The organism is Lutibacter sp. B1 (assembly GCF_012524075.1).
Lineage (GTDB): Bacteria > Bacteroidota > Bacteroidia > Flavobacteriales > Flavobacteriaceae > Lutibacter.
In genome coordinates, this window is record NZ_JAAZUI010000011.1 from 1 (window position 1) to 103,827 (window position 103,827).

The window sequence follows — 103,827 nt, forward strand, 5'->3', positions numbered from 1 at the left end:
AAGGGACTTCCCTAAAGGAACAGATTTTAACCTCATTGACGAAAAACAGCTCTTAAAACTCGAACATAAACTAAACAACAAACCCAGAAAAATCATTGGGTATAAAACTCCTAAAGAAGTATTGGAACCTGAATTAAAAAACGTAGCTTAGTAACTATTAAAAATTAAAACGCTTTGTTGCGTTACAACATTGAATGCAAGCAAGACCGTTTAAAAGAAAATGGTTGATCCAATGTTTTGGGATTAGTAAACAAGCCTTCTATAAACGCTTGAAATCACATAGAACCAAAGTAAACAATGACCAAATCGTAATTCAAATGATTAAGGATTATAGAGATGAAGTCGGACAAAGAACCGGTGGCATTAAGCTCCATGACAATCTTAAATCTAAAATGGAATCACTTGGAATAAAAATGGGAAGAGACAAGTTTTATAAACTATTAAGAGCTTATAACCTCTTAGTTCCAAAGACCAAAAGGTATTTTATAACAACTAATTCTAAACATCATTTTTATAAATATGATAATCTGGTAAAGGACAAGGCTCCTACTCGATCTGAACAGCTTTGGGTAAGCGATATTACTTATATCAAAACAGAAAACAAACACTGTTACCTCGCACTGGTTACTGATGCCTATTCTAAGAAGATTATGGGCTATAAATTTGCCTCACATATGAAATAGATGCACTCGCTATGGCTATTAAAAATCGTAAATATCCTAATGAAAAACTGATACATCATTCAGATAGAGGAATTCAATACTGTAATCCAGCATATACCGAATTTGCTGAACAAAACAATATAACACTATCAATGACACAACAGTACGATCCTTATGAAAATGCAGTAGCAGAACGAATCAATAGAACATTAAAATACGAGTACGGACTTAAACAAACCATAAAAAATAGTACTTTAGCTAACAAGATGATCAAAAGAGCAGTGAGCATTTATAACAACAAAAGAACACATTTCAGCCTAAAATTAAAGACTCCAGATTTTGTTCATATCAACCAAAATGTAAAATATCATTCTTACAAAAAGGATAAACAAAATTTAGAATATTTGACCTTTTAATTAACCAAAAATGAACCAAAAAAAGGTCAACCTATTTCAGTATAATACAATTAGAAATTGGTAGAGAAATTTTCTTTCAAAAATAATGATTTACTAAAACTGAAAATCAGATTGATTTTGAGCATTATTCCTGAATGAGTTTTGATCTATTTTTCTTCTAAAACTAAATTTCTGTTTCAACTGAAAATTCTCTGAGAACTCTTCTCTCCTGTTCTTAAATTCTGCTTAAAAATGAAAAATTAGATATGATTTTAAATGGTTACTTTAGACAAACTTAAGATGTGCACAATTCATTGATTTTCCTCATATTTGGAAAATCCTGTGGATTTTTCACCAGTTTGAAGCAATTTTAGTAATTTAGTTACGTAACAATACACAACGCAATCATGTACAAGACCGTTACAATGATAAGGGTATGATAAAGAAACAGAAATTTCTTATCGATTGTAACAAATTATAATCATTTCAGTCTTAATTGAAAGAATAAATTAATATGAACTCTATTATATCAACTACTCAAATCAAGGAAAAAAATATATCCATAGCTAATGCTGCTTTAATATCTGGTTTAGGGTTATTAATTATGGTGTTAACAGTACCGTTTGCTGAATTTTACATTTTCCCAAAACTAATAACTGAAAATCCTGTCTTGACAGCTAATAATATTATAGATAATAGATTGTTATTCACTACAAGCATTTTTTTACACTTTATTACACTGATTTGTGACGTAGTAGTTGCTTGGGCTTTGTATGTTTTTCTAAAACCTGTTTTCAAGTACCTTTCATTATTAACAGCTTGGTTTAGATTAATTTATGCTGCTATGTATTTAGTAGCATTGGTTAATCTAATCAAGGTTCTAAATCTTTTAGATATTAATAAACAATCAAAATTATTAGACCAAACTCAATTTTATGATTCCATTACATTTTATATTAATTCATTCCACCATGAATGGTCTTTCGGATTAATCATTTTTGGAATTTATTTAATTCTTCTCGGTTATTTAGTTTTTAAAGCGGAATATGTCCCTAAAATATTTGGAATATTATTAATAATTGCTGGTTTTGGTTATTTAATAAATACTTTGGGATTATTTCTATTTCCAAATATAAATACAGAATTCCTTTTGATTACATTCTTTGGAGAATTGATATTTATGATTTGGCTTTTAATAAAAGGCTCTAAAATTAAGACCATACAAAAAATACAAACTGATTAAAAAAAACGAACGCACAACAACGCACATAAAAAATTGCTTCATTATGATAATCAACAAGATTAGTACTAATTTTGTGTAAACTATGTAACTTTAACTAACATTATTTAAATAATGGAACTGACAAAAATTTTAGTAATTCGTTTAAACGAAATTTTACTCGATGGTAAATGGGTTACAGGTACAAACATAAAGAATGAAATTATTGATTTGGATTGGAGAAAAGCTACAATGAAAATAGATTCATTAAATTCAATTGCAGATATTACATTTCATATTGATTACTATATAGCGGGAGTTTTAAACTTTTTTGAAAATGGAAAACTTGAAATTAAAGACAAGTACAGTTTTGATTCAAAACCAATTAATTCACAAAAGGATTGGAAAGATTTAATTGATAAATTTTGTGATGATTCAGAAAAGTTTGTGAAAGTTGTAAGAAATATGACAGATAAAGAATTGGAAAAAACTTTTGCAGATGAAAAATACGGTACGATTCTTAGAAACATAAATGTGATTATTGAACACAGTTATTACCACTTGGGCCAAATTATTTTAATTAAAAAATTGATGAAATAACTTTATTAGTCAAATCAATTTATACTATTTTTAATTTTCATTATAATTTAATAATTGTAAATTTCATTCTATTTAGCACCATAAATATCAAACACAATGCTTACATTAAATAAAAGATTTCTTTTCATAGTAATAGCAGTACTGTCCTTATTACTCATTCCTTTTATTGGCATACATTTCACTTCAGAAATAAATTGGTCAGTTTTTGATTTTATTGTTATAGGAATTTTACTTTTAATAACCGGCTTACTTATTAATTTTGCACTATATAAACTAAAAAACCCAATATTTAGAATAATTGCTGTTGTTACAATAATTTTACTATTTATATTATTATGGATTGAACTTGCTGTTGGAATTTTTAATTCTCCATTGTCAGGAAGTTAATTCACTTTTATAAAGGTGATACAACAAATTCTTCGCCCCTTGAATTTAACATAGGTTGTATTTTATCTTTTATTTCACGTTCCAATAAATTTAACAATTGTTTTTTAACAAAATGTTTATGAACTACAATTCCAATAGTTCTTACAGGAACCGGAGATTGAAAATGCGTAATTTTTTTATATTCAGCAGGTGATAAATCTAACGATGCTAAATAAGGTAACATTGTTAAACCTTTATTTATTTTTACAAAACGAATTAGACTGGCAACTGAACCTGCTTTGAAATTAAAATTTATATTATTATTATTTCTATTACCTCCATAATCACAAATTTTTTGTACCTGAGTGTGTAAACAATGGCCTTCTTCCAATAACCAAAACTTGTTAAAATCAATATTCTCAATATTAACAAAACTATTAACATTATTTTTAGAACAATCGTACAAAACAAAAGGCTCATTATACAAAGGTATTTCTTCTAAATCATTCATACCAACAGGTATTGCCAATATACCAATATCTAGCTCTCTCTTAATTAACAATTCTGTTATAACATCAGTAGTTTTTTCACTAACTGAAAATGTTATTTTAGGAAACTTCTTTGCAAAATCATTTAAAAATTCAGGGAGTATAAATGGAGCTACCGTTGGTATAATACCAATTTTTAATTCACCTGATAATTCACCCTTTAAAGATTGAACAACTTCTTTTAATGTGGTTATTTCTTTTGAAATTATTTTTAATTGCTGAATAATAGCAATCCCCTCTTTTGTTAAAGAAATTGGTTTTGTTTTGCGGTCAAAAATTTTAATATTTATTTCATCTTCAAATTTACCAATCATAGTACTTAGAGTAGATTGTGTAATACAGCTTTTATCAGCAGCGTTTCCAAAATTTCTTAACTCATTTACTGCCAGTATATAATCAATTTGTTGTATATTCATTGTGTTAAAATTTTAATCTATTTTATCAATACTAATATAGAAAATATCGTTTTTGTCAATCAAAAATAATAAATACATTTGAATAAAACTTAAATTTAATTATTATGGATAGCAGTAACACATCTAATGAAAGTAAATGTCCTCATCATAACGGACAGGATAACGGTCATGAAGAAAAGCATACTTCTTCATCAGGTAAATGCCCTGTAATGCATGGAGGAAATACTTCCGCAGGGTCATCGGTAATGGATTGGTGGCCAAATGCACTTAATTTAGACATTTTACATCAACACGATACTAAAACCAATCCGTTAGGAAAAAAATTTAACTATCGTGAAGAACTTAAAAAATTAGACATTGAGGCTTTAAAAAAAGATATGCATGCGTTAATGATTGATAGTCAAGAATGGTGGCCTGCAGATTGGGGACATTATGGTGGACTTATGATTCGTATGTCGTGGCACGCAGCAGGTTCTTATCGTATTGCAGACGGAAGAGGCGGTGGAGGAACCGGAAATCAACGTTTTGCACCTCTAAATTCATGGCCCGATAATGTTAGCTTAGATAAAGCAAGAAGATTATTATGGCCTATTAAGAAAAAATATGGAAATAAAGTTAGTTGGGCTGATTTAATCATTTTAGCAGGTACTATTGCTTATGAAAATATGGGATTGAAAACCTTTGGTTTTGGTTTTGGACGAGAAGATATTTGGCATCCTGAAAAAGATGTGTATTGGGGCGCTGAAAAAGAATGGTTAGCTCCTAGTGATGAACGTTATGATGATGTTGATAATCCTGAAACTATGGAAAATCCATTAGCAGCCGTTCAAATGGGATTAATTTATGTGAATCCTGAAGGTGTTAATGGTAAGCCTGATCCTTTAAAAACAGCAGCTCAAGTTCGTGAAACTTTTAAGCGTATGGCAATGAATGATGAAGAAACAGTTGCATTAACTGCAGGTGGCCATACAGTTGGTAAAACTCACGGTAATGGTGATGCTAGTAAGTTAGGTCCGGATCCTGAAGCAGCAGGTGTTGAAGAACAAGGCTTTGGTTGGAAAAACCCACATAAAACAGGTAAAGGAAGATATACTGTAACCAGTGGGCTTGAAGGTGCATGGACAACACATCCAACCCAATGGGATAATGGTTTCTTTGATATGTTATTTGGCCATGAATGGGAATTACGTAAAAGTCCGGCCGGAGCATGGCAATGGGAACCGGTAAATATTAAAGAAGAAGATAGACCGGTTGATGTTGAAGATTTTTCAATCCGACATAACCCTATGATGACCGATGCTGATATGGCCATGAAGATAGATCCAATTTACAATGAAATTTGTCAACGTTTTATAAAAGATCCTGACTATTTTTCTGAAACATTTGCTCGTGCATGGTTTAAATTAACACACAGAGATATGGGACCAAAAGTTCGTTATTATGGACCGGATGTTCCTGAAGAAGATCTAATTTGGCAAGATCCTGTTCCTGAAGGAAAAAAAGATTACGATGTTGAAACTGTTAAAGCTAAAATTTCAGTATCAGGTTTATCTGTTTCAGAAATGGTTTCAACTGCATGGGATAGTGCGCGTACTTTTCGAGGTTCTGATATGCGTGGTGGCGCTAATGGAGCTCGTATTCGTTTAGCTCCTCAAAAAGATTGGGAAGGTAACGAACCTAAACGTTTAGCTCATGTTTTATCGGTATTAGAACCTATTGCTGCAGAATTTGGTATTAGTGTAGCGGATACTATTGTTTTAGCAGGTAATGTTGGCGTTGAAAAAGCTGCAAAATCTGCCGGAATTGATATAACTGTTCCTTTTGCACCAGGACGAGGTGACTCAACTGATGAAATGACTGATGCCGAATCATTTGACTATTTGGAGCCTATAGCTGACGGTTATAGAAACTGGATGAAAAAAGAGTATGTAGTTAGCCCGGAAGAATTAATGTTGGACAGAACTCAATTATTAGGATTAACTGCACCGGAAATGACTGTTTTGGTTGGTGGAATGAGAGTTATGGGAACTAACTACGGAAACACAAAATATGGTGTATTTACCAATAACGTTGGGGCATTAACTAACGATTTCTTTGTAAACTTAACCGATATGGCTTACGAATGGAAACCTGTTGGAAAGAACCTTTATGAAATTAAAGATCGTAAAACGGGTGAAGTTAAATGGACTGCAACACGTATGGATTTAGTTTTTGGTTCTAATTCAATTCTTCGTTCATATGCTGAAGTATATGCACAAGATGACTGCAAAGAAAAATTTGTAAATGATTTTGTTGATGCTTGGGTAAAAGTGATGAATGCAGATAGATTTGATTTGAAATAAAACCGAATTAAAACAAAGTTTTTCATATTAATTTCGATAAAAAATTTACATAAAAAGTAAACTTAATATTGTAATAACAAAAACTTGTATTAGTAGTTAGTAATAAACTATTAATGCAAGTTTTACTTTTCATCTTGTTTTTGATTTATTGAAATACATTTTCTTAGCCCAAATTTCAATCACAATTATTACCTTAGTACCATGCAGAATATCATAGTTGACTTTTACACAAAATAGGCATACAAAATGAAATTATTAAAACGAATTTTAAAAGTTGTTTTTACACTAGTAGGATTACTGATTATATTCATTCTTATCACGTTTACTGTTGATGAACAAAGAACAAGCTACCTCAAAATCAAAAAGAATGAAGCTGCAAATAACAAATCATACCTTATAGCCAATGTTAATGTTATTTCGATGACACAAGATACTGTTTTAACAAATAAAATGGTATATATCAAAGAGGGTATAATTCAATCTATCAACGACAGTATTAAAATTCAGGATATTGAAGTGATAGATGCTAAAGGTAAATTTTTAATGCCCGGACTTATTGATATGCATGTACATGTTTGGGATAACTACGAACTTGGTCTTTATTTATCTAATGGTGTTACGGCTATTAGAAATGTGTGGGGTATGCCAATGCATTTGAGACTAAAAAATGAAGTTAACAATGAAGAAATTCTTTCACCTTTATTTTATACTACCGGACCTAAACTTACAGGTCCTGAGTTTATTGGTGATGATAATTTACAACTGAACAATCCGGAAGAAGCTAAAAAAAAGGTACTTTCGTATAAAAATCGAGGATATGATTTTCTAAAAACGTACTACGGTTTACCTAAAAATATATATGACACAATAATAGAACAGGCTAAGATTTCTGATATGGATATTGTTGCACACCCTTCACAAAAAGTACCTTATTCATATCATTTTAAATCACAAATAAAATCTATAGAACATGCAGAAGATATTGTACAACAGCCTCTAAATTATCAATTAGATACATTAAAACTCAATCAAGTAATAAACAATTTTCACAATTCACCACATACCTCTTTCTGCCCTACCTTAATAGCTTACTATAATATTTACAACATGCTTCAAGATGATGAAATATTATCTTCGGAACCTGTTAAATTTATGAACCCATCTATAAAAAAAGTTGACAGTAAAGGCCAATTTGAACGTTGGAATACAACTAAGAAAAAAGATTCATCTATAATTGACAGAATAAAAAATCAGCACGATTTTCACCTTTTAATTATAAAAAAACTTAACGATGCAAAAGCCAATATAATTTGTGGTACAGATGCCGGAATTGGAGTTACTGTTCCCGGTTTTTCAATCCATCAAGAATTATCTTTTTACAAAGAAGCCGGACTTTCTAATTATGAAGTTATTAAAACTGCCACAGTAAATGCTTCAAAAACTCATAAAATAATGAGTAATATGGGTACAATTGAAAAAGGTAAGATTGCAAATCTTCTTCTTTTAGATGAAAATCCATTAATAGAATTATCAGCTTTACAAAAACCTAATACTGTATTTATAAATGGTAGAAAATTAAATAGAGATATTTTAGATAACTTTGAAAAAAAGGCAAAAAACAGAACCAATTTTATTGCTTCCTTACTTAGATATGTTGAGAATTTTATAGTTGAGAAGTAAACCTACAGCTCAACCAATAAAATATTTCATTTAAAATTGAAAAAGATTGTACAATAATTGTTATAAACTTTTTTTCATCCATAAATTAATAACAGTTAATAAATTCAATATTTTTGATACAATTAATAGTTTGCTTTTTAAACAATTAGTTTAAGCATTGCTATATTAAAAAAATGAAAAAAAATGAAAAAAATTATTAACTATTTCCTTCAAGGCTTATTATACATTGCACCACTAGGTGTTACAGCCTACATTATTTATTGGATATTTAACTTTGCTGATAATTTACTTAATAATATTTTACAAAAATTTCTTAAAGTAGATATTCCCGGCTTAGGAGTAGTAGTATTAATACTGTTTCTTATAACAGTTGGTATTATTGGTCAAAGCATAATTTCAAAGCCTTTCAAAATACTTTTTAAACACGTATTAGAAAAGGCTCCTCTATTACAATTTATTTATCAGGCTGTTAACGATTTATTTTCAGCTTTTGTAGGAAAAGAAAAAAAGTTTAACAAACCAGTATTAGTGCTTGTTAACCCAATTTCAAATCTTGAAAAACTAGGATTTATTACTGAAGATGATTTGGCTCATATAGGCGAAAAAGATAAAGTAGCTGTATACTTTCCTCATTCTTATAATTTTTCAGGTGAGTTATTTATAGTTCCTAAAAATCAAATTAAATCTTTAGATATAAATCCGGCTGTTTTAATGAAGTTTATTGTATCTGCAGGTGTTTCAGATTTAAAATAAAGTTGAAAAGTCTTTTTTTATTAAATACATATCATCAAAATGGAACATATAACTCCTTGGATTATTTTAATTATTTATGTACTTACACTTTTAGTGTTTGATTTTTTTGTACTTCACAAAAAAAATAAACCATCATCTGTAAAAAAGGCAATTTTTGAAACTTTATTCTTTATTATTAATGCCCTAATTTTTTGCTTAATCATATTTTGGAGCTACAATAGTAACATTATCGATAATATTAACAATCTATCTCCAAACCAGGCAGTAATTAAATATTTGACCGGTTATTTAATTGAATTATCACTAAGTATTGATAATCTTTTTGTAATTGCAATTATATTTACTTCTTTCAAAATTCCAAATCAACATCAACATAAATTACTTTTTTTAGGAATTCTTGGTGCAATTGTATTTAGAGCAATTCTAATAAGTGTAGGACTGGTACTTATTCATAAAATTAAAGGAATGAATATAATTTTTGGTTTATTCCTTTTATTTACTGCATTTAAAATGCTAAAAAAAGAAACTGAAAACAAAGAAATTAAACAGCAAAAGTGGTTGATGAATTTTTTTAGATATAGTAATAACCTAGACAAAGGAAAATTTATAACAACTATTGATGGGAAAAAAGTTTTTACAGCTTTATTTGGCGCATTAGTTACAATTGAGTTTACCGATTTATTATTTGCTTTAGACAGTATTCCGGCAATTTTTGCAGTAACTACAGATCCTTTTATTGTTTACAGCTCTAATATATTTGCAATAATGGGCTTACGATCTTTATACTTTTTCTTATCAAGTATGTTACAGAAATTTAATTATCTGAAATATAGCATATTCTCAATTTTAGTTTTTGTTTCCGTTAAATTGATTACCGAGCCTTATGTTGATATTCCTGAATGGTTTTCACTTTTATTAATTGCAATTTCATTAATAATTGGCGTGTATGTATCATTAATAAAAGCTGACAAAAATCAAATAAAAGAAAAATAGATAAATTATTGAATTATTAGCAATATTATATATTTTTACAACCTTTATCTTTTTTCTATTTTAATAAAAAGAATCAGTAATAATTAGTATAATTGTACATGCAAAAGAAAATATTTTATATAGTCCTATTTTTAATTTCAATTAAAGGATTTTCACAAGAACCTAAGACCGCCGATTCAATAATTAACCCTAGTAATATTGTATTTTTAAAAGGTCAGGTTGTAAGTAACTTAGATAAGCAACCATTAAAAGGTGCCCATTTATTTAATTTAAACTCCGTTATTGGAACAATCTCAGACGATGAAGGTAAATTTAGTTTAGCAACCAAAGTACAAGATACTATTTACATCTCTTATTTAGGATATCAATCAATTAAATTAAAAATTACAAATGATTTATTAAAGGGAAATGAGTTAGTAATTGAACTACACGAAAAAGCTGAAGAAATAAAAGAAGTAGTGGTTAAATCGCATAAACTTATTGGGGTTTTAGAAATTGATGCTAAAAATGTGCCTAAAGATAAATATGCTCGTATTCATATTGTTGGGTTACCTCAAACTTATGAAGTTGGTGTAAAACAGCAAAAAGAATTTAATTCTCCTGTTGATGCGCTGTTTCGTCCTATAGATTTTGTGTATAATATGTTTGGAAAAAAACCAAATCAATTAAAAAAATTGAAAAAACTTAAAGACGAAGATGACTTACGTAAAATGCTTGAAGACAAATTCAATAGAGAATTGATGATGGAATATTTGGACATGGATGCTGAAGAATTGAACGAGCTACTTAACGAATGTAATTATTCTGATTATTTTATAAAATCGGCAAGTGACCTGCAACTTATTGAGGCTGTTTTACTTTGTTATGAAAATTATAAAGCCATTAAAAAAGGCAGTACCATTAAAGAAGAAGACAAAAAGCAATAATTTATTTTAAGTTGTAACTAAAGACTTAAAGGAAGATTCTCTAACAATTATATTTGTTTTTATAACAATTGTTTTATTGTTTACAGTATTATCATTATTGTTAATTTCATTAATTAAAGCTCTAAAAGCAACTTCTCCTATTCTATGTCCGGGTTGATCTATAGTTGTTAATTTAGGTTCAATAATTATTGAATTTTCTGAATTACTAAAACCTACTACTCCAATTTCTTCAGGTATCTTTATTTTATGCTTTTTTAAAGTTTTAATTACTCCTATAGCAGCACCATCGGTTACTGCAAAAACACCGTCCGGTCTATTTTGTAAACTTAACAATATACTTGTAAGCCTTTTCCCTTGATGCATAGAAATATCTTCAGTGCTTAAAATTAAATTCTCATCAATTTCTAAATTGTAATTTTTTAAAGCCCTTAAATAGCCTGCAAATCTTTTTTCTGAATTGAATGATTTTTCTGTTTCTTTTATAATAGCAATTCTCTTTTTTCCTGTATTTATTAAATGTTCTACTGCTCTAAAGGCAGCATCTTCATCATCAATAACAACCTGTGTACAAGGCACTTTAGTTGATACTTTATCAAATAATACCAAAGGTATATGTTCTAAAACTTTCAAAATACTATCTACGTTATGCGTTTTTCTCACTAACGACAGTAAAATACCATCAACACCAAACTGCTTCATTGTTTCTAACATTTCCGCTTCCTTTTGCACATTATTTCTAGATTCAGAAATAATAATTTTATACCCGTGAATTTCAGCTTCACTAATTACACCTTTAAGTAAAGTTGAGGTAAAGTAATGAGCTATATTAGGTACTATAACTCCAATTATATTTGTTTTATGAGATCTAAATCCTTTTGCAAATAAGTTAGGAGCATAATTAAATTTTTTTGAAACTGAGATAACTTTTTCTTTTGTTTTTAAACTTATATCAGGATGATCATTTAAAGCTCTTGAAACAGTTGATATCGACAAATTTAGTTCTTCTGCAATTTGCTTTAATGTAGTTATATTTTTTTTAGACATATTTAATTTTACTGAATTTAATGTAAATATAGAATTAAAAAAATCAAGTTTCAAACGTTTGCGGTAACGTTTGCGGAATTATTTTACGATTTTTTAAAAAATAGAAGGACTATTAACTTTAATTTAATCAAAAATTAATAAATTATTAATCAATAATCACTCTTATGAAAAAAATCATTTTACCTTTTTTAATGCTGATTGGTTTCATTTCTTATTCTCAAAATATAATTAAAGGAACTATTTTAGATAATACGGGAAACCCAATACCAGGAGTAAATATTATTATTACTGGAACTGATGTTGGAACAACAACCAACTTTGATGGTGTGTATGAATTATCAACTCAATTATCTGGTGAACAAGAATTAAAAGTCTCGTTTATGGGATATTTTACACAAACAAAAAAAATTACTTTATCGGGCGCACAAACAATAGATTTTATTTTAATTGAAAGCGTAGAAAGTTTAGATGACGTAGTTTTAACAGCTACATCTACTAGAAGATCGCAAAAAGAAACACCACTTTCAATTACATCATTTAGTGCAAAACAATTATCAAGAGTTAATACAAGTAGCCAGGCAGATGTACTTAGAAGTGTTCCGGGAATTACTGCAGAAGGTGGTGGTGGTGAAGTTGCTTCAAATATTTTTGTTAGAGGTTTACCTTCAGGAGGTCAATTCCAATTCAATCCATTACAAATTGATGGAATGCCGGTATTAAGCACTTTTGGTTTAAACTCATCTGCACACGATGTTTATTTTAGAAATGATATTGGAATGAAGAGCTTGGAATTTGTTAGAGGTGGTTCTTCTATATTATATGGTGTAGGATCAGTAGCAGGTATTATAAATTATACAAGTGTTACAGGTTCAGCAACACCTAAAAATATTATCCGATTAGAAACTGCTACAGATTCAAGATATAAAGGGGAGTTTTTAACCAGCGGACAAGTTGGTGGTGAAGACTCAAATACTTTTTATGCTTTAACCGGTTTTTACAGATATGATGATGGCCCAATTAAAACAGGTTTACCTACAGAAGGTTTTCAATTAAGAGGTAATATTAAAAAAGTTACAGAAAAAGGCTCGTTTACTGTTTATGGTCAATATATTGATGATCAAGTACAATATTATTTACCATATCCTTTAAAAGGTGGCTCAAGAGATAAACCTAAAGGAACTGATGGTGATGAAATTATGACATTACAAACATCTGAAGCTGCAGGATTTTCTTACGCAACTCCTGATGGAATTTACAATTCTCCTCTTGAAGATGGAGTTTCTACAAAAGGTGGTTATATTATGACTAATTTTGTGCATAATTTTGAAGAAAACTTAAAATTAGATGCCAAATTAAGATATTCAAAATACGACCATCAATTTAATTTCTTTTTAGATGGTAGTGGTGTAAGCGGTGCAAAAGCTGTTGAAACCCAACAAGAATTCTTAGATGCAAGAAGTTTATCTAGTGGAACTTTCACTTATTTAAACGGACAACCTTTAGCTTCTAATGCTTTATTATACGAAAACAGAATTTTAGATAGAACAAGACCTTTAAGAGAATTGGTAGCCGACATTAAATTGACAAATGTAATTGGAGATCACAATATTACTGTTGGTACATTTTTATCTAGATCTAAAGCAGGTGATTTTAATTATATCACAAGCTATTTAAGTGAATATAATAATAGCCCAAGATTAATAAATGTTTCTGATTATACAATTAACGGTATTACAAATAGAGGAACTTCTTATACAAACAGAGATATAAGTAGTAATAAAATTGCATTTTTTGCTACAGATGAAATTAAACTGGAAAGATGGAATTTTGATATAGGTGTACGTTATGAAAGAGCTTCCGGAGATATTTCAAATGAAGGGACTGATACTTATACTGTTGACGATACAGGAATTGCTAATTTAGATAATGTAAAATGGGGTAATGGATCATTCACAAAAGGACATGTTTCTGCTGACGATTTTGCCGTTGCTTTAGCTGCTTTGTATAAACTAAGTGATGATTTAAGTGTGTATGGTAACTTCTCAAAAGGTTATTTCTTCCCTGAGTTAAGAGGTGTTCAATTTGATGCTTTTGGTAATCCTGCTTCTTATGAAACAGAAACAATTATACAAGGTGAACTTGGTTTAAAATATGGAACTGAAAAGTTTTCAGGAACTTTTGCAGCTTACGCTACAACTTTAAAAGATAGAAGATCTATTAGTTTTGTAAATGCGCCAGGCGGTGGAACAACTGAAGAAGTGGATAAACAAGACACTGAAACTTTTGGTGTAGAAGGCACTTGGAACTGGAAATTCTATGACAATTTTAGTTTTAACGGAACTATGACTTATCAAGCTCATGAAATAACAAAATCTGAAAATGACCCAGAGTTAGAAGGTAATAAATTAAGAAGACAACCAGACTTTATAACCAAAATTGGTTTGGATTATGATAATAATAAATTTGATGGTGGTTTAAGTTATAATTACACAGGAGATAAATATTCTAATGATGCAAATACTATAAAACTTGACGGTTTTGGAATTCTTAATCTAAATTGTGGATACACTTTTGATATTGGAGAAAAAGAAGAAACGCTTCGTTTAGGTATGCAAGTATTTAATTTATTAGATGATGAAGGTGTTACTGAAGGATCTCCTAGACTAGGAAATAATCAAACTGATGAAGAATATTTTGTAGGTAGACCAATTTTACCAACAAGATTATTTTTTAATGTTACTTTCAATTTTTAAATTTTTAAGTTAATTGTTTTCTCAAAAGAATACATTAATAGTTGGGTATTCTATTAATGTATTCTTTAAATTAAATTAATTATGGATTATAAACTTAGTAATACTGCTAAAGAAATCTTATTGAATAATTTTCAGGAAAAAGGGTTTACTATTCCCAGCAAAGGTTTATATCCTTTTCAGTGGTTATGGGACTCAGGCTTTATTGCTATTGGTTTTGCTCACTTTGATATTGAAAAAGCTAAAACTGAAATAAAAACACTTTTAAATGCACAGTGGGAAAACGGTTTTATTCCTCACATCATTTTTCATGATGAAAGTAATACTTATTTTCCGGGACCAGATTTTCATCAAGCCAACTTACATGCACAAGCAAATAAAAAATATAAATCTACAGGAATGACACAACCTCCTGTTACAGGATTTGTGCTTGAAAAAATCTATAAAATTGCGACTGAGAAAGAAGATATTCTAAATTTCATTAAAAATAATATTGATCAAGTTTATAAAAATCATAGCTATTTTTATGAAAATAGAGATCCTCACAATGAAGGATTAGTTTATATATACCATAATTGGGAATCAGGTACTGATAACTCCCCTATTTGGGATGATATTTGGGAAAGCTTCGATGTCCCGGATTATGATTTTGAAAGAAGAGATACTTCACACGTTGATCCTTCTCAAAGACCAACAAAAAAAGAATACAATTATTATTTACACATTGTAGATATAGCTAAAGAGTGCAAATACAACGATTATAAAATAGCGGAATTATCACCTTTTTTAGTTCAAGATCCGTTATTTAATGCCATGCTTATTAAATCCAATAACTCTTTAATTAATTTGTATAAAATTATTGGCAATAATGATACTAAAATTGAGCAACTTCAAAAATGGCAAAAAAAGAGCATAACTTCTTTTAATTCTAAATTATATGATGAAGAATTGGGTGCTTATATTCATTTTGATTTAAGAAATAAAAAACCTATTCGCTTTATAAGTTCACCATCTTTTTCTCCATTATTTGCTGGAATACCAAATAAAGAACAAGCAGAAAAACTTATCAATACAATGATTACCAAGTTTGGCGGTGAAAATATGTATTTATGTGCTTCTTTTGATCCAACAAGTAATCGCTTCGATCCAAAAAAATATTGGAGAGGTCCTGTTTGGGTAAATTTAAACTGGATTATTTATTATGGATTACTTAATTATGGTTATAATGATATTGCCAAACAAATAAAGTCTGATACCCTTGAAATACTGGAAAAAGTTGGTTTTTATGAGTATTTTGATGCCAGAAAAAAAGCTTACACTAAAGAAATCAATGGGTATGGAGGCAGTAACTTCTCTTGGAGTGCTGCTTTATACCTAGATTTAATTAATAACTAAAATGTAAAACAAACAGTATGAATTGGTTAGATTATTTAATTGTTATAGTATATTCTGCAGGTTTTTTAGGATTAGGGTATTTTTTCAAAGAAAATAAAAATGCTAAAGACTACTTTTTAGGTGGTCAGGATATGGGTTGGTTTCCATTGAGTTTATCTACAATGGCAACCCAACTTTCAGCAATTAGTTTTATCTCTGCTCCGGCTTTTGTTGGACTGGCGCAAAATGGAGGTATGAAATGGTTAACCTTTGAATTTGCTGTTCCTTTGGCTATGGTTGGAATTATGTTGGTCATCATTCCTCCCCTTTACCGATCAAATATTGTTAGTATTTATGAATATGTTGAAAGACGATTTGCAACATCAACAAGAATTGTTTTAAGTGTTGTTTTTCAAGTTAGCCGATCGTTGGCAACCGGTGTTATGGTATATACTATCGCAATGATATTACAAGCGGTTTTAAATATCAGTTTTCACTGGACAATTATAATAATTAGTGTTATAACCTTAATCTATTCTTACCAAGGAGGTATGAAAGCTGTTGTTTGGGGAGATACTATCCAAATGATTATTTTATTTGCAGGATTGATTATATGTCTTATTTACGGATGGAATTTACTTCAAGAAACAGGTAATTTTACAGGATTTGATATTGAAAGATTACAAGTAGTTGATTTTTCTAACTATGGTTTTAGCGGAGATGAATTTGGCTTTTGGCCAATGGTTTTAGGTGGTTTATTCTTATATATTTCCTATTATGGAACCGACCAAACACAAGCACAACGACTACTTTCAGCCAAAAATGAAAAAACCATAAAAAAATTACTGCTTGCCAACGGATTACTTCGTTTTCCGGTTGTTTTAGTATACTGCGTAATGGGTTTAATTATAGGATCATTAGTGTATTTAGCTCCAGATTTTTTAGGTGAAATTACAGCCATGACCAAAACTCATTATCCTGAACAATTTATGGCTAACGGTATAAAAGCCGATTTAATGATTCCTGTTTTTATAACTAAGTATTTACCTCACGGTTTAATAGGTGTTTTAATTGTAGGTATCTTATCTGCAGCAATGTCATCATTAAGTTCAACAATAAACTCATTGGGAGCTGTAACTGTTGAAGATTTATTTAACAGAGGAAAAACCAAGTTAAGCACTGAAAAACACATGAAATATTCTAAATTTTTTGTATTGTTTTGGGGAATTGTTTGTATTGCCTTTGCCTATTTATTTGGAGGGAGCAAAGGAACTGTAATTGAGTTAATTAATATAATATCTTCACAATTCTACGGACCAATTTTAGCCACTTTTGTACTGGCAATTTTAGTAAAAAGGGTAAATCATATTGGCATGAATGTTGGCCTTATTGGAGGTGTACTCATAAATTTAATAGTAAAATACAATTTCGATAATATTTTTTGGATTTGGTATAACCTTACTGGCTTTTTAATTACAACTATTTTAGCATTACTAGTTAGTGAAATTTACAAAACCAAAACCAATGAAAATTTAAACATTAATTTTTCAATTAAAAGAGAAGATGTATTGTCAAAAGAAGTATTTATTCTACTCTTCTTTTTTATTGCAATCATTCTATTTAGTATTTATCTGCCAACCATTTTAGGAGGAATTTAAAAATAAAAGTAACTTATGATTAAGTTTTTAGAAAAAGAAACCATTTTAAACACTTTAAAACCATTGTATGGAGAGCGTTCCATTTGGGTTTTTGAAAATATAGAAAAATTATTAAAAAAATACACGTCAAAAATTCAAGATGAAGAAATTCCTTTATCTGAAAAAGATGTAATTTTAATAACGTATGGTGATAATGTTCAAAAAAAAGGACAATCTCATTTAAAAACATTAAAAGAATTTGTTGACACCTTTTGCACACCCGAAATTAACAGTACACATATACTTCCATTTTATCCATACACTTCAGATGATGGATTCTCGGTGGAAGATTATTTTAAAGTAGACAAAAATTTAGGAACTTGGAAAGATATTTCCAGTTTAGCAGAATCAAGTTATTTAATGTTTGATGCTGTTGTTAATCATATGTCAAAATCTTCTCAATGGTTTCAATCATTTTTAGCTGAAGAAAAAGGTTTTGAAAATTTCTTTATTGCTGTAAATCCAAAAGAAGACTTGTCAAAAGTAGTTAGACCAAGAGCTTTACCTCTATTAACTCCTTTCAACACAAAAAAAGGAGATCTAAAACACATATGGACAACTTTTAGTGAAGATCAGGTAGATCTAAATTATGCTGATCCGGAAGTATTTATAGCTGTATTGGAAGTATTGTTATTTTACGTTTCAAAAGGTGCAAAATTCATTCGTTTAGATGCCATTGCATTTTTATGGAAAACGATAGGAACCAACTGTATTCACCTTACAGAAACGCATTCTATTATTAAGTTATACAAAAAAATTATTGGAGAGCTTACTCCAAATTTGGTTTTTATTACAGAAACCAATGTACCACACGAAGAAAATATTTCCTATTTTGGTAATGGTTTTGATGAGGCGGATATGGTGTATAATTTCACCCTTTCCCCGCTTTTAGTGTATTCTATAATGAAAGAAGATGTAACTACACTTATAAAATGGGCACAATCTTTAACATTTCCAAGTAATAAAGTCTGTTTTTTTAATTTTACGGCAAGTCATGACGGTGTTGGAGTACGCCCTTTGCAAAATATAATTCCAGATGAAGAAATTAACTTATTAGCCAAACGCGCAGAAAAACACGGCGGACAAGTTTCATATAAAAATAATGAAGATGGCTCACAATCTCCTTACGAGTTAAATTGTAACTATATGGATTTGCTGAGTGCTCAAACAGATACAGATGATGTACGTGTAAAAAAAATGATGCTTACCCAAACTGTAATGTTAGCTTTCCCTGGTATTCCGGGTATTTATTTTCATTCTTTAGTTGGGTCTCGTAATTATTATAAAGGTGTTGAAGATTCGGGTATTAAACGAAGAATTAACAGAGAAAAACTCAATTTTGATTCACTTCAAAAAGAGCTGACAACTTCAACAACCTTACGAAACAAAATATACTCTACATATAAAAAACTTCTTAAAATCCGAACTCAAGAAAAAGCATTTCATCCTTTTGGTAAAACATCGTATACTTCAACCAATAACAATAAAATTTTTATTATAAAAAGAACACACGAAAATGAGGTTATTTTTACGATATTTAATTTTAGCAATTCAACTGTAAAAATGAATGCCTTAGTACCAAATGCAATTAACTTATTGAATGAAAATAAGGTAATGAGTGCTACTTGGGAATTAAGTCCTTTTCAATTCTATTGGTTAAAAGAACAATAAAAAATTTATGAGAATTTTAGTTGCACCCGATAAATTTAAAGGTTCATTAACAGCAAACGAAGTATGTTTAGCTGTTGAAAATGGTGTACACCTAATTGATTCGTCTATTGAAGTAATTAAACATCCTTTAGCCGATGGTGGTGAAGGTACATTAGAAATTTTACAAAATTATTTTAAACTTGAAACCATTTCAGTTTTAGTAAAAAATCCTTTATTTAAAGATATTACAGCTAGTTACAAAATTTCTAAAAACACTGCTTATATTGAAATGTCTAATGCATCAGGACTACAACTTTTAGAAAAAAATGAACAAAATTGCTTTTATACAACTACGTTTGGAACCGGAGAACTCATTTTAGATGCTATTAAAAGAGGTTTTAAAAACATTATTTTATTTATTGGAGGAAGTGCCACAAATGATGCCGGAATTGGAATGGCTGCTGCTTTAGGATACGAATTCTGTAATTCTAAAGGAGAAAAAATAAGTCCAATAGGTAAAGAGCTTTTAAATATTGCTGAAATTAAACGTAACCATTTAAAAATAGATGTAAACACCATCAATTTTACAGTTGTTTGCGATGTGAAAAATCCGTTATTTGGTATTAATGGAGCTGCTTACACCTACGGATCTCAAAAAGGTGCATCTACCCAAGAAATTGAATTACTCGACCAAGGACTGCAAAATTTTAGCAATAAAGTTGAAAAATACTTACATACTTCTGTTTCAACTATAAAAGGTGCAGGGGCTGCAGGAGGTTTAGGTGCAGGAGCCGTTTGTTTTTTAAATGCGACTATAAAATCAGGTATTGATTTTGTAATTGAACAAACCAGATTAAAAGAACATCTAAAAAAAGGAATTGACCTTATAATTACCGGTGAAGGCAGCGTTGATAAGCAAACAATTCACGGAAAAGTTATTAAAGGAATTAGTGATATTGCCCAAGAAAATAACATCCCTTTTTACATAATTTCAGGTATAGCAAAAGATAGAGAATTGGTAGAAGAAAATTTAAAACCTAGCGCTATCAGTACTATAGTAGATTTAAATGTACCTGTTGAAGAAGCTGTCAAAAATGCTGATTTTTATGTAAGTTTAATTACTTCAAACATTATAAAAAGCATAAAAAAAGCCAACAAATAGTTGGCTTTTATGTTCTATTAGAAGTGTTCTAATTTATTGATTTCCTAAAATAATAGGCATTCCATCTTTTCCGGATCCAATAATAACTACTTTACTATTAGATGATTCAGATAATTTAATTGTTGCCTCAATACCTTTATCCTGTAAAATTTTATCGGTTAATGATGCACTTAATATTTTATTCGCATCTGCTTTACCTTGCGCCTCAATAATTTGCTTTTGTGCTTCTTTTTCAGCAGTTACCAATCTAAATTCATACTCTAAAGATTCTTGTTCTTGCTTTAATTTTCGTTCAATTGCATCTTTAATTGTAGGAGGTAAAGTTACATCTCTAACCAAAATTGCATTTAACTGAATAAATTGTGGCTCCACAATTTTTTTAGTTTCTTCATAAATTTCGGCCTGTATAGCATCTCTTTTTGTGGAGTATAATTGCTCTGGCGTATATCTACCAACTACACTTCTTGTTGCTGATCTAACAGCAGGCACTATTACACTATTAAGATAGTCAGTCCCTTTAGTTTGGTGTAATAATCCAATTGTTGACGCTGTAGGCTGATATAAAACAGAAGCATCTAATTTAATTTCAAGACCGTTAGAAGATAAAACTGACATTGATTTTTCTAATAACTCTTGTTGTCTAACATTGTATACAAACACCTTATTCCAAGGAGCTACTATATGAAAACCTTCTCCTAAAGGTTGTTCATCAGTTACAACACCTCCTCCAAAAGTTCTATATAAAACTCCCGCTTCTCCTGATCCTATGGTTACTGCTGATTTTGATAAAAATACAAGTGCTATAATTCCAACTATTATTAGCGGTATTAAAGTTTTTGGTAATTGTAATTGTCCGTTGCTCATTTTTGTTAATTTTTATAATTTATCAAAAATACAAAACTGAGTTCATAAAACTCAGTTTTGACTCACAATTTAATATGTTATACCTATATTATTTTACTCTAAAGGCAAAAAAGCTCCTTTAATTAGTATTTGTTTATCTTTTAAAACAGTATCACCGTTAATAATTTCAACCCAATTTTCATTTTTTAAACCAATCTCAACTTGTGTTTTATCAAACTTGAATAAATCATCATTTTTATCATTTAAAGCCAAAATAAAGTAATTTTCATTTTCTTCTAAAACTGCACTTGATGGTAATGCATATTTTTGTTCAGAACCCGTAATAATCTCCGCTTCAACAAACATTCCAACTAAAAAAGGTTCGTTATCTTCTTCCATATGCCCATGAACTTTAACAGTTCTGTTTTTATCAATTGATTTTCCAATTAAATGAACTTTTGCCTGATATAAAGTTGAAGAAGACTCCGGTATTTTAAAATTTATAGCTTGTTCTTCTTTAATTTTTAAGGCATCTTTTTCAAATACAACTAATTCCAAATGTTTATGATCATCATTAATAATTTCCATTAAAACATCCGATGTATTCATAAATTTTCCAACAGTTGTATAAACCGTAGCAACAACCCCGCTTATAGGCGCATAAATTGGAATTACTGATGTTATTTTACCTGCCTTTACACTTAACGGATTTATATTTAGCAATCTTAACTTTTGTTCTAATCCATTATATAAAGCTTTAGCACTTTTATAATCACTTTCAGCCTTTAAATAGTTTTTTTGAGAAGTGATTTTTTCTTCAAACAATGTTTTTTGACGTTCATACTCTGATTTTAAATATGTTAACTGTTCCGATACTTCTAAATAATTTTGTTGAATTTCAATAAAATCAGGATTTTCAATAGTTAAAAGTAATTGCCCTTTATAAACTTTATCACCAATAAGTAAGGGCGATTTTTTTACATAACCTTCCATAAAAGCACTAACTTCAGCTTTATTTGCAGGAGGAACATCAATATAACCGTTTGTTTTAATACTTTCTGCAAAATTTTGAAGCGAAATTTCTCCTAATTCCATTTTTGAATTATCAAATTGGTTTTTAGTAATTTCAACCAAATCATTGTTCGTTTTTACTAAATCAACTTTATTTTCTTCCGCTTTTGAACCACAAGAGATTGTTAAAGTTATAATTGAAATCAAGGATATGATTTTATATATGTAATTTTTCATTTTTTTATAAGTTTAAATAATTTATTTCTAAAGCTATTTGGTTATAATCGTTCAAATAATTTAAATAGCTGATATTTATTTGATTTGAAGTTTCTATACTTTGAATGTATTGGAAAAAATCAATTTCACCACTGCTATAACCTCTTGTAGCGGTTTTTAAAATTTCTGAAGCCAAATGCTCTCCACTTTCATAATAATAGTTTAATTGCGATTCACATTTTTTTAATTCTTCATGCAAGCTATTATATTTTGATTGCAATTTTAAATTAACATCATAAGCCATTTCATTGGCAATATCCATATCTATTTTAGCAGCTGCTATTTTTGATGATTTTCCAACAAAAAATAACGGAATTGAAATACCCGCCTGATAGCTGTCAATTGAAACATCCGATTTATCACTTTTACTGTTAAAATAATTGAATTGCAAATCGGGTAATAATTGTTGCGTAATTACATTTTTCTTAGCTTTAAACAAGTTGGTATTTTTGGTATAATATTCGTTTATTAAATGGTTTTTTAAATCAATTTTAACAACAGTTACTTTAATTAAATCTGCCTGAGAAATTTTAATTTTATCATCTACTTGAAGTAGTAAATTAAGCTCCTCATAAGCTATATTAATATCATTTTTCAGCTGATTTAACTGAGCAGAATACTGTTTATATTTAGACTGTGAAGTTATCATTTCCAAATAGTTAGACTCTCCTAATTCAAACTTTCGTTTAGCTGCTTTTGAAAAATTACCATACAAACTATCAACATACATTAAATGTTTTAGTTTTTGATTTAAGTACACAATTTTATAGTATGCTCTTGAAACATTTTTGATTAGATTATCCTTTGCTATTGTGTACTCTATGTCAGACAGATCAGCATCAATTTTAGTAGCTTTTTTCTTTGCAAAATATACAGTAGGAAACTCAATTGTTTGATCTATTCCATAGGTTTTGTAAGGATCGCCATCAACTCCTAAATTGGTTTTGTCGTATGTATAATACAGTTTGGTTTTATCCATCTCAAAAGCACTATTCACCAATTTTTCACTTTTATTAAACTCAAGTTTTTTAATATTCAATTGTTTATTATTCTCTGTAGCAATAGAAATTGCTTCTTCTAATGAAATAACTTTTTCTTGAGAAAAACTAAAAAGAGGTGCTAACAATAACAATAGTATTGTTGCAGACTTAAACTTCTTTTTTCTTTTAGGTTTTATTTCTTTTGTGTCAAAAATTGCATACAAAACAGGTAAAACAACTAATGTTAAAATTGTTGAAGTAACTAAACCTCCAATTACAACAGTTGCTAAAGGTCTTTGAACTTCAGCTCCGGCATTGGTTGAAATAGCCATAGGTAAAAACCCTAAAGCTGCTGCTGCTGCTGTCAAAATAACGGGGCGCAAACGTTCTTTTGTCCCTCTCAAAATTCTTTCATATACATTATCCATACCTTGTTCTTTTAACGATTTTAAATGTTCTATAAGTACAATACCGTTTAAAACAGCTATACCAAACAGTGCTATAAATCCGACTCCTGCCGAAATACTGAAAGGTAAACCTCTTAACCATAAAAATAATATACCTCCTACGGCTGATAATGGAATTGCCGAATACACCATTAAGGCTTCTTTCATTGATCTGAAAGCGAAGTGTAACATTATAAATATTAACAATAACGCAATTGGAACTGCAATTTTTAAGCGTGCTTTAGCACTGTTTAAATTTTCAAATTGTCCTCCATAAGTTACAGTATATCCTACAGGTAATTTAACTTGTGTATCTATAATATTTTGAACATCGGTAACAACCGACTGCATATCTCTGTTTCTAACATTAATACCTATAACAATACGTCTTTTGGTATCATCTCTTGAAATTTTAGCAGGACCTTTTGTATAATCTATAGATGCCAACTCGTGTAAAGGAATTTTATCACCATTTGGCGTATCAACATATAAATTTCTTAAATTTTCTATATTTTTTCGATAATCGGATTGTAATCTCACAACTAAATCGAATCTTTTTTCACCTTCAAAAACATTTCCTAAAGTATGCCCGGCAAATGCCATTGAAATCACTTTATTTAAACTTTCAATATCTAAACCGTAACGAGCCACTTTTTTTCTATTGTAAGTAACAGTCATTTGAGGTAAACCATCAACTTTTTCAACAATAATGTCAGAAGCACCTTCTACATTGGCAATTTTACGTTTAATTTCATCGGCTTTTGAAGCTAAAATTTCTAGGTTTTCGCCATAAACTTTTATGGCAACATCGGCTCTAACACCTGTTATTAACTCATTAAAACGCATTTCAATAGGTTGCGTAAATTCAAAATCTATACCTGGTATTACGGATAGTTTTTCTTTGAATTTATCAGCCAATTCATCTTTAGATTTTGCTGATACCCACTCGCCTTTTGGTTTAAGTTTAATAATTACATCACTTTCTTCCATAGACATTGGATCGGTAGGAACTTCGGCAGCTCCAATACGCGAAACTACCTGATCTACTTCAGGGAAATTTTGAAGTAAAATTTGTTCAATTTGCGTAGTTATTTCGGTAGTTTTAGTAAGTGAAGTTCCTGTTTTTAAAACTGGCTGAATCACAAAATCTCCTTCATCTAATGTAGGAATAAACTCACCTCCCATTCTTGTAAATAATAAGCCGGAAGCTATCAATAAAACCATTGCTAAACCAATTACAGCTTTTTTATGATACAACGCCCATCTTATAACCGGTTCGTACATCTTATAAAAAAATGCCATCAAGCGTTTTGAAATATTATCTTTTGTAACTTTTTCGGGCTTTAAAAATATAGAAGATACTACCGGAACGTATGTAAAACATAAAAACATGGCTCCAATTAAGGCAAAACTAAATGCCATAGCCATTGGCCTAAACATTTTACCTTCAACACCGCTTAAAGATAATATTGGAATAAATACAATTAAAATAATAAGTTGTCCAAATACAGCTGAAATCATCATTTTAGAGCTGCTTTTATAGGTAATCTCATCAATACTATCTTGCCTGTCTTCTTTTGAAAGTAGCATCAACTCTTCTCTATTGCTGGTAATTTTATAGGCAATATATTCTACAATAATAACTGCTCCGTCTATAATAATACCAAAATCTATGGCTCCTAAACTCATTAAATTGGCATCAATTCCAAACACATACATCATAGACAATGTAAAAAGCAATGTTAATGGAATAACAGAAGCAACAACTAAACCTGATCTAAAGCTTCCTAAAAGTAAAATCACAACAAAAATTACAATAAGAATACCTAAAATAAGGTTTTCGGCAATTGTAAATGTAGTTTTACCTATCAGTTCACTTCTTTCTAAAAATCCGTTTATATAAACTCCTTCCGGTAATGTTTTTTGAATTTCGGCTACACGTTGTTTAACAGCTTCAATAACTTTGTTAGAATCTCCATCTTTAAGCATCATTACTTGTCCTAATACTTTTTCACCTTCTCCATTTCCTGTAATAGCTCCAAAACGATTAGCATACCCATAATTTACATCGGCTACATCTTTAATTAAAACAGGAACTCCTTCAACGTTTTTTACAACTATATTTTCAATATCTTCAATGGATTTAATCATACCTTCTCCCCGCACAAAATAACTTTCGTTAGTTTTCTCAATATAACCGCCACCTGCAACACTGTTATTTTTTTGAATTGCATCTAAAATTTGGGTATGTGTAATTTCCATTGATTTTAATTTCTCCGGATTCAAAGCAACTTCGTACTGCTTTAAATAACCGCCCCACGTATTTACTTCAACAACTCCGGGAATACCAGATAATTGTCGTTTTACTATCCAATCTTGCATAGTACGTAATTCCATTGGCGAATATTTATCTTTAAATCCCGGTTTTGTATCTAATATGTATTGATAAATTTCGCCCAAACCTGTGGTTATTGGTCCCATTTCAGGCGCGCCAAATCCTTCCGGTATTTTTTCTGCAGCAGTTTTTATTTTTTCAGCAATTAATTGACGCGGTAAATAGGTACCTAAAGCATCATCAAATACGATAGTAACTACAGATAAACCGAATTTTGAAACAGAACGTATTTCTTTAACTCCCGGTAAATTAGCCATTTCCAATTCTACAGGGTAGGTAATAAATTGCTCAACATCTTGTGTTGAAAGATTTCTTGAAGTTGTTATAACCTGCACTTGATTATTGGTTATATCAGGCACAGCTCCTATTGGAATTTGGGTTAATGAAAACAAACCAAATCCAAAAATGGCTGCCGTCATTAACAAAATGATAAGCTTATTGCTTATACTTACTTTAATAATTTTTTGTAACATAATTTAATTAATTAGTAGTGTATAATATTCAATATCAAATAATTGACATTAAAATTAAAAATCAGTAAATTAAATTATGCTTGTTTAGGCGGTTGAAAAAAGCTATTTGTAAAAAGATGAGTTGAAGGCTCTTTGTATGCAAAGTTATTTTTTGCATTAATAAACTCTGTATATTTATTAGGATAATTGTTATTTCCACAGATTATAAAAACTAATTGGAAATGCGTATCTAATTGTTGATGCTTAAAAGGCAATTTTTCATGTTCTTTATGTTTATCCTCGTGCTGTTTTTTTAAACTCCCATAATGCATTTCAAAAAAATCTGAAATACTATCTCCTGCTTGAATATGACAAGTAAAATGGCCAATAAGAGTTGGAATTTTATCAATATCACAAACATCAAAGTTAAAACTTTGAATAAGTACAATGAATGATAAAAATGTTGCCAAAACTTTATTCATGGGCTAAAAGTACTAATAATCAACATTATAAAATGTTAAATTTTATTAAATTATTTTAACAAAACCTTTTTAAACCCTTAGAATATGGTAACGAATGTTACAAAAGCATGAAAATTATGTATTTTGATCTACAATATTTAGATTATTTTCAGAAATATATTCGAGGCATTTTTCCCAATCATCAGCATAATAATCTTTAACTACTTGAATTGTATTTTTATCAATTAAAGGCTTATCATCAAACCAATTATCAGGTAATAGCTTAGCAGTGTACATAACTGAATATCTGATAGCATCTATATATAACCTATAACCAAAATTGGTGATTTTATTTGTTGATATTTTCTTTCTTTCAATATTAACATATTTCATAGTTTTTTGGATTGCTTTTAGTTGTTTTAAACTATAAGAAGTATGTTTTTTATTTAAATCAATATCGCTTTCATTATAAGTAACATTGGTATATTGAGCTACTTTATCAATAAAATTGAAAGGTTTTTTGGTTAATTCTTCATAAAATAAGATCAATGGCTTTTGATGAAAATATTTATTTAGCAACATCAATTTATTATAATACAACAAATCTGAACGATTATAAACCGACTCGTCGTTCTTCATATCCAAAAATTGATCAAAAGTTAAATTTCTACCATTTTTAACAATTCTTTTATAATGAGAAGCAATCCAACTATGTTGTTTTCTCATTACCATAATAACCTTAGTATCAGGATACAACTTTGAAAATTTTTTAATTTCTCGTTCAAATTGCGGACTCAAATTAAGTTCGAAAGAAACCAGATATTTACTATGAGCCTTTTTATCAATAATTTTTTGATAATGTTTATACTTATCTTTATTTATATAGTGCAAATTTTTAAAAAAAGGAAATACTTTTCCTTGAACATATTTTGTACCGGTACGTTCCACACCTATATGAAAAAATATTTCACTTGAATTCATATCTTTTATTTTAAATCTGTCCGTGATATTTTCTTATAAACCATTCTAAACTAAGTAACAAAACAACAAAGCCTAAAAGCCATTTCCAATCAATTAATGGTGTTTTTATAATTTTTGATTTTTGAATATTTTTAAATCTGTCATCATTTACTAAGTCTTTGATTAATTGATCTTCTTGATTGTTATAATATATTTTACCTTGTGTATTAATTGACAATTGTTTCAAATCGTTATCATTTGCATTTACAAACTGTTGCTCAACTTCAAAAGGTAGTATTTTAAATTTACCTGAAGTATTTTCTTTTTGATTCTCAACTGACACCGTATATTCATATTCTCCCGGTTCTATATTTGTTAATTCTATTACAAATCTATTTTGATTAACTGCAAAAGGTATTTTTTTATAAAAATTATTTTCAGTACCGGAAATAGTTAACCATAGCTTTGCCCTATTGTCAAAATTAAAATTTTTATCTAAATAACTCGCTGAAAATTGTACAGCCTCATTAGCATAAAAGAAGGAATTAACAGCTACATTTAATTGTTTGCTTTTTTGATTTGACGATAAATATTGAATTAGATTAGAAAGAAATCCATCAAAATTTTCAAAAGTTTTAGTTTCATTAAAACTATTCATACGCCAGTTCCATATATTTTCACCCAATAAAACAGCTATTTTTTGATTATTATCTTCAAAGGTTACCAATAATGGTTTTTCTGTTTGAAAAGTACCTATTTTTTGAAATAATAGTGAGTTATACGGAACTGTAAAAGCTACATCTCCAAATTGATCCTGTAATGGTGCAAAGCCGGAAAAACCAATATCATCACTTAAAAAAACTGCATAATTGGGATTGTAAACAGGTTGGTAATTTTCTAATTCTGTAATACTATTTTTTGAAAAATAATTCTGGTTCTTATTTAAAAAATCCCAATTGGTACTTGAACCAGTTATAATAAAATAATTTAACTGTTTTTCTTTTATTTCTTTAAAAATATTTTGAAATTTTGTTGTTGGCTGATACAATATAATTAGTTTATAATCTGAATAATTGCCCTTAAAATCACTGATTTTATTTATTGTTACAGCACGTTGTTTATTACTTTCAATAGATCTTTTTAGCATTCCCAAATCAGGATGTGAAATTGAAGTAAGTATCGCTATTTTTGATTCTTCTTTAATTACATTTATACCAAAGTTTTTTGTGTTATTTATAACATTTTTTTCATTTGAAAGTTCTTCAATAGTTGTAGTATAATACTGCTTTCCTTCTGTTGTAGCGTTTAAATAAAATGATGCTGTTTTTACATTATCCGATTTAGAAAATTCAAACTGTTTTGAATAAATTCTAGTTCCTTTTGAATAAACGTTGAATTGTTTTTTTATCGAATTTTTGCCCAAATAATTTATAAAAACCTCTACAGGAAATTTATTGTTTATATAGGTATCTTTATTAACATTTAATTGGCTGATAAACAAATCTTCAAAGGCTGTAGTATCTCCAACTATAATAGGAAAAACCGGGCTTTTATAATTCATAAATTCAACTGTATTCCCTATTGTTTGATTTCCGTCTGTAACAATAATTGTAGGGTTATTGACTGACTTATAAATATCATTAAATTCATAAAAAGGTTTAGCAATATTGGTTTGAGTTTCATTAAAATTTAATGAATCTAAAATACTTAAAGTATTTCCGAACTTATATAAGTTAACGTTATATTTTTCATTTAGCTCGGTATCAGATTTAATTTTATTAATGATAGTATTTACATATTCATTTTGTGATGAATATTTAATTGAATTTGAATTATCTACAGCAATTAACAAATTAGGTTTAACAACTTCTACCAATTGTTTATTAAATGAAGGATTTATAATTAGTAAAAGAATTAAAAAAATGGAAAGAAATCTTAAAAATGAAAGCCAATAATTTAATTGGCTTTTTTCATTTTTATTTTTATAAATATACTGAAATACAGCAATTAGCAAAGCTACAGTTGCAGCTAATAGTATCCATAACAATGTTGCTGTTTTCAATATTATAATTTTATGTTAACATTCCTCCGTCAACACTTAATGTTTGTCCTGTGATATACGAACTCATGTCTGATGCTAAAAATACGCATGCATTTGCTACATCTTCAGGTGTTCCACCACGTTTTAAAGGTATACCTGACCTCCACTCTTTTACAGTTTCTTCAGGTAAAGCTGCAGTCATTTCAGTTTCTATAAATCCGGGTGCAATTACATTACTTCTAATATTTCTTGAACCCAATTCTAACGCAACAGATTTTGAAAAACCTATAATTCCGGCTTTAGATGCTGCATAATTTGCTTGTCCGGCATTTCCTTTTAATCCAACTACAGAACTCATATTAATAATAGAACCTGCACGCTGTTTCATCATTGGTCTAATTACAGCCTTTGTTAAATTGAAAACCGATTTTAAATTAACTTCGATAACGCTATCAAAATCTTCTTCAGAAATACGCATCAACAAATTATCTTTTGTAATTCCGGCATTATTAATTAATACATCAATAGTACCAAATTCCTTTAATACATTAGCTGCAAGTTCTTGCGCAGCTTCATAATTTGCAGCATTAGATTGATATCCTCTGGCTTTAATTCCATAAGATTCTAATTCTTTTTCCAGTTCTTTTGCTGCTTCAACAGACGAACTATATGTAAAAGCTACGTTTGCGCCTTGTTTTGCAAAAGTTAATGCTATTCCTTTTCCTATACCTCTTGTTGCTCCTGTAATTAGTGCTGTTTTATTTTCTAAAAGTTTCATTAATTCGATTATTTATAAGATTCAAATATACATAGATTTAAGAAAAGTACATATAAAAAAAACACCCTAAAAAGGGTGCTTTATACATTTAAAGTTTTATTTTATCTGGTTTTTCGTAGTTAAAGAGATAATCAACATCTAATTCCTTAACATCACCCAATTTACTTAATGCATTTAAATCAACATCCTTTTTATTACCTATAACAAGAATATCATACGTATTTCCTTTAATATTATTATCAAAGAAAACTTTTAAGTCATCTATAGTCATATCTTTGATTGCATTATAAATTTCTTCGTTATTATTTTTTGTTAAGCCTCTTTTTAATAATCTTTCATACGACCAAAAAATATTTGTTTTAGTTACTCTTTCTGCTGCTAACTTTTTAAGTGTTGCTGCCTTTGCGGCATTAAATTGTTCTTCAGCTTCAGGCATATTGGTCATTAATTCCATCATTGCATCTATAGCTTCAGGAATTTTATTTGCTTGTGTTCCTATATATGCATATACATAATTTGGTTTCTCTTTTTCAGAAGCATTTGAATATGCAGAAAATGCAGAGTAGGCCAATGATTTTGATTCTCTTATCTCTTGAAATACTATTGACGATAAACCACTGCCAAAATAAGTATTGAACAATGTTGATGCTGCTATTTTCTCAGGATCAAAAGTATCTCCTTTAGCTAAAAACATCATTTGAGCTTGTACCATATCATAATCTACAAAAAACACATTATCGCCTGTTTCTTTATTTGCATATACAGTTTTTTCAGGATAGTATAGTAAATCTTCAGGAATAGCATGTTTAGTATCTAATGCGGTAATAGCTTGATTTAAATCTTTACCATAATAAAAAATACGGTGTTTGTAATTTTTAAGACTTTTAATCAAATTGGTTAATTCTTCGGGCTGAATTTCATTTAATTCTTCAATCGAATATATATTTCTCAATCCTGAATTCTCTCCATACATACCATAGTTCATTAAACCATTCCACATAATTTCACTTTTATTCGCTTTGGTATCTTCTCTGGTTTTTGAAATTTTTTGCACATATTTATCGTATGTTTCTTGATCCGGTTTTGCATTTTCCCATAAATGCTCCAGTAATTCTAATCCTTTATCTAAGTTTTCTCTTAATCCTGAAAGGTATAAGTACGACTTATCATCACCAGAACTAACTCCATAATCAATTCCTAATTTATAAAACTCTTTTTTTAGTTCATCAGGTGAATAGGTATCGGTTCCTAAATACTCCAAATATCCAACAGCTGTACTTAATTTTTTATTATGATCTTTTCCCATATCAAAAATAATATACAACTGCGCTAAATCATTTAGTTTATTTTCAATAAAAGAAACTTCAATTCCGTTAGCTGTTTTGGTTTTTTGTATTTCTTTTTCATAATCTACAAATTTTGGTTTTAATTCCGGAGATTCAATTTTATTGAAAGCAGTTAAAAAATTGGAAGATATATCTCTATTTAACTCATTAGGCGTAATTTTAGGGTTTTCAACTTTCACAAAATCATCAGCTTTTCCTTGTGTTTTATTTACAACCACATAATTATCTTTATAAAATTCATTTGCAAATTTTACCAAATCATCTTTCGTTATCTTTTTTAAATCATCTAAAAAAGTTACTCTACTCTTCCAATCTTGAAAATGAACAAAAGCATCTACATATTCATAAGCTACAGCCGAAGCATACTCATAACGTCGTATTTTATTTAATTTTAAATCGTTAATAACTGCTTCAATCAACCAATCTTCAAACTCGCCTTTTTTTACTTTTTCAATTTCTCCTAAAATAAGATCCTTTACTTCATCTAAAGATTGATCATTTTTAGGTATTCCATAAAATGTATGCATTCCGTAATCATTTAAAAAAGTAGTAGAACAACCGGCTCTTTGCACTTTTTGTTGTTGATTTAAATCTAAATCTATTAATCCGGCTGTGCTGTTATTCAATATCATATCTATTAAAGTAACATACTTTTCATGTTCAGAGCCTATTCCTTCAGAACGAAATGCTATATTAACTCTTGCTGCTTCAGGTCCTTTAACTTCTTTAGTAATTACATTTGTAAGTGGTACTTCGCTTGGTCTTTCAGGATGAATTACTTCTTTATATTTAAACGATCCAAATGCATTATCTACCTTTTGGATAGTTTCATCAAAATCCAAGTCTCCAACTAAAATAACTGCCATGTTATTTGGCACATAATAGGTGTTAAAATAATTATGGATAGCTTCCATTGAAGGATTTTTTAAATGCTCTGAAACTCCTATAGTTGTTTGCTGACCATATGGATGTTTAGGAAACAAACCATCCATTAAAGCAAAATTAGCTCTTCTAAAATCGCTATCCTGACTACGATTAAATTCTTCGTAAACAGCTTCCAATTCGGTATGAAATAACCGTAAAACTAATTGACTGAAACGTTCTTTTTCTAAAGTAAGCCATTTGTCCAACTCGTTAGAAGGAATTTTATTTACATATACTGTTTCTTCATGCCAAGTCCAAGCATTTGTACCTTCTGCTCCTAAAGAGCTAACCATTTTGTCATATTCATTAGCAATTGCTATTGTTGAAGCTTCATGAGAAACACTATCAATTTTTCTATATATTTCTTTCTTTTTTTCAGTATCCTTTTCAGCTTTATGCTTCTCGTACAAATCTGAAATTTCTTTTAAATATGTTTGCTCTTTTTCAAAATCGGATGTTCCTATTTCATCGGTACCTTTAAATACCATATGCTCTAAATAATGAGCTAAACCTGTATTATCGGAAGGATCGTAAACGGAACCAGCTCTTACCGGAATAAATGTTTGTATTTTAGGTTCTTCCGAGTTTTGGCTTAAATACACTTTCATTCCGTTTTTTAAAGTATATAAACGTAAACCTGTAGGATCGTTCTCTACTGTTTCATAAGTATATCCATTTGCATCAGTATGCGTTTTTGTAGCATATTGTGAAGTTTTTTTACATCCTGCAACTACAAGAGCAAATGCAATTAAAAATAAAAAACCGCTTTTTTTCATAGTAAAATAAATTTTGAGTTGGTAAAATAGGCGCATAAAAAAAGCCTGTTCTTCAAATATAACCAAGAGCAGGCTTTAAGTACAATAAATTTTATTATTTTATGTTAAAATTGTGTTTATTTTAACACTTCAGCAACCATATCACCTATTTTAGCCGGAGATTCAACAACATGAATTCCATTTTCTTTTAAAATAGCCATTTTTGCCTGAGCAGTATCATCTTTACCACCTACAATAGCACCTGCATGTCCCATAGTTCTTCCTTTTGGTGCAGTTTGCCCTGCTATAAATCCGATAACAGGTTTTTTGTTTCCTGTTTCTTTTACCCAACGAGCAGCTTCAGCTTCTAATTGACCTCCAATTTCACCAATCATAACAATACAATCAGTTTCAGGATCATTCATTAATAATTCTACAGCATCTTTAGTTGTTGTACCAATAATTGGATCTCCTCCAATACCAATAGCAGTTGTTATTCCATACCCTTTTTTCACTACCTGATCAGCAGCTTCATAAGTTAAAGTTCCTGACTTTGATACAATACCTACTCTACCTTTTTTAAATATAAAACCTGGCATTATACCTACTTTTGCTTCTTCAGGAGTAATAACTCCCGGACAGTTTGGCCCTACCAATCTACACTCTTTATCCTTAATATAAGCCTTTACTTTAACCATATCAGCAACAGGAATTCCTTCAGTAATACAAATAATTACTTTGATTCCTGCAGCAGCAGATTCCATAATTGCATCAGCAGCAAATGCAGGAGGAACAAAAATAATAGATGTATCTGCAGCAACTTTATCAACAGCTTCTTGTACTGTATTAAATACCGGTTTATCTAAATGTGTTTGTCCACCTTTACCAGGTGTAACTCCACCAACTACATTTGTTCCGTATTCAATCATTTGAGATGCATGAAAAGTACCTTCGCTACCTGTAAATCCTTGGACAATTATATTTGAATCTTTATTAACTAAAACGCTCATTTAAGTGTATTTTTTATTTATAAAATGTATAGTATTACAAATGTAATTTTTTATATGCTTAAGGTGCAATAAAAAATTATTTTTTTTGATTTTTAATTAGTTGTTTAATTTCCGCTATTTCTTTTAATTTTTTTCTGGATTCTTCTATTGGAGTACCAAAATAAGTTTTATTTCCTTGAATGGATTTTGTTACTCCTGTTTGTCCTAAAATTACAGCTCCTTTTCCAATTGTAATACCACTATTTGTTCCTACTTGTCCCCATAGCGTAACCTCATCTTCAATAACCACACATCCGGCAATGCCTGTTTGTGATGCAATTAAACAATTTTCACCAACTATGGTATCATGTCCAACTTGTACCTGATTATCTATTTTGGTTCCTTTTTTAATGGTTGTATTTGCGGTAACTCCTCTATCAATAGTACAAAGTGCTCCTATATCAACATTATCTTCAATTAATACACTTCCGCCTGATAAAAGTTTATCGTACCCTTCTTTTCTTTTTTTATAGTAAAAAGCATCAGCTCCCAAAATAGTTCCTGAATGTATGGTTACATTATTCCCTATTACACAATTATCATAGATAACCACATTGGAATGAATCAAACAATCATTTCCAATAATTACATTATTTCCTATAAATGCATTTGGTTGTATAATTGTACCTTCACCTATTTTAGCTGAGGGTGATACAACTGAACTCGATGCTTTAAACGGATTAAAGTATTTGGTTAATTTATTAAAATCGGTAAATGGATCTTTTGAAATTAATAAAGCTTTATCCTTTGGGCATTTAACTTCTTTATTAATCAGTACAACTGTTGCTTTTGAATTTAAAGCCTTATCGTAATATTTAGGATGATCAACAAAAACTATATCTCCATTTTCAACAACATGAATTTCATTAAAACCTAATACTGGAAATTCGGAAGGTCCTACAAAAGGTACTCCAATTAACTCTGCAATTTCTTGTAAAGTATATTTACGTGGAAATTTCATATACAGTTTATTCTTTAACTCTCTCTAAATAAGCTCCTTTTGCAGTATCAATTTTAATTTTATCTCCTTCATTAATAAATAAAGGTACATTGATACTTGCTCCTGTTTCAACTGTTGCAGGTTTAGTTGCATTAGTTGCTGTATTGCCTTTTACCCCAGGCTCAGTATGTGTAATTTCTAAAACTACACTTGCCGGCATGTCTACCGATAAAGGCATATTGTCTTCAGTATTAATAATTATAGTTACAATTTCTCCTTCTTTTAAAAGGTCAGGAGCATCTAATACCGTTTTTTGTAAAGTTATTTGATTGTAATCTTGAGTATTCATAAAATGAAATGACTCTCCTTCTGCATATAAGTATTGAAACTTTTGTGTTTCAACTCTAATATCATCTATTTTTCTACCTGCAGGAAATGTATTATCCAACACTTTTCCTGATGATAAACTTTTTAATTTAGTTCTAACAAAAGCAGGACCTTTACCCGGCTTAACATGTAAAAATTCTACTACTTTAAAAATATCATTATTATGCTTTATACATAATCCATTTCTTATATCTGATGTTGTTGCCATATTAAATTTAATTTTAACTTCCATTATAACCTTTCATTATTCCTCGTTGTGAATTTTTAATGAAAAGTATTATTTGATCTCTTTCTTTAGTTGCTTCCATTTCGGCTTCAATTTTTTCTAAAGCCTGAGTTGTATTATAATTTTTCTGATATAAAATTCTGAAAATATCTTGAATTTCTCTAATCTTCTCAGTTTCAAACCCTCTCCTTCTTAATCCTATTGAATTTATTCCAATGTATGATAAAGGTTCTTTTCCGGCTTTTGTATAAGGAGGTACATCTTTTCTAACTAAAGATCCTCCTGAAACCATTGCATGCTCACCTATATGTATAAATTGATGCACAGCAACCAATCCACTCAAAATGGCATAATCACCAATAGTTACATGGCCAGCGATTACAGAACCATTAGCTAAAATACAATTATTACCTATAATACAATCATGTGCAATATGTGTTGTTGCCATAATTAAGCAATTTTCACCTATTTCAGTTCTGCCTAAAGCTTTGGTTCCTCTATTTATTGTTACACATTCTCTAATAGTTGTATTATCACCAATAACAGCTAAAGAATCTTCACCATCAAATTTTAAATCTTGTGGAATTGCTGAAATTACTGCTCCGGGAAAAATTCTACAATTTTTTCCAATTCTTGCTCCTTCCATAATAGTTACATTAGAACCTATCCAGGTTCCTGAGCCTATTATTACATTATTATGAATAGTGGTAAATGGTTCTACAACTACATTGGTTGCAATTTTTGATCCCGGATGTATATATGCTAAAGGTTGATTCATTATTCTTGTGTTTTTCTTGCAATTTGTGCCATTAATTCTGCTTCAACTACTAATCTGTTATTTGCATATCCACAAGCCTGCATATGACAAATTCCTCTTCTTATTGGAGTAATAAGTTCCGCTTTAAAAATTAAAGTATCTCCCGGTAATACTTTTTGCTTAAACTTAACCTTATCCATTTTCATAAAATAGGTTAGATAATTTTCCGGGTCAGGTACAGAACTTAACACCAACACGCCTCCACATTGAGCCATAGCTTCAATTTGTAATACACCCGGCATTACAGGAGCTCCTGGAAAATGACCTATAAAAAAAGGTTCATTCATTGTTACATTCTTCATACCAACAACATGTTTATCAGACAATTCTAAAATTCTATCTATTAACAAAAATGGCGGCCTGTGCGGAAGGATACTCATAATTTTTTGTGTATCCATTAAAGGAGGTTGATCTAAATCAAATTTAGGAACATTATTCCTTTTTTCTTGTTTTATGATCTTCTGAAGTTTTTTTGCAAAATTAGTGTTTACTAAATGTCCCGGTTTATTTGCTATTACTTTTCCTCTAACTCTTGTTCCAACCAGTGCCATATCTCCAACTACATCTAATAATTTATGGCGGGCAGCTTCATTTGCCCAACGCAAAGTAAGGTTATCAAGAACTCCATTTGGTTTTACAGTTAAAGAGTCTTTTTTAAATACTTCTTTTAATTTAACCATAGTTTCATCAGAGATTTCTTTATCTACATAAACTATAGCATTATTTAAATCTCCGCCTTTTATTAAATTATTATCTAAAAGCATTTCTATTTCATGCAAAAAACTAAAAGTTCTTGCATCGGCAATTTCATCTTTAAAATCGGAAAGTTTTTCTAATGTTGCATTTTGCGTTCCTAAAACCTTGGTTCCAAAATCAACCATTGCTGTTACTTGATATTGGTTGCTTGGCATTAAAATTATTTCACTTCCGGACTCTTCATCTTTATATGATATAATTTCTTTTACAATATACTCTTCACGTTCAGCTTCTTGCTCTTGTATTCCTGCTTTTTCAAGCGCTTGAATAAAATGTTTAGAAGAACCATCCATAATTGGAGGCTCAGCAGCATTAATTTCAATAATAATATTATCAATATCTAAAGCTACAATAGCAGCTAAAACGTGTTCTGAAGTGTTTATTGAAACTCCTTTTTTCTCTAGGTTTGTACCTCTTTGAGTATTTACAACATATTCAGCACTAGCTTCAATAATAGGTTTACCTTCTAAATCAATTCTAACAAAAGCATAACCATTATTTATGGGAGCAGGTTTAAAAGTCATATCAACTTTATTCCCTGTATGCAAACCAACACCCGATAGTGTTACTTCTTTTTTAATAGTCTTTTGTTTTTTACTCATTTTCATTTTTTAAAGCTTTTAATTCTTTTTTTAATGAATTTATTGTTGCTACCAAATCTGGTAATTTTTTAAAATAAACATACGATTTATTAAAATCAGAATATCCTATAGCCGGTGTTCCTTGTAAAACTTCGTTGTCTTTTACATTTCGTGCAATACCTGTTTGAGCTTGAACACGAACATTATTACCAATAGTTATATGACCAACAATACCTACCTGACCTCCCATCTCACAGTTTTTTCCAATTTTAGTTGAGCCTGCAATACCTGTTTGAGCTGCAATAACAGTATTTTCACCTATTTCAACATTGTGTGCTATTTGGATTTGATTATCTAATTTAACCCCTTTTCTAATAATTGTAGAACCTAAAGTAGCTCTATCAATTGTTGTTGCTGCACCAATATCTACATTATCTTCAATTACAACATTACCTATTTGTGGTATTTTACTGTAAGCACCTTCACTATTTGGCGCAAATCCGAAACCATCAGCTCCTATAATTGCTCCAGAATTTATTATGCAATTATTTCCTATTTCAGTCTCAGAATATATTTTAGCACCGGCATAAATAATAGTATTATCTCCTATTTTTACATTTTCACCTATATAAGTATTAGGATAAATTTTAACATTATTGCCTATTTTAACATTACTGCTAATATAACTAAATGCACCTAAATATAAGTTTTCGCCATAACTTGCGCTATCGCTTATGTATACATTAGGATCAATACCTGTTTTACTTAGTTTAACTTGATTGTAAAACTCCAAAAGTTTAGAAAATGATTTATAAGCATCTTCAACTTTAATTAGAGTTGTAAAAATCTCTTTTTCAGGTACAAAATCTTTATTTACAATAGCAATAGATGCTTTTGTAGAATATATATAATTTGTGTATTTTGGATTTGATAGAAACGTTAACGATCCTACTTCTCCTTCTTCAATTTTCGAAAGTTTATGCACTTCAACATTTTCATTCCCGCAAATTTCACCTTCTAAAATTTCTGCTATTTGGTTTGCTGTAAATTTCATCAATTGCAAAAGTAAAAAAAAAGTTGAACTCTACCTATTTCTTTGGGTAGCAGATATAATACTTATACACTGGCTTTGATAGCGCTTTAATATTTAAATGGTCGGAAGCCTCTGTAACATCTTTAATATCACCGTTCTTATACAAAATGCGAATATTATTTTTAGTTGAATCGTAAGCCTGATTAAATATTTTACCATAGTAAACAAAATAATCAAGTTCTTTATTATTTAGTATAAAATTGTTTTTAACTTCCTTTTTTATAGTTGATAAATAACTTCCTGCATATTTTTTATTATGAATTTCTACCTTTGGTAATTTTCTGTTAATCAAACTTTCAGATAGTTTAGAAATTATTTTATCATCACATGAAATCCACTCTTTAATTGATGATAAAACGTCATAATCATCCATTCTTGCAAAAGTTTTTAATGTTTCTTTTGTAAAATTATGATCATCAATTTGATTTTTTAGAAAGAATGAAAATGCTTTACTTGCCGGCATTTCTTTTCCCTGCAATGTTATTTCTTTGGCTCTTTTTAATATTTTTTCGAGCAATTTTTCTGCAACCAATCCTGTTTTATGCAAATATACTTGCCAATACATTAATCTGCGTGCCACAATAAATTTCTCAACAGAGTAAATTCCTTTTTCTTCAACAACCAAATTATCATCTTTCACATTAAGCATGGTAATTAATCGTTCCGAATTAATATTCCCTTCGGCCACACCTGTATAAAAACTGTCACGTTTTAAATAATCTAACCTATCCATATCTAACTGACTGGAAATTAGCTGGAATAAAAATTTACGATGATAATTACCTTTAAAAATCTCAATTGCTAAAGAAAGTTTCCCATCAAATTCTTCATTTAAAGCTTCCATAAATTTTAATGATATTGCTTCATGATGAACTCCTGTAACAATACTACTTTCTAAAGCATGTGAAAAAGGACCATGACCAATATCGTGCAACAAAATTGCTATATAAACGGCATTTGCTTCATCTTCTGAAATTTCTACACCTTTAAATTGCAAAATTCTAACTGCTTTTTGCATTAAATGCATACTCCCTATTGCGTGATGAAACCTGGTATGATGAGCTCCCGGATACACTAAATACGACAATCCCATTTGTGATATTCTCCTTAAACGCTGAAAATAAGGATGTTCTATTAAATCATAAATTAAAGGATTCGGAATTGTAATAAAACCGTAAATTGGGTCGTTTAATATTTTTAGTTTGTTCGTTTTTTTTTCGGTCAAAACTCTTATTTTTAATAATCACTACAAATATAACAACAATATGAGCAAAATAAACATTTTATGGGTTGATGATGAGATAGATATTTTAAAACCTCATATACTATTTTTAGAAAAAAAAGGATACACTGTTGAAACGTGCAATAATGGTGCCGATGCCATTGAAATGTGCGAACAAAATACTTACGACATTGTTTTTTTAGATGAAAACATGCCGGGTTTAAGCGGATTAGAAACGTTAACAGAAATTAAAGGCAAAAAACCTAATGTTCCTGTTGTAATGATTACTAAAAGCGAAGAAGAATATATTATGGAAGAAGCTATTGGTAACAAAATAGCCGATTATTTAATAAAACCTGTAAATCCGCATCAAATACTTTTAAGTTTAAAGAAAAATTTAGATATATCGAGATTGGTTTCAGAAAAAACTACCTCAAACTACCAGCAAGAATTTAGAAAAATAGCAATGGATTTAGCTATGGTAAATTCTTATAAAGAATGGGTTGATATTTACAAAAAGCTCGTTTATTGGGAACTTGAATTAGAAAACATTTCTGATACCGGTATGATTGAAATTTTGGAAAGTCAAAAACAAGAAGCTAATTCTTTATTCTTCAAATTCATTAAAAAAAATTATAAAGATTGGCTATTTGATGATGATGTTCCTGTACTTTCAAACACTTTATTTAAAAAAATAATACTTCCTGAAGTACAAAACTCTAACGGAACTTTAGTTGTTGTAATAGATAATTTACGCTACGACCAATTTAAAATACTCGAATTAACAATAAATAGGTATTATAAAAAGCAAGAAGAAGTATCGTATTTCAGCATTTTACCAACGGCAACACAATATGCCCGAAATGCTATTTTTTCAGGTCTTATGCCTTTAGAAATGGCACAAAAATATCCTAATTATTGGAAAGATGATATTGATGATGGCGGTAAAAATTTATATGAAGAAGAATTTTTAACAGAACAACTAAAAAGACTTAAACAACATATTAAAACCGATTTTTATAAAATAACCAACTTAAAAAACGGTAAACAACTGGCTGATAATTTTAATTCTGTGAAAGAAAATGATTTAACTGTTATTGTTTATAATTTTGTTGATATGCTTTCTCACGCTAAAACAGAAATGGAAGTAATAAAAGAATTGGCAAGTGATGACAAAGCGTATAGATCACTTACCAATAGCTGGTTTAAAAACTCTCCTTTATTGGAAATAATTCAAAAAGCTCAAGGTCTTGGATTGAAATTAATTATTACAACAGACCATGGTACCATAAACTCTAAAACACCTGCAAAAGTAATTGGAGATAAAAATATAAGTTCCAATTTACGTTACAAAACAGGTAAAAGCTTAACCTACGATGAGAAGGAAGTATATGCAGTTAAAAATCCAAAAGAAATTTTACTTCCTTCAATAAATGTTAGCAGTTCATATATCTTTGCAAAAGAAGATTTCTTTTTTGCATATCCAAACAATTACAATCATTTTGTAAAATATTATAAAAATACCTACCAACATGGTGGAATTTCTTTAGAGGAAATGATAATTCCATGTGCTATATTTGTACCTAAATAAATTTAGTGAATGATTAAAAATTACTCTTTACAAGAACTGCCGGAAATAGCGAAGGAGGTTGTTAAAAATTCAAAACATAAAGTTTTACTTTTTTATGGTGAAATGGGTGTTGGTAAAACAACATTAATTAAAGAAATTTTAAAAGAATTAGATGTTATTGACAATGTAAGTTCTCCCACCTTTTCATTAGTTAATGAATATCATACAAATAATGATGAAAAAATCTATCATTTTGATTTTTATAGAATTGATGATGAAGAGGAAGCTTTAGATATGGGTATTGAAGAATATTTTTACAGCAATAATTGGTGTTTAATAGAATGGCCAAATAAAGTTGAAAATTTAGTACCTTTAAATTCTGTAACTATAACAATTACATCAAACAAAAATCAGCTAAGAACCATAGAACTTAAAAATAATGAGTAAAAAAATTACTTCACCTTTTAGTAAACAAGAACTAATACCACAAGAAGAAACCTTAGAAATTATTAAACAAAAAGGTGAACTAGTAATTGGCATACCAAAAGAAACACATTATCAAGAAAAAAGAGTTTGCTTAACTCCAGATGCCGTTGCAGCACTTACAGCTCATGGACATAAATTTGTTATAGAATCAGGAGCAGGTGAAGGAGCAAATTTTTCGGATAATGAATACTCTGAAGCAGGTGCTAAAATAGCATACGATGTAAAAGAAGCTTTCGGGTGTCATATTATATTAAAAGTTGAACCTCCATCATTAGATGAGATTAAATTTATCAATCCACAAAGTGTCCTATTCTCTGCTTTACAATTAAAAACACAAACTAAAAAATATTTTGAGGCATTAGCAACTAAACGAGTTACAGCAGTTGCTTTTGATTATATTAAAGATGAACATGGTGTATATTCTATTGTAAAATCTTTAAGTGAAATTGCCGGTACAGCTTCAATTTTAATTGCTGCCGAACTTATGAGCAAAGTTAATGAAGGTAATGGACTTTTATTAGGTAATATTGGTGGTGTACCTCCAAGTGAAGTTGTTATTTTAGGTGCCGGAACAGTTGGTGAGTTTGCTGCAAGATCAGCCATTGGTTTAGGTGCAAGCGTTAAAGTTTTTGATAACTCGTTAACAAAATTAAGAAGCTTAAAACATAGATTGGGCTATCAAATTTATACTTCAACCATACAACCAAAAACCTTACAAAAAGCCTTAATGCGTTGTGATGTTGCTATTGGCGCCATTAGAGGAAACTCCCGAGCACCAATTATAGTTACCGAACAAATGGTAGAACAAATGAAAGATGGTGCTGTAATAGTTGATGTTAGTATTGACAGAGGCGGCTGTTTTGAGACTTCGGAAGTAACAAATCATAAAAATCCAACACTTCAAAAACATGGTGTTATACATTATTGTGTTCCAAATATACCTTCAAGATATTCCAGAACTGCCTCAGTTTCAATAAGTAATATTTTTACTCCTTACCTTTTAAGCATTGCTGAAGAAGGTGGATTTGAAAATGCTGTTCGTTTTGACAAAAGTTTACAAAATGGTATGTACTTTTACCACGGTATTTTAACTAACAGAACAGTTGCCGATTGGTTTAATTTACCGTATAGAGATATTAATTTATTGTTTTTGTAAAATGACTTTTAAACAACGTTTACCTTTTTTTTTAGTTGGATTAACTATTGGAATTATTGCTGTAATTTTCTTTTTTGGAAAAAAGAAAACTACTTTTGATTACGGTCCAAATGCACGAGTTTTAAAAAATATCAGCATTAAAAAACATATTTTTTCTGAAGAAATTTTGCAATCAATTAATTCTAACAAAATAGATACTTCTACAATTTCTCTTATTTTAAAAGAAGGAAAAGCTGATATGTGGAATAAAATTAAACTTGATACTTGTACCGAATATAATATTAAAGGCACTAAAAGTTTGAAAAATATTATTTTAACTGTTAAAAATTGTGATTCAACTGCTATAATTGAAAAAGTTACTTTTGAGTAGCGATATCTGAATAATAGTGTTCTTTTATTTTTTTTACACTTTTAATTGATTTTTCTAACCATTCTAAATATTTTATATTTTTTTCTATTTCGGTAAGTTGCCAATTAACATCCGATTTTTTTAACCTTTCATTTAAGTTTTGAAGTATAATTGCTGCTGCAACCGATATATTCAAACTCTCGGTAAAACCTACCATTGGTATTTTTAAAAACCCGTCAGCATTATCCATTACACCTTTTGATAATCCTGCTTTTTCTACACCAAAAAAGAAAGCCGATTTTTGTGTTATATCAAAATCATGCAAATAACACGATTCATTATGTGGTGTTGTAGCAATAATTTTATATCCTTTCCTTTTTAAGTTACTAATACAATCTAACGTATTGTTTGTATCTCTCTTTTTATAGTAAAAAAAATCCAGCCATTTTTGAGCTCCTTTAGCTACTTTATTTGAAGCATAAAATCTATATTTATTTTCAATAACATGTACATCTTGTATTCCAAAAACATCACAGCTTCTAACTACTGCACTCGCATTATGAGGTTGAAAAATATCTTCAATGGCAACTGTAAAATGTCTGGTACGTTCATTTAATACTTTTTGAAATAATTTTTTTCTGTTATCTGTCACAAATTGTTCCAAATAGGTTATTAATTTATAATCAATCATTTTAAATACTCTTTTATTCAAAGATAAAATTTTACATTTGAAATATGAAAAATATAGTTGTTCTATCTGGCGCCGGAGTTAGTGCTGAAAGTGGTATCAAAACTTTTAGAGATGCCGATGGCTTATGGGAAGGCCATAATGTTATGGAGGTAGCATCAACAATAGGTTGGGAACAAAATAAAAAAGTAGTATTGGATTTTTATAACAAACGCAGAAAACAATTATTTACCGTACTGCCAAATGAAGCTCATAAAGCTTTGGCTAAATTACAAAACAACTACAATGTTACTATAATTACCCAAAATGTTGATGATTTACACGAACGTGCAGGAAGTAAACATGTTTTACATTTACATGGCGAATTACTTAAAGTAAGAAGCACTAAAAATCCTAATTTAATTTATAAATGGGAAAAAGATTTAAATATGGGTGATTTTTGTGAAGAAAATTCTCAATTAAGACCTCATATTGTTTGGTTTGGAGAAACTGTTCCTCTTTTTGAAAATGCTATAAAATTAACTTCTAAAGCTGATATTTTAATAATTGTAGGAACATCTATGCAAGTATATCCAGCAGCCAATTTAATTAATTATACAAAAAACAATATTCCTATTTATTTTATTGATCCAAAACCAAATATTCAAAAAAATTATTTTTCTAACTTAACTGTAATTGCTAAAAAAGCATCGGTTGGTGTAACAAAAGTGGTTAGCTTATTAATTGCTTAACTTTATTATATAACTCACCTTTAGAAATAACACTTCCCATTTCAATCAGTTCAAACAGTTCAGTATTTCGTTCTTTAGCATATTTTTTTGAAGCTTTGAAATATTCAATACTGTCATCTAGCGGATGATTTAAAAACCAATTAAAATCGTTATCATTCAAAAAACTTTTTCCAGGATTGTTTAATTTGATGTAAATTCTGATGATTTCTTTAGAATTACATCTAAACAAATTTATATGATTAGCTGAAATATGCTCCAGAAATTCTGTTTTAAACAGCACATCTTCCCAAACTATATCACTAAAAATATTCAACTCTTCTTCTGCAATTAAAGGTTTTTCTTTCTTAATTGTTTCCCATTCTTTTACATCAATTTGTTGCGAAGCTAAAAATTCAGCAAATTCTTTGTGTAACTCTAAAAATTGTTCTTTTGTTAACTGTCTGTATTTCATTGTAAATGGTGATTAAGTTTTTCGATTTCGCTCAAAATAAACTTCATCGAAATCACAATATCAGGTCACATCGAGACTTCTCTCAGTAACCATAAAAAAACCGCCCATTTTGGGCGGTTCAAAGATATAAAAAATTAAATTTTAGAAAATATAACGTAATCCAAATTGCATTTGCCATCTAGATAATAAACTAGAATCATACGCAAATGTTTTTTGTAAACTTGGATCAAATGTGTACGTTGGAGTTTGAGTTTCAGCATCAACTGTAACACCAACAGGCTGTAAATTTCTTGGTTGTTGCACTAAGCCCCAATCAGAATTAATTAAATTACCAAAGTTTAGAATATCAATACTAAATTGAATAGTATTAGTTTTATCATCAGAAACTTTGATTTTATAATCTTGCATTATTTTCACATCCCAACGGCTTCTCCAAGGTGATGTAGCCCCATAACGCTCAACATAATTTCCTCTTCTATCTTTTAAATAATCATCTTGTTGAATGAATTTTTCAAAAGCTTCAGCTTGTCCGGCTCCACTAAATTGCATTTGAGAAATTTCAGAAGCTGTTGGTACATACAATAAATCATTTGCTGAAGATCCGTCTCCGTTAATATCTCCTCCATAGGTGTAATTAAACCTACCTCCCTTAGCATATTCAAAGAATGTTGCTATAGAAGTTGTCCATTCATCTCTATTACCGTACGTAAAAGCTTTTGAAGCAACGCCAATAATTCTGTGTGTATCTCCATATTTAGAGTGTGAACGCACATCGTTATTAGCATTTCCAACAATTGGGTTAAAATCAAAGGCATCACCTGTAATTTCAGCTTCAATAGAGTTTACATCTTTAGAATCAAGATAGTTATATGCTAAACTTGTAAACCATCCATTTTCAAATGTTTTTTGTATTTTAAATGTTGAGTTAAACGTTCTTCCCTTATCAGAATTTGTAAATACGTAGGCATTATTAACTTTATCAGAAGCTAAATAATAAGCTCTATTATCTACACCGGCTAAAGTTCCGGTTGGAGATTTAAGTCCCCAGTTTTGAACATGAGCTCCATTAATATCTTTAGTGTAAGCTAAATCAATTGTAGCTATAATTCCATTTTCAAACTTTTTATCAACTCCTAAACTTGTTCTCCAAACTTGAGGCCATTCAAAGTCAGGATCAACAATTTGTAAAAATCCATCATCAGCACCACTTACTTGGTTTCCTAACCATACAAACGGGAAACGACCTGTAAACAATCCTGAACCTCCTCTTATTTGTAATGTTTTATCTCCTTTTACATCCCAGTTAAAACCTACTCTTGGTGAAATTAGAACATCATCAGTTGGAAGTTTTGTTGAAATTAATTTTACTGCTTTACCATTTGAAGGATCGTAATAATCAACACTTTGATCTCTTGTAGCACCATTTTCAGTATCCATGTACTTTTTGATTAAATCGTCTGTATTAAAATACAAAGGTTGATCAAAACGGATACCATACGATAATTTGAATTTATCACTCACACTCCAATCATCTTGCAAATAAAATGAAAACTGACCTACATTTGATTCTGATAATTTCCATCCGCCGTCTTTTCCGTCACCTGCAGCATTTGAGCTTTCATATACACTTTGTGCATAAATTAAATTAGCCGCCAAAATTCCGTTTGGATCTTGAGCATCTTCTAAGAAAGCTGCTACTGAAGGATATGGGCCAAAAGTACCATAATAACCTCCATGAGTTCCGTATGTTCCAAAGTTCTCGTAACCTGTTAAGTTAAATGAGTTTTTAAAAGCAAACTTTTCAAATGAAAAACCTGCTGTAAATACATGATCACCACTAAAGTAGTTTAAGTTATCTGTAATTTGATATACTTTTTGATCTAACTTATTATTGATAGAAAAAGCTTCATGACCTGCAACTATATAATTACTTCCTCCTTCTAAAATGTTTATAATTGGAGCAGGAGTTGAAAAAGGATTTCTGTAATCGTCAAAATATGAATAACCTACTTGTAATTTATTGGTTATTTTATCGGAAAAAGTTGAATTCAATTCTGCTAAAAACGAATTTAAATTGTTATTTATCTGATAACCTGAGTTTTGAAACTGTAAAGTAGATGCGCTCGGTCCTCTGGATATTAACGCAGTTGGATGTCCCGGTTTATCTTTTGAAGCATCTAAGAAATTATAAATTAAAGCCAAACGGTGTTTTTCATTAATATTCCAATCTAATTTAAATATTCCTTTAGTAGATTTAGATTTGTGCATAAATCCTTCATAAGCTCCAGGATCATATCCTGCATTTAATAATGCTTGTTGTACAGCCATTAAATCAGATTCCATAACTCTTGACTCGTTAATTGCTCCTGTACCTCTGTTTGGCAACCAAGTTTGTCCTAAATCTTCTCTGTCATCACTTTCAAAGTTCGCGAAGAAAAATAATTTGTTTTTAATAATTGGTCCACCAATACTTGCTCCAAATTGTGTTTGTTCTAATTTAGGAACATAAATATCTTCTCCTTTTATTTTATCTCCCGTAAAATCCTGATTTCTGAAATATCCGTAAACAGTGCCTGTAAATTCGTTTGTACCACTTTTAGTAACCGCATTTACTGAAGCTCCTGTAAAACCTGATAATGTAACATCGTAAGGTGCAGTTGCTACTGAAATTTGCTCTATTGCATCTAATGATACCGGTTGAGAGTCTGTTTGCCCACCAGGTGTAGCAGCATCTAAACCAAACGGATTGTTAAAAATTGAACCGTCTAACGTAAAATTATTAAACTGATCGTTTCTTCCTCCAAAAGAACCTCCTGAAGCTGAAGGATCTAATCTTGTAAAATCAGAAGATGATCTTGAAATAGAAGGTAAAGTAGTTAATTCTCTTTTCCCTACACTTGTTTCAGCACCTGTTCTATCATTATTAAATGTTGAACTCTTACCACCTGTGATTACAACCTCATCTAATATTTCGCTTTCATTAGCTAATTGAACATTCAGGTCAAAGGCTTTCCCTAAATCTAAATATACTCCTGTATATTCAACAGTTTTATAGCCTACATAGCTAATGGTAATTGTGTATGGACCTCCAACACGTAAGTTTGGAATGGTAAATCTACCTCCTTCTAAAGTCATAGTACCGGCTACAGTACCGGTAGGCATGTGCTTAGCTACTACATTTGCACCAAATAAGCCTGTTGAAGTTTCATCATTAACTACCCCTTGAATTTTTGATGTTGTTACCTGAGCAAAACTTGTAACAATTGAAATTAAAGTAATTAAAAATGAAAATAATAGTTGTTTTTTCATACGTTAAATGTTAAGTTATGATTTATTTATTGTTAAGCCCAAAAATAAAAAAAGCTCACTTTCAAAAAGTGAGCTCTTATATAACTTTATTAACTAAATTTTGTTAATTACTTTGCTTCAGCAACAATTTCAATTGGAAATTCTACAACAACTTCTCTATGAAGTCTAATAGTTGTATTGTATTTACCAACTCTTTTTATGTTACCACCTTCAACTTTAATGTACTTTTTATCAATTTCTTGACCGGCAGCGGCTAAAGCTTCAGCAACATCACTATTATTTATTGATCCAAATAATTTAGTATTATCGGCTGTTTTAGCAGTAATTTTAATATCTAATTCTTTAAGAGCATCTGCAATTTTAGTTGCATCTTTTATCAATTTCTCTTCTTTATATGCTCTTTGCTTCAAAGTTTCTGCCAATACTTTTTTAGCAGAAGATGTAGCTAATACTGCAAATCCTTGAGGAATTAAAAAGTTACGACCGTAACCATTTTTAACAGTAACAACATCATCTTTAAAACCTAAGTTTTCAACGTCTTGTCTTAATATAATTTCCATAATTCCTTCCTCTTTTATTTTAACATATCACCAACGTATGGCATTAAAGCTAAGTGACGTGCTCTTTTAATAGCTACCGAAACTTTACGTTGATATTTTAATGAAGTTCCTGTTAAACGTCTAGGTAAAATTTTTCCTTGTTCGTTTACTAAATATAATAAGAAATCAGCATCTTTATAGTCAATATATTTGATACCATTCTTTTTAAAACGACAGTATTTTTTTACTTGTTTAGTGTCAATATCTAACGGAGTAAGGTAACGTACTTCACCTTGTTTTCCACCTTTTGCTTGTTGTTCTATAGACATACCCTGTTATTTTTTAGATGATTTAACTCTTTCTTTTCTTTTTTCTGCCCAAGCTGCTGCATGTTTATCTAACTTAACAGTTAAATAACGCATAACGCTGTCATCTCTTCTAAATTCCAGTTCAAACGGTGCAATAACCTCACCTGCAACTTTGTATTCGAATAAGTGATAAAAACCACTTTTTTTGTTTTGGATTGTGTAAGCTAATTTTTTTAAGCCCCAATCTTCTTTCCAAATCATTTCGGCACCTTTTGAAACAAGATAGTCCTCAAACTTCTGTACTGTTTCCTTTACCTGAACATCAGATAAAACGGGATTCAAAATGAAAACAGTTTCGTAATGATTCATAATTAAGTATTTAAATTTTATTTTTAAGGCTGCAAATATACAATAATATTATTAATTAACAAGTCTTCTTCTAAAGAAATAAAACCTTTTATGTAACTTTTTTTATTGTCTTTTAAAGCTTTAATTTCTAATTTTGATTTTACTACTAACACTATTAATACAAAAAATAATTTAAAAATTATGAACAAGTATTTCTTATGTGTCATTATATTTTTTTTTATTCAAACAAGTTGGGCACAAACGGTTAAAGGCAAAATTATCAATCATCAAAAAAAACCAATAGAAAGTGCATACATATTTCATCAAAAAAGTGGGAACCACGAACATACTAATACTAATGGAGAGTTCACTTTTGAAAATATTTCAAAAGGCGATACTCTAAAAATCAGTCATATTGGTTATGAAAATACCTATATTGTTATTGATGATTTTACAAAACCGAAAATTATTGAGTTAAATGATAAAACTATCCTTTTAAATGAAGTTACTATTTTACCCAAAATAAATGCTTTAAACTTAGTTACTAAAATTGATATACAAACAAACCCGGTAAATTCATCACAAGAAGTTTTACGCAAAGTTCCCGGCTTAATAATCGGTCAACATGCCGGTGGTGGTAAAGCTGAACAAATATTTTTACGAGGTTTTGATATTGACCATGGTACCGACATTAATATTATGGTTGATGACATTCCTGTAAATATGGTGTCGCATGCTCATGGACAAGGATATGCCGATTTACATTTTTTAATTCCGGAAACTATTGACAAAATTGATTTTGGTAAAGGAACCTACTACGCAAATAAAGGAAATTTTGCAACTGCCGGTTATGTTACTTTTGAAACTAAAGAAAATATCAAAGAAAATACTATTAAAGTAGAAGCCGGCAAATTTGATTATTCACGAATTTTAGGTTTATTAAACTTCTTGAATACTGAAAATGAAACCGCTTATTTAGCTTCTGAATATATTTTAACTGACGGTCCTTTTGAAAGTTCTCAAAATTTCAGCAGAATTAATTTAATGGGGAAATATACAAGCTATTTAAAAAACAATAATAAAATTAACATTACAGTATCTCACTTTACCAGTAAATGGGATGCTTCTGGTCAAATACCTCAACGTGCTGTTAATAATGGTCTAATTAGCAGATTTGGAGCTATTGACGATACTGAAGGCGGTGAAACCAGCAGAAGTAATGTACTTTTTAACTATAAAAAATCGATAAACGACAATTCTTTTATAAAAAATAGTGTTTTTTACTCAAAATACGATTTTGAGCTCTATTCAAATTTCACCTTTTATTTAGATGATCCTGAAAATGGAGATCAAATTAAACAAAAAGAAAGCCGTGATATTTATGGATTTAAAAGTGAATACAATAAACTTACTGAAAATGTAGACAATAATACATTATTTCAAGCAGCTATAGGTTTTAGAAACGATCAAATTAAATCAAACGAATTATCACATACGCTAAATAGAAAAACAACCTTAAATAATATTGCTTTAGGAGATGTTGATGAAACTAATTTCTATAGTTATATTAATACAGAAATAAGCTTAGGAAAATGGGTTATAAACCCGGCATTACGATTAGATTATTTTAAATTTAATTATAATGACGCGTTAGTTGATGATTATAAAACACAATCAGAAAACAAAGCTATTTTAAGTCCGAAACTTAATTTTTTATACAATTATTCTACTAACTTACAACTGTATTTAAAAACAGGCAAAGGTTTTCATTCAAATGATACACGTGTAGTTGTTGCTGAAAATGGCAAAGAAATTTTACCTGCTGCTTATGGCGCAGATGTAGGTTTTATATGGAAACCGACACCTAAACTTCTAATAAATAGCGCATTATGGTACTTACATTTAGATCAAGAGTTTGTTTATGTTGGTGATGCCGGTATAGTAGAACCTAGCGGAAAAACTGAACGAAAAGGTGTTGATTTTGGTGTACGTTATCAAGTAAATGATTGGATTTATTTTAATACCGATATAAACTATACATATGCACGTGCAAAAGAGGAACCCAATGGTGAAGATTACATACCATTAGCGCCGGATTTAACTATTTGTGGTGGAATTTATATACTCCATCCAAGTGGTTTTTATGGTGGAATAGATTACAGACATATAAAAGATCGCCCTGCAAATGAAGACAATTCAATTGAAGCTGAAGGTTATTTTATTACAGACATCAATGCAGGTTATAAATGGAATGATTTTGATTTTGGTATTACTATTGAAAATCTTTTTGATAATGATTGGAATGAAACACAATTTGCTACAGAATCCAGATTATATAATGAGCCTGAAAGTGTAGAAGAAATTCATTTTATACCTGGTACTCCATTTAATTTAAAAGGATATATCCGCTATATTTTTTAAGTGCTTAGTAATTATCAACATCAATATTTATACGTATAGATCTAAATTCTTTTATTGCCTGAAAAGCATTTTTTACACGTAAAATAGCATTTTTTGTAGCTCCTAACTGTTGATTTTGAGGTATTTTAATAATAATAGTTCGTATATAATAATTCCTGATTTTTGAAATTGCCGGTGTTGACGGGCCTAACACATTATCTTTAAATATATTAATTAATGCTTTTCCCATCCATTGTGCACCATCATCTACCCTATTAAAATCTTTATGTCGTAAAGTAATTTTTATCAATCTGTAAAAAGGTGGATAATGGTATTGCCAACGTTCATCTATCTGTTCTTTGTACATTTCTTCATAAGCATTTGTAGAAACTTGTTGTAATATCTGATGATACGGATTAAATGTTTGTATGGCTACTTTACCTCTCTTTTTATCTCTACCTGCTCTACCAGCTACTTGCACCATTAATTGATAACTGCGTTCATGAGCTCTAAAATCAGGGAAATTAAGCATATTATCAGCATTCATAATTCCAACTAAAGAAACATTGGCAAAATCCAATCCTTTAGAAAGCATTTGTGTACCCACTAAAATATCAATTTCCTGAGCTTCAAACTGACCAATTATTTTTTGGTAGCCGTATTTTCCACGAGTGGTATCTAAATCCATCCTACCTACATTAACATCGGGAAATAATTCTTGCAATTCAATTTCAATTTGTTCTGTACCAAAACCTTTGGTATTTAATTTTTCACTTCCGCACGCCCCACAATTATGTGGCATTGCCTGACGATGTCCACAATAATGACAACGTAATTCTTTTTTATAACTGTGAAATGTTAAACTCACATCACAATGTGGACATTGAGGTGAAACACCACAAGTTTCACATTCAACAACTGGTGCATATCCTCTTCTATTTTGAAATAAAATTACTTGTTCTTTATTTTTTATAGCTTCAGTTATCAACTGAATAAGTCTGTCCGAAAAATGACCCGACATTCTTTTTTTTCTGTGTTTTTCCTTTATGTCAACCAATTCTATCTCGGGCAATAAAACATTACCATAGCGCTGATTTAGCTCAACAAAACCATATTTATCCTGTTTAGCATTGTAATATGTTTCTGTACTTGGTGTTGCCGAACCCAACAAAACTTTTGCATTATGAAGTTTTGACAGCACAATAGCCGCATCTCGAGCATGGTATCTTGGAGCCGGATCAAATTGTTTAAACGACGGTTCATGCTCTTCATCAACAATTATTAAACCTAAATTAGAGAATGGTAAAAACATTGAAGAACGAGCACCTAAAATAAGCTGTGCTTTTTGCTTACTTTCCAATACATTGTTCCACACTTCTACACGTTCATTCATTGAATATTTTGAATGAAAAACAGAAAGATATTCTCCAAAATATAGTTGTAATCTTTCAATTAATTGTGCTGTTAATGCTATCTCCGGAAGCAGATAAAGTATTTGTTTTTTATTTTTAAGTAACTCTTTAATTAACTTAACATATATTTCTGTTTTACCACTACTTGTAATTCCTTTTAATAAAACAGTTTGTTTGGTTTTAAAAAGTTCTTTAATTTTAGTAAAAGCTATTTTTTGAGGCTCTGTTAATTCTTTTATATCATTAGAATCTCCATTAAAATTTATCCTGTCAGTTTGTATAAAATAGGTTTCAAAAATACCTTTATCAATTAAGGATTTTATAACAGCGGCAGAACCTTTAATTTCATTTAAAAGAAGTTCATTTTTTACATTTTTGTGAGTTGCTTTTAATTGAAAGTAAACCAAAACAGCTTCTCTTTGTTTTGTAGCTCTGCTTAAATTTTCAAGTAAAAGAGTTAGTTTATTGTCAGAATTCCATTCATTAGTTATCCGTATATATTTAACCAATTTAGGTTTGTACTGTTCATAAATTTGTTCTTTTACAACAATCACATTTTTTTCAATTAGTTCTTTTATTATAGGAAAAACGGTTTTCTTTCCTAAAATCTCTACTATTTGATTGATTGTTAGCTGAGATTGGTATTGTAACGCTTCATAAATTAAAAATTCATCATTAGAGAGTCCATTTTCATCATAAGAACCTTGTACTAATTGAACCACAGTTTCACTTTCCAATAAAAAAGCTGATGGCATTGCCGCTCTATACACATCGCCTAAAGAACACATATAATAATTAGCAATCCAATCCCAATGCTTTAATTGAGTTTCATTTACAACAGGTAATTCGTCTAATATTTGGTGAATTTCTTTAGCTTCATAGCCAATTGGCTGACTATTATGAATAGAATAAGCAAGTGCTGTATATATTTTAGATTTTCCAAATTCTACAGCTACCCTCATTCCTTTCTGTAAAAAACCAGCTTCAGCTTCAGTTATTTTATACGTAAATAACTTTTGCAATGGAATAGGTAAAATAACATCTATAAAATAACTCAAATCTTTTATTTTTTCTTGAAATGTAAAAATATTTAAAATCAAGTTAATAATTGAAGTTTACTCAATAAATTATATTTTAACTATTACTTTATACTGTGATTAAAGTTGCATTTTATAAATTAATTTAGAATTAAATTTGTATTTAATTTTAATCACAAAAACTCATGAAAAAATTACTGATAGTAGGAGTTTTATTTTTATGTATTGTAAGCTGTAAAAATAAAAAACAAGAGGAAGTAAAAATAGAAAATTCAGAATATACTGAGTTACAAAAAACAGCGAATGCAATGTTTGGAAAATTGCCGGAACAAGCTGAAAACCCTGCAAACCCAATTACTAAAGAAAAAGTTTTTTTAGGTAAAAAATTATATTTTGATACTATGTTATCAAAAGACAATACACAAAGTTGCAATACTTGCCATAATATTGAAACTTATGGAGTAGATAATTTGAGTACTTCACCGGGTAACGATGGCGGTTTTGGATCAAGAAATTCACCAACTGTTTTTAATGCGGCACTTCATGTAGCACAATTTTGGGATGGTAGAGAGCCTGATGTTGAGGCACAAGCAGGTGGACCTATGTTAAATCCGGTTGAAATGGCTATGCCAAGTGAAAAAGAGGTGATTAAAAGGTTAAGTGCTGTTGATGAATACACTAAATTATTTTCAGAAGCATTTCCAGATGAAAAAAATCCAATTTCATTTCAAAATATTCAAAAAGCGATAGGAGCTTTTGAACGCACCTTAATTACTCCGTCTAAATTTGACGATTTTTTAGATGGTGATTTAGAAGCACTTACAGATACTGAAAAAGAAGGATTACAATTATTTATAAGTAAAGGTTGTATTGCTTGTCATTCTGGAAAAACTTTAGGTGGTAATATTTTTCAGAAATTTGGAATTTATGATGATTATTGGAAACACACAAATAGCAAAAAAATTGATGAAGGTAAATTTGAAGTTACTAAAAATGAAGCCGACAAATATATTTTTAAATCGCCTTCTCTCCGCAACGTAGCTAAAACTTATCCATATTTTCATGATGGAAGTGTTACAGATTTAAAAGAAGCTGTAAGTATAATGGCTAAAATTCAATTAAATAAAGATCTTACCGATACTGAATTAAATGCATTGGTTGCTTTTTTAAATTCGTTAACCGGAGAACTACCTAAAAGCAGTTAAAATAAAAACCAATTAAATATCTGTTTTTCAATTACTTAAAAGCTCTTAATTTAGAGCTTTTATTTTTTGGCACGCTGTTTGTATTTAAGAGGTTGTAATACTAGCCAAAAATTTAGTATTAACATTAAAACCTTTTATTATGAAAAACAAGATATTATTATTCGCAACTTTAGTATTAGTAAGTATAGGATCTTTTGCATCTACAAATACAACAACTAATACACCTTTAACTAACAACACTTATTACAATGGTTATGGAGAATCATTCACTTTTGTTGAAGGCGGAATAACATTTGCTGTTTTTCAAAATGGAGAGTTCGATTTCTATATTAACCCAAGAGCCGGATTTAATTTTGGATACCACAGTAACAATGTAAATATAACTTTCAACTCAGGTTACAACTATGATGCTTATGTTCAATATGATGATTTTGGAGCTATCATTCAAGTTGAAAACATTCCTGTATTTTACGATTATTATGGACGAGTTACAAGAATTGGTAATATTGATATAAATTATAACTACGGAAGATTAGTAAGATTAGGTGGATTACATGTGTATTACGACAGAAATGGGTATTACTCTCATTATTCAGGATATATAAATGTTTATAACCGAAGATATGTTTACCATCCTTATCATGTATATTTTGCCAGACCTCTATTTGATTTTAGAATTGTAAGTAATGTTGCTTATAGAAATCATTATAAACCTATTAGACATAAATATTACAGAGATCATTCTAGAAATAAATATTATAAAAACAACAACTCTAGAAACAGTTATACAACTACTAGAAGAAGAGTAGCTACTAATAATGTACCAAAACATAAAAATAATACTGTTTCAAGAATAGAAAGAACCAATACAAACAGAAATTACAGTTACAATACTAACAGAAATTCTAACAACAATACCATAAAAAGAACAACTGAAAGAAATACAACTGTAAAAAGAACAAATGGTAATTCAAGTATCAAAAATACGAAATCAAGAACTGTAATAAAAAGTACGCCTAACAGAACAATACAAGAAAAAAGAACAGTTACAACCAAAAAACCGGTTAAAGTTCAAGAAAGAAAAACGGTTAACACTCGTAAACCTGTTAAAGTTCAAGAGAAAAAAAATACTGTTAAAAACAATACAAGAACACCTGTAAAAAAACAAAGTAGAACTGAATATAAAAGAAGAAGTTAATATAGTGTTTTGAGTTAAATTAAAAAGCTTTGCGTTACTGCAAAGCTTTTTTTGTTTTTCGAGTTCCTTCATACATATCATACCGAACAAAACGGCAATCCAAATCGCCATTTTTTAAAGGAATTCGCTTAGAAGTTCTTAATCCAACATATTTTAATGCTTCAATATCTGAAGTTATAAACCAAACTGTAGAATTAGGATATCCGTTTTTAAGTGTGTCTCCAATCTTTTTATAAAATTCTTGAACATCAATATTTAATCGTTCCCCATACGGAGGGTTAAATAATATATACGTAGGCCCAAATACTTCTTTAACCGAATTAAAAAAGTTTACATGATGTACACCTATAAATTCACTTAAATTGGCATTTTTTATATTTTCATTCGCTTTTCTAATTGCAGAAGGAGCTTTATCAAACCCCATTATTTTAAAATAAGAATTTCTTATTTTTTTTAATAAAGAATCTTGAATGGTAAAAAATAAGTCTTCGTCATAATCTCCCCATTTTTCAAAACCGAATTCATTTCTATTAATATTTGCAGGAATATTATTGGCAATCATAGCCGCTTCAATTAAAATAGTACCCGAACCGCACATAGGATCAATAAAATTACAATCGCCCGTATAACCTGATAATAATATCAATCCTGCCGCTAATACCTCGTTTATAGGCGCTATGTTTGTTGCGCTTCTATAACCTCTTTTATGCAAAGAATCGCCCGAGCTATCTAAAGAAACAGAGCACATATCTTTTTGAATATGAACATGAATCTTCAAATCCGGATATTTTACATCAACATTGGGGCGTTTATGATATTTATGCCTAAAATAATCAGCTATGGCATCCTTCGATTTTAATGTGATATAATGAGAATTAGAAGTGAAATTTTTAGAATTAACAACTGCTCCAATTGAAAAAGTACTATCGGCATTCATATACTTTTCCCAATTAATTAATTGCAGTTTTTTATATAGTTCATCTTCATCAAAAACCTTAAAATTTTTTATTGGTTTTAAAATTCTGATTGCTGTTCGAAGTGCTATATTAGCTTTATACATAAATCCTTTATCGCCCACAAAAGAAACACTCCTCACTCCTGTTTCAATATTTTGAGCTCCTAAATTTTTCAGCTCAGTTGCCAACACTTCCTCTAGTCCAAACATTGTGGTAGCAACCATTTTAAAATTAGCATTCATAAAAAGTAAATTTGTACAAAAGTACTGAAAGATTTTAGATTAAAGTTAATAGTATTTTAGGGCTTATTGGCAATTAAACATCCTATTATAAAATAGTATGTAAAACTAAAAACAATTCATTAGTTTTGTAAGCATTTAAGTATTATGACAAATAATAAAGATTGGTTTGCTTCGTGGTTTGACACTTGTTATTATCACATTTTATACAAGCACAGAGATTATACTGAAGCTCAAGAATTTATGCAAAATTTGATTTCCTTTTTAAATCTAAAAAAAGGCGACTTATTATTGGACTTAGCTTGTGGAAAAGGTCGACATTCCATTTATTTAAACTCATTAGGGTTTAATGTTGTAGGTGCCGATTTATCAAAAAACAGCATACAATTTGCAAAACAATTTGAAAATGATACATTAAAATTTGTTGAACACGATATGCGGGATCCTTTTAAAACTAAGTTTAACGCTATATTAAATTTGTTTACAAGTTTTGGTTTTTTTGAAGACGATACTGAAGATATTGCCATTTTACAGAACATTAAAAATGGTTTAAAACCTAACGGTATTGCTGTTATTGATTTTTTAAATGTTAAAAACGTAATCGCCAATTTAATACCTGAAGAAGTTCAAACCATTGACAATATTACTTTTAACATAAAGCGCTATGTTAAAAATGGATTTATAATTAAAGAAATAAACTTTGATGATAACGGTAAACATCATACTTATTTTGAAAAAGTAAAATGTTTAAATTTGAGTAAAATAAATTCGTATGTTAAAGCTGTAGGGTTTAGAATAAAACATACTTTTGGTAATTATTATTTAGATGAATTTAATGAAGAAACATCTGATAGGCTAATTTTAATTTTAGAATGACATATATTGCACTTATACTTTCAGTTTTAATTGGAATTGTTATTGTTTTTGGGCTAAAACCCGGTAATAAAACCATACAATTATTATTATCTTTCAGTGGAGCTTATTTATTGTCAATTACCATTCTACATTTATTTCCGGAAGTATATGCCTTTAATAAATCAAATGTTGGTTTATTTATTCTTATCGGTCTTTTACTGCAATTAATCTTAGATTTTTTCTCTAAAGGTGCAGAACACGGCCATATGCATGCGCAAGAAAGCACAACTTTTCCTTGGGCATTATTTATAAGTTTAAGTATTCATGCGTTTATGGAAGGTATTCCTTTAGCTCATAATCTTCACCATGAGTATTTACTTTGGGCAATTGTAGTGCATAAAATACCTATTTCGATAATTTTAGCTACATTTTTTGTAAAATCAAATTTCTCTAAAACTACAGCAGTAGCTTTTTTAGTCATTTTTTCGTTAATGTCTCCTTTAGGAAGTTTTTCAGGCGAAAAAATTCAATTTTTAACCACCTACAAAACGGAAATTACAGCTATTATAATTGGAATATTTTTACATATTTCAACAATTATATTATTTGAAACTTCTAAAGATCATAAATTTAATCTTTACAAATTTATTGCAATTTTAATAGGAATGCTTGTAGCTTATTTGGCTTAATTAGCAACTTCACTAATAAATTTAATACGCATTAATCTAAGTTCTTCCTCTTCATATTCACCATCAAACTCATCAATGGCATCTTGTATTCTATCATTGTCAGATTCCATAAAATACTCAAAAATCTCTTCTTGTTGGTCTTCATCCAGCATTTCATTAATACAATAATCTATATTAATTTTAGTACCGCTGTAAACTATTCTTTGCATTTCCATTATAAGTTCATGAAATTCCAATCCTTTTGATTTAGCAATATCAACCAATGGAATTTTTCTATCAGTATTTTGAATGATAAATAATTTTAAAGCCGAACTTTCTCCTGTACTTTTTACAATAAAATCATCCGGTCTAATAACATCATTTTCTTCTACATATCTAGCAATAAGTTCTACAAATGGTTTTCCGAATTTTCTTGCCTTACCTTCACCAACACCAAAAATATTTTTTAATTCATCCATTGTAATTGGATATTTTAAAGCCATATCTTCTAATGAAGGCTCTTGAAAAACAGCATACGGTGGCACACCATTCTTTTTTGCAACAGATTTTTGCAGATCTTTCAACATTTTCAGTAACAATTCGTCTGCTACTCCTCCTCCACCTTTTGCACTTGCTACAATTGCAGCATCATTGGTTTCATTGTATTTATGATCTTCAGTCATCATAAAAGAAGCAGGTTTATTAATAAAATCTAACCCTTTTTCAGTTATTTTTATTACACCATACTGCTCAATTTCTTTTTTCAAATATCCGGCAACCAACGCTTGTCTAATCAATGCAGTCCAATAATACTTATCCTTATCTTTTCCACATCCAAAGAACGATTGTTCATTTGTTTTATGAGATTTTAAAAGCGCATTTACTTTTCCCATTAACGTATTTACAAGTTCTTTTGCTTTATACTTTTGAGTGGTATCTCTAACAACTTCTAATAATTTTTTTAGTTCGTTTTGAGCTTCAAATTTTTTCTTTGGGTTTCTAACATTATCATCCATATCAGCGCCTAAACCATTCGCCTCATCAAATTCTTCACCAAAATAGTGCAATAGATATTTTCTGCGCGACATAGAAGTTTCGGCATAACCTACTACTTCTTGTAATAAAGCGTTACCTATTTCCTGCTCTGCAACAGGTTTACCTGATAAGAATTTTTCAAGTTTTTCAATATCTTTATAAGAATAGTATGCTAAACAATAACCTTCTCCTCCATCTCTACCTGCTCTACCGGTTTCTTGATAATAACTTTCTAAACTCTTAGGAATGTCATGATGTATTACAAATCGAACATCGGGCTTATCTATTCCCATACCAAAAGCAATGGTTGCAACAACAACATCAACATCTTCCATTAAAAACATATCTTGATGTTTCGCACGTGTTTTAGCATCTAAACCAGCGTGATATGGAACTGCTTTAATTCCATTTACCTGTAATAATTGTGCTATGTCTTCAACTTTTTTTCTACTTAAACAATAAATGATTCCTGATTTGCCTAAATGCTGGTTGATAAAACGAATTATGTCAGAATTTACATTCGTAGTTTTTGGGCGCACTTCATAAAATAAATTAGGGCGATTGAACGACGCCTTAAATGTATTAGCATCAGACATACCCAAGGTTTTTAAAATATCTTCTTGCACTTTTTGAGTAGCTGTTGCAGTAAGTCCAATAATTGGTACATTATCAATCTTTTCAATTATGGTTCTTAAATTTCTGTATTCCGGTCTAAAATCATGTCCCCATTCCGAAATACAATGTGCCTCATCAATAGCAACAAAAGATATATTTTGATCTTTTAAAAAATCAACATATTCTTCTTTTATAAGGGATTCAGGAGCTACATACAATAGTTTTGTTATACCCTTTTCTATATCGTTTTTAACTTGCGTTACTTCTGTTTTATTTAATGATGAGTTAAGTACATGTGCTATACCAAATTCTGCAGAAATACCTCTAATAGCATCAACCTGATTTTTCATTAAGGCAATTAATGGAGATACTACAATAGCTGTACCTTCTTTAACCAATGCCGGTAATTGGTAGCACAAAGATTTTCCTCCTCCTGTAGGCATAATAACAAACGTATCATTGCCCTCAATTATACTTTTTATTACACCTTCTTGTAACCCTTTGAATTCATCAAATCCAAAATATTTTTTTAAAGCTTTGTGTAAATCAATTTCTATGTTATTCATGTAGTTTATATATAAATCTCAACTTAATTAAATTATTAAAATAATTTTCGTTTATATTAAAATTAAGCCTTTTTTAAAATTTGACTTTTATTTTTCACTTGTTTATTCAATTTCTAACTAAATAAATTTATTTTTGCTTTTATTAAAGGTAAAACATTTTTTTAATTCAAAAAACCTAATCTTTGAAAAATAAAAATACAATTATAGAAACTGCCAAGCAAACTATTACTGTTGAAAGTAAAGCAATAGCTAATTTAATAAATTATATAGATGAAGGATTTGAAAAAGCTGTAAAATTTATTCACAACTCAAACGGTAGAGTTATAGTTTCCGGTGTTGGAAAAAGCGCAAATATAGCTACAAAAATTGTTGCAACGCTTAATTCTACCGGTACACCTGCCATTTTTATGCATGCTGCAGACGCTATTCATGGAGATTTAGGCACCATACAAAAAAATGATGTGGTTATTTGTATCTCTAAAAGCGGTAATACTCCCGAAATTAAAGTTTTAGTGCCTCTAATTAAAAATTATGGTAATAAAATTATTGCTTTAACAGGAAATACAGAGTCATACTTAGGTTCTAATGCCGATTTTATTCTAAACTCTTTTGTAGAAAAAGAAGCATGCCCAAATAATTTAGCGCCAACAACAAGTACAACAGCTCAATTGGTAATTGGAGATGCTTTAGCAATTTGTTTACTAGAACTCAATAATTTTTCGAGTAAAGATTTTGCAAAATATCATCCCGGAGGTGCTTTGGGTAAAAAATTATACTTAAGAGTAAGTGATCTTGTAAGTAAAAATGAATTACCAAAAGTTGTGCCTACTACTCCAATAAAAGATGTTATTATTGAAATTTCAAAAAAACGTTTAGGAACAACCGCAGTACTTAAAAATGATAAAATAGTTGGCATTATAACTGATGGAGATTTAAGAAGAATGTTAAAAGACAATAACGACATAAGTGCTTTAACTGCTCAAGATATTATGAGTAAAAATCCTAAAACCATAAATAGTGATGAAATGGCTATTAAAGCATTGGAAACTATGGAAAACAATAGCATAACTCAACTATTGGTTGAAGATAATTCAAAATACGTTGGAGTTGTTCATTTACACGATCTGTTAAAAGAAGGTATATTTTAATATGGCAAAGAAAATAGAAAAAGAAATGTCTTTTTTAGACCATGTTGAAGAGCTAAGATGGCATTTAGTAAGGTCAACAATAGCTGTGTTCATTTTTGGTATAGTTGCTTTTATTATGAAAGATTTTATTTTCAATAAAATCCTATTTGCTCCAAAAAATGCCGATTTTGTAACCTATCGGTTTTTTTGTAAAGTATCTAATTTTTTTGGTACAGATGGTTTATGTATAGACGATTTGCCGTTTACCTTCCAAAGTTTAGATATGGCAGAGCAATTTAGTGTGCATATATGGACATCAATTACCGTTGGTTTTATAATTGCATTTCCTTTTATTGTATGGGAAGTATGGAAATTTATAAGTCCGGGATTGTACGAAAAAGAACGAAAAGGTGCCCGTAGTTTTATAATTGTTTCTTCATTTTTATTCTTTATAGGAGTTTTATTTGGATATTATGTTGTAACACCACTTTCAGTAAATTTTTTAGGAAATTATTCTGTAAGCGATATGGTTGAAAGAAATATTAAAATTGGTTCGTATATTGCGCTTGTGAGGTCATCTATGCTGGCATCAGGACTTATTTTTGAATTACCCATAGTAATGTACTTTTTAACAAAAATGGGATTAGTAACGCCTGAATTTTTAAAAAAATACCGAAAACACGCCTTAGTTTTGGTTTTAATACTTGCAGCTGTTATTACGCCACCTGATATTATCAGCCAAATTATAGTAGCAATTCCTATATTGTTGCTATATGAAACTAGTATTTATATTTCGAAAGTTGTAGTTAAACAAGAATTAAAAAAAGAAAAGGAAAATGCCTAATCAAATAGAAGAATTTAATGCTTATCGTCAAAAAATGAACGATAAAATATTGTCTGAAGATAATAAAGTTATAAAACGAATTTTTAATTTAGACACTAACGCATATAAAGCAGGCCATTTAGATGTTAAAACAAAAGAATTATTAGGTTTGGTAGCCTCAGCAGTTTTAAGATGTGATGATTGTATAAAATATCATTTAGAAACTTGTTTTAAAGAAGGAGCAACTAAAGAAGAAGTTATGGAAACGCTTTCTATCGCAACTTTGGTTGGAGGTACCATTGTAATTCCTCATTTAAGAAGAGCTTACGAGTTTTGGGAAGAACTTGAAAGTTTAAGTGAATAGTGAACAGCGAAAAGCAAAGAGCTAGAAGCAAAGATCAAAAAGTAAACAAACATTAAAAAATACAAACTGTGATTTTAAGAGCTGAAAATATAAAGAAACGTTACGGAAACAGATACGTTGTGAAAGGAATTTCATTACAGGTTGAACAGGGACAAATTGTTGGATTACTTGGTCCAAATGGTGCAGGTAAAACAACTTCGTTTTATATGATTGTAGGCATGATTAAACCTAACGAAGGTGAAATTTATTTAGATAATACTCAAATAACAGATTTTCCGATGCATAAAAGAGCTCAGGAAGGTGTAGGCTATTTAGCGCAAGAAGCTTCTGTTTTTAGAAAACTTTCAGTAGAAGATAATATTATGTCTGTATTACAATTCACTAATCTTTCAAAAAAAGAACAAAAACTTAAATTAGAGTCGTTGATTGAAGAATTTAGCTTAGGTCATGTTCGAAAAAATAGAGGTGACTTACTTTCGGGTGGAGAAAGACGTAGAACAGAAATTGCACGCGCTTTAGCATCCGATCCTAAATTTATTTTATTAGATGAACCTTTTGCGGGTGTAGATCCTATTGCTGTTGAAGACATTCAAAGTATTGTAGCTCATTTAAAAGATAGAAACATAGGTATTTTAATTACTGACCATAATGTACAGGAAACTTTAGCCATAACCGATAAAACATATTTAATGTTTGAAGGTGGTATTTTAAAAGAAGGAACCCCGGAAGAACTTGCTGAAGATGAAACTGTTAGACGTGTTTATTTAGGAAAAGATTTTTTACTTAAAAAGAAAAAGTTTTAATTAAACCTCCTTATTTAACAAAGTATTTCCTACAACTGACATTACTACATACAGTAAAACTACAATTGGTATTGCGATAAATTTCAATGTTAGCATTAAAATAATTGTTGCAACAATAAATATATATTTTACGCTATTTTTTCTCCAAGAAAAATCTTTAAATTTTAATGAAAATAAAGGTATTTCAGCATTCATTAAAATACTTAAAATAAATGTTAGTCCAATTAAGAACCAACGGTTCGTAATAAAAACTGCTACAGTTTCACTGTTATCATACAATAAAATCAGTGGTAACGACAATACAACCAAAGCAGCAGCAGGTGTAGGTAAACCTATAAAAGAATTTGTTTGACGCTCATCTATATTAAATTTTGCTAATCTGTATGCAGCTGCTAACGTGATTAAAAAACCTATAAAAGGCACTAAATCTATTTTATTTTCTTCCCAAGTTAAATCGCTAGTTACAGAAAATACTTCATTTTTATAATTTAACATTTGAAAAATTATAATACCCGGAGCAACTCCACTAGTTACAACATCTGCCAAGGAATCTAACTGCTTCCCAAGCTCACTGTGTACTTTTAACAATCTGGCTGCTAATCCGTCAAAAAAATCAAAAAATATACCCAAAATAATAAAATACGCTGCAAATATCAGTTCGCCGTTTGCAGCTAAATACACTGCTATTGTACCAGATAACAAGTTTAGTAATGTAATTAAGTTTGGAATGTGTTTTTTTAAGGTCATTGGTTGTAATTTTTCGTAAATTTAGTAAAATGTTTTTCTAAAAATTTATTTCAATTAACTTTTTAAATTAGCATCATTCCATAGTATACTTTTCATTTTTATTTTAATTTTTCAATCAAAGTAAACCTTAACGACAATTAAATTGATTGTTTTGTGTATTTTTATCCAAAATATTTCATTTTTTTGGCATGAATAAATCTATTTATATTTTCATTCTTTTTCTTTTTACTTACTTCCAAACTTTTGCTCAACACAATCTTTCGAATAGAGCAAGTATTAGCGTTATAACTTGTGGTCCGGGAGAAGAATTATATTCAGCATTTGGGCATAGTGCTTTTAGAGTTTATGATCCTCTTTTAGGGTTAGATAAAATATATAATTATGGAACTTTTGATTTTGATGCACCTAATTTTTATATGAATTTTGCAAAAGGAAAACTAACTTATCAACTTTCCACAACAAGCTTCGATCGTTTTTTATATGCATACAAATATGAAAACCGATGGGTAAAAGCTCAAGTTTTAAATCTAACAAATGTTGACGTTCAGGCTGTTTTTAATTATTTAGAGAGAAATGCGCTACCACAAAATCGTTCTTATCAATACGACTTTTTTTATAACAACTGTGCTACTAAAATTGAAGATGTAATTAAAACTGTATTAAAAAACAGAGTTTCTTTTACAAATGATCATATTAAAACAACCAAATCTCACAGAGAACTTATTGCCGATTATACAGATCAACATTTTAAATGGGGAAAATTTGGAATTGATTTAGCCTTAGGGTCAGTAATTGATGATGAAGCTACAAAAGATGACTATAAATTTTTACCTGATTATATTTTTGAAGCTTTTAACAATGCCACCATCACCAAGGGTATACATAATGAAGCACTGGTTAAAAATGAAGGTTTTATTTTAAAAACACCAAAACAAGTATTAGATTTTAGTTTTCTTCAACCTATCATTGTTTTTTCTATAATTTTATTGCTGATATTTTTTATAACTTATAAAAACTACAAAAAAAACAAACGCACAAAATGGCTTGACTTCAGCTTGTATTTTATCACCGGAATTATTGGAGTAACTGTTTTATTACTATGGTTTGCTTCTTCACACACAGCTACCTACAAAAACTTTAATTTTTTATGGGCTTTTGCACCTAATCTAGTAATCTCATTTTATATGTTCAAAAATAAGTTACCGTCTTTTATTACAAATTACAACAAATTTTTATTGATTTTAATTCTTGTTTTGCTAATAATTTGGGTACTGAAAATTCAGGTTTTTAATATAGCTTTAATACCTATTTTATTAGCATTGGCAGTACGTTATGTATTTTTAATTTCTAAAATTAAACGTTTAAGTACCCCTAAAAAATAGTACCGTACTAATTGTTTTAATCACAATTTTAAAATCTAAAAGAGAACTTCTTTCCTTTATATAATACAAATCGAGCATTAATTTTTTATGCTGATCATCAATAGTACCTGCATATGGGTGCATTACTTGAGCCCATCCTGTTAACCCGGGTTTAATTACGTGTCTAATTGCATAAAAAGGCAATTCTTTTTCTAACTGTTTAACAAATTCCGGGCGTTCCGGGCGTGGACCAATCAAGCTCATGTCTCCTTTAAGTACATTCAAAAACTGCGGAAATTCATCTAAACGTGTTTTTCTTAGAATTCTACCAAAAGATGTAATTCTATCGTCTTTTTTATGAGCCCAAACAGCACCATTTTCCTCAGCATTAGAAACCATACTTCTAAATTTAATAATTGTAAATTCCTTACCTTTCCTACCTACTCTTTTTTGGAAATACAATAGTTCGCCTCTATTTCCAAATAGATTTCCAATAAAAACAATAGGGATTAAAATTGCAAAAAGTAAAATACCGAATATTGAAAACAGTATATCCAAAATTCTCCTAAAAGCAATGTAAAGGTTGTTATTATGGTTTTTACTAAACGTAAAATAATTATAAAACTTTGAATTCAGTTGTTGTTCGGAAATACTGAAAGTCAATTCCTCAATAAAATTATCGGCAGATTTTATAATGATTCCTTTTTCAAAAAGTTCAATTAATTTACTGTTTACTTCATCAGGAATAAAATCAGAAGCATTTGAAGATACAATTATTTCGTTTATATATTCTTTATCAATAATTTCTTCAAAATTGATTTCATCAATATTCAAAATATCAATACCTCTATTTTCTTTAAAAGTTGTTTTCGATATGTAATTGACAATTCTATAAGACTGTTTATCTTTAAGTAATGGAATTATTTTGTTTATATATTCGGGTTCAGTTATCAACAAAATATTCTTTAAAAATAAAGGTGAGTAAATAAGGCTTATATAAATAATCCTATTTAAAAAAATTGCTATAAACAAAGTGAGTGAAAAGTATAAAATTTGAATTCTACTTTCCGGAAATTTCGGTGAAATAATAGGTGTAAAAACGTACAGTAAAGTTGTAAAACCAACCATTAAAACAACATTCTTGAATGTTGAGTATAAATCACTTGCAATTTTTAAATCGTACATTTCAAATACTTGCCCAAAAAATAACAAATAGATTACTAATGTTCCAATCCAAGTTATAATATTTGAGCTCGAAAAATTAAAATATTCAAAATCTAAAAAAGTTCCAACTAAAAACAAACCAAATAATACAAAAATGACATCCAAACTTCGTAAATACAGTTTACGCTCTGATATAGTAAAATTTATGTTATTGGACGACATTTAAACAGAGTTATGTATTTGTTACTTAAATATTCAAAATTATGGTAATTTTTCACATACACATACCCTTTTTTACCAATTTTTTTCATTTCATCTTTAGACTTCAATTGAAATTTTTGAATTCCATGAACAATTGCTTCACCACTTTCAGGTTCTATAATAATACCACATCCAGATATTTCAGCAGGGCTATTTATATTATTAGACGATTCTAATATAGGTTTACCGGCTAACATATAATCAAAGTACTTATTATATGAAACTCCATAATCATATAATTTATTATTGTAGCGCCCCACATAACATACATCAAATAATTTTAATATAGATTGAACCTGATTTTTCTTAATTTTATTAATAAATGTGATATTAGTATTTGTTTTAGTTTGCACTACATACTTTTGTTTTAAATAACCATCGCCAACAATTACGAAATGAACCTGAGAAATTTCTTTCATCATGACTGATGCTTCAATAAAGTATTCCATTGCATTTGCCATTCCTAGTGTTCCGGCATAACCTACAATAAATTTATCACTTGGAATTTGATTTTGAAGATTTTCAGATAAATTCTCATTATCCAAAAGACTTTCATCAATACCATTTGGAATCCAGTTGAACTTTGAAGGATTTCCTGAAATTTTATCTATATAATTATAAGCATTAGGCAATAATGAAACTATTACATCTGCTTTTTTGTATGCAAATTTTTCAAACCAAGCTACAATTTTAATTAAAGGATGTTTTTTTGAATACCCTTTGAGGTATACAGGAGTTAGTGGCCATAAATCTCTAACTTCAAAAATAAGTTTTTCTGCATTAAACCATTTTTTAAAAAAATATCCATTTATTATTGGAAATATTGGCATTGATGAAACAATTAAATAAGATGGTTTACTTAACGTTTTGCTCGAAATAAAAAACACTTTTAATGTGTAAATTATATTGCTCCAAAATTTTCTATAACCACCACCATTATATCTTGGAGTTTTTACCCAACAAAATGTAATATTTTCTTCAACTTCTTCAATAGTAAAAGTTTTTTTTGAAATTTTAGGTTGGTTAATAAACAAATGATTATATGATCCGGAAATTATTTTTACATTATAACCATTATTCACCCAATATTTTGCTAAATAGTAATGGCGTTCACCCCACCCTGAATCTGGTTTACCTGCAGTTTGATTTATAATCCAAATTACTTTCTTATTCATTTTTAAGATGTGAAATTACTGCTTTATATTTTCCATTTTCAGAATTTTCTATAGTAGAAACGTATTCAAATATAATATTTACATCTCCTAATTGATTTTTTATTCTATCAATCATAATTTTTTCTGAACTCGCATCATAAAAATTATCAACTATCAATTTTATATGGATTTCTTCTATTGAATTTTGAATTACCTGCGCCATAATAATTGATTGAATATCAACAAAAATTGCATGAAAACGAACCATTTTCTGCCCTTCTTTCCCAATAATTACATCCTCTATTCTACCTTCAATTTCTTCAATAATTGGCATTTCAAGTCCTGATTTTGATGTTTGATTTTCTGCTAATTTAACTCTATCACCAATTTTATACCTAATTAATGGCTGATCATAATTTAAAAACCCAGTAAAAACAACTTCGCCTATTTCACCATTTTTAACAGGAACACCTTCATTATCAATAACTTCCAAAATTCCAGAATCTGGACTAAACATAAGTTCATTATATTTATTTTCTGAAATTAAACCACAAGCTTCAACTCCACTATAGGCATCAAAAACCTTGCAATTAAAAGCAGTCCCTATCTCAACTCTCATTTTTTTAGTCAGTTTTTCACTTGAAGTTAAAACTGCTAACATATTTGGTACTTTTAACTTTTGCTCATTAATAACCTTAGCTAGTAAATAAATACTTTTTGCATATCCAACCAAATAATTTGGTTTAACTTTAATTATCTCATCTATATATATTTTTGATGATTCATTTGATATATGATATGCAGAAAAATAAGCCTGCTTTTCAACAAAATTGTACCTATGGAATGGCGGTTTTATTTTAGAAGTAACCAAGACTCTTCTTCCCCCAATCATAGCCCTAGACATTTTATGATTTACGCCTGCCCAATTACGCACTCTAACTTCATACAATGCGCTCCACGATTGATGAAATTTTGTACTAAAGTATATTTTTATTGGTGTTCCTGTAGTACCACTACTTGCATAAAATTTACCTTTTTTTCTATTTTCAGATAACAATAACGTTGTCCCATATTTCCGTAGGTCATCTTTTTCTAAAAAAGGTATTTTTTTTAATTTTTCTAAGCTGAAATTCTCAAAGTCATGAAGTTTAAATCCTTTTTTATTGTAAAGTTCTTTATAAAATGGAACAGTTTTAAAAGCATGAATCAATAATTTCTTTAATTCTTTTTCCTGATAAATTTCCCAATCATTCTTTGAAAAACTTTCTCTTAACTTATATTCATTTAATTTTTCTTTAAAAACACCTCCATAACGTCTATTCTTCCAATAAAAACCATATAATGAAATTAAAATATTCTGAATAAAAACAGGACATATCCTATATAATTTTTCCATCATATTAAAACATCTTTCCATTTTTGCCTCACATATTTGACATCAAAAGTTTCAGCTTTTTTTCTAGCATTTATCGAAAGTTTCTTTGTTAAACTCTGGTTCATAATCAAGTTAACAATAGCGTCTTTAAAAACCGTTTCATTATTAGGTTCAACTAAAATTCCATCTACATTATTTTCGATTAAAAAAGGTAATCCTCCAACATTTGTAGAAACAACCGGCATACCTAAAGCCATTGCTTCAATTACACTAACAGGTAAATTATCTATGTTTGTTGTATTTATAAAAATATCATACTTTTTAGATAATTTATGCCATTGTTCTTTAGGTAAAACTCCCGTAAAAATAATATTTTTTTCAAGATTGAATTCATTAACCATTTTTTTTACTTTTTTTAAAGATCCATCTTTATCGGGTCCAACCATACATAAACTTATATTATTAAATTCTAATTTTAACAATAATAAAACTTTTATTGCCAATAATGGGTTATAGGTTTTATCAAATGCTCTAACCCAAAGCAATTTTGGATGTATATTTTCTCGAACCATAAAATTATATTCATTTAAAGATATAGCGTTTGGAATATAATTAACCGAAAATCCATGCTCTTCAAATTCTTCATATAAATATTTTGAAGGAGTAATATTTATGTGAGAATTAGAGAAAATTAATTTTGAAAAATAAGCAGATTTATTTAGCCTTAGCGGTAAATTACCTCCATGTAAAATTGGTACATATTTAATTGAAAATAATTTTGCCAATTGTGAAGTAATTAAAGCATAATAAAAATTTAATGTACTAAATGTATCTATTAAAATATAGTCTACTTTTTTTTTGTTTCTTATAATGCTAAAACACATATCTAATAAGCGTATTAATTTATTAGATTTATTTGAAGAACAAATTACCGAAAAACCTTCATCAATTAAAATAGCAGTCAATGTGACCATACTAGAATGATATTGTGATTTTTTTGTAAAATTATTACCTATGTATAATATTTTCTTCATTAAAATTAATTATAATTAAACTTAACCCATATATAAAACCGGGAAAAGCAATACGCATAGCAGAATGATTAATAGTTAGAAACCAGAAAATTAAAAAAGCACTTAAAAAAGATCTTGCTAAAAACGACTGACTTAAAATGTTTTTTATTGGAATTACAATTAATATCACCAAAATAATTATACCAATCATACCATGTTCTCCCAATAACCTACTTAACTCATTATGTGAAGCAGCTTCAATACTATATTCTTCTAATCTGTAAAACTTGGAACCTCCAACACCTATTCCAAAAAAAGGGTGTTCAAAAAAAGCATCCAACTCGCTTTTAAATAATTCAACTCTACCTGTTGTAACATCTTTTTTAGTAACTCCTACTGCATTTTTATTAGTATATCGGTTTGTTAACATACCTCCTGTTACATTTGAAGTATAGGCCCATAATGCCACTCCAAATAAACTTATTAAACCAATATATTTTACCAAATTTTTTATTCTATCTTTTGTTGAAATAATATAGAAACCTGAAAATACAGCTATTGCAATAAGTGAGGTTATCATACCTCCACGTGACATAGTAATTAAACCTCTAAATATTATATAAGAGAATATCAATAAATCAACCATGAGTAGCCAAAATATTCTTTTTTTTAAAAGTAAATGAACTGCAAAAACAAATACTCCAACTCCTAATATCGTAGCAACTTGATTTGGTCCATATCCACCCGAAGCTACAAAACTAGCATTAGTATTAAAAACAATTTCTTCAAAATTTGGGGTTTTAAAATATAAATAACATAACATTGAAATAATAGGTAAAACCATAAAAAACAAAATATCTAATAAAAAATTTATAGAGATTCTTCTTTTATAGAAATATATTGCTGAAACTCCTAATAACACAGGTCCGCTTAAGTTAAAAGCAATAGCTTTTCTGATAGATTCATTAAAAGGAATATCAACAAACGATATCCCAATTAACAATAATAAAATATAGATTAGATAACTTACAGAAACATGATGTCTTCTGTCTTCAACATAAAGTCCTACAGCCAAAAACAGTAAAACTGAATACTTTGGAAGTTCATAAAAAAACATTCCGCCAGACATTCTAAAAAGCACTTCACCTCCAACCATATAAGCACTCCACAAAACAGCTTGATTATTCTTATTTTTAGAGCTAACTATAAATAAAACACCAAAAGCAACTATTAAAGTAGAATAAATTTTAGATACACTACCAAACAATAAAAAAATACCTAAAGCTAAATGCATTAGAGTTAAAAACAAACGCCTATTTTCTGAAATTCCAATCAATTGTATATAGATATAAGTTTATTTATATAGTTATTTTTAGAATAGTTATTTATAATCCTTTTATTTAATTTTGTTCCAAATTGAATTCTTTTATTATTATTCTTTATTAAAAAATCAATTGCTTCAGCTAATTGGAACTCATTTTTAGGCTTAACTACTAAACCGCTATCATTATTTACTACTACTTTATCACAATCTCCTACATTTGTAACAACTACAGGTAATTTACTAAGTCCATATTCTAATAAAGAAACGGGTAAACCTTCAGATTTTGAAGATAACACTCCTATAGTTGATTGTTTTAATATAAATTCAACATCACTACAACTTCCATACAAAAATACATGATTACCCAGATTATTTGATTTGATAAAATTTTTAATTTTTTCAGAATATTCATCATTAAAATCAGCCCCTACTAAATGCAATGTCCACTCGTTATGTCTTTGCTGAACAATTTTAAATGCTCTTAATAAATTTAAATGGTCTTTTTCTTCCCGTAAATTTGCCAAACAAATAATTCTATGTTGATTAACTCCTTTTAATTCTTTGGTCTGATTAACTTTTATATCTAACGAAGCAAAATTTGGTATATAACTATTTTTTTTTGAATTTAAGTTTTTACACGACCAAATATGCAAATTTTCATTTACTGAAATTATTTCTTGAAAAAAAAATGAAACTACTTTAAGTATTGTTGCTTTTTCAAACGACATATTTAAATTATTTCCATAGTGATTATGCCAAATAATTTTAATTTTAGGATTAATTAATTTAACCAAAAATGCAATAAAATATGATGTAGAATGTGCGTGAATAAGCTTTATATCATTTTTTTTTAAATACGAATTCAACTTTTTTATTGCCTTCATATCTAAAACTCTCTTTTTATTCAAAAATAAATAACCAACATTCGTATTAACTTTTAACTTTAAATTTCCTTCTAATCTAGTTGCACAAATATGAGAATTAACACCTCTTTCAGCTAAGGCATTGGCTATATTTACTGCCATCATTTCAGCACCACCGGGATTCAATGAATCTATAAGTTGTATTACTTTAAGTGTTTTAATAGCTTTATTATTATTTGTTAATATATTTAAATCTAATTTAGCTTTTCATTTTACAAACATTGGATGACAATTGTATTAAAAATAAAATTACCTTTCTAATGGATAAGCAACTTTTCAATTTCTTTTTCAAACTTTTCAATAGTATAATGTTGTGACCATTCCACAGCATTTTCTGAATGTTTTTTATAGAGTTCCTCCGTTGTTAGGTACTTTTCAATTAAAGAGATAATATCATCAATATTGGGATTTACAACAGTTCCTCTATTTCCGTTTCCAACCATAAATGGAATACATGAAACATTACTTGTTATTGGCACACATCCCCAAAACATAGCTTCTGCAACAACTTTAGGCCAACCTTCTGAAGCTGAAACAAATAATAAAAAATGGGCTTGTTGGTATGCTTTTTTAATTTGTTCTTTATCAACATTACCAAATAAAAAAACCTCTTTTTGCAGGTCATTATCTACAATATATTTTTCTATTACAGAACGCTCCTCTCCTTCACCATAAATCTGTAATTTAACATTATACCCTTTACTTTTTAATTTATGAATTGTTTTTACACTTAACATTGGTTTCTTTCCTTTACTTAATGCTCCAACAAACAAAAATTTAATCTCATTTAAAAAGTCTTTTTGATTAATTGATATACATTCATTTTTGGAATAAGTTGCAGTAAAAAAAGGAACTATATTTTTACTTTGATTTTTCCACTCACCATAAACCAAAACTTTAACATTTTTAGTTAAAAATGTATTGCTTAAAATCAACTTTTGTAGCTTATAACTTAGAGGTTGTTTACTTTTAGGATCCCAATTTCCGGCATATTTTACTGTTTTGGGTTTATTTGGAAATAAAATCTGAACAAAACAGCCAATAAGACCTATATTTCCTGGACAACGTAAATGAATATGATCTGCCCATCTCATTGCTTTAAATATTTTGAAAATAATATTTGGAATTACTATAACAGAACGTAAGCTATTTTTTAATGAAAGGATATTAAATGAGGGTATCTTTTCAAAAGTTAATGAATTATGATTATAAGTTGTATCAATTTCAAAAGGCAATATTAAACTTATTGGTGCTACAATTTTAACTTCATCAACAAATTTTAACCATAAATTCATCTCCCTAACATAGGGTTCATACGCAATCCATTTATTATCTTTAAATTTATGTTCAACATGTGTAATTATGGCAAATTTCATTGTTTTAATTTTGGTGTATTAAAAAATAAAGATAACCATCCTACAAATCTACCCAAACTTTCTGTAAATGCTTGCTTTTTTTGATTTCCTGATAAACTATTCCAAAATCGAATTTTCATTAGAACTAGTATATTTAAATGAAATCTAAGCCTGGATTCAAAAGAAGGCTTTGGATATTTCACTCTCCAAACATACCAGCCATTCCGTACAACCATTTTCCCATATAAAAACTTATTGGGTCTTCCGCTTTCTTCATGATGATGTTCTAATTTTGCTGACGTATTTACATAGAGTTTACCAATTTTTGAAGCTCTTAAACAAAAATCTAAATCTTCATATAAGCCATAACCTTCAAAATAGGTAGAAAATTGAATTTTTTGAAATAATTCTTTCTTAAAAGATGATACACCACCCATAAAAAATTCTACATTATATATTTTATTAGAAGGCGGCAAATAACTGATAGATCTTCCATGTGAAAACTTGGGCATAAAACCCGGAGGTGTTTCATCAATAAGACCCAACTTTTTACGTAATTCGAATCTTGTTCCTTCTTCCCTACTAAAACCATCAATACAAAACTGATTTTTTGAACATACTAAATTCAATAAAGGTTTCCAATCGACTTCATTCATAATATATCCACCAACACCAATCGCCTTTGGAAATTTTTCATAGGTAGCTATAAGTTTTTCAAAATATGTTGGTGCTAAAATTGTATCATCATCTAAAAAACAAATTATTTCTGAGGTTTCACTTACTTTTGAAATACCAAAATTTCGTTGTTTAGTTAAACCTCTATTTTTATCATCAACTTTAAAATATTTTAAATTTTTACACCTATGTTTTTTTAAAATATTTTGAGTCTCATTATTGAAAGAACCATCAATTATCAAAATTTCATCAGGATATAAAGTTTGCTGTTTGACTGATTTTGACAACTTGATTATAGCATCTGGACGCTGATATGTACAAATAATTAAACTAAACTCCATTTTATATATTTTAATTACTTATATCGAACACCTAAATCAATTAATCTTTTGGCATATTTTAACGATTCACTAAACTGAATTTGTTTGTAAGGATATTTAAACAAACGTAACAGAAAACCTTTTTTTGAACCTTTGAAAAGATATAAAAAAAAATGTTTTACCCTCCACTCTTTCACCTGTTTTGTAGTGAAATGCTTTAAAATTCCATAAGAAATTGTTGGACTTGGCACCGGTCTTATAAATTTTACCGGTTTATCTAATTCCCAAGGTTGTTTTTTTCTCTTTTTCCCTAAAACTTTAGATTGTGCTCCCCACCATCTGTAACCTCCAACAGGAGGTTTTAAATGTAAATTTACTGAATAAGGATTATATAAAACTACTGCTCCGCTTTTCAGTAGAGTCAAACCAAAATCTCCATCTTCACCATAACCACCATCAAAATTAATATCGTTTCCTGTTATTTTTGTAACCCATTCTTTTTTAACACATGAATTTGCATTATTGAAATTTTGACTTGCACCAACCTTCCAACGTTTTTTACCTAGTTTAATTAGCTTTTTCTTTAAATCAGATAAATCTTGATTAGCAGTTTTGGCCATAATATCCAATCCATTACACGCATCGGCATTATAAGTTTGTAATAATTTAATATGGTTTTCTACAAAATCCGGTAAAATTCGAATATCATCATCTGCAAAAATTATATAATCACCTGTACATAGTTCAATAGCTTCATTTCTGGCTCGGCAACTCCCTTTGCTGGTTTGCCATTTTACATCTATTTTAAAATTAAAATCTTGTTGCCTATAATATTTGGAATCTCTTTCAGACTCAGGTGTAGCGTCAACAATAACAGCCTGAGTTATAGTGTATGTTTGGTTTTTATGATCTTCTAATAATAACTGAGTATATTTTTGCCTACGCATTGTAGGTATTATTAAACTAACTGTTGGCTTTCCTTCAATAGATTTTAATTCTCTTGGAGAAACAGAATTTACTTTTTTATACCTATAATTTTTCTTTGCAAATTTATAAGCTCTAAATTCAGAAATAGAATTAAAAATACCTTTTCTATACATCATATATAAGCTATGGTGTGGCTTAACATGCTTTCTATAAAAAAGATATCTATCATTTTTTGAAATTGAAATTATATTTTTTTCAGATTTAAATAAATTTTTAACATATAAAGGCACTCCTGATTGAATCCTTAATAAGTTATATCCCAAATCAAGACCTTTCATTGAATCAGATTCATACATTTCATCAAAACCTCCTAAATTTTCCCAAACAGATTTTCTAACCACAAAACTCTCAGGATTTACTCGCCAGGAAATTGAAGTTGATACATTCTCAAAATCGTTTAAATACCACCAATAAACAGCTGTTTGATAAACAATATCCTGAAAAGCATTTTTATATCCTTGATCTAAAGAACTGTGCCAAAGATCTCCTGGTCCATCTACTAAGTCATCTAATATGGTAAAATTCGGGGTTCCTGTAAAAAGTAAAAGTTCTCCTTGTTTTGTTTTGTATTCTTTAAGGTTTTTCATTTATAATTTTAGCGAAATAGTCTATGTTTTTTTTAACAATAACTTTCTGTGAAAACTTTTCGTAAATTCTTTTTTTAGCACTTTTCCCAAATTTACTATTTAATTCCGAATCATTTAATAATTTGAGTATTTTTGAAGCATATTCTTTATGATTTTTAGGATCTTCCATAAATCCGGTTTCTCCGTTAATCATTAGCTCGTTTGCCCAACCAATATTGGAAGTGACTAATGCTTTACCCATAGCCATAGCTTCTAACCAAGTCATTGGAAATGCTTCAGCAAAACTAGGTAACACAACTACACTTGCTTTTGCTATATGCAATTTTATTTCATTATAAGGAACTTCCGGAATATATTCAACTTGTTTTTTTGCTTGTTCAGATAACAACTTAAAAAAAAGTTGAGAGGTTGATTCATTTTCCAAACTATCAACTACATCTTTACCAATAAGTTTTAATTTTACTTGTGGCTTTTGTTTAACCACTTCATTAAAAATACCTGCTAGTTCTAAAAGTCCCTTTTTTCGTATCATACTCCCAAAATATAACAAAGTATCTTTTTCATAAGTACCACTATCAGCAATAAATTTATTTACATCAATACCATTATAAATAACTTTGATTTCATTTTTTAAATTAAATAATTCTTTAGTTAAATGAGCTGTAAATTTGCTTACAGCAACAAGTTTATCCGCCGATTTTAAAGCTATTTTTTCAAAATAAAAATTCTTTAATTTCTGCTTTCTGTTTTCTAAATGACAGAAATACGTATCACTTCCATGTAACCTAATTACCAAAGGAACTTGAAACTTCATCAAAGCAGTAATTCCTGTCCAGTCAGGAGCTTCAATTACTTGTATGCTATTCTTTTGAATTGTGTCATTTATATATTTTTCAATTTCTTTTCTATACAAATACCAACTTAATACAGGATATTTTTTAAAAGCTATTGTATGAATTTCAACACCTTCGTCTGTAAAAACTTCATTATTAGTTTGACTATAGACAAATACAGTAACCTTATGATAATTTTTTACTAATGCTATAGCCAAATTTTTTATACTGGTGCCTAGTCCTGCAGTATTTTTAATTTTAGGATGTGGATATTCAGGTGTTAAAAAAGCGATGTGCATTATATTATCGTATTTATTTCATCCCAAATTCTTTCTGAAACTGAATAGGCAGGTTCCTTATTGATAATTTTAAACCAATCTTTAGCAGTTTTAACAATTTTATCAGAATCATTTAAAACGTTTTTTATTACTGTTATTATTTCATGTTTACTGTTAATCCAAAAAACCACACTTTGTGAAGGCATTGAATTAAAATGTATGTAATTATATATTTTATTAATATCCCAATTATTTATGTTTCCCCTAGATGAATTGTAATTAAAATAAATACAAGGTTTATTGAAACAAACGTAATCAAACACCATTGATGAACCTACATTTATAACCAACTCACTATGATAGATAGTGTTAATTAAAATAGTATAATCATTTAGTGTAGGCATAATAGTATTCCATACATCACCCATTTTTCTCCAATCAGGATTTATTGAAATAATTAAATCAGAATACTTTGAAAGAACTTCATCAAATCTATTTGACATATCAACAGGACATCTTCTAAAAATAATTCCCAAATTAAAACCTTTGCTGTTTAATTCAATAATTGCTTCTGCAATATCTCTTAAATAAAATTGATCATACGGTGATGTAGTTTTATCATCTCCAGAAAAACAAATGTATTTCTTATCCAAATCTAAATTATATTTTGAATAAAAATTTTCTTTTGTAACTAGTAATTCTTTATTAAAATGAGGTTCAAACTGAGGTGTTCCAACTACCTTAACCTTATTCTTACTTATGAATGGATAATATTTCAATAACTCATCCTTCATATAATCACTCCAAACAAAATAATAATCAGTTTCAACAACCATTGTTGCTTTCGGTAAATTATCCCAAGAAAATATAAACGTAGCTGTTGGAATATTTAAGTCTTGTGCCGCCAATAATGGCGCTATTGCCTGTGTAGGTCTTTGATTTGTACAAAAAACAAATTTGGGTTTATATTTTTCCAATTGTGATTTACAATACGTGTATTTTAAATTTTTCCGCTCTAACTTTTTGATTTTCTTTTTAACAAATTTTAATCCTTTTTGATTGGAACAGCACAACACCAACAAATCAACAAACAAACTTTTAAATAAATTTTTAATTCCATTGTACGATTGTGGGAAATTATATGATTTATAAACTTTGCTTTTAAATTTTTTTTGAAACAAATTCAATTCAATTCTTTTTCTAGCCCTTGAAAATATTGTAGTAAAAGGATGCAAACTACTGTTCTCTATTTTTAGTTCATTATAACCAAATTCTTTATTTATAGAGAAAACAGTATTATTCCAATAGGTAATGCCAAAATTATTCTGTTCCCCTTTTTGCTTAAATTTGGTGAAAGCAAAATTTCTTAAACCAATACCATCAGGCAATAAAATAAATATTTTTTTTTTCTTATGCATTAAAATCCTTGAATTGTTTTTGATGATTCATACTCCAAAGTTCTTTTGATTTTAAACTCTCCATAAATTTTACAGCACTACTTCCATTTCCAAACTTTTTAGCAACAGTTTCCTTTACCGGATTTGTATTAATAGCTTTCAAAATTTCATTAACTCCATACCCTGTATTAACTATATGAGAATGAAATGATCTGTTTTCCTGACGTGTACCAATATTAATAGTTGGAATTCCATAATACGGTGCTTCTCTTATACCAGCACTTGAATTTCCTATGATAAAATCAGCATTCTTTAATAAGGTTAAAAAATACTCAAAGCGAATTGAAGGAAAAACCCTAAAATTCTTATTGCCTGAAAAGTTTTCATAAGCTGAAAAAATAGTACTACTTCCTAAATCATTATTCGGATAAATTACCACATATTTTTTTTCCGAATTAATCAAAGCTTCCGCAAAATTTTCAGCATATTGTTTCATATACTTAATTTCAGTAGTAACCGGATGAAGCATTGCTATAGCATAGTTTTCAAAAGGAATTTCATAATATTTTTTTACTTCTTTCAGGGAAGGCAATTGATTTGAAAACATGATATCAACATCGGGTGATCCAATTATTTTTATCGACGCTTCCAATTCCCCCATTTGCAACAATCTTTCTTTAGCCTCTTTATTAGCCACGAAATGAATATGACTTAATTTACTGATGGAATGACGTATTAACTCATCTATAGTTCCTGAAAGTTCACCACCTTCAATATGTGCCACTAAAATATTGTTTAGACTCCCCACAATAGCTCCAGCCATGGCTTCAGCCCTATCACCATGAACAACTATTAAATCCGGATTTATTTTTTTAACATACGCAGAAAAACCCTCAATTGTTTTTGCCAATGTCAAATCCATACTTGTTTCGTGTGTATAATTCTTAAATGTGGAAATATTCTTGAATCCGCTTTTTTCAACTTCAATCAACGTGTAACCATATTGTTGCAACATATGCATTCCTGTAACAAATATATATGGTTCAATCTGATGATGATTTTGAAGAATTTGAATCAATGATTTTAATTTTCCAAAATCGGCTCGTGTTCCGGTTAAAAAAATTATTTTTTTCTTACTCAATGTCTTTCCAGGTTAGTTGAATGTCACTATCTAAATTTTGAGTTGCTTTTTTTCCTATAATAGTGTTGAAATGTTCAGCTAAAATTTCACCTGTACCAGGACGCTTTACCCAAATATTTTCCTTAGTAAAAATAGCACCTTTTTTTATAGGTGCAATGGAACAAACAGTAGCAAATGCAAAATCAATGGTAACCTGCTCTTCTTCGGCCGGTTTTTTAGTTCCACCTCTCATTTGCCAAATTAACTTTGAACCCTCAATCAACTCTTTACAGGCCTTTTCATCCATAGAACATACAATATCAGGTCCTGTACGATTCATATGGTCAGTAAAATGGCGTTCTAAAATACTTGCACCTAAAGCAACAGCCCCAAAACACGCGTGGTTACTTGTAGTATGATCGGAAAGACCGAAAACCAATTCAGGAAATACCTCATGCAATTCTTTCATTGCACCATATCGTACCAATTCCGGTGGTGTTGGATATAGATTGGTTGTATGTAAAATTGCTACAGGAACGTTTTTTTGTTTAAAAATAAAAACTGCTTTTTTTACACTTTCAACAGTATTCATTCCGGTACTTAAAATAACAGGTTTACCAAATTCAGCTATATGCTCTAATAACGGATAGTTGTTACATTCTCCAGAACCTATTTTATATGCACAAACATTCATTTTATGCAATCTGTTGGCAGCTGCTCTGGAAAAAGGTGTTGAAATAAACAACATTCCCTTGCATTCAACATATTCTTTCAATTTCAACTCTTCCTCTTCATTTAAAGAACAACGTTTCATAATTTCATAAATTGAAACCGAAGCATTTCCCGGAATGACCTTTTTAGCTGCACCGGTCATCTCATCATCAACTATATGGGTTTGGTGCTTTATAACTTCAACCCCTGCTCTTTTGGCGGCATCTACCATTTCAAAGGCTGTTTGTAAAGAACCTTCGTGGTTAATACCAATTTCAGCAATAACCAACGGAGGAAAATCAGCTCCTATTTTTCTACCACAAATATTTATGTGTTTTTTCATTTAATTTTATAAATTCTGATTTTATTTTTAATAAAAGTTAATACCTTTTGGTTAAACCAAAATAATATCATTCTGAATGAAGGTTCAATAAAGATAAGCTGTCCTCCTCCAATATAATGATTTGTGTTACTACCGCCATGGGCATAAGGCTTATTTTTCTTGAGAGTTATTATATTTACATATCTACTTTTAGGGAAAATTTTTAAAATAGCTTCTGTTTGATTTTTTCTGGCACCTTCAATAAATATAATAGTCTGTTTTTTACAATAATTTTTTATACTATTTAAATTTTTATCATATCCGTCAATAATAATAAGATCAAACTTCAAATTTTCAATTTTATTTAAATCTGAGTAAATTTTAAGCTTTTCATAATAAGCGACATTTTTTTTTAAAGAATTCAAACAAAAATCATTTTGTTCTGTTCCAAAATATTCTATTTTTTTATTTTCATTTTTAGAATATTTTAAGACAGAATCTGAAATTGAACCAATTCCTAAACCCAACTCTAATATATTTTTTACATCAAATTTTTGAATTATTTTTAAAATACTTTCTATTGCAAATTCACTCGCAATATAATCGCTACCTTCAAACTCACAAAATCTCTTATAATTTTGTACTGATAATTCTTTATAATTCATTTTTTATTTATTAAAAATTTTGCATATTCTAAATCATCTTCTGTATCAATATCAACTGTTGCAAATGGATGATTAACAATAAACGGATAATTATTCTCTCCTAAAATTTCTCCTCTTAATATAAGCTCCGCTTTTGTTATATACAACAATCCGTTTTCATAATACAATGGTTCTAAATCCTGACTTCGTTGTCCCATTTTATATGTATAGGGAACAAAATTGTTATTGATTATTTTACCCAATTTTTTAGTGCTTTCTGTAACAGTCATTAAACTATCATAATTTCCTTTTTCAAAAATATTCAAAGCATCAAAAAGTAATTTTTTTGGACGTAATGGATTTGTTGGTTGTAATAAAATAACATTCTCATAGGAATTTTCCATAGATTCCAACACATGCTTTAGCGTTAATACCGTTGGAGAATCATCGACTGCTAATTCATAGGGTCTATCCACTACTTCAGCACCATAGTCTATTGATATAGCTTTTATTTCAGAATCATCAGTACTTACAATTATTTTTTCAATCCCATTAGTCTCTGCATATTTTATACTATGAACTATAAGTGGAATACCACCAAATAACAAGGTGTTTTTTTTAGGTAATCTTTTAGAATTGCCTCTTGCCGGTATTATCGCTATATTTTTGAACTTTTTCAACTATGCCTTTTTAATAACTATTTTATCAAAACATTTATTTTAAAATTTACTTTAAAATAAATATAAACAAATATAAATCTATATTTATATTCTTTAATCACACATTTTAGTAAAATTTAAACAAATGGACACACTTTCATTAGTCCGACTTTCAATTTTTCTACTGTTTCTTTTTTAGGGAGACTTTGATAGGTTACAAATAAGGATTCAAATTGCTCCAATATTAATAATTCTTCTGTTATTGTTGGTATATAAGGTACTAATTCAACAGATTCAAAATAATCCTGGAATTTAATTCCGTCTCCAAATAGTTTATTCGAAAACTGAACCCAAACAGCTGGTATTCTATAGGCGTGAGAAACAATTAGTCCATGTAATGATGACGAAACAATACGTTCACATTGCAACAATAAATCAGTAACATCTTCAGCATTATTTGTCATTAAGTCTATAACAACATAATCTTTTTGGCTTTTATACAATTTTGAAACTTCCTTATAATCGTTATAATGAGGTATAATTCCAAACCTAAATTTTTTTTCCAAAACAGGATTATAAAACTCCGGCAATAACAAGGCAGGATCTCCATATACTTCAGGAACATCATAACCCTGATCAATTAAATATTGACGGGTTTTAGGTCCTCTAACGGCTAAAAATGTTGCTTTTTTTATAGGATATTCTTTCGATATAATTCCGCTTCCCCATATAATACAATTCTCAGTTATGTGCATTAATACACTTCCTATAGTAACATAAATGGGTTGAAAATAATTTAAAAGTGAAAAGTGTTTTGGAAAAACCCATACAACCTTTTTTTGCGAAATTTTTTCAACAATGTATTTCCCAAGCACATCTCCGTAATTTTCTTTCTTCTTGTGCATCATTTTAATCTCATTCCACCAAAATAAGCGGATTGTGTTTTTATTAAACAGCATAAATGTCAAGTAAGTTTTTTTAAATTAAAAATAGTTTGCCCTCTCCAGTCTTCCATATTTAATACTTTGTAATTGTTTTTTCTAAATATGTCTACTAATTCATCTTTCGTATAATCACTCAACCAACCATGTGATAATCTATCATATTTACAAATATCACTACAGGCGTATGACATTACTATATGAGAAATAAAAGGTTGCAATTGTTCAAATACCTTATCAATATCGTACACATATTCTAAAACTCCACTAAAAATTTCAGTATTATACCTGGATAATTCAAACATTATTGAATTATTCAAATCACATAAAACAGTTTCTTTACTTCTTTTTACAATATCAGAAGGTGTATAGGTAGAATTCTGAGGAAGCATTTCTTTTAAACTCATGTTTCCTGCGCCAAACTCAATAACTTTCTCATTTGGCATTATATAAAAAGCAATTTTTTCAGTTCTAGTGTTCCAATCTTCATATAATTCATTATCATTTTTCCATCTATTAACATCGCTAAGCTTTTTGTTTTTCAGTAATATTGTGGTTTTTTTTGAGTTTCAAAACGTTCTAATTCTTTCTTCCTTTTTTGACTATTTTTTATGTAATTAATAATTTTTTTAAAGAACATTAACTTCGTCTTTTAACGTTATAATTTAATTGTAAATATAATTGTTTTTAAATCTTTTGTGATTTCATATGTATAATTAACATCACGATATATATATATAATTTTCATTAAGATTAAATCATTCACAGCTTTCATACTTATATAGGGTTGTGATTGTTTTTTTAGTAATTTCTTTACCCAATACTTAAATGTCCTACAAAAAGGATCTTCTTTTATTAATACACGAAGAACAGTTTCTTTTTTTGTTTGCAACTCTTCTTTAAAAAAATGATGTACTTGCTCATGAATATTTTTTAACTCTATGGTTTCGGTTGGTTTTAACAATACCTCTTGATCTTCTTTAGAAACTACCTCTCCATAATTTAACTGTCGATCTGGAATTATAACCTTTTTATCTTTATTTCTAAGATAATGTTGCTGATTGATACGTTTTACATTATACAATCTAGGAATTACACTCATTTTTCCATCATTGTATGTATTGTAAATAATATGCCAGTTATGATAAAAAAATTGTTCTTTCCTTTGAATTATTTCATACCCTGCATTGCTTAATCTTTGGTATAAATCTACATCTTCAGAACCATAAAAATGAAAAAAGGTATCATAACCATTCACTTTTTCCAAGGCTTCTTTGTGAACCAATAGCATTCCATTTATATTCCCAAAATGTTTTGGCTTAAATTCATTGAATTGTTGTGAATTTAACAACCGGTTGGATGTTTTTTTTGATAAATATCCCAAATTAAATAAAAAAGCAGTTTCAGGCTGAGCTATTTTTTGAAAAAGTGCTATAGCATCTGGACTAAAAATCAAGTCAACATCTGCAATAAAAACGTAAGGTGTAGTTGTTTTTTTAATCCCATAATTTAGTGTCTTACTCTTATTCCATAAAACCAACTGTGCATGAATATAATAATAAGTTGCAAATGAGTAACTTTCAACTACTTTTTTTATTTGGCTTGATAATTCAATGTCAGAACCGTAATCAACAAAAACAACTTTAAAGTTTTTGTTAGTTTGAATTAATAATGAATCTAAAGTGCTTTTAATCCTTGAAACTTCACGATTACGATAGGCGTAAACAATAGTTACCATAAGTTTGTTTTATAATGCATTCATTGTTTTTTTTAAGTTTTCTACAGATAAATATTCTATCAAATCATTTCTATTGAGTTGAAAAGAAGTATTCTCATCTTTCCATGATATATACATTTCACCAATTATTCTTGATATAGTTTCAATATCATCTACTTCCGACCTATATGGATAGTTACTCCCTAACAGTCTTCTTGATTCACTATAGTAAGGTCCCAATAATAAAATTGGGCGATTAGCCTCTACACAATGAGGGAATTTACCTGGTAAAAACGGACTTATTTCCGATTTAGATTCTAAAATAATATTTACTGCAGCCTTTTGCTGTAGCTGATATACAGTATCATATGGTAAATAACCCTCTATGTGCACAACAGAATAATTTAAATAATTGTCGAGTAAATTTTTATGGTATTCATTGTAGCCAATTAATAATAGTTGGGACTCATGTTTGGCCTCTGGAAATTTTTCTAAAAAAACATCAAAAGCAGCTAATAAATGTTCCGGACTTCGTTGTTTCATCAAACTTCCAGCGTGTAATAATGTAAATTGATTCTCATGAAAAAATTGAGGCAATGCACTGTTTTTTAATTTATGTGAATTTAATTGATGAGGTATTACAGTTCCTTTTTCTAAAAAATTCGGGAAATAACTACCCATCCATTCTTTAAGCAATTGACTTGGAAAAACTCCATGTTTTGCCTTTTCCGATACTTCTTTAAAGAAAAACCATTTTTTATAATACCCCGGTTCAACCCAATTATAAGGTCTTGGATATAAATGTGCAGGGTATGGATCGTGCACATAAGCCAACCACCTCGAATGCCAATTAGGTATGTTCAATAGCGCCTTGTGCGGCCTGAAACTACCTCCTTTACTTAAGGTAAGTATCCAACTAGGGTGAAATTCATTTTCTTTTTCCAGCGCTATTTGAATACTTTTTACATCATTAAAAAAGGTAAATGAAAATCCAAAAAGAGATTCAATGCTATTATTTATATTTATGCTGGTGAGTCTGGTAAAAATACGTTGCAGTCTGCTTAAAATATACCATAATGAAAATTTGATTTCTTTTATGGATACACAATCAATTTCGTCTAATTGAATTTTTTTTCTAGAATAATGATATACTTTCAAACCAAAACCTGCCTTTTTTAGGTTTTGAATGAATGCCACATTAGCCTTAGACCCACTACTGTCATCAATATCAATAGAATCAACAACTACAAGTATTTTTATAGGTATACTCAATTAAAATTATTTTGGATAAAGTTAACAATTTTAATTGACGCTTTTCCATCACCATAAGGGTTTTCCTTATTGGTAAAATCAAATTTACCATGTAGCAAATTTAGAGTTGTTTCAATAATTTTATTAGAATTTGTACCTGTTAAAAATGAAAAACCTGAATTCATTCCTTCTTTCCGTTCAGTCTCATTTCTTGTAACTATTACAGGTATTTTTAAGGATGGTGCTTCCTCTTGAACACCTCCTGAATCTGAAATAATTAGTGAAGATCTGCTCATTAACCAAACAAAAGAAGCGTAATCTAAAGGCTGAATCAAGTGAATATTTCGCACTTCTGAAAGCTGGTAGTAAACTGTTTTTTGAACATTTGGATTTAAGTGTACCGGATATACTATCTCAACATCATCCTTTTCTGAAATCTTTAAAAGGGCATCGCACAAATTCGCAAATCCTTCACCAAAACTCTCTCTTCGGTGACCTGTTACTAAAATAATATTTTTATCAAAATTTAATTTAGCTTTTAAATTTTCTATTCTTGAATTGGAAAACCCTTTTTTTAACTTTTCAATTGTATATAATAATGCGTCTACAACTGTATTTCCTGTATATATAATATTTTGTTTATTTATACCTTCTTTTAAAAGATTATTCATAGCTTTTTCTGTAGGAACAAAATGGAAATCGGCAATTCTCCCTGTAAGTTGCCTGTTCAACTCTTCCGGAAATGGTGAGCATTTATTATATGTCCTTAAACCTGCTTCTATATGCCCTACTTTAATTCCTTTGTGAAATGCTGCCAATGCTACCATAGCAGATGTAGTTGTATCTCCATGCACTAATATCAAGTCAAATTTCTTGCTATTAAAAACAGTATCAACATCTTTAATTATTCTTGAACTTAATTCATTTAAGTTTTGATTTGGCTGCATTAAATTTAAATCATAATCAGGTTCCAATTCAAAAAAATACAATACCTGATCTAACATTTCTCTATGTTGTGCGGTGACACACAATTTAAAAGGAATCTTATTTTTCTTAAACTCATTACATATTGGAGCCATTTTTATGGCTTCTGGGCGAGTTCCAAAACAAACTAGTATATTCAAGTTAGAGATGTTTTTTTATAAATTTCCCATAAAGGAAATACAATATTTTTCAAATTAAAAAAAATTTTATCTTTAAAATTTAACTCACTTAAATTAAGAAGCTCATTCAATAATTTTCTATCTCGAAAGCCAATTGCCAAACCTCCTAAGTAGTTTACAATTCTATCATTTAATAATTTTTTTTCTGCTAAATTTTTTGCTATTAATTTAACGGCTTCTTTTTTTGAGTTTATATATTCAACTCTTCCACTATAGAATTTTCCGGTATTAGAATTAGGATGCTTTCTGTTATAATATAAAATATTATCTAATGTTATTCCTATATAACTTTCCGCAATGATTCTCGAATAACATTCCCATTCTTCTGCGTATTTAAGATTCTCATTAAATCTAATCTTTTGAAAGCATTCTTTTCGCCACATAACTGTACAAGACGCTAAACCTAAAGTTTCAGTTACAATATTTGTTAATTCTTTTTTTGAAATATACCCTGAATACTTAATTCTCTGTTCATTAACTACTGGTTTTATCACTATAAAAGGTTGTTTTTGGTAATTACAAAAATCTACTTTTTTTTCTTCAATTGCATAAATAGACAATTCTAAATTTTGAGGATGAACAATATCATCATCATCAAAGAAAATTATATAATCACCAATTGCTTTATCTAAACCAAAATTTCTAGAACCCGACAATCCTTTCTTATAATCATTAGGACGTTTTAAATATTGAAATCTTGTATCAACTTTTAAAATAGGTTCTATTATTTCATGAGTATTATCAGTTCCTCCATCATCTACAATAATACATTCCCAATTTTTATACGATTGATTTTGAATTGACTGTAATGTTTCATTAATCAAATGCGCTCTATTGTAAGTTGCTAATATAATGGTTACTTTAGGATTTTTCATTTCTATTAACTAAACATTTTTTTAAAATATCTTATCGGTTTTAATAAAAAATTACCAGCTTTATAGTTTATTGAATTTAATCTCTTAATTTCATTTTGCCTGTTTAATTTAGCAATATTCAATAAATTAATTACTGTGCTTTCAAAATTAGCTATATATAAATCTTTATGTTTTAAATATATATATTCCAATAACTTGTATTTATAATCATTTGCCTTTGCCGTAGTTGAATTAATACGTTTTCTATAATTAAATAAGGGCTCTCTAAGCACTAAAGCCTTTCCTTCATTTTTCAATAAACGTATATAAAACTCCCAATCTTCAAACCCTTTTTTCATAGATTCATCATACCCTAAAACACTATTCCAATCATTTTTTTTAAACATAACACTCCCAAAAACCATGTTGTTTATTAAAAAATCTTGTAAATAGCCACCTTTTGGTTTATAAAGAACTTTTTTCCCATTTTTAAATACTAAATTTCCAAAACAACTTACTATTTTAACTTCAATATCATTAAAAAAAACTGCTATCGCCTTTTCACAAAAAGTAGGTTCAAAAAAATCATCACTATCCAATACTAAAATATATTCTCCTTTCGCTTCTTTTATTCCAACATTACGGGCTGTACTTTGCCCTTTATTTTCCTGAGTAATGAGTTTTGTTATTTTAGGCTCTAGGTATTTTAAAACTGATTTGGTTTCTCTATTGGAACCATCGTCAACCACTATAACTTCTTTGTGTGGATAAGTTTGATTTAAAGCTGAATTAACTGACTGTTCAATAAATTGAGCATCATTATAACATGGAATAATTATGGAAATAAGAGTTCTATCTTTCATTATAATTTATCTTTAACCCTTTTTACTGCTTCAAGCCACTTTCGCCCATACATACTATCTGGCTCTAAATAATTTCCTTCAGCCCATTCATTCCAAGATTTGATTATTATAAAAGGAGGGTTCTGGAATGCTTTAATTTGTTTATTTACTGCAAATTGTAAATGTTCTTGCCAAGCTGTTGGATTGGCATTTTTAAATATCATAGATTTATTACCACTTCGTGCAGAATTATCCCAATTTGGAAAAACACAAGGAATGTATTTTTTATGGGGATAGTTTATATTTAAATTTTCTACACCCTTTTTGTAATCAAGTATCAATGGCTTTTTTCTTTTTTCAAGTGATAAAGTGTATCCTAGAAATGCTTTGATTTTTCTTTCAATTTTACCAAGATATCTTATTCCTTCAAATTTATTTATTTGTTTATATCTCATTTTAAGAAAGACATCATTACCAATCTGTCCATAAATTTTTTCATATTTAAGTGAAAAATTTAAATCAGAAACTATTGTTGAAATAAAATAAATTCCATCAAACCCTGCCTGAACTGCTAAATTATTAAATGTTTCAATAAAAACATCTACATCTGGAATATCTTCTATACGAAGTATATGAAACATTGGTTTGTTTTCTATTTTTATATATCGTCCATCTTTAAAAAAAGGTAATAAATACTTAAAATATTCTATATAGCCTAATTTACCATTATACTTTTGTTCTATAAGGACTTCTGGGTTATTTATCCCATGCCAAATACCTTTCCAAGTTTCGTTAGCCCAACAAAAACAGAAAGGAATAGTTGTTGATCTATCTTTCAACATAGCTTCTGCTGGTTGCTCTAAAAGCATTTTCCCATTATCAAACCAATATTGATAATAAATAAATCCATCAATGCCATATTGTTTTGCTAATGAAGACTGTGCTTGTCTAACTTCAGGTATTCTTAAATCATAAAATCCTAGTTCTCCAGGTAATATAGGTTGTATATGCCCTTTAAACAAAGGTTTTGCTTTTACTACATTTGTCCACTCTGTAAATCCTTTTCCCCACCATTTATCATTTTCAGGGATAGGATGATATTGGGGAAGGTAATATGCCAAAAATTTAATGTTTTTCATCATTTTAATAACATCATCTATAAAATTTTATTTAAAATTTTAATAATTATTGGTGGAGTAATATTAGTGATAATAATTTTTAAAATATTTTTACTTTTCTTTTCAGTTAGTTTATTTCTAATAGTACGTTGTTGCATTAATTTTGAAAAATATTTTTTTGATGATAATAATGCATCAAGCTCCTTATTAAATTTATTACTATTTTTATTTATAATAGTATGTTTATTCATCTGGCTTTCAAAGGTCATCCTTATCAAAGAATTTGTTTTTTCACTATTTGAATAATGAAATACAAAATCATTTAATGCACATTCTATGTGTAAAAACCAGTCTTCAAAAACTATTTTTTTAAAAGTAATTTTTTTTAATATTTCCTTTCTGTAAAGGCTAGAGCAAATAGTACAGATATTTCTATATAGTAAAACTTCTTTTTGATTTTTATCATTTTTATTAATCTCTATTGTTGGTATTATGCCATTATAATGAATTGGATAAAAGTTTAATAAGTCACCATCAAAAAAGTACCTACTTGAACTATAAATTATGTCAATTTCTGGATTACTATCTAAAATTTTTACTTGATAGTTTATTTTATTTTTTTCTAATATATCATCACTATCTAAAAATTGAATATATTTACCTTTTGCTAATTTTACACCATAATTTCTTGCAACACTTACACCATTATTATTTTGAAAGAAATATTTGAATCTAGAGTCTTTATTACTCCAATTTAACGCAACAACTTCAGTATCATCAGTACTTCCGTCATTAACAATAATACATTCCCAATCCTTATATGTTTGATTATAAACCGATTGCAATGTATTGTTTAGATATTTAGCCTGATTGAAGCAAGGAACAATGATGGATACTTTATTATTATACATTTTTTAATATTATAGTTTTTAAAAATCTTTTTATGAATTTTTTGACATTATAAAATTCAAAATATTTTATATAATAAAACAGAAGAAAATTCCATTCATAATAAGTCAAACCTCTCCTTATATTAATTTCATTTTCATACTTTCTCAATATTTCAAATCGCTGTAATTTATTAACTTGTTTAAGTTTCTTTAAAATAATGAATTTATAAAATTCTGTAACAGCAATTTTTTTTAAAGAATTATTATCTACATTTCCCGAAATACTTAAATCTGAAATTCTAATAAACACTATACTTTCATTTATTGTAAAAATAGGCTTATTGTTCGAAAAATCTAACCACGCACGATCATCGCTCATCCAAGCTAATGGATATTCATAAAAACCAAATTTTTTATAGGATGCTTTCGAAAATATATATTCAGATAATGAACTTCTAGTAGTATGATAAAATTTTCTTAAAAAGGAACTTATTGCACTTTCCCAAATAGGGTGTGTGTAAATATTAGATACAGTTGGAGTATTTTTAATTATAATTTTTGAGGCAAATCGAATTACCTCTGTTTTTTTATGAAATAAATTATAGTTTTTATACCACGATTCTACTACTGTATTCTGTAAAACATCATCATCTCCTAAAATCATGATCCATTCTTCATCACCAATCATACCGATACAACGCTCCCATTGTTTTACTAAAGAGATACGTCCTATATTATTTTGAAATTTTTTGTAAATAAAATTAATTTCTGATTCATATTTTTTTATTAGCCCGGTTGGATTTTCTGGACTAGCATCATCACCAATATATACTTTAAAACGCTTATCTTTTTGATTAGCTAAAGAATCTAAAGTTTCTTCAAAAAAAGTCAGCTTATAATAAGGGATTACAATTGCAAGCATAAAATTTAAAAACAACCTATTTATTTTTTCAATAATTTATTCAATGACTCTTTCATTCGTATATCATCTGATCTTAGTTTATTCCTACCATTATTCCCATTTATATAAATATTGGGTAAATGATGAATTAAATTATCCTCAAATTCAGATATACAAATCATTTTTGTTATTCCAGCATATTTGTAAATATCAGTATTAACTTTACACTTTACACTATATTTATTAGGTCTTTCTATTTTTAAACCCAATATTTTTTTTAATTTATTTATAAATACTGTATTTTTCTTATTTTCATCAACTAATTCATTAAAATTTAATTTCTTACCTATTTTTTTTAATTGTTCCTTCGTTAAAATAAATGTAGCTTGGTGGAGGTTAGTAAAATGTGCAAATTTTTTTCCATCATATTCTTCAACTGAGTTAAATTTCCATTCAAAATCGGCATGATATCCTGGATAGTATTTTCCAGAATTATCTTCTTCAAATTGTATAAGGCCAGAAATTCTATTTTTAGGCAATATTTTAGAGTATTTTAAATGATTATCTATATGAATTTCTTTAAATAAATGATCATTTTCTCCAAATAAAAAAATATCGTAATCATTTTTGTTATTCCAAATTACTTTACGGCAAGTTAACGGTAATAATTGATAATTATCAAGTTTAAAAATATTTACTTTATCAATCTCATCTATATTTAAATTAATATTCGAATTTACAATTACTGTTACATTGTATTTAGAAAAGCTTTTTAATTCTGTTACAACCTGCTCCAGAAAATGAATTTGTTCAGTACCATAATTTACTAATACAGCTAAAATTTTAGGAGGATTTTTATCCATTCTATTTTTTTGATTTTTATTTTAAGATTTATTAAAACACCTATTTTTAATTATTAATATAATTATTTCCAGTATGTTCATTAAGTTTTCTACTTTTTAATATTTCAGGAAGTATTTTTTTTACTAATTTCAATTCCCTAAAAATAATTTGAGCTTTTTTAAATTTTAATTTTAATACCAATTTTAAAATGCTTTTTTTTAAGGCTTTATTTTTTTTTTCAATTTCATTATCAATATTGATATTATTTATATTACCCCATTTAATTTTTAAAAATCGCTCATAATAATTATCTGAAGAAATCTTAGATTTATTTACAATCATTGAGTTTGCTCTATTCTCTCTATCATGATAAATGAAACTATTAGGTACTATTCCTACTTTAATATTATGATATTTAGCACGTTGACAATAATTATCATCTTCCCCATAATGAAAAAAAATTGGATCAAAGCCTCCAATTGTTTCTATAGTATTTCTTGGTAATAACCAAGCTGCAGCGTTTACAAAAGGAACATGGTAAATACTTTTGGTAAAGTTACATTTAATTGCGTCAAACAATAATTCATTATTTTCTTTACTATAATTTGCAAAATTTTTATCTAACTTAGTACCATCACCATTTAAATGAATGGGGCTAATAATTCCAAATTCATGATTAGTTTTATGAACTTTGATTAATTTATCAATGGTATTCGATTCTAAATAAGCATCTTGGTTTAACAAAAAAACATAGTCGGCATTATTTTTTAAGGCAAATGAAATTCCAATATTACTGGCAGCTCCAAAACCTAAGTTATTTGATTGAGGTAATACAGTTAAATTAGTATAGTTAGCTACAACTTGTAAAGTTTCGTCAGAACTACAATTATCAACTAATACAATTTCACAATGAATAGATGAAGTAATTATACTATTTATACACTTAACTATCCATTCTTTTGCATTGAATGAAACTATTATTATGAAAATTTTATTTTTTGACATTTCAAAATTTATAACCTAATAAATTAATATCATCATAAAATATTTTACTTACCAACTTTTTATTTTTATAAGTATAAAATTGTTTATAATCAGTTAAACGTTCATTAGATTTTTTTTCATGATAGTTAAAACTCTTTTTAATTTTTAAATGATTTTTTATAATTGAAAAGTCACTATTAAAATTTTCAAATCTTCCTATAAAGTTTAACCTAAATCTTCCTTTAATTTCAAAAAAAATAGTTTGATTTAATAAATGATCCCCCCTATATTCTTTGTTAGAACTATTATTAAGTATTTTAAAAAAATTGCCTTTTTTCAAAATAAAATTTTGAAAAGAATCATTAATATTAGTATCCCTTTGCATCCACAAATAGTCCGAATAAGCTCTATCCCAAGGATTTCTAACAAAAGTAAATTTAAAATATGTATTCCATTGTTCTTCAGTAACTAAACCCAAATCAAGTAATTGTTTAGATGTGGCATGTTGAAGATGTATTTTACGTTTAGGACACCAGCCATATAAAACTTCATAATTTGGAATTTGCCAATCTAAATTTAAATCATTGTGAAAAAATTTAAAAATACTACTTCCTGCTGTTTTAGGGATATGAATAAATATAACTTTATGCTTATGTGATATCATAATAATTTAATTTCCAAGCAAATTCTACTAAACACTTTCCTATATTTTGAGGTGAGGGTAATCTGCCACTTGCAAAATAATCTCCATTTTCAATAGTAAAGTAAAGTACCTTTTCATTTTCATAAATAGTACTTTTTTCAAATAAATCAAAAATTTCAATACCTAAGGTATATTTACCCGGAGCTATTGCTAATTTTTCCATACAACATTTTAAAACTACAGATTCATTTTCAGAAATATTTAAAACATTATTGGTATGGAATGTATTTAATGTTGTTATCAAATGATTATTTTCATCAAAAACCTGTAAACGTACATTTACATGTCTTAAATCTTTTTTTGAACGCAAAAATAATTGAAAATTGTAAAAACTTCCTAAAATTAAATTAGACACCTGTTGCTCATTTACATCAACAATATTTATATTTTCAATACTTAACTTTGATGTTTCAACTGGAAAATCAATTATTTTGTTTTCAGATGAATAATATTCTGCTAAATATGAACTTATTGCTTGTTCTACTCCTCCATCAAAAACTATAGAACCTTTTTTTAGCACAATACCTCTTTCACACAAATTTTGTACCGCCGCCATATTATGACTAACAAACAACACCGTACGCCCATCACCTTTGCTAATTTCCTTCATTTTGCCAATGGCTTTTTTTTGAAATTCGGCATCACCTACAGCTAAAACTTCGTCAATTATTAAAATATCGGGCTCTAAAAATGCCGCCACTGCAAATGCCAAACGCACCGTCATGCCACTGCTATAACGTTTTACAGGAGTATCAATATAACGTTCACATCCTGAAAACTCAACAATTTCATCATATTTTTGAGTAATTTCAGCTTTAGTCATTCCTAAAATTGTTCCGTTTAAAAAAATATTTTCTCTTCCAGTTAATTCTCCATGAAAACCGGTACCCACCTCTAATAATGAAGCTATTCTGCCTTTTGATTTTACACTTCCTGTTGTTGGGCTTGTTATTTTTGAAAGTATTTTAAGTAAGGTAGATTTTCCTGCTCCATTTTTACCAATAATTCCTAAAACTTCTCCTTTTTGTACCTCTAAATTAATATCTTTTAATGCCCAAACGTAATCAGAAGTTCCTTTTGTCGCTCTGTCATTTGTATCTCCTATTTTTAAAAACGGATCTTCTTTTCCTCTCACTTTATACCACCAGCGTTTTAAATCATGGCTCAATGTTCCTGTGCCCACCAATCCTAGTCGATATTGTTTGCTTAAATTTTCTATTTTTAGTATTACTTCGTTCATTTCATTCTTTTGTAATAGTGAAAAGATAATAGTGAGATGTAAACCGTGCAAGATCTAAGAAGTAAAAAATAATCTCTTTAAATTAACTATTATAAATTACATCTTAAATCTCACTTATTCATCAGATAATTTCTAAATCCCAACAATAACTTTTTTACATCATTTATCAACACTTCAACTGAATTATTTTCAACAACAAACTTTAATCTAACAGCTATTAGATACTGTGTTTCCAATTCTGCCAACGAACCTAAAGCTATATGCAAAAATTGAATTAATTCCTTATCGCCTTTTCTACCTGCTCCTTCAGCAATATTTGATGAAATAGAAACTACAGCCCTTCTCATTTGAGATGTTAAACCAAATCTTTCACTTTCAGGAAAATCATTAGTTAAAATATAGATTTCCTAAATCCATACTTTTTTTCCAAACGTCTAATTCCTTATAATTCAAAGCTTTTTAAATCTTTTCTTTAATCAATTAATATTTCACTACTCACCTCTCACTTTTCACTACTCACTAACAACCTCCTGCTAAACAGTATCAATAAAATTTTTCTCTGTTTTGTTAAAAATAACAATTCCAATAAATAAAATAATTATAGTAATAACAAATGTATATATAAACATATTCAAATTAAAGTTACCTACGCTTAATAAAATATAACGTGTTGTTTCAATAACATAAGCTAAAGGATTATATTGAACAACCCAGGCATATTCCGGTAATTTATCTATAAAAAACGAAACAGGATACATAACTGCCGAAATATACATTAAAAGCTGTACACCAAATTCAACTAAAATTCTTAAATCTCGGTATTTAGTTACTAAAGATGAAATAATCATTCCCATTCCTAAACCTAACAATCCCATTAATAAAACCATTACAGGAAATAAAATAGTGTATTTATTTAAACTAATAGAAGCTCCGTTTACATAAAAATAAATATAAAATCCTATAAATATAAATAACTGAATACCAAACTTAACCAAATTAGAAATCACCACTGATAAGGGCATAATAATACGCGGAAAATACACTTTTCCAAAAATTCCAGCATTAGTTGTAAAGGTGTTTGAAGTTGCTGAAAAACACGATTTAAAATAATTCCAAATGGTAATACCCGCTAAGTTGAACAAAAATGGTGGTACTGCTCCTGTTGAAATATTTGCTACATTATTAAAAATTAAGGTAAAAATTACTGAGGTAAATAATGGTTGAATTAAATACCATAAAGGACCTAAAATGGTTTGCTTATAGACCGTTACAACATCTCGCTTAACAAATAAGAACAATAAATCTCTATAACGCCATACTTCATTTAAATTTAAATCTAATAAATTATTTTTTGGGGTTATTTCAAACAACCAATCAGTCGTATTTGAATTGTTTTTACTCATTCAATTCCAAATACTTTTTCACAAATTCATTTACTCCATCCTCAAGTTTTGTTTGAGGCTTAAAATCAATATAATTAAACAAACTTTCAACATTGGCGTAAGTACTTTGAACATCGCCTGGTTGCATCGGTTTAAAAACAATTTTTCCTTTTTTTCCTAACGCTTTTTCTATAGCTGTAATAAAATCCATTAAAGCTACCGGACTATTATTGCCAATATTAAATAATTGATATGCTTTTGAACTTTTTGATGGAGTAGGCTTCTTTGGATTAAATTCCGGATTGTTTTCTTTTGGAGGAAGTGGCATCAATCGTTTTATACTTTCAACAATATCAGCCACGTAGGTAAAATCCCTACTCATATTTCCATTATTAAACACTTCAAATTCTTTATCTTCAACCATCGCTTTGGTAAAAATATGCAATGCCATATCCGGTCTTCCCCATGGGCCATAAACCGTAAAAAATCGTAATCCGGTACACGGAATATCGTATAAATTAGCATACGAATGAGCCATCATTTCATTTGCTTTTTTACTTGCTGCATACATAGCTAACGGATGATCGGTACAATTATCTTCATGGAACGGAATTTCTTCGCTTAAACCATAAACTGAACTAGACGAAGCAAAAACTAAATGTTCTACCGGATACGCTCTACAGCTTTCTAAAATATTCAAAAATCCTGTTATGTTACTATCTACATAAGAATGCGGATTTTTTAATGAATACCGCACTCCTGCCTGAGCAGCTAAGTTTACAACATAATCAAATTGCTGTTCTTTAAACAGTGTTTTTATATTTTGTAAATCAGTTAAGTCTAGTTTAATAAATGAGATAGAGTCTAATTCTATCAACTTATTATACGTAATTTTTGATTGATCAAAACCTAAATCTTTCAAACGTGCGTATTTTAAGTTTACATCATAATAATCATTGATATTATCCAAACCAACAATCTGAAAATCAAATTCCCTCAATAATTTTGCTAAATGATAGCCAATGAACCCGGCCATTCCGGTAATTAAAACTTTCTTCATAATAAATACATTCTCAACAAAAATAAAATTAAATAACGAAATACTCTTTTAAGTTCCATTTAATTTTTAACTAAAAATGAATAATTATTTAATTAAATTTGAACTATAAATACATAAAATAATGAACAAGCAATTAATAGAATGCGTTCCAAACATAAGTGAAGGGCGTGATTCTCATAAAATAAATGAAATAGCCAAAGTTGTTGAAACTGTTGAAGGGATAAAATTATTGGATATTGATCCCGGAAAAGCCACTAACAGAACTGTAATTACTTTTGTTGGTGAACCTGAAAATGTGATTGAAGCTGCTTTCAGATTGATTAAAAAAGCTGCTGAATTAATTGACATGAGCAAGCATTTTGGTGAACATCCTCGTTTTGGAGCCACTGATGTTTGTCCGTTAGTGCCTATTTCTAATATTACTTTGGAAGAAACTGCCGTTTATGCTCATAAATTGGGTGAACGTGTTGGGAAAGAACTGGGTATTCCGGGTTATTTTTACGAAAAAGCCGCCAAAGAAGATAAAAGAAAAAATTTAGCCAGTTGCCGTGCCGGAGAATATGAAGGTTTGAAAGAAAAACTAATCAACCCATTATGGAAACCCGATTTTGGTTCGGCAGAATTCAATCAAAGTGTTGCAAAAACAGGAGCAATTGCTATATCGGCACGTGATTTTTTAATTGCATATAACATCAATTTAAATACAACTTCAACTCGTAGAGCAAATGCTATTGCTTTTGATATAAGAGAAGCCGGAAGAATTTTACGAGAAGGAAATCCTGCAACGGGAAAAATCGTTATAGACGAAAAAGGAGAACCTATACGTATTCCCGGTAAACTAAAAGCTGTAAAAGGTATTGGTTGGTATATTGAAGAATATGGTATTGCTCAAATTTCATATAACTTAACCAATATCAGCATTACTCCTATGCACATTGCTTTTGATGAAACTGTAAATGCGGCTGCTGAAAGAGGATTACGCGTTACAGGTTCCGAATTAATTGGACTAATTCCTCTAAAAGCTATGTTAGATGCCGGTGATTATTTTTTGCGAAAACAAGAACGTTCTTTAGGAATTTCAGAAGAAGAAAAAATTAAAATTGCCGTTAAATCTTTAGGCTTAGATGATTTAAAACCTTTTAATCCGAAGGAAAAAATAATTGAATATATGTTAGAAGGAGATGCTAAAAAATTAATTGATTTAACTGTTAATGATTTTGCTGAAGAAACTGCTTCAGAGTCTATGGCTCCGGGTGGTGGTTCAATTTCAGCTTATGTGGGTGCATTAGGAGTTTCTTTAGGAACTATGGTCGCAAATTTATCAGCTCACAAAGCAGGCTGGGACGATAAATGGGAATTTTATTCAAAATGGGCAGAAAAAGGTCAGGCTTATAAAAATAAATTGCTGTTTTTAGTTGATGAAGACACCAATGCTTTCAATAAAATTATAGATGGTTTTAGAATGCCAAAAAGTACTGAAGAAGAAAAAAAAGCAAGAAAAACAGCTGTTGAAAATGCTACAAAATATGCTACTGAAATTCCATTTCAAGTTATGGAAACAGCTTTTAATTCTATGGAAGTAATGCAGGCTATGTTAAAAGAAGGCTTACAGTCTTCTTTATCCGATGCCGGTGTAGGTGTTTTGTGTGCTAAAACCGCTGTTACGGGAGCTTATTTTAATGTTAAAATCAACGCTAAAGATATTAAAGATCGTGTTTTTGCTGATGCCATTTTAGAAAAAGCACAAACAATTTATGAAAAAGCAGTTGCTATTGAAAATGAAACAATTTCTTATATAAATTCGAAAATGTAAATACAAATTTATCATTAAAAGAAATCTGTAACGAAGTAATCCGTTTAAAAGAATAAGATTGCTTCGCTTCGCTCGCAATGACAGTTTAATTGTTATCTTGAACATAGTGAGATATCTTTTTTATTAATATTTTGAGAGATTCAATTCTTTTACATATTCATTTCTTTGCTTGTCCAAAGAAACGAATCAAAAAAAAGCCCCCTTATTTTAGGAATTTCTTTCTGCTGAAAGAAACGCTTGTTAAACACAGCGGAATGCTTTGCATTCCTGAATTTCTGTGTTTACCTTCGCTATTCTGAAAATAAGGTTAGTTTTTTCGTCATTACGAGGAGCAATAGCGACGAAGTAATCTGTTACTTTA

90 protein-coding genes are annotated in these 103,827 nt (G+C 29.0%); 31 read left to right on the forward strand and 59 right to left on the reverse strand.

Features of this window, described 5'->3' with window-relative positions; translation table 11 throughout:
- Window positions 1-194 precede the first annotated feature (194 nt).
- The 5 genes from HGB55_RS07840 to HGB55_RS07860 all read left to right on the forward strand — a co-directional run bounded on the left by HGB55_RS07840 (window position 195) and on the right by HGB55_RS07860 (window position 3,263).
- Window positions 195-683 carry a DDE-type integrase/transposase/recombinase gene (locus tag HGB55_RS07840; RefSeq protein WP_168816316.1) on the forward strand — a complete coding sequence of 163 codons (489 nt, stop codon included), beginning with the start codon at window positions 195-197 and terminating at the stop codon, window positions 681-683.
- A gap of 11 nt (window positions 684-694) precedes the next feature.
- Window positions 695-1,078 (forward strand): integrase core domain-containing protein, encoded by a 384-nt coding sequence (locus HGB55_RS07845; protein ID WP_168816318.1) that lies wholly within the window; start codon window positions 695-697, stop codon window positions 1,076-1,078.
- A gap of 493 nt (window positions 1,079-1,571) precedes the next feature.
- On the forward strand, window positions 1,572-2,300 hold the full coding sequence (locus HGB55_RS07850; protein ID WP_168816320.1) for a DUF4386 domain-containing protein: 729 nt from the start codon (window positions 1,572-1,574) through the stop codon (window positions 2,298-2,300).
- A gap of 111 nt (window positions 2,301-2,411) precedes the next feature.
- Window positions 2,412-2,876 carry a DinB family protein gene (locus HGB55_RS07855; RefSeq protein ID WP_168816322.1) on the forward strand — a complete coding sequence of 155 codons (465 nt, stop codon included), beginning with the start codon at window positions 2,412-2,414 and terminating at the stop codon, window positions 2,874-2,876.
- Between the two features lie 96 nt (window positions 2,877-2,972).
- Window positions 2,973-3,263, forward strand: a complete 291-nt coding sequence (locus HGB55_RS07860) for a hypothetical protein (protein ID WP_168816330.1) — start codon at window positions 2,973-2,975, stop codon at window positions 3,261-3,263.
- A 7-nt stretch (window positions 3,264-3,270) separates the two neighbouring features.
- Here HGB55_RS07860 and HGB55_RS07865 read toward each other — a convergent pair whose 3' ends face one another.
- The gene (locus HGB55_RS07865) at window positions 3,271-4,206 is read right to left on the reverse strand and encodes a hydrogen peroxide-inducible genes activator (RefSeq protein ID WP_168816332.1); all 936 of its coding nucleotides are present in this window, start codon (window positions 4,204-4,206) and stop codon (window positions 3,271-3,273) included.
- 104 nt (window positions 4,207-4,310) lie between these two features.
- Here HGB55_RS07865 and katG point away from each other — a divergent pair, with 104 nt between their 5' ends.
- The 5 genes from katG (at window position 4,311) to HGB55_RS07890 (ending at window position 10,900) form a co-directional block, all read left to right on the forward strand.
- Window positions 4,311-6,548 carry a catalase/peroxidase HPI gene (gene katG, locus HGB55_RS07870; protein ID WP_168816334.1) on the forward strand — a complete coding sequence of 746 codons (2,238 nt, stop codon included), beginning with the start codon at window positions 4,311-4,313 and terminating at the stop codon, window positions 6,546-6,548.
- 246 nt (window positions 6,549-6,794) lie between these two features.
- Window positions 6,795-8,228 carry an amidohydrolase family protein gene (locus tag HGB55_RS07875; RefSeq protein WP_168816336.1) on the forward strand — a complete coding sequence of 478 codons (1,434 nt, stop codon included), beginning with the start codon at window positions 6,795-6,797 and terminating at the stop codon, window positions 8,226-8,228.
- A 183-nt stretch (window positions 8,229-8,411) separates the two neighbouring features.
- Window positions 8,412-8,981, forward strand: a complete 570-nt coding sequence (locus tag HGB55_RS07880; protein ID WP_168816338.1) for a DUF502 domain-containing protein — start codon at window positions 8,412-8,414, stop codon at window positions 8,979-8,981.
- Window positions 8,982-9,020: 39 nt separating this feature from the next.
- On the forward strand, window positions 9,021-9,974 hold the full coding sequence (locus tag HGB55_RS07885) for a TerC/Alx family metal homeostasis membrane protein (protein WP_168816347.1): 954 nt from the start codon (window positions 9,021-9,023) through the stop codon (window positions 9,972-9,974).
- Window positions 9,975-10,072: 98 nt separating this feature from the next.
- Window positions 10,073-10,900, forward strand: coding sequence for a carboxypeptidase-like regulatory domain-containing protein (locus tag HGB55_RS07890; RefSeq protein WP_168816348.1), 828 nt, complete (start codon window positions 10,073-10,075; stop codon window positions 10,898-10,900).
- A gap of 6 nt (window positions 10,901-10,906) precedes the next feature.
- On the opposite strand, the gene HGB55_RS07895 is transcribed toward HGB55_RS07890, so the two are convergent.
- Window positions 10,907-11,944: a LacI family DNA-binding transcriptional regulator gene (locus HGB55_RS07895; RefSeq protein WP_168816349.1), complete on the reverse strand. Its 1,038-nt coding sequence runs from the start codon at window positions 11,942-11,944 to the stop codon at window positions 10,907-10,909.
- A 164-nt stretch (window positions 11,945-12,108) separates the two neighbouring features.
- On the opposite strand from HGB55_RS07895, the gene HGB55_RS07900 reads away from it, so the two are divergent.
- The 5 genes from HGB55_RS07900 (at window position 12,109) to HGB55_RS07920 (ending at window position 20,577) form a co-directional block, all read left to right on the forward strand.
- On the forward strand, window positions 12,109-14,697 hold the full coding sequence (locus HGB55_RS07900) for a TonB-dependent receptor (RefSeq protein ID WP_168816350.1): 2,589 nt from the start codon (window positions 12,109-12,111) through the stop codon (window positions 14,695-14,697).
- A gap of 81 nt (window positions 14,698-14,778) precedes the next feature.
- Complete coding sequence (locus HGB55_RS07905; protein WP_168816351.1) at window positions 14,779-16,089, forward strand: amylo-alpha-1,6-glucosidase; 1,311 nt, start codon at window positions 14,779-14,781, stop codon at window positions 16,087-16,089.
- A 17-nt stretch (window positions 16,090-16,106) separates the two neighbouring features.
- Window positions 16,107-17,726, forward strand: a complete 1,620-nt coding sequence (locus HGB55_RS07910) for a sodium/solute symporter (RefSeq protein ID WP_168816352.1) — start codon at window positions 16,107-16,109, stop codon at window positions 17,724-17,726.
- 15 nt (window positions 17,727-17,741) lie between these two features.
- Window positions 17,742-19,436, forward strand: coding sequence for an alpha-amylase family glycosyl hydrolase (locus HGB55_RS07915; protein WP_168816353.1), 1,695 nt, complete (start codon window positions 17,742-17,744; stop codon window positions 19,434-19,436).
- 7 nt (window positions 19,437-19,443) lie between these two features.
- Window positions 19,444-20,577 carry a glycerate kinase gene (locus HGB55_RS07920; RefSeq protein ID WP_168816354.1) on the forward strand — a complete coding sequence of 378 codons (1,134 nt, stop codon included), beginning with the start codon at window positions 19,444-19,446 and terminating at the stop codon, window positions 20,575-20,577.
- A 33-nt stretch (window positions 20,578-20,610) separates the two neighbouring features.
- Here the strand turns inward: HGB55_RS07920 and HGB55_RS07925 are convergent, their stop codons facing one another.
- The 15 genes from HGB55_RS07925 to HGB55_RS07995 form a co-directional block, all read right to left on the reverse strand.
- Window positions 20,611-21,441: a prohibitin family protein gene (locus HGB55_RS07925; RefSeq protein WP_168816355.1), complete on the reverse strand. Its 831-nt coding sequence runs from the start codon at window positions 21,439-21,441 to the stop codon at window positions 20,611-20,613.
- Window positions 21,442-21,534: 93 nt separating this feature from the next.
- Window positions 21,535-22,668 (reverse strand): efflux RND transporter periplasmic adaptor subunit, encoded by a 1,134-nt coding sequence (locus tag HGB55_RS07930; protein WP_168816356.1) that lies wholly within the window; start codon window positions 22,666-22,668, stop codon window positions 21,535-21,537.
- A gap of 4 nt (window positions 22,669-22,672) precedes the next feature.
- Window positions 22,673-27,001, reverse strand: coding sequence for a CusA/CzcA family heavy metal efflux RND transporter (locus HGB55_RS07935; protein WP_168816357.1), 4,329 nt, complete (start codon window positions 26,999-27,001; stop codon window positions 22,673-22,675).
- A gap of 74 nt (window positions 27,002-27,075) precedes the next feature.
- Entirely contained in the window at window positions 27,076-27,462 is a 387-nt protein-coding gene (locus HGB55_RS07940; RefSeq protein WP_168816358.1) for a hypothetical protein, read from the reverse strand.
- A 114-nt stretch (window positions 27,463-27,576) separates the two neighbouring features.
- Entirely contained in the window at window positions 27,577-28,422 is an 846-nt protein-coding gene (locus HGB55_RS07945) for a sulfotransferase domain-containing protein (protein WP_168816359.1), read from the reverse strand.
- Between the two features lie 10 nt (window positions 28,423-28,432).
- Window positions 28,433-30,463, reverse strand: a complete 2,031-nt coding sequence (locus HGB55_RS07950; protein ID WP_168816360.1) for a VWA domain-containing protein — start codon at window positions 30,461-30,463, stop codon at window positions 28,433-28,435.
- Window positions 30,464-30,473: 10 nt separating this feature from the next.
- Window positions 30,474-31,220 (reverse strand): 3-oxoacyl-[acyl-carrier-protein] reductase, encoded by a 747-nt coding sequence (gene fabG, locus HGB55_RS07955; protein WP_168816361.1) that lies wholly within the window; start codon window positions 31,218-31,220, stop codon window positions 30,474-30,476.
- Between the two features lie 88 nt (window positions 31,221-31,308).
- Window positions 31,309-34,266 carry a pitrilysin family protein gene (locus HGB55_RS07960; RefSeq protein ID WP_168816362.1) on the reverse strand — a complete coding sequence of 986 codons (2,958 nt, stop codon included), beginning with the start codon at window positions 34,264-34,266 and terminating at the stop codon, window positions 31,309-31,311.
- A 116-nt stretch (window positions 34,267-34,382) separates the two neighbouring features.
- Window positions 34,383-35,255 carry a succinate--CoA ligase subunit alpha gene (gene sucD / locus HGB55_RS07965; protein ID WP_168816363.1) on the reverse strand — a complete coding sequence of 291 codons (873 nt, stop codon included), beginning with the start codon at window positions 35,253-35,255 and terminating at the stop codon, window positions 34,383-34,385.
- A gap of 76 nt (window positions 35,256-35,331) precedes the next feature.
- Window positions 35,332-36,255 (reverse strand): UDP-3-O-(3-hydroxymyristoyl)glucosamine N-acyltransferase, encoded by a 924-nt coding sequence (locus tag HGB55_RS07970; RefSeq protein ID WP_168816364.1) that lies wholly within the window; start codon window positions 36,253-36,255, stop codon window positions 35,332-35,334.
- 7 nt (window positions 36,256-36,262) lie between these two features.
- Window positions 36,263-36,829 carry an elongation factor P gene (gene efp / locus HGB55_RS07975; protein WP_168816365.1) on the reverse strand — a complete coding sequence of 189 codons (567 nt, stop codon included), beginning with the start codon at window positions 36,827-36,829 and terminating at the stop codon, window positions 36,263-36,265.
- Window positions 36,830-36,842: 13 nt separating this feature from the next.
- On the reverse strand, window positions 36,843-37,625 hold the full coding sequence (gene lpxA / locus HGB55_RS07980; RefSeq protein ID WP_168816366.1) for an acyl-ACP--UDP-N-acetylglucosamine O-acyltransferase: 783 nt from the start codon (window positions 37,623-37,625) through the stop codon (window positions 36,843-36,845).
- Window positions 37,625-39,022, reverse strand: coding sequence for a bifunctional UDP-3-O-[3-hydroxymyristoyl] N-acetylglucosamine deacetylase/3-hydroxyacyl-ACP dehydratase (locus HGB55_RS07985; RefSeq protein WP_168816367.1), 1,398 nt, complete (start codon window positions 39,020-39,022; stop codon window positions 37,625-37,627). Before HGB55_RS07985 ends, lpxA begins: the two co-directional genes overlap by 1 nt.
- Entirely contained in the window at window positions 39,015-40,055 is a 1,041-nt protein-coding gene (gene lpxD, locus HGB55_RS07990; protein ID WP_168816368.1) for a UDP-3-O-(3-hydroxymyristoyl)glucosamine N-acyltransferase, read from the reverse strand. The genes HGB55_RS07985 and lpxD overlap by 8 nt, the downstream gene beginning before the upstream one ends.
- A 34-nt stretch (window positions 40,056-40,089) precedes the next feature.
- Window positions 40,090-41,319: an HD domain-containing protein gene (locus HGB55_RS07995; RefSeq protein ID WP_168816369.1), complete on the reverse strand. Its 1,230-nt coding sequence runs from the start codon at window positions 41,317-41,319 to the stop codon at window positions 40,090-40,092.
- A 40-nt stretch (window positions 41,320-41,359) separates the two neighbouring features.
- Here HGB55_RS07995 and HGB55_RS08000 point away from each other — a divergent pair, with 40 nt between their 5' ends.
- Genes HGB55_RS08000 through HGB55_RS08015 form a run of 4 tightly spaced genes read left to right on the forward strand, consistent with a single transcriptional unit; the run spans window position 41,360 to window position 44,898 of the window.
- A complete protein-coding gene (locus tag HGB55_RS08000) occupies window positions 41,360-42,907 on the forward strand; it encodes a bifunctional response regulator/alkaline phosphatase family protein (protein WP_168816370.1) in 1,548 nt (515 codons plus the stop codon).
- 9 nt (window positions 42,908-42,916) lie between these two features.
- On the forward strand, window positions 42,917-43,333 hold the full coding sequence (tsaE, locus tag HGB55_RS08005) for a tRNA (adenosine(37)-N6)-threonylcarbamoyltransferase complex ATPase subunit type 1 TsaE (protein WP_168816371.1): 417 nt from the start codon (window positions 42,917-42,919) through the stop codon (window positions 43,331-43,333).
- Window positions 43,326-44,528 carry an alanine dehydrogenase gene (locus tag HGB55_RS08010; RefSeq protein WP_168816372.1) on the forward strand — a complete coding sequence of 401 codons (1,203 nt, stop codon included), beginning with the start codon at window positions 43,326-43,328 and terminating at the stop codon, window positions 44,526-44,528. The genes tsaE and HGB55_RS08010 overlap by 8 nt, the downstream gene beginning before the upstream one ends.
- 1 nt (window position 44,529) lies before the next feature.
- The gene (locus HGB55_RS08015) at window positions 44,530-44,898 is read left to right on the forward strand and encodes a hypothetical protein (RefSeq protein ID WP_168816373.1); all 369 of its coding nucleotides are present in this window, start codon (window positions 44,530-44,532) and stop codon (window positions 44,896-44,898) included.
- Here the strand turns inward: HGB55_RS08015 and HGB55_RS08020 are convergent.
- Window positions 44,885-45,568, reverse strand: a complete 684-nt coding sequence (locus tag HGB55_RS08020) for an RNA methyltransferase (protein WP_168816424.1) — start codon at window positions 45,566-45,568, stop codon at window positions 44,885-44,887. The genes HGB55_RS08015 and HGB55_RS08020 overlap by 14 nt on opposite strands.
- Window positions 45,569-45,612: 44 nt before the next feature.
- Between HGB55_RS08020 and HGB55_RS08025 the strand changes: the two genes are divergently transcribed.
- On the forward strand, window positions 45,613-46,296 hold the full coding sequence (locus HGB55_RS08025; RefSeq protein WP_168816374.1) for a Sir2 family NAD-dependent protein deacetylase: 684 nt from the start codon (window positions 45,613-45,615) through the stop codon (window positions 46,294-46,296).
- Here HGB55_RS08025 and HGB55_RS08030 read toward each other — a convergent pair.
- The 5 genes from HGB55_RS08030 to rpsF all read right to left on the reverse strand — a co-directional run bounded on the left by HGB55_RS08030 (window position 46,277) and on the right by rpsF (window position 51,272).
- Window positions 46,277-46,747: a DUF6495 family protein gene (locus HGB55_RS08030; RefSeq protein ID WP_168816375.1), complete on the reverse strand. Its 471-nt coding sequence runs from the start codon at window positions 46,745-46,747 to the stop codon at window positions 46,277-46,279. The two genes, HGB55_RS08025 and HGB55_RS08030, sit on opposite strands and share 20 nt — an antisense overlap.
- Before the next feature lie 141 nt (window positions 46,748-46,888).
- Window positions 46,889-50,056, reverse strand: coding sequence for a carboxypeptidase regulatory-like domain-containing protein (locus HGB55_RS08035; RefSeq protein ID WP_168816376.1), 3,168 nt, complete (start codon window positions 50,054-50,056; stop codon window positions 46,889-46,891).
- 107 nt (window positions 50,057-50,163) lie between these two features.
- Window positions 50,164-50,616, reverse strand: coding sequence for a 50S ribosomal protein L9 (gene rplI / locus HGB55_RS08040; RefSeq protein WP_168816377.1), 453 nt, complete (start codon window positions 50,614-50,616; stop codon window positions 50,164-50,166).
- A gap of 14 nt (window positions 50,617-50,630) precedes the next feature.
- A complete protein-coding gene (gene rpsR / locus HGB55_RS08045) occupies window positions 50,631-50,924 on the reverse strand; it encodes a 30S ribosomal protein S18 (protein WP_168816378.1) in 294 nt (97 codons plus the stop codon).
- A gap of 6 nt (window positions 50,925-50,930) precedes the next feature.
- On the reverse strand, window positions 50,931-51,272 hold the full coding sequence (rpsF, locus tag HGB55_RS08050) for a 30S ribosomal protein S6 (protein ID WP_168816379.1): 342 nt from the start codon (window positions 51,270-51,272) through the stop codon (window positions 50,931-50,933).
- A gap of 180 nt (window positions 51,273-51,452) precedes the next feature.
- On the opposite strand from rpsF, the gene HGB55_RS08055 reads away from it, so the two are divergent.
- Window positions 51,453-53,672 carry a TonB-dependent receptor plug domain-containing protein gene (locus HGB55_RS08055; protein ID WP_168816380.1) on the forward strand — a complete coding sequence of 740 codons (2,220 nt, stop codon included), beginning with the start codon at window positions 51,453-51,455 and terminating at the stop codon, window positions 53,670-53,672.
- Between the two features lie 4 nt (window positions 53,673-53,676).
- On the opposite strand, the gene priA is transcribed toward HGB55_RS08055, so the two are convergent.
- Window positions 53,677-56,121, reverse strand: a complete 2,445-nt coding sequence (gene priA, locus HGB55_RS08060; RefSeq protein WP_168816381.1) for a primosomal protein N' — start codon at window positions 56,119-56,121, stop codon at window positions 53,677-53,679.
- A 164-nt stretch (window positions 56,122-56,285) separates the two neighbouring features.
- Between priA and HGB55_RS08065 the strand changes: the two genes are divergently transcribed.
- Entirely contained in the window at window positions 56,286-57,305 is a 1,020-nt protein-coding gene (locus HGB55_RS08065) for a cytochrome-c peroxidase (RefSeq protein WP_168816382.1), read from the forward strand.
- 139 nt (window positions 57,306-57,444) lie between these two features.
- Window positions 57,445-58,503 (forward strand): hypothetical protein, encoded by a 1,059-nt coding sequence (locus HGB55_RS08070; RefSeq protein ID WP_168816383.1) that lies wholly within the window; start codon window positions 57,445-57,447, stop codon window positions 58,501-58,503.
- Between the two features lie 34 nt (window positions 58,504-58,537).
- Here HGB55_RS08070 and HGB55_RS08075 read toward each other — a convergent pair whose 3' ends face one another.
- Window positions 58,538-59,701, reverse strand: a complete 1,164-nt coding sequence (locus tag HGB55_RS08075) for a class I SAM-dependent RNA methyltransferase (RefSeq protein WP_168816384.1) — start codon at window positions 59,699-59,701, stop codon at window positions 58,538-58,540.
- A 144-nt stretch (window positions 59,702-59,845) separates the two neighbouring features.
- Between HGB55_RS08075 and HGB55_RS08080 the strand changes: the two genes are divergently transcribed.
- Window positions 59,846-60,574, forward strand: a complete 729-nt coding sequence (locus tag HGB55_RS08080) for a bifunctional 2-polyprenyl-6-hydroxyphenol methylase/3-demethylubiquinol 3-O-methyltransferase UbiG (protein ID WP_168816385.1) — start codon at window positions 59,846-59,848, stop codon at window positions 60,572-60,574.
- Window positions 60,571-61,242 (forward strand): ZIP family metal transporter, encoded by a 672-nt coding sequence (locus tag HGB55_RS08085; protein WP_168816386.1) that lies wholly within the window; start codon window positions 60,571-60,573, stop codon window positions 61,240-61,242. Before HGB55_RS08080 ends, HGB55_RS08085 begins: the two co-directional genes overlap by 4 nt.
- Here the strand turns inward: HGB55_RS08085 and recQ are convergent.
- Window positions 61,239-63,437 (reverse strand): DNA helicase RecQ, encoded by a 2,199-nt coding sequence (gene recQ, locus HGB55_RS08090; protein WP_168816387.1) that lies wholly within the window; start codon window positions 63,435-63,437, stop codon window positions 61,239-61,241. The genes HGB55_RS08085 and recQ overlap by 4 nt on opposite strands.
- A 182-nt stretch (window positions 63,438-63,619) precedes the next feature.
- On the opposite strand from recQ, the gene HGB55_RS08095 reads away from it, so the two are divergent.
- The 4 genes from HGB55_RS08095 to lptB all read left to right on the forward strand — a co-directional run bounded on the left by HGB55_RS08095 (window position 63,620) and on the right by lptB (window position 66,554).
- Window positions 63,620-64,585, forward strand: coding sequence for an SIS domain-containing protein (locus tag HGB55_RS08095; protein WP_168816388.1), 966 nt, complete (start codon window positions 63,620-63,622; stop codon window positions 64,583-64,585).
- A gap of 1 nt (window position 64,586) precedes the next feature.
- Window positions 64,587-65,408 (forward strand): twin-arginine translocase subunit TatC, encoded by an 822-nt coding sequence (gene tatC, locus HGB55_RS08100; RefSeq protein ID WP_168816389.1) that lies wholly within the window; start codon window positions 64,587-64,589, stop codon window positions 65,406-65,408.
- Window positions 65,401-65,751 (forward strand): carboxymuconolactone decarboxylase family protein, encoded by a 351-nt coding sequence (locus HGB55_RS08105; RefSeq protein ID WP_168816390.1) that lies wholly within the window; start codon window positions 65,401-65,403, stop codon window positions 65,749-65,751. The genes tatC and HGB55_RS08105 overlap by 8 nt, the downstream gene beginning before the upstream one ends.
- 68 nt (window positions 65,752-65,819) lie before the next feature.
- Window positions 65,820-66,554 carry an LPS export ABC transporter ATP-binding protein gene (gene lptB / locus HGB55_RS08110; RefSeq protein ID WP_168816391.1) on the forward strand — a complete coding sequence of 245 codons (735 nt, stop codon included), beginning with the start codon at window positions 65,820-65,822 and terminating at the stop codon, window positions 66,552-66,554.
- Here the strand turns inward: lptB and HGB55_RS08115 are convergent, their stop codons facing one another.
- Entirely contained in the window at window positions 66,555-67,301 is a 747-nt protein-coding gene (locus tag HGB55_RS08115; RefSeq protein WP_168816392.1) for a phosphatidylcholine/phosphatidylserine synthase, read from the reverse strand.
- A gap of 188 nt (window positions 67,302-67,489) precedes the next feature.
- On the opposite strand from HGB55_RS08115, the gene HGB55_RS08120 reads away from it, so the two are divergent.
- On the forward strand, window positions 67,490-68,683 hold the full coding sequence (locus tag HGB55_RS08120) for a DUF4105 domain-containing protein (RefSeq protein ID WP_168816393.1): 1,194 nt from the start codon (window positions 67,490-67,492) through the stop codon (window positions 68,681-68,683).
- On the opposite strand, the gene HGB55_RS08125 is transcribed toward HGB55_RS08120, so the two are convergent.
- The 32 genes from HGB55_RS08125 to HGB55_RS08280 form a co-directional block, all read right to left on the reverse strand.
- The gene (locus tag HGB55_RS08125; protein ID WP_168816394.1) at window positions 68,663-70,048 is read right to left on the reverse strand and encodes an exopolysaccharide biosynthesis polyprenyl glycosylphosphotransferase; all 1,386 of its coding nucleotides are present in this window, start codon (window positions 70,046-70,048) and stop codon (window positions 68,663-68,665) included. The genes HGB55_RS08120 and HGB55_RS08125 overlap by 21 nt on opposite strands.
- Window positions 70,030-71,262, reverse strand: a complete 1,233-nt coding sequence (locus tag HGB55_RS08130; RefSeq protein ID WP_168816395.1) for a glycosyltransferase family 4 protein — start codon at window positions 71,260-71,262, stop codon at window positions 70,030-70,032. The genes HGB55_RS08125 and HGB55_RS08130 overlap by 19 nt, the downstream gene beginning before the upstream one ends.
- Window positions 71,255-72,658: a phenylacetate--CoA ligase family protein gene (locus HGB55_RS08135; RefSeq protein ID WP_168816396.1), complete on the reverse strand. Its 1,404-nt coding sequence runs from the start codon at window positions 72,656-72,658 to the stop codon at window positions 71,255-71,257. The genes HGB55_RS08130 and HGB55_RS08135 overlap by 8 nt, the downstream gene beginning before the upstream one ends.
- Window positions 72,637-73,650: a glycosyltransferase family 4 protein gene (locus HGB55_RS08140; protein WP_168816397.1), complete on the reverse strand. Its 1,014-nt coding sequence runs from the start codon at window positions 73,648-73,650 to the stop codon at window positions 72,637-72,639. Before HGB55_RS08140 ends, HGB55_RS08135 begins: the two co-directional genes overlap by 22 nt.
- Window positions 73,625-74,923, reverse strand: a complete 1,299-nt coding sequence (locus HGB55_RS08145) for an O-antigen ligase family protein (RefSeq protein WP_168816398.1) — start codon at window positions 74,921-74,923, stop codon at window positions 73,625-73,627. The genes HGB55_RS08140 and HGB55_RS08145 overlap by 26 nt, the downstream gene beginning before the upstream one ends.
- Window positions 74,924-74,961: 38 nt before the next feature.
- Window positions 74,962-76,002: a glycosyltransferase family 4 protein gene (locus HGB55_RS08150; RefSeq protein WP_247649193.1), complete on the reverse strand. Its 1,041-nt coding sequence runs from the start codon at window positions 76,000-76,002 to the stop codon at window positions 74,962-74,964.
- Window positions 76,003-76,133: 131 nt separating this feature from the next.
- On the reverse strand, window positions 76,134-77,252 hold the full coding sequence (locus HGB55_RS08155; protein WP_168816399.1) for a glycosyltransferase family 4 protein: 1,119 nt from the start codon (window positions 77,250-77,252) through the stop codon (window positions 76,134-76,136).
- Window positions 77,249-78,247: a glycosyltransferase family 2 protein gene (locus tag HGB55_RS08160; RefSeq protein WP_168816400.1), complete on the reverse strand. Its 999-nt coding sequence runs from the start codon at window positions 78,245-78,247 to the stop codon at window positions 77,249-77,251. Before HGB55_RS08160 ends, HGB55_RS08155 begins: the two co-directional genes overlap by 4 nt.
- A gap of 14 nt (window positions 78,248-78,261) precedes the next feature.
- The gene (locus HGB55_RS08165; protein WP_168816401.1) at window positions 78,262-79,800 is read right to left on the reverse strand and encodes a glycosyltransferase family 2 protein; all 1,539 of its coding nucleotides are present in this window, start codon (window positions 79,798-79,800) and stop codon (window positions 78,262-78,264) included.
- Complete coding sequence (locus tag HGB55_RS08170; RefSeq protein ID WP_168816402.1) at window positions 79,787-80,932, reverse strand: glycosyltransferase family 4 protein; 1,146 nt, start codon at window positions 80,930-80,932, stop codon at window positions 79,787-79,789. The genes HGB55_RS08165 and HGB55_RS08170 overlap by 14 nt, the downstream gene beginning before the upstream one ends.
- On the reverse strand, window positions 80,932-82,329 hold the full coding sequence (locus HGB55_RS08175) for a UDP-glycosyltransferase (protein ID WP_168816403.1): 1,398 nt from the start codon (window positions 82,327-82,329) through the stop codon (window positions 80,932-80,934). Before HGB55_RS08175 ends, HGB55_RS08170 begins: the two co-directional genes overlap by 1 nt.
- Window positions 82,322-83,449, reverse strand: a complete 1,128-nt coding sequence (gene neuC, locus HGB55_RS08180) for a UDP-N-acetylglucosamine 2-epimerase (protein ID WP_168816404.1) — start codon at window positions 83,447-83,449, stop codon at window positions 82,322-82,324. The genes HGB55_RS08175 and neuC overlap by 8 nt, the downstream gene beginning before the upstream one ends.
- On the reverse strand, window positions 83,442-84,482 hold the full coding sequence (locus HGB55_RS08185) for an N-acetylneuraminate synthase family protein (protein ID WP_168816405.1): 1,041 nt from the start codon (window positions 84,480-84,482) through the stop codon (window positions 83,442-83,444). The genes neuC and HGB55_RS08185 overlap by 8 nt, the downstream gene beginning before the upstream one ends.
- On the reverse strand, window positions 84,479-85,126 hold the full coding sequence (locus HGB55_RS08190) for a hypothetical protein (protein WP_168816406.1): 648 nt from the start codon (window positions 85,124-85,126) through the stop codon (window positions 84,479-84,481). The genes HGB55_RS08185 and HGB55_RS08190 overlap by 4 nt, the downstream gene beginning before the upstream one ends.
- Window positions 85,123-85,785, reverse strand: coding sequence for a cytidylyltransferase domain-containing protein (locus tag HGB55_RS08195; RefSeq protein ID WP_168816407.1), 663 nt, complete (start codon window positions 85,783-85,785; stop codon window positions 85,123-85,125). Before HGB55_RS08195 ends, HGB55_RS08190 begins: the two co-directional genes overlap by 4 nt.
- 116 nt (window positions 85,786-85,901) lie before the next feature.
- A complete protein-coding gene (locus HGB55_RS08200) occupies window positions 85,902-86,723 on the reverse strand; it encodes a polysaccharide pyruvyl transferase family protein (protein ID WP_247649194.1) in 822 nt (273 codons plus the stop codon).
- Window positions 86,724-86,728: 5 nt separating this feature from the next.
- The gene (locus tag HGB55_RS08205; protein ID WP_168816408.1) at window positions 86,729-87,151 is read right to left on the reverse strand and encodes a class I SAM-dependent methyltransferase; all 423 of its coding nucleotides are present in this window, start codon (window positions 87,149-87,151) and stop codon (window positions 86,729-86,731) included.
- Window positions 87,152-87,363: 212 nt separating this feature from the next.
- Window positions 87,364-88,443 (reverse strand): glycosyltransferase family 2 protein, encoded by a 1,080-nt coding sequence (locus tag HGB55_RS08210; protein WP_168816409.1) that lies wholly within the window; start codon window positions 88,441-88,443, stop codon window positions 87,364-87,366.
- 9 nt (window positions 88,444-88,452) lie between these two features.
- Window positions 88,453-89,694, reverse strand: a complete 1,242-nt coding sequence (locus tag HGB55_RS08215) for a glycosyltransferase (RefSeq protein WP_168816410.1) — start codon at window positions 89,692-89,694, stop codon at window positions 88,453-88,455.
- A complete protein-coding gene (gene wecB / locus HGB55_RS08220; protein ID WP_168816411.1) occupies window positions 89,691-90,797 on the reverse strand; it encodes a non-hydrolyzing UDP-N-acetylglucosamine 2-epimerase in 1,107 nt (368 codons plus the stop codon). The genes HGB55_RS08215 and wecB overlap by 4 nt, the downstream gene beginning before the upstream one ends.
- Entirely contained in the window at window positions 90,794-91,711 is a 918-nt protein-coding gene (locus HGB55_RS08225; RefSeq protein WP_168816412.1) for a glycosyltransferase family 2 protein, read from the reverse strand. The genes wecB and HGB55_RS08225 overlap by 4 nt, the downstream gene beginning before the upstream one ends.
- A 5-nt stretch (window positions 91,712-91,716) precedes the next feature.
- Window positions 91,717-92,553, reverse strand: coding sequence for a glycosyltransferase (locus HGB55_RS08230; RefSeq protein WP_168816413.1), 837 nt, complete (start codon window positions 92,551-92,553; stop codon window positions 91,717-91,719).
- Entirely contained in the window at window positions 92,553-93,674 is a 1,122-nt protein-coding gene (locus HGB55_RS08235) for a glycoside hydrolase family 99-like domain-containing protein (RefSeq protein ID WP_168816414.1), read from the reverse strand. The genes HGB55_RS08230 and HGB55_RS08235 overlap by 1 nt, the downstream gene beginning before the upstream one ends.
- A 14-nt stretch (window positions 93,675-93,688) precedes the next feature.
- A complete protein-coding gene (locus HGB55_RS08240) occupies window positions 93,689-94,561 on the reverse strand; it encodes a glycosyltransferase family A protein (RefSeq protein ID WP_168816415.1) in 873 nt (290 codons plus the stop codon).
- A complete protein-coding gene (locus tag HGB55_RS08245) occupies window positions 94,554-95,462 on the reverse strand; it encodes a glycosyltransferase family A protein (protein WP_168816416.1) in 909 nt (302 codons plus the stop codon). Before HGB55_RS08245 ends, HGB55_RS08240 begins: the two co-directional genes overlap by 8 nt.
- Before the next feature lie 20 nt (window positions 95,463-95,482).
- Window positions 95,483-96,304, reverse strand: a complete 822-nt coding sequence (locus tag HGB55_RS08250) for a hypothetical protein (RefSeq protein WP_168816417.1) — start codon at window positions 96,302-96,304, stop codon at window positions 95,483-95,485.
- A 46-nt stretch (window positions 96,305-96,350) separates the two neighbouring features.
- Window positions 96,351-97,289, reverse strand: a complete 939-nt coding sequence (locus HGB55_RS08255; RefSeq protein WP_168816418.1) for a glycosyltransferase family 2 protein — start codon at window positions 97,287-97,289, stop codon at window positions 96,351-96,353.
- A 1-nt stretch (window position 97,290) separates the two neighbouring features.
- Entirely contained in the window at window positions 97,291-97,932 is a 642-nt protein-coding gene (locus HGB55_RS08260; protein WP_168816419.1) for a sulfotransferase family 2 domain-containing protein, read from the reverse strand.
- Window positions 97,919-99,211 (reverse strand): ABC transporter ATP-binding protein, encoded by a 1,293-nt coding sequence (locus tag HGB55_RS08265; protein ID WP_168816420.1) that lies wholly within the window; start codon window positions 99,209-99,211, stop codon window positions 97,919-97,921. Before HGB55_RS08265 ends, HGB55_RS08260 begins: the two co-directional genes overlap by 14 nt.
- A 110-nt stretch (window positions 99,212-99,321) precedes the next feature.
- Window positions 99,322-99,558 (reverse strand): four helix bundle protein, encoded by a 237-nt coding sequence (locus HGB55_RS08270; RefSeq protein WP_247649195.1) that lies wholly within the window; start codon window positions 99,556-99,558, stop codon window positions 99,322-99,324.
- Between the two features lie 186 nt (window positions 99,559-99,744).
- Window positions 99,745-100,614, reverse strand: coding sequence for an ABC transporter permease (locus tag HGB55_RS08275; protein WP_168816421.1), 870 nt, complete (start codon window positions 100,612-100,614; stop codon window positions 99,745-99,747).
- The gene (locus HGB55_RS08280) at window positions 100,607-101,653 is read right to left on the reverse strand and encodes an NAD-dependent epimerase/dehydratase family protein (RefSeq protein ID WP_168816422.1); all 1,047 of its coding nucleotides are present in this window, start codon (window positions 101,651-101,653) and stop codon (window positions 100,607-100,609) included. Before HGB55_RS08280 ends, HGB55_RS08275 begins: the two co-directional genes overlap by 8 nt.
- A gap of 121 nt (window positions 101,654-101,774) precedes the next feature.
- On the opposite strand from HGB55_RS08280, the gene ftcD reads away from it, so the two are divergent.
- Window positions 101,775-103,466 carry a glutamate formimidoyltransferase gene (ftcD, locus tag HGB55_RS08285; RefSeq protein ID WP_168816423.1) on the forward strand — a complete coding sequence of 564 codons (1,692 nt, stop codon included), beginning with the start codon at window positions 101,775-101,777 and terminating at the stop codon, window positions 103,464-103,466.
- Window positions 103,467-103,827 lie beyond the last annotated feature (361 nt).

Excerpts from the sequence above, each read along its gene's own strand:
- HGB55_RS08105 (WP_168816390.1), top strand. The coding sequence starts at position 65,401 with ATGCCTAATCAAATAGAAGAATTTAATGCTTATCGTCAAAAAATGAAC.
- HGB55_RS08205 (WP_168816408.1), bottom strand. The coding sequence starts at position 87,151 with ATGCCAAATGAGAAAGTTATTGAGTTTGGCGCAGGAAACATGAGTTTA.
- HGB55_RS07970 (WP_168816364.1), bottom strand. The coding sequence starts at position 36,255 with ATGAAATTTCCACGTAAATATACTTTACAAGAAATTGCAGAGTTAATT.
- HGB55_RS07850 (WP_168816320.1), top strand. The coding sequence starts at position 1,572 with ATGAACTCTATTATATCAACTACTCAAATCAAGGAAAAAAATATATCC.
- HGB55_RS07910 (WP_168816352.1), top strand. The coding sequence starts at position 16,107 with ATGAATTGGTTAGATTATTTAATTGTTATAGTATATTCTGCAGGTTTT.
- HGB55_RS08055 (WP_168816380.1), top strand. The coding sequence starts at position 51,453 with ATGAACAAGTATTTCTTATGTGTCATTATATTTTTTTTTATTCAAACA.
- HGB55_RS08015 (WP_168816373.1), top strand. The coding sequence starts at position 44,530 with ATGACTTTTAAACAACGTTTACCTTTTTTTTTAGTTGGATTAACTATT.
- HGB55_RS07945 (WP_168816359.1), bottom strand. The coding sequence starts at position 28,422 with ATGAATTCAAGTGAAATATTTTTTCATATAGGTGTGGAACGTACCGGT.
- HGB55_RS08165 (WP_168816401.1), bottom strand. The coding sequence starts at position 79,800 with ATGAAAAACCTTAAAGAATACAAAACAAAACAAGGAGAACTTTTACTT.
- HGB55_RS08235 (WP_168816414.1), bottom strand. The coding sequence starts at position 93,674 with ATGATGAAAAACATTAAATTTTTGGCATATTACCTTCCCCAATATCAT.
- ftcD (WP_168816423.1), top strand. The coding sequence starts at position 101,775 with ATGAACAAGCAATTAATAGAATGCGTTCCAAACATAAGTGAAGGGCGT.
- HGB55_RS08240 (WP_168816415.1), bottom strand. The coding sequence starts at position 94,561 with ATGTATAATAATAAAGTATCCATCATTGTTCCTTGCTTCAATCAGGCT.
- rplI (WP_168816377.1), bottom strand. The coding sequence starts at position 50,616 with ATGGAAATTATATTAAGACAAGACGTTGAAAACTTAGGTTTTAAAGAT.
- HGB55_RS07865 (WP_168816332.1), bottom strand. The coding sequence starts at position 4,206 with ATGAATATACAACAAATTGATTATATACTGGCAGTAAATGAGTTAAGA.
- HGB55_RS07925 (WP_168816355.1), bottom strand. The coding sequence starts at position 21,441 with ATGAGCAACGGACAATTACAATTACCAAAAACTTTAATACCGCTAATA.
- HGB55_RS08275 (WP_168816421.1), bottom strand. The coding sequence starts at position 100,614 with ATGAGTAAAAACAATTCAAATACGACTGATTGGTTGTTTGAAATAACC.
- rpsR (WP_168816378.1), bottom strand. The coding sequence starts at position 50,924 with ATGTCTATAGAACAACAAGCAAAAGGTGGAAAACAAGGTGAAGTACGT.
- tsaE (WP_168816371.1), top strand. The coding sequence starts at position 42,917 with ATGATTAAAAATTACTCTTTACAAGAACTGCCGGAAATAGCGAAGGAG.
- HGB55_RS08140 (WP_168816397.1), bottom strand. The coding sequence starts at position 73,650 with ATGAAGAAAATATTATACATAGGTAATAATTTTACAAAAAAATCACAA.
- HGB55_RS08080 (WP_168816385.1), top strand. The coding sequence starts at position 59,846 with ATGACAAATAATAAAGATTGGTTTGCTTCGTGGTTTGACACTTGTTAT.
- HGB55_RS08155 (WP_168816399.1), bottom strand. The coding sequence starts at position 77,252 with ATGAAATTTGCCATAATTACACATGTTGAACATAAATTTAAAGATAAT.
- HGB55_RS08120 (WP_168816393.1), top strand. The coding sequence starts at position 67,490 with ATGAATAAATCTATTTATATTTTCATTCTTTTTCTTTTTACTTACTTC.
- HGB55_RS08145 (WP_168816398.1), bottom strand. The coding sequence starts at position 74,923 with ATGCATTTAGCTTTAGGTATTTTTTTATTGTTTGGTAGTGTATCTAAA.
- HGB55_RS08280 (WP_168816422.1), bottom strand. The coding sequence starts at position 101,653 with ATGAAGAAAGTTTTAATTACCGGAATGGCCGGGTTCATTGGCTATCAT.
- sucD (WP_168816363.1), bottom strand. The coding sequence starts at position 35,255 with ATGAGCGTTTTAGTTAATAAAGATTCAAATATAATTGTCCAAGGATTT.
- HGB55_RS07960 (WP_168816362.1), bottom strand. The coding sequence starts at position 34,266 with ATGAAAAAAAGCGGTTTTTTATTTTTAATTGCATTTGCTCTTGTAGTT.
- rpsF (WP_168816379.1), bottom strand. The coding sequence starts at position 51,272 with ATGAATCATTACGAAACTGTTTTCATTTTGAATCCCGTTTTATCTGAT.
- HGB55_RS08175 (WP_168816403.1), bottom strand. The coding sequence starts at position 82,329 with ATGCATAAGAAAAAAAAAATATTTATTTTATTGCCTGATGGTATTGGT.
- HGB55_RS08115 (WP_168816392.1), bottom strand. The coding sequence starts at position 67,301 with ATGACCTTAAAAAAACACATTCCAAACTTAATTACATTACTAAACTTG.
- HGB55_RS07875 (WP_168816336.1), top strand. The coding sequence starts at position 6,795 with ATGAAATTATTAAAACGAATTTTAAAAGTTGTTTTTACACTAGTAGGA.
- recQ (WP_168816387.1), bottom strand. The coding sequence starts at position 63,437 with ATGAATAACATAGAAATTGATTTACACAAAGCTTTAAAAAAATATTTT.
- HGB55_RS08085 (WP_168816386.1), top strand. The coding sequence starts at position 60,571 with ATGACATATATTGCACTTATACTTTCAGTTTTAATTGGAATTGTTATT.
- HGB55_RS08170 (WP_168816402.1), bottom strand. The coding sequence starts at position 80,932 with ATGCACATCGCTTTTTTAACACCTGAATATCCACATCCTAAAATTAAA.
- HGB55_RS08200 (WP_247649194.1), bottom strand. The coding sequence starts at position 86,723 with ATGCTGTTTAATAAAAACACAATCCGCTTATTTTGGTGGAATGAGATT.
- HGB55_RS07895 (WP_168816349.1), bottom strand. The coding sequence starts at position 11,944 with ATGTCTAAAAAAAATATAACTACATTAAAGCAAATTGCAGAAGAACTA.
- HGB55_RS07930 (WP_168816356.1), bottom strand. The coding sequence starts at position 22,668 with ATGAAAAATTACATATATAAAATCATATCCTTGATTTCAATTATAACT.
- tatC (WP_168816389.1), top strand. The coding sequence starts at position 64,587 with ATGGCAAAGAAAATAGAAAAAGAAATGTCTTTTTTAGACCATGTTGAA.
- HGB55_RS07915 (WP_168816353.1), top strand. The coding sequence starts at position 17,742 with ATGATTAAGTTTTTAGAAAAAGAAACCATTTTAAACACTTTAAAACCA.
- HGB55_RS08135 (WP_168816396.1), bottom strand. The coding sequence starts at position 72,658 with ATGGAAAGATGTTTTAATATGATGGAAAAATTATATAGGATATGTCCT.
- lpxD (WP_168816368.1), bottom strand. The coding sequence starts at position 40,055 with ATGAAATTTACAGCAAACCAAATAGCAGAAATTTTAGAAGGTGAAATT.
- HGB55_RS08185 (WP_168816405.1), bottom strand. The coding sequence starts at position 84,482 with ATGAAAAAACACATAAATATTTGTGGTAGAAAAATAGGAGCTGATTTT.
- HGB55_RS08075 (WP_168816384.1), bottom strand. The coding sequence starts at position 59,701 with ATGAATGCTAATTTTAAAATGGTTGCTACCACAATGTTTGGACTAGAG.
- HGB55_RS07880 (WP_168816338.1), top strand. The coding sequence starts at position 8,412 with ATGAAAAAAATTATTAACTATTTCCTTCAAGGCTTATTATACATTGCA.
- HGB55_RS08270 (WP_247649195.1), bottom strand. The coding sequence starts at position 99,558 with ATGAGAAGGGCTGTAGTTTCTATTTCATCAAATATTGCTGAAGGAGCA.
- HGB55_RS08030 (WP_168816375.1), bottom strand. The coding sequence starts at position 46,747 with ATGAAATACAGACAGTTAACAAAAGAACAATTTTTAGAGTTACACAAA.
- HGB55_RS08210 (WP_168816409.1), bottom strand. The coding sequence starts at position 88,443 with ATGGTAACTATTGTTTACGCCTATCGTAATCGTGAAGTTTCAAGGATT.
- HGB55_RS07855 (WP_168816322.1), top strand. The coding sequence starts at position 2,412 with ATGGAACTGACAAAAATTTTAGTAATTCGTTTAAACGAAATTTTACTC.
- HGB55_RS07985 (WP_168816367.1), bottom strand. The coding sequence starts at position 39,022 with ATGAGTAAAAAACAAAAGACTATTAAAAAAGAAGTAACACTATCGGGT.
- lpxA (WP_168816366.1), bottom strand. The coding sequence starts at position 37,625 with ATGAATCAACCTTTAGCATATATACATCCGGGATCAAAAATTGCAACC.
- HGB55_RS07845 (WP_168816318.1), top strand. The coding sequence starts at position 695 with ATGGCTATTAAAAATCGTAAATATCCTAATGAAAAACTGATACATCAT.
- HGB55_RS08190 (WP_168816406.1), bottom strand. The coding sequence starts at position 85,126 with ATGAATTATAAAGAATTATCAGTACAAAATTATAAGAGATTTTGTGAG.
- HGB55_RS07940 (WP_168816358.1), bottom strand. The coding sequence starts at position 27,462 with ATGAATAAAGTTTTGGCAACATTTTTATCATTCATTGTACTTATTCAA.
- HGB55_RS08070 (WP_168816383.1), top strand. The coding sequence starts at position 57,445 with ATGAAAAACAAGATATTATTATTCGCAACTTTAGTATTAGTAAGTATA.
- HGB55_RS08125 (WP_168816394.1), bottom strand. The coding sequence starts at position 70,048 with ATGTCGTCCAATAACATAAATTTTACTATATCAGAGCGTAAACTGTAT.
- fabG (WP_168816361.1), bottom strand. The coding sequence starts at position 31,220 with ATGAAACTTTTAGAAAATAAAACAGCACTAATTACAGGAGCAACAAGA.
- HGB55_RS08010 (WP_168816372.1), top strand. The coding sequence starts at position 43,326 with ATGAGTAAAAAAATTACTTCACCTTTTAGTAAACAAGAACTAATACCA.
- HGB55_RS07935 (WP_168816357.1), bottom strand. The coding sequence starts at position 27,001 with ATGTTACAAAAAATTATTAAAGTAAGTATAAGCAATAAGCTTATCATT.
- HGB55_RS07905 (WP_168816351.1), top strand. The coding sequence starts at position 14,779 with ATGGATTATAAACTTAGTAATACTGCTAAAGAAATCTTATTGAATAAT.
- HGB55_RS08160 (WP_168816400.1), bottom strand. The coding sequence starts at position 78,247 with ATGGAGTTTAGTTTAATTATTTGTACATATCAGCGTCCAGATGCTATA.
- HGB55_RS07890 (WP_168816348.1), top strand. The coding sequence starts at position 10,073 with ATGCAAAAGAAAATATTTTATATAGTCCTATTTTTAATTTCAATTAAA.
- katG (WP_168816334.1), top strand. The coding sequence starts at position 4,311 with ATGGATAGCAGTAACACATCTAATGAAAGTAAATGTCCTCATCATAAC.
- HGB55_RS08260 (WP_168816419.1), bottom strand. The coding sequence starts at position 97,932 with ATGATATCACATAAGCATAAAGTTATATTTATTCATATCCCTAAAACA.
- HGB55_RS08250 (WP_168816417.1), bottom strand. The coding sequence starts at position 96,304 with ATGGATAAAAATCCTCCTAAAATTTTAGCTGTATTAGTAAATTATGGT.
- HGB55_RS08245 (WP_168816416.1), bottom strand. The coding sequence starts at position 95,462 with ATGCTTGCAATTGTAATCCCTTATTATAAGCTGACTTTTTTTGAAGAA.
- efp (WP_168816365.1), bottom strand. The coding sequence starts at position 36,829 with ATGGCAACAACATCAGATATAAGAAATGGATTATGTATAAAGCATAAT.
- HGB55_RS07920 (WP_168816354.1), top strand. The coding sequence starts at position 19,444 with ATGAGAATTTTAGTTGCACCCGATAAATTTAAAGGTTCATTAACAGCA.
- HGB55_RS07860 (WP_168816330.1), top strand. The coding sequence starts at position 2,973 with ATGCTTACATTAAATAAAAGATTTCTTTTCATAGTAATAGCAGTACTG.
- HGB55_RS07885 (WP_168816347.1), top strand. The coding sequence starts at position 9,021 with ATGGAACATATAACTCCTTGGATTATTTTAATTATTTATGTACTTACA.
- HGB55_RS08065 (WP_168816382.1), top strand. The coding sequence starts at position 56,286 with ATGAAAAAATTACTGATAGTAGGAGTTTTATTTTTATGTATTGTAAGC.
- HGB55_RS08000 (WP_168816370.1), top strand. The coding sequence starts at position 41,360 with ATGAGCAAAATAAACATTTTATGGGTTGATGATGAGATAGATATTTTA.
- HGB55_RS07900 (WP_168816350.1), top strand. The coding sequence starts at position 12,109 with ATGAAAAAAATCATTTTACCTTTTTTAATGCTGATTGGTTTCATTTCT.
- HGB55_RS07840 (WP_168816316.1), top strand. The coding sequence starts at position 195 with ATGCAAGCAAGACCGTTTAAAAGAAAATGGTTGATCCAATGTTTTGGG.
- HGB55_RS08035 (WP_168816376.1), bottom strand. The coding sequence starts at position 50,056 with ATGAAAAAACAACTATTATTTTCATTTTTAATTACTTTAATTTCAATT.
- HGB55_RS08230 (WP_168816413.1), bottom strand. The coding sequence starts at position 92,553 with ATGAAAGATAGAACTCTTATTTCCATAATTATTCCATGTTATAATGAT.
- HGB55_RS08225 (WP_168816412.1), bottom strand. The coding sequence starts at position 91,711 with ATGAAAAATCCTAAAGTAACCATTATATTAGCAACTTACAATAGAGCG.
- HGB55_RS08130 (WP_168816395.1), bottom strand. The coding sequence starts at position 71,262 with ATGAATAAGAAAGTAATTTGGATTATAAATCAAACTGCAGGTAAACCA.
- HGB55_RS08025 (WP_168816374.1), top strand. The coding sequence starts at position 45,613 with ATGAAAAATATAGTTGTTCTATCTGGCGCCGGAGTTAGTGCTGAAAGT.
- HGB55_RS08255 (WP_168816418.1), bottom strand. The coding sequence starts at position 97,289 with ATGTCAAAAAATAAAATTTTCATAATAATAGTTTCATTCAATGCAAAA.
- HGB55_RS08020 (WP_168816424.1), bottom strand. The coding sequence starts at position 45,568 with ATGATTGATTATAAATTAATAACCTATTTGGAACAATTTGTGACAGAT.
- HGB55_RS08265 (WP_168816420.1), bottom strand. The coding sequence starts at position 99,211 with ATGAACGAAGTAATACTAAAAATAGAAAATTTAAGCAAACAATATCGA.